The sequence below is a fragment of the Paenibacillus lupini genome (assembly GCF_011761355.1).
Lineage (GTDB): Bacteria > Bacillota > Bacilli > Paenibacillales > Paenibacillaceae > Pristimantibacillus > Pristimantibacillus lupini.
In genome coordinates, this window is sequence record NZ_JAASRW010000001.1 from 1,094,922 (window position 1) to 1,179,866 (window position 84,945).

Annotated in this window: 80 protein-coding genes, 1 pseudogene and 2 riboswitches; of the genes and pseudogenes, 62 read left to right on the forward strand and 19 right to left on the reverse strand. The window is 46.5% G+C overall.

The genetic code is table 11. The features are described 5' to 3' along the window. Positions 1 to 390: 390 nt before the first annotated feature. The 14 genes from FHS17_RS05455 to FHS17_RS05520 all read left to right on the forward strand — a co-directional run bounded on the left by FHS17_RS05455 (position 391) and on the right by FHS17_RS05520 (position 13,991). Positions 391 to 1,374, forward strand: coding sequence for a phage baseplate protein (locus FHS17_RS05455; RefSeq protein WP_167275963.1), 984 nt, complete (start codon positions 391 to 393; stop codon positions 1,372 to 1,374). A gap of 231 nt (positions 1,375 to 1,605) precedes the next feature. Further along, a complete protein-coding gene (locus FHS17_RS05460; RefSeq protein WP_167275967.1) occupies positions 1,606 to 5,076 on the forward strand; it encodes a cadherin-like beta sandwich domain-containing protein in 3,471 nt (1,156 codons plus the stop codon). Between the two features lie 119 nt (positions 5,077 to 5,195). Beyond that, on the forward strand, positions 5,196 to 5,636 hold the full coding sequence (locus FHS17_RS05465) for a cell wall hydrolase (protein ID WP_167275971.1): 441 nt from the start codon (positions 5,196 to 5,198) through the stop codon (positions 5,634 to 5,636). A 196-nt stretch (positions 5,637 to 5,832) separates the two neighbouring features. Beyond that, complete coding sequence (locus FHS17_RS05470) at positions 5,833 to 6,138, forward strand: PadR family transcriptional regulator (RefSeq protein WP_167276488.1); 306 nt, start codon at positions 5,833 to 5,835, stop codon at positions 6,136 to 6,138. Further along, positions 6,138 to 6,485 carry a DUF1048 domain-containing protein gene (locus tag FHS17_RS05475; RefSeq protein ID WP_167275976.1) on the forward strand — a complete coding sequence of 116 codons (348 nt, stop codon included), beginning with the start codon at positions 6,138 to 6,140 and terminating at the stop codon, positions 6,483 to 6,485. Before FHS17_RS05470 ends, FHS17_RS05475 begins: the two co-directional genes overlap by 1 nt. Positions 6,486 to 6,544: 59 nt before the next feature. Next, a complete protein-coding gene (locus tag FHS17_RS05480; protein WP_167275980.1) occupies positions 6,545 to 6,895 on the forward strand; it encodes a DUF1048 domain-containing protein in 351 nt (116 codons plus the stop codon). 15 nt (positions 6,896 to 6,910) lie between these two features. Beyond that, positions 6,911 to 7,669, forward strand: coding sequence for an ABC transporter ATP-binding protein (locus FHS17_RS05485; protein WP_167275985.1), 759 nt, complete (start codon positions 6,911 to 6,913; stop codon positions 7,667 to 7,669). Then, positions 7,670 to 8,443: an ABC transporter permease gene (locus tag FHS17_RS05490; RefSeq protein ID WP_167275989.1), complete on the forward strand. Its 774-nt coding sequence runs from the start codon at positions 7,670 to 7,672 to the stop codon at positions 8,441 to 8,443. Between the two features lie 212 nt (positions 8,444 to 8,655). Then, positions 8,656 to 9,384: an amino acid ABC transporter ATP-binding protein gene (locus tag FHS17_RS05495; RefSeq protein ID WP_167275993.1), complete on the forward strand. Its 729-nt coding sequence runs from the start codon at positions 8,656 to 8,658 to the stop codon at positions 9,382 to 9,384. Positions 9,385 to 9,450: 66 nt separating this feature from the next. Further along, the gene (locus FHS17_RS05500; protein ID WP_167275997.1) at positions 9,451 to 10,311 is read left to right on the forward strand and encodes a transporter substrate-binding domain-containing protein; all 861 of its coding nucleotides are present in this window, start codon (positions 9,451 to 9,453) and stop codon (positions 10,309 to 10,311) included. Positions 10,312 to 10,386: 75 nt separating this feature from the next. Then, the gene (locus FHS17_RS05505; RefSeq protein WP_167276001.1) at positions 10,387 to 11,040 is read left to right on the forward strand and encodes an amino acid ABC transporter permease; all 654 of its coding nucleotides are present in this window, start codon (positions 10,387 to 10,389) and stop codon (positions 11,038 to 11,040) included. 61 nt (positions 11,041 to 11,101) lie between these two features. Next, positions 11,102 to 11,752 carry an amino acid ABC transporter permease gene (locus tag FHS17_RS05510; RefSeq protein WP_167276004.1) on the forward strand — a complete coding sequence of 217 codons (651 nt, stop codon included), beginning with the start codon at positions 11,102 to 11,104 and terminating at the stop codon, positions 11,750 to 11,752. Between the two features lie 80 nt (positions 11,753 to 11,832). Next, positions 11,833 to 13,086, forward strand: a complete 1,254-nt coding sequence (locus tag FHS17_RS05515; RefSeq protein ID WP_243865176.1) for an ATP-binding protein — start codon at positions 11,833 to 11,835, stop codon at positions 13,084 to 13,086. 5 nt (positions 13,087 to 13,091) lie between these two features. After that, complete coding sequence (locus FHS17_RS05520) at positions 13,092 to 13,991, forward strand: response regulator (protein WP_167276009.1); 900 nt, start codon at positions 13,092 to 13,094, stop codon at positions 13,989 to 13,991. Between the two features lie 74 nt (positions 13,992 to 14,065). On the opposite strand, the gene FHS17_RS05525 is transcribed toward FHS17_RS05520, so the two are convergent. The 3 genes from FHS17_RS05525 to FHS17_RS05535 are packed head-to-tail and all read right to left on the reverse strand — an operon-like array spanning position 14,066 to position 17,163. Next, positions 14,066 to 14,890, reverse strand: a complete 825-nt coding sequence (locus FHS17_RS05525) for a carbohydrate ABC transporter permease (RefSeq protein WP_167276014.1) — start codon at positions 14,888 to 14,890, stop codon at positions 14,066 to 14,068. Between the two features lie 14 nt (positions 14,891 to 14,904). Further along, positions 14,905 to 15,867, reverse strand: coding sequence for a carbohydrate ABC transporter permease (locus tag FHS17_RS05530; RefSeq protein ID WP_415639917.1), 963 nt, complete (start codon positions 15,865 to 15,867; stop codon positions 14,905 to 14,907). Between the two features lie 36 nt (positions 15,868 to 15,903). Next, a complete protein-coding gene (locus FHS17_RS05535) occupies positions 15,904 to 17,163 on the reverse strand; it encodes an ABC transporter substrate-binding protein (protein ID WP_167276017.1) in 1,260 nt (419 codons plus the stop codon). A 319-nt stretch (positions 17,164 to 17,482) separates the two neighbouring features. Beyond that, positions 17,483 to 17,587: riboswitch (purine riboswitch) on the forward strand. A gap of 122 nt (positions 17,588 to 17,709) precedes the next feature. On the opposite strand from FHS17_RS05535, the gene FHS17_RS05540 reads away from it, so the two are divergent. The 9 genes from FHS17_RS05540 to FHS17_RS05580 all read left to right on the forward strand — a co-directional run bounded on the left by FHS17_RS05540 (position 17,710) and on the right by FHS17_RS05580 (position 27,490). Beyond that, on the forward strand, positions 17,710 to 18,663 hold the full coding sequence (locus FHS17_RS05540; RefSeq protein WP_167276022.1) for an EamA family transporter: 954 nt from the start codon (positions 17,710 to 17,712) through the stop codon (positions 18,661 to 18,663). Between the two features lie 180 nt (positions 18,664 to 18,843). Beyond that, complete coding sequence (bioA, locus tag FHS17_RS05545) at positions 18,844 to 20,196, forward strand: adenosylmethionine--8-amino-7-oxononanoate transaminase (protein WP_167276025.1); 1,353 nt, start codon at positions 18,844 to 18,846, stop codon at positions 20,194 to 20,196. Further along, the gene (gene bioD / locus FHS17_RS05550) at positions 20,174 to 20,950 is read left to right on the forward strand and encodes a dethiobiotin synthase (RefSeq protein WP_243865177.1); all 777 of its coding nucleotides are present in this window, start codon (positions 20,174 to 20,176) and stop codon (positions 20,948 to 20,950) included. Before bioA ends, bioD begins: the two co-directional genes overlap by 23 nt. Before the next feature lie 5 nt (positions 20,951 to 20,955). Beyond that, positions 20,956 to 21,954: a biotin synthase BioB gene (gene bioB, locus FHS17_RS05555; protein ID WP_167276029.1), complete on the forward strand. Its 999-nt coding sequence runs from the start codon at positions 20,956 to 20,958 to the stop codon at positions 21,952 to 21,954. A 12-nt stretch (positions 21,955 to 21,966) separates the two neighbouring features. Beyond that, positions 21,967 to 23,139 carry an 8-amino-7-oxononanoate synthase gene (gene bioF / locus FHS17_RS05560; RefSeq protein WP_167276034.1) on the forward strand — a complete coding sequence of 391 codons (1,173 nt, stop codon included), beginning with the start codon at positions 21,967 to 21,969 and terminating at the stop codon, positions 23,137 to 23,139. Next, positions 23,139 to 23,870: an alpha/beta fold hydrolase gene (locus tag FHS17_RS05565; protein WP_167276037.1), complete on the forward strand. Its 732-nt coding sequence runs from the start codon at positions 23,139 to 23,141 to the stop codon at positions 23,868 to 23,870. The genes bioF and FHS17_RS05565 overlap by 1 nt, the downstream gene beginning before the upstream one ends. Further along, complete coding sequence (bioC, locus tag FHS17_RS05570; RefSeq protein WP_167276043.1) at positions 23,845 to 24,690, forward strand: malonyl-ACP O-methyltransferase BioC; 846 nt, start codon at positions 23,845 to 23,847, stop codon at positions 24,688 to 24,690. The genes FHS17_RS05565 and bioC overlap by 26 nt, the downstream gene beginning before the upstream one ends. Before the next feature lie 235 nt (positions 24,691 to 24,925). Further along, entirely contained in the window at positions 24,926 to 26,944 is a 2,019-nt protein-coding gene (locus FHS17_RS05575) for a hypothetical protein (protein WP_167272092.1), read from the forward strand. A gap of 198 nt (positions 26,945 to 27,142) precedes the next feature. Then, positions 27,143 to 27,490: a VOC family protein gene (locus FHS17_RS05580; RefSeq protein WP_167276046.1), complete on the forward strand. Its 348-nt coding sequence runs from the start codon at positions 27,143 to 27,145 to the stop codon at positions 27,488 to 27,490. 15 nt (positions 27,491 to 27,505) lie between these two features. Here FHS17_RS05580 and pdxR read toward each other — a convergent pair whose 3' ends face one another. Then, positions 27,506 to 28,912, reverse strand: coding sequence for a MocR-like pyridoxine biosynthesis transcription factor PdxR (pdxR, locus tag FHS17_RS05585; protein ID WP_167276051.1), 1,407 nt, complete (start codon positions 28,910 to 28,912; stop codon positions 27,506 to 27,508). Between the two features lie 465 nt (positions 28,913 to 29,377). On the opposite strand from pdxR, the gene FHS17_RS05590 reads away from it, so the two are divergent. The 4 genes from FHS17_RS05590 (at position 29,378) to FHS17_RS05605 (ending at position 33,706) form a co-directional block, all read left to right on the forward strand. After that, positions 29,378 to 30,232: an NAD-dependent epimerase/dehydratase family protein gene (locus FHS17_RS05590; RefSeq protein ID WP_167276056.1), complete on the forward strand. Its 855-nt coding sequence runs from the start codon at positions 29,378 to 29,380 to the stop codon at positions 30,230 to 30,232. A 151-nt stretch (positions 30,233 to 30,383) separates the two neighbouring features. After that, positions 30,384 to 32,318 (forward strand): PAS domain S-box protein, encoded by a 1,935-nt coding sequence (locus FHS17_RS05595; protein ID WP_167276061.1) that lies wholly within the window; start codon positions 30,384 to 30,386, stop codon positions 32,316 to 32,318. A 94-nt stretch (positions 32,319 to 32,412) separates the two neighbouring features. After that, complete coding sequence (locus FHS17_RS05600; protein WP_167276066.1) at positions 32,413 to 33,093, forward strand: protein kinase family protein; 681 nt, start codon at positions 32,413 to 32,415, stop codon at positions 33,091 to 33,093. 67 nt (positions 33,094 to 33,160) lie between these two features. Further along, entirely contained in the window at positions 33,161 to 33,706 is a 546-nt protein-coding gene (locus tag FHS17_RS05605) for an SMI1/KNR4 family protein (RefSeq protein ID WP_167276070.1), read from the forward strand. A gap of 73 nt (positions 33,707 to 33,779) precedes the next feature. Here FHS17_RS05605 and FHS17_RS05610 read toward each other — a convergent pair whose 3' ends face one another. Continuing rightward, entirely contained in the window at positions 33,780 to 33,947 is a 168-nt protein-coding gene (locus tag FHS17_RS05610; RefSeq protein ID WP_341805771.1) for a TetR/AcrR family transcriptional regulator, read from the reverse strand. A 112-nt stretch (positions 33,948 to 34,059) separates the two neighbouring features. On the opposite strand from FHS17_RS05610, the gene FHS17_RS05615 reads away from it, so the two are divergent. Beyond that, entirely contained in the window at positions 34,060 to 35,049 is a 990-nt protein-coding gene (locus tag FHS17_RS05615; protein ID WP_167276077.1) for an SDR family NAD(P)-dependent oxidoreductase, read from the forward strand. Between the two features lie 92 nt (positions 35,050 to 35,141). Here FHS17_RS05615 and FHS17_RS05620 read toward each other — a convergent pair whose 3' ends face one another. From FHS17_RS05620 to FHS17_RS05630, 3 genes are all read right to left on the reverse strand, one after another. Then, positions 35,142 to 35,828 carry an MBL fold metallo-hydrolase gene (locus tag FHS17_RS05620; RefSeq protein WP_167276081.1) on the reverse strand — a complete coding sequence of 229 codons (687 nt, stop codon included), beginning with the start codon at positions 35,826 to 35,828 and terminating at the stop codon, positions 35,142 to 35,144. 171 nt (positions 35,829 to 35,999) lie between these two features. Continuing rightward, positions 36,000 to 37,202 carry an MFS transporter gene (locus FHS17_RS05625; RefSeq protein ID WP_167276085.1) on the reverse strand — a complete coding sequence of 401 codons (1,203 nt, stop codon included), beginning with the start codon at positions 37,200 to 37,202 and terminating at the stop codon, positions 36,000 to 36,002. An 85-nt stretch (positions 37,203 to 37,287) separates the two neighbouring features. Continuing rightward, positions 37,288 to 37,569 (reverse strand): ArsR/SmtB family transcription factor, encoded by a 282-nt coding sequence (locus FHS17_RS05630; RefSeq protein ID WP_167276089.1) that lies wholly within the window; start codon positions 37,567 to 37,569, stop codon positions 37,288 to 37,290. A 298-nt stretch (positions 37,570 to 37,867) separates the two neighbouring features. Here FHS17_RS05630 and FHS17_RS05635 point away from each other — a divergent pair, with 298 nt between their 5' ends. The 12 genes from FHS17_RS05635 (at position 37,868) to FHS17_RS05690 (ending at position 51,061) form a co-directional block, all read left to right on the forward strand. Then, entirely contained in the window at positions 37,868 to 38,467 is a 600-nt protein-coding gene (locus FHS17_RS05635; protein ID WP_167276093.1) for a hypothetical protein, read from the forward strand. 64 nt (positions 38,468 to 38,531) lie between these two features. Next, positions 38,532 to 38,999, forward strand: coding sequence for a hypothetical protein (locus tag FHS17_RS05640; protein ID WP_167276098.1), 468 nt, complete (start codon positions 38,532 to 38,534; stop codon positions 38,997 to 38,999). Between the two features lie 155 nt (positions 39,000 to 39,154). Continuing rightward, a complete protein-coding gene (locus FHS17_RS05645; protein WP_167276102.1) occupies positions 39,155 to 40,885 on the forward strand; it encodes an SWIM zinc finger family protein in 1,731 nt (576 codons plus the stop codon). Next, positions 40,882 to 43,929: a DEAD/DEAH box helicase gene (locus FHS17_RS05650; protein ID WP_167276107.1), complete on the forward strand. Its 3,048-nt coding sequence runs from the start codon at positions 40,882 to 40,884 to the stop codon at positions 43,927 to 43,929. Before FHS17_RS05645 ends, FHS17_RS05650 begins: the two co-directional genes overlap by 4 nt. A gap of 532 nt (positions 43,930 to 44,461) precedes the next feature. Beyond that, positions 44,462 to 44,731 carry a GNAT family N-acetyltransferase gene (locus FHS17_RS31195; RefSeq protein ID WP_167276507.1) on the forward strand — a complete coding sequence of 90 codons (270 nt, stop codon included), beginning with the start codon at positions 44,462 to 44,464 and terminating at the stop codon, positions 44,729 to 44,731. A gap of 196 nt (positions 44,732 to 44,927) precedes the next feature. Beyond that, complete coding sequence (locus FHS17_RS05660) at positions 44,928 to 46,697, forward strand: ABC transporter ATP-binding protein (protein WP_167276112.1); 1,770 nt, start codon at positions 44,928 to 44,930, stop codon at positions 46,695 to 46,697. Between the two features lie 84 nt (positions 46,698 to 46,781). Next, positions 46,782 to 47,093: a metal-sensing transcriptional repressor gene (locus tag FHS17_RS05665; protein ID WP_167276130.1), complete on the forward strand. Its 312-nt coding sequence runs from the start codon at positions 46,782 to 46,784 to the stop codon at positions 47,091 to 47,093. Positions 47,094 to 47,318: 225 nt separating this feature from the next. Then, a complete protein-coding gene (locus FHS17_RS05670; RefSeq protein WP_167276135.1) occupies positions 47,319 to 47,852 on the forward strand; it encodes a hypothetical protein in 534 nt (177 codons plus the stop codon). Positions 47,853 to 48,009: 157 nt separating this feature from the next. Then, positions 48,010 to 48,345: a DUF1801 domain-containing protein gene (locus FHS17_RS05675; RefSeq protein ID WP_167276139.1), complete on the forward strand. Its 336-nt coding sequence runs from the start codon at positions 48,010 to 48,012 to the stop codon at positions 48,343 to 48,345. Between the two features lie 149 nt (positions 48,346 to 48,494). Next, positions 48,495 to 49,376, forward strand: a complete 882-nt coding sequence (locus FHS17_RS05680; RefSeq protein ID WP_167276142.1) for an aminoglycoside phosphotransferase family protein — start codon at positions 48,495 to 48,497, stop codon at positions 49,374 to 49,376. A 187-nt stretch (positions 49,377 to 49,563) separates the two neighbouring features. Continuing rightward, positions 49,564 to 50,430 (forward strand): aldo/keto reductase, encoded by an 867-nt coding sequence (locus tag FHS17_RS05685; protein ID WP_208420216.1) that lies wholly within the window; start codon positions 49,564 to 49,566, stop codon positions 50,428 to 50,430. A 100-nt stretch (positions 50,431 to 50,530) separates the two neighbouring features. Beyond that, on the forward strand, positions 50,531 to 51,061 hold the full coding sequence (locus FHS17_RS05690; RefSeq protein ID WP_167276146.1) for a P-loop nucleotide/nucleoside kinase family protein: 531 nt from the start codon (positions 50,531 to 50,533) through the stop codon (positions 51,059 to 51,061). A gap of 98 nt (positions 51,062 to 51,159) precedes the next feature. Here FHS17_RS05690 and FHS17_RS05695 read toward each other — a convergent pair whose 3' ends face one another. Further along, positions 51,160 to 51,717, reverse strand: a complete 558-nt coding sequence (locus FHS17_RS05695) for a TetR/AcrR family transcriptional regulator (RefSeq protein ID WP_167276149.1) — start codon at positions 51,715 to 51,717, stop codon at positions 51,160 to 51,162. Between the two features lie 241 nt (positions 51,718 to 51,958). Between FHS17_RS05695 and FHS17_RS05700 the strand changes: the two genes are divergently transcribed. From FHS17_RS05700 to FHS17_RS05720, 5 genes are all read left to right on the forward strand, one after another. Beyond that, positions 51,959 to 52,966, forward strand: a complete 1,008-nt coding sequence (locus tag FHS17_RS05700; RefSeq protein ID WP_167276151.1) for an oxidoreductase — start codon at positions 51,959 to 51,961, stop codon at positions 52,964 to 52,966. Between the two features lie 14 nt (positions 52,967 to 52,980). Next, entirely contained in the window at positions 52,981 to 53,445 is a 465-nt protein-coding gene (locus FHS17_RS05705; RefSeq protein ID WP_167276153.1) for a cupin domain-containing protein, read from the forward strand. Between the two features lie 109 nt (positions 53,446 to 53,554). Then, a complete protein-coding gene (locus tag FHS17_RS05710; RefSeq protein ID WP_167276155.1) occupies positions 53,555 to 53,980 on the forward strand; it encodes an ester cyclase in 426 nt (141 codons plus the stop codon). A gap of 821 nt (positions 53,981 to 54,801) precedes the next feature. Then, a complete protein-coding gene (locus FHS17_RS05715) occupies positions 54,802 to 55,803 on the forward strand; it encodes a Gfo/Idh/MocA family protein (RefSeq protein WP_167276157.1) in 1,002 nt (333 codons plus the stop codon). Next, a complete protein-coding gene (locus FHS17_RS05720) occupies positions 55,803 to 56,876 on the forward strand; it encodes a Gfo/Idh/MocA family protein (protein ID WP_167276159.1) in 1,074 nt (357 codons plus the stop codon). The genes FHS17_RS05715 and FHS17_RS05720 overlap by 1 nt, the downstream gene beginning before the upstream one ends. 107 nt (positions 56,877 to 56,983) lie before the next feature. Here the strand turns inward: FHS17_RS05720 and FHS17_RS05725 are convergent, their stop codons facing one another. The 3 genes from FHS17_RS05725 to FHS17_RS05735 are packed head-to-tail and all read right to left on the reverse strand — an operon-like array spanning position 56,984 to position 60,653. Further along, positions 56,984 to 58,093, reverse strand: coding sequence for a GerAB/ArcD/ProY family transporter (locus FHS17_RS05725; RefSeq protein ID WP_167276160.1), 1,110 nt, complete (start codon positions 58,091 to 58,093; stop codon positions 56,984 to 56,986). Continuing rightward, complete coding sequence (locus FHS17_RS05730) at positions 58,093 to 59,151, reverse strand: Ger(x)C family spore germination protein (RefSeq protein WP_167276161.1); 1,059 nt, start codon at positions 59,149 to 59,151, stop codon at positions 58,093 to 58,095. The genes FHS17_RS05725 and FHS17_RS05730 overlap by 1 nt, the downstream gene beginning before the upstream one ends. A gap of 23 nt (positions 59,152 to 59,174) precedes the next feature. Next, positions 59,175 to 60,653, reverse strand: coding sequence for a spore germination protein (locus tag FHS17_RS05735; RefSeq protein WP_167276162.1), 1,479 nt, complete (start codon positions 60,651 to 60,653; stop codon positions 59,175 to 59,177). Between the two features lie 213 nt (positions 60,654 to 60,866). On the opposite strand from FHS17_RS05735, the gene FHS17_RS05740 reads away from it, so the two are divergent. Both FHS17_RS05740 and FHS17_RS05745 read left to right on the forward strand, forming a co-directional pair. After that, positions 60,867 to 61,628: an SDR family oxidoreductase gene (locus FHS17_RS05740; RefSeq protein ID WP_167276163.1), complete on the forward strand. Its 762-nt coding sequence runs from the start codon at positions 60,867 to 60,869 to the stop codon at positions 61,626 to 61,628. Positions 61,629 to 62,162: 534 nt separating this feature from the next. Continuing rightward, positions 62,163 to 62,819 (forward strand): DNA alkylation repair protein, encoded by a 657-nt coding sequence (locus FHS17_RS05745; RefSeq protein WP_167276164.1) that lies wholly within the window; start codon positions 62,163 to 62,165, stop codon positions 62,817 to 62,819. A 269-nt stretch (positions 62,820 to 63,088) separates the two neighbouring features. Here FHS17_RS05745 and FHS17_RS05750 read toward each other — a convergent pair whose 3' ends face one another. Both FHS17_RS05750 and FHS17_RS05755 read right to left on the reverse strand, forming a co-directional pair. After that, on the reverse strand, positions 63,089 to 63,301 hold the full coding sequence (locus FHS17_RS05750) for a TetR/AcrR family transcriptional regulator (protein ID WP_279590324.1): 213 nt from the start codon (positions 63,299 to 63,301) through the stop codon (positions 63,089 to 63,091). Between the two features lie 214 nt (positions 63,302 to 63,515). After that, on the reverse strand, positions 63,516 to 65,183 hold the full coding sequence (locus tag FHS17_RS05755) for an S-layer homology domain-containing protein (protein WP_167276168.1): 1,668 nt from the start codon (positions 65,181 to 65,183) through the stop codon (positions 63,516 to 63,518). A 674-nt stretch (positions 65,184 to 65,857) separates the two neighbouring features. Here FHS17_RS05755 and FHS17_RS05760 point away from each other — a divergent pair. Further along, positions 65,858 to 66,367: pseudogene (locus FHS17_RS05760) on the forward strand (amidohydrolase family protein); the annotation flags it as partial. Between the two features lie 147 nt (positions 66,368 to 66,514). Here FHS17_RS05760 and FHS17_RS05765 read toward each other — a convergent pair. Continuing rightward, on the reverse strand, positions 66,515 to 67,372 hold the full coding sequence (locus FHS17_RS05765; protein WP_167276170.1) for an SDR family NAD(P)-dependent oxidoreductase: 858 nt from the start codon (positions 67,370 to 67,372) through the stop codon (positions 66,515 to 66,517). A 174-nt stretch (positions 67,373 to 67,546) separates the two neighbouring features. On the opposite strand from FHS17_RS05765, the gene FHS17_RS05770 reads away from it, so the two are divergent. The 7 genes from FHS17_RS05770 (at position 67,547) to FHS17_RS05800 (ending at position 73,855) form a co-directional block, all read left to right on the forward strand. Next, a complete protein-coding gene (locus tag FHS17_RS05770; protein ID WP_167276173.1) occupies positions 67,547 to 68,032 on the forward strand; it encodes a MerR family transcriptional regulator in 486 nt (161 codons plus the stop codon). A gap of 114 nt (positions 68,033 to 68,146) precedes the next feature. After that, positions 68,147 to 68,929, forward strand: a complete 783-nt coding sequence (locus tag FHS17_RS05775) for a helix-turn-helix domain-containing protein (protein ID WP_167276175.1) — start codon at positions 68,147 to 68,149, stop codon at positions 68,927 to 68,929. A gap of 86 nt (positions 68,930 to 69,015) precedes the next feature. After that, complete coding sequence (locus FHS17_RS05780) at positions 69,016 to 69,393, forward strand: VOC family protein (protein ID WP_167276178.1); 378 nt, start codon at positions 69,016 to 69,018, stop codon at positions 69,391 to 69,393. A 247-nt stretch (positions 69,394 to 69,640) separates the two neighbouring features. After that, the gene (locus FHS17_RS05785; protein ID WP_167276181.1) at positions 69,641 to 71,545 is read left to right on the forward strand and encodes an Ig-like domain-containing protein; all 1,905 of its coding nucleotides are present in this window, start codon (positions 69,641 to 69,643) and stop codon (positions 71,543 to 71,545) included. Between the two features lie 230 nt (positions 71,546 to 71,775). Further along, positions 71,776 to 71,852: riboswitch (ZMP/ZTP riboswitch) on the forward strand. A 51-nt stretch (positions 71,853 to 71,903) separates the two neighbouring features. Further along, entirely contained in the window at positions 71,904 to 73,070 is a 1,167-nt protein-coding gene (locus FHS17_RS05790; RefSeq protein ID WP_167276184.1) for a phosphoribosylaminoimidazolecarboxamide formyltransferase, read from the forward strand. Positions 73,071 to 73,131: 61 nt separating this feature from the next. After that, positions 73,132 to 73,584, forward strand: coding sequence for a hypothetical protein (locus FHS17_RS05795; protein ID WP_167276186.1), 453 nt, complete (start codon positions 73,132 to 73,134; stop codon positions 73,582 to 73,584). 70 nt (positions 73,585 to 73,654) lie between these two features. Continuing rightward, complete coding sequence (locus FHS17_RS05800) at positions 73,655 to 73,855, forward strand: hypothetical protein (RefSeq protein WP_167276189.1); 201 nt, start codon at positions 73,655 to 73,657, stop codon at positions 73,853 to 73,855. A 209-nt stretch (positions 73,856 to 74,064) separates the two neighbouring features. Here FHS17_RS05800 and FHS17_RS05805 read toward each other — a convergent pair whose 3' ends face one another. From FHS17_RS05805 to FHS17_RS05815, 3 genes are all read right to left on the reverse strand, one after another. Continuing rightward, positions 74,065 to 74,529, reverse strand: a complete 465-nt coding sequence (locus FHS17_RS05805) for a glycosyltransferase (protein WP_167276192.1) — start codon at positions 74,527 to 74,529, stop codon at positions 74,065 to 74,067. Continuing rightward, the gene (locus tag FHS17_RS05810; protein ID WP_167276195.1) at positions 74,445 to 75,584 is read right to left on the reverse strand and encodes a glycosyltransferase; all 1,140 of its coding nucleotides are present in this window, start codon (positions 75,582 to 75,584) and stop codon (positions 74,445 to 74,447) included. The genes FHS17_RS05805 and FHS17_RS05810 overlap by 85 nt, the downstream gene beginning before the upstream one ends. A 559-nt stretch (positions 75,585 to 76,143) precedes the next feature. Continuing rightward, positions 76,144 to 76,965, reverse strand: a complete 822-nt coding sequence (locus tag FHS17_RS05815) for a DUF2935 domain-containing protein (protein ID WP_167276198.1) — start codon at positions 76,963 to 76,965, stop codon at positions 76,144 to 76,146. A gap of 276 nt (positions 76,966 to 77,241) precedes the next feature. Here FHS17_RS05815 and FHS17_RS05820 point away from each other — a divergent pair, with 276 nt between their 5' ends. The 7 genes from FHS17_RS05820 to FHS17_RS05850 all read left to right on the forward strand — a co-directional run bounded on the left by FHS17_RS05820 (position 77,242) and on the right by FHS17_RS05850 (position 83,492). Then, the gene (locus FHS17_RS05820) at positions 77,242 to 77,586 is read left to right on the forward strand and encodes a hypothetical protein (protein WP_167272097.1); all 345 of its coding nucleotides are present in this window, start codon (positions 77,242 to 77,244) and stop codon (positions 77,584 to 77,586) included. Positions 77,587 to 78,255: 669 nt separating this feature from the next. Further along, positions 78,256 to 79,035, forward strand: coding sequence for a class I SAM-dependent methyltransferase (locus tag FHS17_RS05825; protein ID WP_243865179.1), 780 nt, complete (start codon positions 78,256 to 78,258; stop codon positions 79,033 to 79,035). 400 nt (positions 79,036 to 79,435) lie between these two features. Next, positions 79,436 to 80,077 carry a TetR family transcriptional regulator gene (locus tag FHS17_RS05830; protein WP_167276202.1) on the forward strand — a complete coding sequence of 214 codons (642 nt, stop codon included), beginning with the start codon at positions 79,436 to 79,438 and terminating at the stop codon, positions 80,075 to 80,077. 173 nt (positions 80,078 to 80,250) lie between these two features. Beyond that, positions 80,251 to 81,870, forward strand: a complete 1,620-nt coding sequence (locus tag FHS17_RS05835) for an FAD-dependent monooxygenase (RefSeq protein ID WP_167276207.1) — start codon at positions 80,251 to 80,253, stop codon at positions 81,868 to 81,870. A 190-nt stretch (positions 81,871 to 82,060) separates the two neighbouring features. Continuing rightward, positions 82,061 to 82,234 carry a GNAT family N-acetyltransferase gene (locus FHS17_RS05840; RefSeq protein ID WP_341805779.1) on the forward strand — a complete coding sequence of 58 codons (174 nt, stop codon included), beginning with the start codon at positions 82,061 to 82,063 and terminating at the stop codon, positions 82,232 to 82,234. Positions 82,235 to 82,812: 578 nt separating this feature from the next. Further along, positions 82,813 to 83,181, forward strand: a complete 369-nt coding sequence (locus FHS17_RS05845) for a DUF6864 domain-containing function (RefSeq protein ID WP_167276211.1) — start codon at positions 82,813 to 82,815, stop codon at positions 83,179 to 83,181. Next, entirely contained in the window at positions 83,178 to 83,492 is a 315-nt protein-coding gene (locus tag FHS17_RS05850) for a hypothetical protein (RefSeq protein WP_167276215.1), read from the forward strand. Before FHS17_RS05845 ends, FHS17_RS05850 begins: the two co-directional genes overlap by 4 nt. A gap of 709 nt (positions 83,493 to 84,201) precedes the next feature. Here FHS17_RS05850 and FHS17_RS05855 read toward each other — a convergent pair. Next, positions 84,202 to 84,945 (reverse strand): transposase (locus FHS17_RS05855; RefSeq protein ID WP_167276219.1); only part of this gene is annotated, 744 nt, incomplete at its 5' end.

Sequence of the window (84,945 nt, forward strand, 5' to 3'; positions counted from 1 at the left end):
ATTTAGTTAGGCTATATAGATTCCTGCCTGATGATAGCTGTGTGAGAAGAACTAACTTCACAACAATCCATGAGCACACAAGAGCAGTCACAAGCCCTCCGGCGTACCAGATATGAAGCAGAAGGGAGTTGCCTGATTGCAGTGGGTAAAACCTTAAATAAAACTTAAACATTTTTCAAATAGAAAAATGGAGCAGTGTGCCAGTGGTGCATACCGCACCATTTTAATAGTTGCTAAGCTTTGTGTGTCTAACATGTTTTATCGTGAGCGCAAACGTTTAAATAACATTAACATTTTATGATTCTTGCAGACTATTCAAATCGATAACCGATTATTTGATAATCAGGTAGTGCTCAAATACTTGTAAAATATAGCAATGGAGGTATTCGAATGCTTAGTGTTACGAGACTTATGAAAAGGAAATTGAAACTAATCACTTCCGTCAGTCTTGCAGTTCTTATTTTCGGCATGAACGTCTTGCCCGTTTTCGCGGCAACTCCGGGTAAAACAGTAAACGCATCGGCAACGCTCGCCTACAATCTCAAGGGACTCAATCACAATCTGGCCGTTCAGAAAGCCTATATCGCATCCACGTATCTTTACGTCACTCAGCGGTCAGGAGGAACGGTCTATCTGTCCAGATTGCTCATGAACGGAACAAACGCTACATACGTTGACGAAATGACCATTACCAATGCAGGTCATGGACAAACACTGGATATGTACACGTATAATGGCATCAATTACTTTTATTTCAGTTCGAAAGCAGATCCTTCTACAACAAATAACTGGTCGTTACAGGTAGCGAGACTTCAATACTCGGCTGGCGCGACTTATGATTATACGGATCTTCATCGGTTCACCTATATGAACTACGCGGATGAGACCGGTACGAGTCTTGGCGAAACCTACCGCGTCGATGGCGGGGGCAACAGCGATTACACGATTTTCCGGGTACAAACCGTTGAAGGAAGCGTAACCTGGTCCATCTATGACACGGTTGCCTTAAACAAACTTCTCGACGCCAACGAACAGGTGAGAATGGACAGCGCAGCAGCGGTAAACGCAAACGTTACAAGCATTACTCAGTCGGGCAGCGCTATCGTCAGACCAAACGGTTCTTTCCAGGGCTTCGATATGCTAGGCAGTTCGGAAATCTACACCTCTGGCGGCGCGGAAGGCGAAACACCGCAGATTGCGTTGATGTCGAACACAGGCGCATACAAAACCCTCGTGAAAATAACGAATGTAGGCACCCATGAAATCGAAGGAGTCCAAACGAAGGACGGTAACGTGTATTTTAATATCGTTACAGATACAGTAAATAAGAAAGACTCGCAGAAGATTTATTATGTTGCGGACAGCGTATTTTAAATAAGCGCTAAATCGGCCGAACAAAGAATATAAGCCATTTCCCCATCATCTTTATTGGGGGGATGGCTATTTGCATTTTGTCGAAAAAGCGCTAACAATATTTTCTATATATTCAAGAAGGAGGTGCAACTTGTGAGGATGCTGATTCGTCTAGAGTGAACACTTCAAGTGTTTAGTTAGTACCTGACCTTTCTATGATTTGTCTTCACAAATTTCAGGAGGTGGTATTGTTTGGCAACGAGTACCAAACGATGGGTGGCTACATTTTTGGCTGTTTTACTGGCAATCGGTTTGATTCCACTGTATGGATCGGATGCTGCTTATGCGGCTGCGCATCCAAGGGAAATCTCAACGATTGCCGGCACTGGGAAATCCGGTTTCTCTGGTGATGGAGGAGCTGCAACGGCGGCAAGTTTTTACAATCCTAATGGAATAGCAGCAGATGATCATGGCAATGTATACATCGCAGATACTTATAATTATAGGGTACGGAAGATTGATTCCAGTGGAAAAATCACGACTTTCGCAGGCAGTGGAGAGAGAGGAAGAGTAAATACGACTTATACAGGGCCTGCGACATCAGCGGCATTAGCACGCCCAAGCGGGCTGGCAGTTGACAAGAACGGGAATCTGTATATCGCAGATGCGTATACGTCAACCATACGCAAGGTAAATACGGACGGCCAGATCAGTACAGTAGTAAAAGATTTGATTCGTCCGGTCGATGTTGCGGTGGATGACGCGGGCAATTTATTCATTGCCGATTCCGCAGCTAACAAGGTGTATAAGGTTGATAAGTCAGAAACGAAGACGGTCATAGCAGGGAAAGGGAACAGGGGATATTCTGGAGATGGTGGTCCGGCCACTGCGGCACAATTAAGAGGTCCAACCGGAGTCGCCGTAGATAGCAACGGTAACGTATTTATCGCAGATACAGGTAATTCTAGAATCCGCAAAGTTGACAGCTCTGGAACGATCCATACAGTGGCTGGTACCGGAAAGTCGGGATACTCCGGTGATGGAGGATCAGCGACATCAGCAAATGTATCACATCCTAAGAACATCTCGGTAGGAAGTGACGGCAATCTGTATATCGCCGATACAGAGAGCCATGCCATACGCAAAGTAGATGCTTCCGGAACAATCAGTACAGTGGCCGGCACTGGAACGCCTGGTTTCTCAGGTGATGGAGGACCTGCTGGTTCTGCCCGATTAAGTAATCCGCTTGATGTCATTAGGGATCATTCGGGTAATCTCTATATCCTTGATGGAAGTTTGAGAGTCAGACGGGTACAAGGTGTTCAAGCGGAGTTGAACGGATTAAGTCTGTCAGCGGGTACGCTTAGTCCAGTCTTTACTGCTGGAACTACAACCTATACGGCTCATGTCGCGTATAGTGTGAACAGCATAACCGTAAAACCAACACTGGCAGACAGCACATCTGTCGTGAAAGTAAATGATACAGCGGTTGCGAATGGAACGGATTCAGCGCCAATAAATTTGAAGCCGGGCAGCAATCCGATCACCATTGTTGTCACTGCCAAAGACAGCTCTACCCAAACGTATACGGTAACGGTAACTCGTGATGATGGTTTTAATACCGATCTGAGTCACCTTAGCCTGTCGAGCGGTACGCTTAGTCCGGTTTTTGCAGGGGGAACTACGCGCTATACCGCAATTGTGGGTAATAGTGTCAACAGCATAACGGTTACGCCTACTGTTGTGGATGCAGCTGCAAAGGTAACGGTGGATGGAAAATCCGTAGCAAGTGGTTCTGCATCCGGCGCTATCAATTTGGAGATAGGAAATAACACTATTCCTGTTGTTGTGATCGCGGAGAGCGGCAGCACCAAATCGTACACGATCATCGTTACACGAGCGGCACCACTATCCAGTAATGCTAATTTGAGCGCTCTGCGTCTATCGAACGGCTCACTTAGTCCAGCATTTGCAGCTGGGACAACAAGCTACACAGCGAGTGTAGATAAATACGTCGACAGGATAACGGTTACTCCTACAGTTGCAGATGGAGCGGCAAAGGTGACGGTGAATGGAAAATCAGCAGTAAGCGGAACGGCATCCGGCGCTATCAATCTGAAAGTTGGAAGCAACGAGATTCCGATCGTTGTTATTGCGGAGAATGGCAGTACCAAGTCCTATACGATTACAGTTACTCGGTCAACTCAGTCGAGCAACGCCGACCTTAGCGGCCTACGCTTATCAATAGGGAGTCTGAGTCCGTCCTTTGCATCCGGCACCGTAAAATACAGCTCTAGTGTTTCTTACAGCTACAGCAATATAAAAGTAACACCAGTCGTTGCAGATTCCAAAGCAACCGTGAAGGTGAACGGCACTGCGGTGACAAGTGGTAAAGAATCAGGCAGCTTGCAACTCAATGTAGGCAGTAATACAATATCTATCGTTGTAACTGCCGAGAATGGAACTGCAAAAACGTATACCGTTACGGTAAGTAGAGCATCAGCTCCAAATCCACCAGTTGTTAAGCCTGTCATTAACAACAACGGTACGACACTTGATCCATCCGTTATTAATACCGGCAATAAGTTTTATACTATTGAGACCAATTCAAGGGACGGCAAAGCTTACGTCATTATCCCGGCAAGCATCCTGTCCGAGATCGCCAGCAGGAATAGCGCCTTTTATTTCGAGATTAAGGCACCTTATGGCACCTATAATATACCTGTAAAGCTAGCCTCGCTTATTCCGGATCTAAACAGTATGCTTAACCGTAATAATGTTAATAGCAGTGAAATCAGCTTTAGGATTATGCTGTCTGACAAGTCGGCAGACCGAAGCATTAAACAGGCTTTCGCCAGCAACTTGCCGGAAGGCTGGGTATTAGGTTCAATTGTTGACTTTAACGTTGAGGTTGTGGAGACGAAGACAGGGAAAACGATAGGAACAGCTGATGAATTCAGTCAATCGTTGACACGAATTATTCCAATGCCAGCAAGCATGAAGAGTATGCCGGAGTATTGGGGGGCATTCCGTTATAACGGATCCGAGAACAATTTCGAGTTCGTCGCTGCGACCAAGATGCAGATTAACGGCATTTGGTATGTGACGATCCGCTCCAATACGAACGGTGTCTATGTCGTGGCACAGAATGATGTCGTATTCTCCGATGTCTACCGACATTGGGGGCGGCCGTATATCGAGCTTGCAGCTGCGAAGGGACTTGTCGAAGGGGTTGGCGGATACAGATACGCTCCTGAACAATCTGTCACAAGAGCGGAATTTACTGCCATGCTCGTACGGGCACTTGGAAGAGGAACAACAACAAGTGGTACGAAGCCATACAATGATGTGAACACCAGCTCCTGGTATTTCGATGTTATTGCAAAAGCTAAAGTGCTTGGATTGCTTGATTTTGTGAGCAGCAGCAGCTTCAGGCCGAATCAACCGATTACCCGTGAGGAAATGGCAAGCATGCTGGCTGCTGTTATTGCCCTGGAAAAACCGGAGTGGATAATACAGAGAGCCATAAGTCTGGATAACTTCAAGGATATTGACAGAATAAATATTAAATATCTTTCGGACATCAATCTCGTCGTCAGATTGGGTCTGATGAATGGCACAAGTAACACCGTCTTTAGCCCTCAAGGAATTACGACACGTGCGCAAGCGGCAACCGTACTCGTTAGAACGCTGCAGGTGCTTGACATGATTGATTCGTATTAAGGTGAAGCCGAGTCTTTCCAATAGACTCGGCTTCCTCTTTTGGAGATGTACACACCGTTAAGTAACACATCCGCTTCGCCTACAATATGATGAGTCTAGAAATCTAAAGAGGTGAGCCAATGGCAGTCGTAAAATCCAGGAGTAGGGATATTGATATGTTGGCAAGGTTGCTCAGAGCTGAAGCTGAGACCGAAGGTGAAATGGGCATGCTCCTTGTTGGAAATGTAGGCATTAACCGAATAAGAGGGAATTGCTCCGATTTTAAAAATATCCGGACCATTCCTCAAATGGTCGAACAACCGCATGCGTTCGAAGCGTTGCAGCATAGTATGTACTATCAAAGCGCAAGAGATAGGGAACGCCGTCTTGCGCAACGGGCTGTGAATGGCGAGCGGAATTGGCCAGGCGAGTACTCGTTATGGTATTTCCGTCCAGGTTCGTTTGATAATCCCGGACCATGTCCGCCAACTTGGTATAATCAACCGTTCGTAGGACGCTGGAAGAAGCACTGTTTTTATCAACCGACCGTTAAAGAATGTGAAAATATTTATAATACGTAAACGAACATTAGGATCTCTAAACTAGACAAGAACATAGTAAATGCCGCGATTTTAGCGGCATTTTTTATTTATGATGCAAGAGCAATTACTCTTGACAATGCATCTACTACGTGTTACTTTATAGCAGTAGTAAGTAATACTGCATACCAGTCGTACAGAATAGCAAGGAGTGATTGCTCTGGAAAACCTAACGGAAATGCTCAAAGGCGTGCTTGAGGGCTGTGTCCTTGAAATTATAAGCCGCAAAGAAACCTACGGCTATGAAATCACGCGGCAGCTGAACGCCCTCGGCTTCACAGATGTGGTGGAGGGAACGGTGTACACGATACTGATCCGGCTAGAAAAAAACAAGTTGGTGGAGATCACGAAGAAGCCCTCCGACATCGGACCACCACGAAAGTTTTTCGCGATCAACAACGCTGGGCGCGAGGAGCTGCAAAGGTTCTGGGAAAAATTCGAGTTCGTATCATCAAAAATTAACGAGTTAAAGGAGAGAAAATAATGAACTTTTGGGAGAAAATCACCGGCAGCGACATGACTAAAGAATTTAAAAGCTTTGAATCACGAGTCAAAAAGCTACCTGCTGATTATCAGGCGGCATGGGGGAAAATTAATGCTAATCTTTGGCATCACTCGGATTTCACCGGTCGTAACCTCATGCCAATTCTTGACGGTGTGCTAGGCCTGCTCGAAGAAACGGCAGCAGACGGTCAGAGTGTCCAGGAGGTTTTGGGTGACGATATCAAAGGCTTCTGTTCAGCGCTGGCCGGCGAAGAAGGGGCAAAGTCTTATCGCGACAAGTGGCGTGAGCAACTAAACAATAATATCGCTAAAAAATTAGGTAAATAGTTTTTGCTTACGGTGTCCGGCTTATTAAGTAAATAAATTCTTTTTAGGAGGATGTAACGATGAGTATACAAGACATGATCAAAGGCAAAAAAGAGTGGCGAGCACATGTGGCGCGTGTCAAAGCGCTGCCGCAGGATTATCAGTTTGTTTATAAAGAGATTCAAAAATATTTCTTTAAGGTTGGCCCTGTAGAGCTAACCGAAGGGATGGGTTTACTCTCAGGGATTGTCGATCTTTTTGAAGAAGGTGCGGCCTTGGGGAAAGGCGTGCTCGAAGTGACAGGCAGTGACGTAGCTGCTTTCTGCGATGATCTCATTAAAGATTCAAAAACTTATGCTGACATATATCAGGAATCTATTGACGATGCAGTTAACAAGTCCATTAAAAAGGTTACGGATAAAAAAAAGTAAAAGGGGGAGATCGGGTTGAAAAATACGATTGAAGTGAGAGGTCTGCGAAAGTCTTTTAAGGACACAGAAGTCTTAAAAGGTGTCGATTTTGAAGTGAAGCGAGGTGAGATCTTCGCCCTGCTTGGCTCCAACGGCGCAGGCAAGACAACGGTTGTCAGAATCCTCACTACGCTGCTCCAGTCGGATGGTGGAACCGCCGCCGTCAACGGATTTGATGTCGCATCCAAACCTGATCAAGTGAGGCAGACGATTAGTCTGACTGGGCAATTTGCCGCCGTGGATGAAATTTTGACTGGACGCGAAAATCTGATCATGATTGCCAAGCTGAGATACCTCAAGAACTCACGTCAGGTTGCAGACGATATGTTACAACGCTTCGGCCTGACTGAAGCTGCAGACCGTAGAGTGTCTACTTACTCCGGTGGGATGCGCCGCAGACTCGACATTGCTTTAAGCCTTGTTGGAAAACCACAGATTATTTTTCTAGATGAGCCAACCACCGGGCTTGATCCCGAGGCTCGGATCGAGGTATGGAAGATCGTCAAGGAACTTGCCGATGGCGGCACGACAGTACTTCTTACTACACAGTATTTGGAGGAAGCTGAGCAGCTTGCTGACCGGATTGCCATTTTGCACGAAGGCAGAATTATCGCAAGCGGCACACTTCAGGAGCTTAAGAAGATGTTCCCGACCACAAAGGTAGAATATGTCGAGAAACAACTTTCGTTAGAAGAGATCTTCCTTGCAATCGTCGGTAAAAAGGAGGCCATATAAATGGAAACAGAAATAGTAAAAAAGCATTTCTTCATCGATATTAGCGTTATGCTAGGACGTTCCATGCGTCACATTATGCGGAGTATGGACACCATCATCACGGTAACCATCACGCCAATTGCAATGATGCTGCTGTTTGTCTATGTATTAGGTGGTGCCATTGAAACCGGAACAGATAGCTATGTGAATTACCTGCTGCCAGGCATACTCCTCATGGCTATTGCCAGTGGAATATCCTACACGGCTTTTCGATTGTTTACCGATGTACAAAAGGGCATCTTCGAACGTTTTCAAACGATGCCGATTTCACGTTCCGCTTTGCTTTGGGGGCATGTATTGACTTCGCTAGTATCTAACGCCATATCGGTTCTCGTCATCATCCTTGTAGCGCTCCTCATGGGTTTCCGTTCATCCGCAGGAATTCTGCCTTGGCTTGCTGTAGCAGGTATACTCGCTCTATTTACACTTTCCTTAACATGGGTCGCAGCTATAGCTGGACTTACCGCAAAAACAGTCGATGGCGCGAGCGCCTTTTCCTACCCTCTAATCTTCCTGCCATTTATCAGCTCCGCATTTGTGCCAACCGATTCAATGCCTACCGCCGTTCGCGTCTTTGCTGAAAACCAGCCAGTAACCTCTATTGTAGAAACCATCCGCGCATTGCTGTCGGGTCAACCGGTGGGCAATGACATCTGGATCGCGCTTGCTTGGTGTGTTGGCATTATGCTTGTGGCTTATGTGTTTGCTATGAGAGCGTATAAAAAAAGAGTATAGTATCAACTCGTATAAGAAGCCCTCAGCAATGGGGGCTTTTTTGACGTTTTTATTAAGAAAAAATCGCACTCGTTTATAAAAAAATCCTATGTTTGATGTCGGATTCGTTAGGATTGCGTAGGTTTCCGTTATAGTTGTCTACACAGTATGTGATTTAACATAACATAACCTGTCCGACAAACAAGAGTACAAAAAGGGAAAGGGGGATTGCGATGATTGAATTTCAGCAAGTGGAGAAGCATTATGGCGATTTTCATGTACTTAAAGGCATCGATCTTCAAATCGCGCAAGGTGAAGTCGTCGTTGTGGTCGGGCCTTCCGGCTCGGGGAAGAGCACTCTCCTCCGCTGCATCAACCGGCTGGAGGCGATTACGAGCGGCAGTCTGATTGTTAATGAAGTCGACGTCACCGATAAGAAAGCCGACATCAACAAGCTGCGGCGGGAAATCGGCATGGTATTCCAGCACTTCAATCTCTATCCCCATATGAAAGTGATCGACAATATTACACTCGCTCCAATGAAGGCGCTTGGCGTCCCAAAGCCGCAAGCGGCGGATACAGCCAGGATGTATTTGGACAAAGTTGGCATCGATGACAAGGCTGGTGCATTTCCTTCGCAGCTGTCCGGTGGACAACAACAGCGCGTGGCAATCGCCAGGGCACTGGCCATGAAGCCGAAGATCATGCTCTTTGACGAGCCAACCTCCGCGCTCGATCCGGAAATGGTTGGCGAAGTGCTGGACGTCATGAAGGCCTTGGTGCACGAAGGGATGACGATGGTCGTCGTTACGCACGAGATGGGTTTCGCGCGGGAAGTGGCGGACCGCGTCGTCTTTATGGACAAAGGGCAAATCGTCGAAATCTCTCCACCGGAGGAATTTTTCGAGCAGCCTCGCGAAGATAGGGCACGTCTGTTTCTTAATCGCGTGCTGCGCCATTAACGACTTGCGCTCGACCGAACCATCTTACCAAACATGTAATCCTATAACGGAGAGGGGTTTTAAACGATGAAGAAAAGAAGTTGGATGACGCTTGGTATCATACTTACGTTTCTTGCAACGGTCTTGTTGACCGGATGCGGCAACAAAGAAGAAGGATCGAACAACGGAGCAACCGGCGGTGCAAACGGGGATACGCCATCTGAAGCGGCGTCGGCGCTTGGCGAGATTAAGAGTCGAGGAAAGCTTGTTGTCGGCGTCAAATACGACACAAAGCTGTTCGGCTTGAAGGATCCGGCGAGTGGCAACGTTGAAGGCTTCGACGTCGACATCGCCAAGGCGCTCGCCAAGGAAATTCTCGGCGACGAGACCAAGGTCGAGCTTAAGGAAGTGACTTCCAAAACTCGAATTCCGATGTTGAATAACAACGATATCGATATGATTGTCGCGACGATGACAATTACGGAAGAGCGCAAGAACGAAGTCGATTTCTCCGACGTGTACTTTAAAGCTGGTCAGTCTCTTCTGGTAAAGAAGGGAAGTCCGATTAAGAGCATCGACGATATCAAGAAAGGCACGAAAGTATTGGCTGTGAAAGGCTCAACCTCGGTCGACAACATTAAAGCAAAGGTGCCAGACGTAAACGTCCTGGAGTTCGACAACTATCAGGATGCGTTTAGCGCACTCAAAGCCGGTCAGGGTGACACACTGACGACCGACAACGCGATTTTGTACGGTATGGCCGTTCAGGATCCGAACTACGAGGTTGTCGGGGAGCCGTTCACCGACGAGCCGTACGGTATCGCGATCAAGAAGGGTGCAACCGATCTATTGAACAGTGTCAACGAAGCATTGAAGAAGCTGCATGACAACGGCGAATACGACAAGATTTACGAGAAATGGATTGGAAAAGCCCCGTCCGGGGAATAGAGGTCAACAAGTAACAGGATGGGTGGCCAAGCGCCACCCATCTTCTGCATATCGGGAATAACAGGAGGGGATAGCATGCTGGACATATCGATTTTTACGGATCATTTCGGAATCTATATGAAAGGGTTTGGCAACACGATCTGGGCGAGCGTTATTGCTTTACTCGGCAGCTTCGCTCTTGGGACGATCATCGCTGTATTCCGTATTTCGTCCGTCAAGCCGCTCCGGTGGGTCGGGACGGCTTACGTCGAGTTCATTCGGAATATACCGCTGCTGCTAGTCGTTTTTGTGTTTTATCTCGGCTTGCCTTCGCTTGGCGTGACGTTAAGCGGATTCGTCTGCGGCACGGTCGGGCTAATGGTATATACAGCCTCCTTCGTTGCAGAAGCAATTCGGGCGGGTATCATGAGTGTACCGTCAGGACAGACAGAGGCGGCCAGAGCATCGGGATTGACGTACATGCAGACGATGCGCCATGTCGTACTTCCGCAGGCGATTAAAATCGTCATTCCGCCACTCAGCAACCAATTCATCAACCTTGTGAAAAATTCGTCCATTCTCGGCGTCTTCGCCGGATTCGACCTAATGTATTATGGCGATCAGGTTGCTAGCAAGACGTACGCAACTTTCGACACATATATCTTCGTCGCGGCGTTGTATCTCGTTCTGACACTTCCTTTAAGCTTCGCGGCACTACAGCTCGAACGAAGGTTAGCCAAGAATGGATAGTTAGTCAACAGAAATGCCGCGAAGCGCAAACTTCGCAAATAACTTTTAGGAGGATCGGCGGATGGACATTGCTGGCGCTTTCTCTTACCATAATCTCATCTTCATCATGAAAGGCTTTGGCATTACGCTCTGGATTGCTTTTGTAGCGATCGTGTTAAGCTTCGTGCTGGGCAGCGTCACCGGAACACTGCGTTATATGAGAATTCCTGTCGTATCCCAGATTCTCGGCGTGCTCGTCGAGTTTATCCGCAATTTGCCGCTGCTGCTGATCTTGTTTTTCACCTACTTCGCTATGCCGGACGTCGGACTCAAGCTGGGGGTTATGAGCTCTGCCATCGTTGGTCTGGCGGTATTCGAAGCCGCTATGATCTCGGAAATCGTACGCAGCGGACTAAGTTCCATCCCAAAAGGTCAGGTCGAAGCAGCCCGTTCGTCGGGTCTCACTTATATGCAGACGGTATGGCATATCGTGCTCCCGCAGGGACTAAGGCGCATGGTGCCGCCGATTGTAAGCCAGTTCATTTCCCTGCTCAAGGACACGTCACTCGCTATAGTCATCTCGCTCCCTGAGCTGATGCACAATTCAAAGATCGTCATCGCGCAAGATTTCAACTATACTCTTCCAATTCTTGCACTAGTGGCTATCTTGTATTTCGTGGTCAATTACGCGTTGTCGCTTGCGGCAAGGCGCCTGGAAAATAAATGGGGATAAGTATCTTCTGATGACTTAGAATCCCGATAGGAGTCATTCCTATAGCCATACAAAATTGGTCCAAATCCGAAAGCATGCAAATGACCATCGTCGCAATTGTCGTAGCCGTTGCTGGGGAATTCAAGATCAACCCGTTTATCGGTGAGGTTTTTCGTATAGGTCTTGGCAGCAGCGCTTTTCTGTTCCTGCTTCTGTTGATGAGCCATCTGCCTTATTGGCGGACGGGGATTGCCGTAGGCGTAACGGTGCTGCTGTTTCGGGTATCGCTCGACGGAGCCGCCGAGGCAGGCACGTTCTATCTTATTGACAGTGTGAAGACGCACTTCTCCGCCATGCTTTATTACCTCATCTTTGGGGCTGGAATGGCCCTTATTCAACGCAGATTACATCAATTAAATCCACTTATTCTTGGCGCATGTGTGTCGCTGATCGACGTTGTCTCCAATGAAGTGGAGCTTCTGATGCGCAGCGCCACTTTCGGACTTCCGTATTTTCAACCCAATCAATGGTTCCTGATTTCGGTTATCGCCGTGGTGCGCAGTTATTTTACGACTGGAATCTACAGCAGCATCGCCGTGAACCAAATGCGTAGCGTTCATGCCGAACAGCAGAAACGGATCGAACAAATGATCAACGTAGGCAGTGGGCTCTATGGCGAGGTCTTCTATTTGCGCAAATCGATGGATGTAATCGAACAGATTACCGCGAAGAGCCACGATCTGTACGGTCAATTGAACAAGGATGGACTTCATGACTATGGCAGGTCCGTTCTAGGGATTACTCAGCAGATACACGAGGTGAAGAAGGATTCGCAGCGCATCCTGGCGGGACTGATGAAGCTTGTCGATTTGGAGAGCGCCCCAGAAATGACCTTGTCGGAGATCGTCGAGCTTGTGGGGAAATCGAATGGCGAATATAGTCAAATGCTCAAAAAAGAGGTGCGAATCGAGAAAGACGTCGATATCGATTACTCGACCGCACACTACATACCGCTTATCACCGTACTTAATAATCTGGCAGCCAACTCAGTTGAAGCGATCGAGCGGCACGGAGTGATACACATCCATGTACGAGAACGCGAAGGTGAAACCTTTTTTATTGTCAGTGATACGGGGACGGGGATCGCCGAACAGGATCTAGATATGGTGTTCGAGCCCGGGTTTACGACCAAATTCAATCAGGAAGGTGTCGCGGCAACCGGCATTGGCCTTTCGCATGTTCGCGATATCGTCGGCTCGTTCACGGGCAGACTCCTCCTGACGGAACCGGGGCGGGACGCTGAAACCACGTTCGCCGCGGCTTTTCCGACTGTTAAGTTGAAGAAGGGAGTGTAGGCGTAATGCTATCGTTCTGTATTGTGGATGACGATGTGGTAAGCAGGCGGATGCTGCAGACGATTATCGAGAAAGGCGGCGTAGGCGAGGTTATCGGAATGGCGGCGGGCGGCATTGAAGGGAAGCGGCTTGTACTGGACGAGAATCCCGATGTCGTGCTCATCGATCTATTGATGCCGGATCAAGACGGAATCGAAACGATCACCCGGCTGAAACAGGAAGGGTACGAGGGCAAGTATGTCATGATCTCCCAGATCGAGAACAAAGCAATGATCAGCAAAGCGTATCAAGCAGGCATTGAATTTTATATCCAGAAGCCGATTAACCGGGTAGAAGTCAAAGCCGTGCTTGGCAAAGTAAGCGAGCAATGGCGAATGGCCCGCTATCTGAAGGAAATCAAACAATCGATCGCGAAGCTGGATGACCTGAGTTCGGAGCCAACAAGCGCAAGGAAGAAGCACGATGCCAAAGAAATCATACGGATGATCTTAATGGACATGGGCATTATCGGGGAGAGTGGAAGCCATGACATCATCGAGATGATCGATCAGCTGATTGGGCGGCATCAGGGCGGAGGCTTCCCACCACTTAAAGTACTGTATGATATCGGAGCACGGGCGAGCAAGCCAAAAAACGGCGATATGGAGAAGGAAGGGAAGGCGGTTGAGCAGCGTGTTCGCCGGACCGTCATCACGGCTTTATCCAACTTGGCGAGCATTGGGCTTACGGACTACAGCCACCCGAAGTTCGAGCATTACGCGCCGCTTTATTTCGACTTCGAGGACGTGCGACTCAAAATGCGTGAAATCGACGAGAAATGTCCGCAGGAGAAGCGAAAAGTCAATATTAAGAAGTTTCTTCAAGTGCTGTACCTGGAGACACTTGATAAAATGAAAAATCAATAAACAAAAAAGAAATCCAGGCCTCTTGTTAGGAGACCTGGATTTCTTAAGCATTAGAATTGGTTTTACGCCCATATTTAGCTTTTGATTGCGCCGGCCGCAATATCAGAAATAAACTGCTTGCTCACGAACAAGAAGAGTATGATGAGCGGAATAACCGCTAGCATTGTGCCCGCTACAACCATTGCATAATCGGTCACATAAATACCGTTCAGGGACGAGAGCGCCACCTGCAGCGTAAATTTGCTTTCATCGTTCAGGATAATCAATGGCCAGAGATAATCGTTCCAAGAACCGATGAAAGTAAATGCTCCTAGGAAAGACAACGCTGGACGAAGGATAGGGATGGCGACATTCCAGTAGAGCCGGAAGAAGCTGCAGCCATCAATACGTCCTGCATCCAGCAGCTCGGATGGAACGGATTCCTGCGCGTATTGGCGAATCCAGAAAATGCCGAATGCATTGGCCATACCGGGAATGATCAGCGCCTTGAAGGAGCCTACCCATCCGAACTTCGCCATGATGACGAAGGAAGGAACGAGCGAAAGCTGAGACGGCGCCATCATTGTGGCGAGCAGCAGGACAAACAGCCACTTTTTGCCCGGGAAATTGAATTTAGCGAACGTAAAGCCAGCCAGTGAATCGAAGAACAGGACCAGCAAGGTGCTGCAGGATGCCACAAACAACGAGTTGAGAAACGCGCCGAAGAAATCGACGTTATCGAACACTCGCGTCACATTGCTAATAAGATGCGTACCGAACCAAAACTTTGGCGGGAAGCTGTAAATTTCCGCCGTCGTACGCGTGGCCATGACGGCAAGCCAGTAAAAAGGAAAGATTGAAATGACAAGTCCGATAATCAGTCCGATATAGAGCAGGATGGCAGACTTCCTCTTAACCATGCGTATCACCCCGTTTATTCATCTTTGGCACCGCCGCCCTGAACCACCAGCCAGTTAAAGAGCGAGAAAAGAGCAATCAATATGAACATGCCCCAGCCGACAGCGGAACCGTAGCCGAAGTAATTGTTCACAAATGCCTCTCGGTACAGGTAGAGAACGATGGTCAGACCACCACCGCTAACGCCGCCGTCGTTGCCGACGAGCACCTGCGATTCAGTGAAGATCTGCATGCCTCCGATGGTAGAAGTAATGACGGTAAAAAGAATGATCGGCCTTAAATTCGGGATTGTAATGCGGAAGAAGGACTGAATGCCGGTGGCTCCGTCAATTTTGGCGGCCTCATACAGGACTGTAGGAATACTCTGGAGTCCCGCCAAATAAATGATGGCATTGTATCCGACCCAGCGCCAGATGACCATAATGGACACCGCCAGCTGGATGCCCCAGGTCTTGTTCAACCATTCCACGGGGGAAACTCCGAAGACGGACAAGAAATAGTTCAGCAGCCCATAATTGTTGGAGAATACAGTGCTGAACACAATAGCAACCGCAACGAGTGAAGTGACGTTCGGCACGAAGAAACCGATTCGGAAGAAAGTGCGGAACTTAATGAACGATGCATTCAGTAAAAACGCGATGATTAGCGCGAAGAACAGCATCGGTATGGTCGAATAAATCCAAATCAGAAGCGTATTTCTTACCGCTTTCCAAAATTCGGGATCGGTGACCATGAATTGATAATTGTTAATGCCGTTAAAGGTCATCACGCCAATGCCGTCCCATCTCTGGAAAGAAAGATACATAGAGAACAAAATGGGGAATAAGCCGAAGACGGCAAACAAGATATAAAATGGAGAAATGGCCAGGTATTCTCTTCGGTGCTTCCATATTTCAGATGCTAATCCTCGCTTCCGCTCCGAGACTTGCATGGAGCTTCCGGGATCGAATTGGGTTCTGTTCTGTAATGGTTGTCCCATAAGTCTCTACCTCCATTGCCGGAATAGTGTGACTATTTAACGCAGCAGCTCCTTTTTCACTCTGGATAACGCATCTTTCCAAGCTTTATCCGAGTTTTTCCCTTCAAGAGCAACCGATGACAGCTCACGGTTAACGATTCCATTTAGGTTGGAATATTTGGTCCCGAAGTAGGAAGGCTTCACGTTGCGCGCTGACTCCGTAAAAATCTCACCAGTAGCTTGGCCGCCGAAAAACTCCTCTTTCATCTTCATGAGATCCGAATCGAGCGCCTTGGAGGCGGAAGGGAACAGATTGAGATCCTTAAAGCTGGTCACCTGGTTCTCGGAATTCAGGAGCCATTTCATCACCTCGAAGGATTCCTTCGGGTATTTGCTTGTTTTCATAATGGCTAGGAAAGAGCCTCCGTTATTGCCGTCTCCGCCTGGAGCTCTCGCGACGCGCCACTTGCCCGACGTATCCGGAGCCGCATCCATCAGGATTTGTTTACTCCAAACGGCGCCTACGTAGGATGCGATCTTGCCGTTATTCATTGCCGCGTTCCACTCGGTGGAGAACGTTCCTGCATTAGCAAGAAGGTCCATTTGCGAAGCTTTTACAGCCAAGTCCCACGCCTTCTTCATGGAAGAGGAGGGATCCTCACCAATGAAATTTTCGTTTTTATCAAAATAAACTTTATCCGACTGCGAATTGACCTGGTTATACACCTGTCCAATATTATCAAGCAGCTTCACCTTGCCGCCTAACGCCTTCTGAAGCTTCTCGCCTGCGGCGAAGTAATCTTCCCAAGTGTCCATCATAAGGTGAACCTCTTCGGGGTCCGTCGGAAGTCCTGCTTGTTTGAACAAGTCCTCGCGGTAAAATAGGGCGGTCGGGCCAGTATCGATTGGCATAGCGATCATTTCATCTTTCGGCGTCACCCCAAGCTGCCATTTCCAATCGAGGTAGTCTCCCTCGATATCCTTTGCGCCTAAGTCGTATAAATTGTAGAAGCGGTCGGCGCTTGGGAACAGTTCAGTGACCCAGTCGTTAAAAGCCACGATATCCGGTCCGCCACTGCCGGCTGCGAGAGTCGTTTTCAGCTTAGATTTGAAGTCGCCCCCGATTTTTTGGGCGTTGATGCGAATGCCCGGAAACTGCTTCTGGACCTCGTTGATTAAGTTATCGTCCAGACTCCGGTTCCAATACCAAAGGGTAAGCGTTTTCACCTCACTCTTAGATGAAGAACCGCTTGAACATCCGCTAACCATGAAAGCTAGAAGCAATAGACACATTAATAATGCTCGGTATTTTGCCATCGTTATCGGCCTCCCATTGCGGCATTTTGGCACTGCAGCAGCATCACCACCTCCTAATTTCTTGAAGTTGTGTTCGACCTTGAACAACATTATAGACGCAACCCGATCATATTGAAACTCGGCATTCGTGAAATGAGGCGATGGTAGGACGTGGACCAGGATCCATTATATTACCTATGGGTTTATGGTCTTAAGGGGAGATGGAGGGTTGAGATCTGGCCCGGGTATGAAGATATGGAATTCGAATATGCCGGTCTAAAAGTTGACAGGATCTTACCTGGCATGTAATATATGTAGCGTTGTCACATGAACATCTGTTGCGGAAATTCTATATTCTTATCGTATAACCTCGCAGGCCATACACAGGGCGAGGGTTTCTACAGGGAGCCTTTACTTCCTAACTACGACGCCATGAATGAGCTTAATGCTCGTTTAAGGCGACGGAGTTAGGATTTTTTGCGTCCGCAGGCTGTCATGAGACCTAGAACGTGGACGACATGCTAAACAAGTCGACGTATTTCTTGCAAGCAGGGGGTTATTAAAGGAATGAAATATTATATTGCCGTGCTCATGGGAGCTATGAGCTATGGTGTATTATCTACAATTGTGGTATTGGCTTATGGAGAGGGCTATCAACTTGGAGAGGTTGTCGGAAGTCAACTTATGACGGGATTTATTCTATCTTGGTTGCTTGCATTATTCACCAAATTCAAACAAAAGCGCAAGGCACTCAAAACAGACAATAGTCAAGGTTCAACTGCTTCTGCTCAGGTATTTCAAAAGCTTACGTGGAAGCAATGTCTGCTGCTTATGGCTGCGGGCACACCAACGGTCATCACAGGACTCGTATATTATCAATCGCTGCGTTATATTCCCGCATCACTCGCAATTATTCTGTTATTCCAATTTACTTGGATTAGTGTACTGATTCCGGCGGTAATGAAACGCCAGCGGCCCAATAAATTAATGCTGCTTACGTTGCTGATCCTGTTCGGCGGTACACTAATTGCAGCAGGTTTCCTGGAGCAAGGGCATGGCGAGATCAATGTACGTGGTATCGCATTAGGTCTGATGTCCGCAGTTAGTTACTCATTGTTCGTCCTGTTTAATGGCAAGGCCGTACCAACAGCGCATCCTGCATACCGGAGCGCCTGGATGGTAACTGGCGGCTTAATTCTGCTATGCATTTTGTTCCCGCCAACGTTCCTTTTTAATGGGTTGATCTGGAGCCAACTGCTTGTGTTCGGCCTACTCCTAGGCGTCTTTGGAGCATTCATTCCATCCGTACTATTCGCAGCTGGCGTACCTCATATCGGCGGGGATATGGCAGGCATCATCGGGGCGGCGGAACTACCGGTAGCGGTACTTATGTCCTCCATTGTACTCCACGAACATGTAAGTGGAATGCAGTGGATTGGTGTGATTATCGTGCTTATCGGCGTGGCGCTGCCCGAACTATACAAATACCAAATATCGCGGTCAAAATCGATTTATTCTTAATCATGCATAGAAGTCAAAAGAGGTAATGAATGGGCTAGCCTGCCTATTCATTATCTTTTTTTATGTTCAAAAATGTCCCTAGTACTATCTTTACATCGAAGTATCGATCTGCTAGTATAGCTAATTGTTAACCAAGAAACATAAAACTAGGTTAACAATTAAAAGTGGATGGTGAACATTATGCAAACAGATTACGAACGGCTTGCTAACCTGAATAAGGATTATCTATGGAATCCGTTTACTCAAATGAAAGATTACATAACTTCTGATCCACTTATCATTGAACGTGGTGAGGGAATTAAACTCTATGACATGCAGGGACGGGCTTATTATGACGGCTTCTCATCGGTGTGGCTTAATGTACATGGCCATAATGTACCTGAGTTAAATCAGGCAATTACGGATCAGTTAAGCCAAGTTGCTCATTCAACCTTACTCGGAATGGCCAATAGACCAGCGATTGAACTAGCAGAAAAGTTGGCAAAGATTACACCGCGAGGATTAAATAAAGTATTTTACTCTGATTCAGGAGCAACCGGCGTAGAGATCGCGATCAAAATGGCGTTTCAATACTGGCAAAATAAAGGCGTTAAAAGTAAAACAACTTTTATCACAATGAATCAAGCGTATCACGGGGATACAATCGGGGCTGTGAGCGTTGGTGCGATTCCACTCTATCACGACATTTTCCGTCCGATGTTATTCCCTTCGCACGTCATACCCTATCCTTACGCTTATCGTCATGAAGGTGGCGAGAAGTCGGCATTGGATGCAACATTAACCGCTCTTCGTGATCTTCTTGAGACACGCGCCGAGGAGATTGCAGCACTTATCGTCGAGCCAATTGTCCAAGGTGCCAGTGGCATCGTTACGATGCCGCTAAACTGTTTGCGCGAGATGGCGGCCATCTGTCGAAAGTATGATGTTCTCTTGATAGCCGACGAGGTAGCAACCGGTTTTGGCCGGACAGGCGCTATGTTTGCCTGTGAACTCGAAGATGTAAGTCCGGACTTGATGGTAATTGGAAAAGGACTTACTGGAGGTTATTTGCCTGTAGCAGCGACGCTTGCAACGGACGAAATATATCATGCATTTTACGCCGATTACGAAGAACAAAAGACCTTTTTCCATGGACATTCTTTTACGGGTAACCCGCTTGGTTGCGCGGTTGCTTTAGCTAGCTTAAAGCTCATGGAAGAGCGCAACATGATAGAAGGGGTAGAGGCAAAAGCAGCATTTGTCGAGCAAAAACTCTCAAACCTAAAGGACCGGCCACATGTTGGCGATATCCGGCAAAAGGGACTAATGGTCGGAATTGAACTTGTCCGAAATAAGGATTCACGTGAGCCCTACGAGTGGATAGAACGGGTAGGCGTTCGTGCAACACAAAGAGCCAGAGAACTCGGGATGTTAACAAGGCCGCTTGGTAATGTGATGGTCTTCATTCCTCCGCTTGCTAGTACAGAAACGGAGCTAGATGCTATGACGGATATTTTGGCAAAATCCATTATTGACGTCACCGAAGGCGGTTAAGGGAATGAACAAAGCGATTACTAAAGCAACTATACCTGGTTTATTTGTAACGGGTACGGATACGGGGATCGGAAAAACAATTGTGGCTGCCGCTATTGCCGCAATACTTCGTGCCGAAGGGATGGACGTTGGTGTCTGGAAGCCCGTACAATCAGGCGAAAAGATCGGTAACGGAATGACCGATGCCGAAAGACTTTTGCATCTTTCGGGGATCCATGACCGACCCGAAGTCGTTGCACCTTTTACATTCGAAGCCCCGTTAACTCCGATGCTCGCTGCCAAACAGTCTGGGGTAGCGTTAACGCTAAAAGAGCTTATCGCTGCAGGAGCACCGCTCGTTGATCGTTACCAAGCGCTGATTGTCGAAGGTGCAGGTGGCGTCGCTGTGCCGCTGACCGAAGACGCCTTCGTGGCAGATTTCATTGCGGAACTCCGGATGCCTGCGGTGATTGTAGCTCGATCTGGACTAGGTACGATTAATCACACGCTTTTAACCGTTTCCTATCTTAAGAAACTTGGAGTACATATTATTGGCATCATTATGAACGACATCGAACATATAGAGACGATTGACGATCCGAGTATGGCTCATAACGCAGAACTGATTGAACGATACAGCGGACTTAAAGTCCTGGGTAGAATACCCCGTTTGGATAACGCAGGTTATTCGGTAACGTTGATTCCTATTTTTCGAGAAAAAATAGAGCTCGCACCTATTAGAGATGCAATAGCAGCTCAAATCATGGGAGGATGATGGAGATGGAAAGCACGATGACAAATACGAAGTGGCAATTTCTTGCCGAGAAAGCACTGAGTGGCGAACGCCTAACTTTAGAGGAGGGTCTCTCGGTGCTAGAAGCCGACAATGATGAAGTGCTTCTAATCATGAATGCTGCATTTACGGTGAGAAAACATTTTTACGGTAAAAAAGTGAAGCTGAACATGATCATTAACGCTAAGAGCGGCCTTTGCCCTGAGGACTGTGGCTATTGTTCGCAATCGATCGTTTCAACAGCGCCGGTCAGCAAATACACTATGCTCGATAAAGAAACGCTGCTCGCTGGTGCTCGAGAAGCGATGGCTCGCAAGGCAGGTACTTATTGCATCGTAGCAGCCGGGAAAGGACCTACGGATAAAGAGCTTAATCAAGTAGTTAACGCCGTTAAAGAAATTCGGGAGACAATGCCGCTGAAGATTTGTGCATGCCTGGGTATTCTCAAGGAAGATCAAGCTAAGCGACTTGCCGAGGCAGGCGTTCATCGTTATAACCACAACTTGAATACTAGCAAAGCAAACTATCCTTCCATCACAACGACCCACACCTATGATCAACGCATTGAAACCGTAGAGAAGGTAAAGGCACACGGCATGTCTCCTTGTTCCGGCGTTATTATCGGCATGGGCGAGACCCATCGAGAAATCGTGGAAATGGCCTTTGCACTTCACAATCTTAATGCGGATTCAATCCCAATCAATTTCCTGAACGCGATACCGGGAACACCTTTAGAGCATGCAGGCCGAACTCCATCGTTGAAGGCATTAAAGGTACTAGCCTTATTCCGATTTGTTTGTCCATCTAAAGAAATTCGTGTGGCCGGCGGTCGCGAAGTTAACCTCAGTACGCTGCAGCCCTTGTCCTTATACGCCGCAAACTCATTATTCGTCGGAGATTATTTAACGACTGCTGGCCAAGATGTATCGGCCGATCATCAAATTATCGAAGATTTAGGATTCGAAATCGAGTTGAACGCACTGTAAGGCGGTGACAACATGGAATGGATGGAAAAAGAACTCGAATTATTATCAGGAGCCTCATTGGAACGCTCTTTGCGTGAAAGTGGAGTCGCCCAAGAAACTCCCGGTTACGTCTTACGCAACGAACGAGCGATGCTCAACCTTTCTTCCAATAACTATCTCGGACTCGCCGACCATCCTGCCACCATCGAAGCGATGAGAGGCGCCCTCTTATCTGAAGGAGTTGGAGCTGGCGCTTCCCGTCTAGTGACAGGCAATCGATTCCCTTACGGTCAGTTAGAGCAGGCACTGGCCGAATGGCAAAGATGTGAAGCTGCACTCGTAATCGCAAACGGTTATATGGCGAACTCAGGTGTTATTGGTGCGCTTGTTGGGAGAGGAGATGTTGTTTTCAGTGATCGTTTGAACCATGCAAGTATTGTGGACGGAGTCGTTCTCAGTCGTGCGGAGCATGCCAGGTACCGTCATAACGACATGGAGCATTTGCGGACATTGTTGAAGAAGTACCGTAATCATCGGCGAAAATTGATTGTAACGGATGCCATCTTTTCCATGGATGGCGATCAAGCTCACTTACGCGAACTTGTTTCTCTCAAACAAGAGTACGGAGCGATGCTTATGGTGGATGAGGCGCACAGCGGGGGGATTTATGGGAGGCACGGCGAGGGATTATGTCATGAACTCGGACTGCATGATCAAGTCGATATTCATATGGGGACGTTTAGTAAAGCATTCGGCGTTTATGGAGCGTATATTTGCGGCAGCCGTACATTGATTCGGTGGCTAGTTAATGAAGTAAGACCGCTCATTTATTCGACGGCTTTGCCGCCATCACTCGTTGTGGGTATTTCAAAGGCATTAGAGCTCGTCATTTCGGATCATTGGCGCCGGGTGAAATTGTTTGCAGTAAGCCAATTATTTCGTTCTTCGCTTAAACATTCTGGTTTCATAGTCGGTGACGGTGGCTCTCCAATTGTACCGTTAATCGTAGGTAATAATGAAGCAGCTTTGCGTTTTAGCCATGCCCTTGAAGAAAAAGGGATTGCAGCGGTTGCGATTCGTCCGCCAACAGTCCCAGATGGTACAGCTCGCATTCGATTTTCGTTATCAGCCGTACATTCGGAAACAGAACTGCTGGATGCAGCCAATTGCATCCGTTCCATCGGACATCAAATGGGGGTGCTGTGATGACTGTATCTGAAAAGAACGGCACTATCTTATGGTTGACCGGTTGGGGTATATCGGATTCCGTATTTAACAGGTTACGCGAATCGTTGCCAGACTATCATCATGTAGCCGTTGATTATAGTGAAGTTGATACGCATGAGAAAATGATACATCTTACGGAGATGGCAGCAAAAAACATACAACATCCATTGATAATCGGAGGTTGGTCCCTCGGTGGTTTGTTAGCACTAAAACTCGCCGTCTTAGCTGACGGCCTTCTGTTATTTGCAGCGTCTGCACGATTTACTCGTCCCAAAGAGGAGTCCGCCCGTGGTTGGGCGGATGCGTATGTGAGACTGATGATTGCTGGTCTTTCGAAAGATCGAGAAGCGGTAGAAACAAAATTTCGACGAATGATGTTTACAGAAGCGGAACGCGAGGAGGGAATAGAACAGAGAATTCCTTCTCGCCATGATTGGACAACCCCTGCATTAATAGCAGGACTACAGATTTTACGTGAAGAGGAAGTCTTGACTCAATTGCAACATATCCGTTGTCCGGTTTTTCTAGTGCATGGTACCAAAGATACAATTTGTCCATTTGGCGCTGCATTGGAGCTTGTTTCATTAGTACCTCAAGCCAATTTACATACAATCCCTTTAGGTGGTCATGCGCCGTTTCTGGGAAGGGAAGAGGAGATTGCAAAACGATTCAGGAGTTGGTGGCATGAACAATCGAACAACAGCAATTAGGCGACAATTTAATCGTAGTGCTGAGGGCTTGTATGACATTCACGCTGATGTACAGCGTACGATGGCAGCGCAACTTGCAAAGTCACTCATGGGGTGGTTTAGCGCAAGAGATGCGGACCCGCTAATGATGTTGGAAATCGGCTGTGGAACGGGGACTTTGACCGAACTTTTGATAAAACAATGGCCTCAGGCTTCGATTACGGCGCTAGATATTGCACCCACTATGATCAAAGTTGCCGAACAACGCTTTCAATCAAATCAAGCAGCAGATTTACGTTTTATCCAATCCGACGTGGAAATATGGGCTGCCGAAGCCCCATCTGATTCCTTCGACCTCATTGTTTCCAGTGCCTGTTTTCAATGGTTAAGTCATCCGAGGCAAACGATAAGTCATCTTAGGAGAATCCTTCGACCGGGAGGTTTGCTGCTGTTCACGACCTTCGGTCCAGAAACGTTTCGCGAGCTCCATCAATCTTTTGATGCAGTATATTATGCAAACAAGATGGAGCCGCAGCGGCACGGATTATCGGTTCTATCACCAGAGCATTGGAAAGATGTTCTTATAGAAGCTGGATTTTCAGTTATTCATAGCAAACAGGAAATTTATAAGGAAACGTATGCTTCCCCAAGAGATTTCCTTCAATCCGTAAAAGCGATAGGCGCAAGTACTTCTGAAGCTACTAAAATAGAGGGACTAAGCTCTCGGCGCCTGTTCACCGAAATGTATAAGGTATACGAGGAGAAGTACAGTATTCAGGGAGGCGTCATTGCCACATACGAGTTACTTTTAATTGAAGCAGGAGGGAGCGAGTCATCATAATGTCGAATTTTGTCACTCGCTTGTGCATCCGAAAAGTCCCGTTGCCGTGACGATCTATGCCCTGTAAAATGGTTCCTCCATATAGGGGCATCTCCCTATATACGCTCCGTGTTCGGACAGGCATAATAGTCTTGCGTGGCCAACAGGAAAAGTTTACCTGTTTTTTTCAGGACTTTGTTTGTGGCGCTTTTCATGCAAGACAATATTCCGAACGACATGGAGGAGAAGTAAAAGAATGGAGAATTCGAACACTAGAATCAATCATAGAAGACAGCTCGCTAATGCGGTGTTGGCCGTCATGCTGCTTCTCGGCCTCTTCAGTATTCAAGTCCAGCCGGCACACGCCGCTTCGGTACCGCGACTGGTAGTAGCAACTCCGACGGCAAATTCCTTCGTGCCTGATCGCATCTTTGTCCGAGTTACAGTCAATTCCCAGGTGCCCATCGCTGAAACAAAGGCCACGGCTGGCAGCATGCCCGCGGTCAGCTTAACGAAACAGTCCGCCATATGCGTAACGTCCTGTGATTACACTGGTTGGGTCGATGTCTCCTCGCTCCCTTGGGGGGATTTCACCTTGACGCTTGACGCGGTTGACGTCGATGGCATCTCTAGCGCTCCTTTCGCCATAGCGCTCAAGCACAACAAGGCTCCGGTGATTCATCCTGATACACCGCTTCCATTCGAAGTCGCTGACCCGAACCTGGCGGTCAACGTTTCTTGCGCTGATGATAATCCCGGTACGGATTGCAGCAGTCTGAAGCTTAGCATTAACGGAAAGCTGTTGGCCTCCGGTACGAACGCTATCATGGAGACGCTTTCCGCGGAACAGTGGCTTGGCCAGGCGGCTACTGTTCAGCTTAGCGCCTCCGACGCAAGTGGGTTGACCAGCACGCAGTCATATCCGATCTATGTCGAGAATGTCTCAAACCTGACAACCATTTCGAAGGAAGCAGGCCTTGTGCTTGACACAGACGATTCTCGCACGCTGCTATGGAATGCCTATGATCATCGACTGCGCATTCACCACCGGAATACGAACGAAGTAGAGATGTTGCCGCTGCTCGTACCGGAACAGACACAGCTTAACGTCCGGCTCATTCCCGGCGGCGCAATGGGCAGCGCGTTCGATGCAACCGGATTCGACTTACCCGACGGCTTCTATCGGAAAGGTCTCGACCCGCTGGGGAAATATTCAACTTTCGTATGGCGGAACAGTCAGTTACAATCCCTTGCCGCGGACGATATTCGTGTGAAAGGAGATTGGGCAGCCTACCATGCGCCGGGAGGAGGACTTCGTGAGCTGACGCTGGAGAACACCGCGTCCGGGGAAGTGGTCTCCGTCGGCTTCACCGACCGGTTTGATTATGCGCTGGACGATCACGGCACGCTCGTGTTCGGACGAGCTGGCAAGCTGTTTCGATTCACGGACGGAGCCGCTGCCCAAATTACGCCTAATGACGGGTTCATCTACCGCACACCGGTTATGGACGGCAGCGTACTGCTCTACGCACGGGATGACACTTCGACGAACAGCTCCACTCTCGTCATCGAGCGGGATGGTGCTGCAGCCGATCTTGCCGGAGCATCTGCCGTGCAGGGGGATTATCTAACGGCAGGCGGGTGGATTGCCTATACGGTGTATACGGAGGCCGGGCAAAAGCAGCTGTGGCTGCGTTCGCCTTCCGGAGAGGATGAGCGGTTGACGCCGACCAGCACCGCCGACAGCCATTTTGTTGCACTTTCGGATGCAGGCGAAGCCGCTTACACCTATGACGCCGGTATCTGGTTGAGCCGTCTTCAAGAGGATGGCAGGCTGCCATCCGAGCGGATCGTTACGGATAAAGCGAAGATGTATTGGAAAGATCGGTGGCAAGTTTACCTTGGCACCACATGGTACGAGGTGCCGGGGACGGACCCTGGCACGGATCCAGGTACAGATCCAGGAACGGATCCAGGAACGGATCCAGGTACAGATCCTGGCACCGATCCTGCACCAACGGCTGACCTCGACGGCAATGGCCAGGTCAATCGACAGGATGCTATTGAATTCCTGCGCACATTCGGGACGAAACGAGGGCAGTTCCATTATGATCCCAAAGCCGATTTCGATGCGGACGGCGTTATATGGAAGCCGGATCTGATCGCATTTGTGAAAGCAGGACATTTTGGACCGGGATTAAAAATAGCCTTAAAAAAAGGCGCCGCCGACATCGCGAGCGCAATCGACTTGACGTCGATTTTTCCCCGCAAGTAGTCCGTTCACCGGGAGCAACGAAGAGCTATCCTCGAAGCGTCTGCTTCTAGGATAGCTCTTTGTTTTCTTCAAGCGTTATTCTCACGGACAGTCTTTCATTGAATACAACCTTACATTTTGTTACAATTCATCAGGATATATTTAGGAGGGGAATGTATTCCTTCTATCAACTACTAGAAGGATAATGGGAGGTTTGAAATGAAGGTCAAACGAATCGTCGCAAATATAAATACGAAGGATATCATGGCAGCTAAATCCTTCTACCAGGATGTACTCGGCCTTGATTTAATGATGGATCATGGTTGGATTAGAACATATGGTTTAAACGAGGAAATGAGCATTCAAATTAGTTTCGCATCACAGGGTGGCTCAGATACGCCTACACCTGATCTATCAATTGAAGTCGATGATGTCGATGCTATATTAGAAGGCATGAAGAGAGCTGGATTTCCGATAGAATATGGGCCTGTTGATGAGCCTTGGGGTGTTCGACGATTCTATGTCCGCGATCCATTTGGTAAGCTTATCAACATTCTTGCTCATTAATATGGCCAATCACTATTAACTCCTCAAAATCTCGGCAATAGTTTTGATTCCCTGATCGATCTGAGGCTCCGTTACATTCCCAAACCCCATAATTAATCGATCTTCAAACTTTCCTTTAACAATAGAGTACTTTTCAGCAGGATATATCTTAATATTCCGCTCCTCAAGCTGCGATGTCAGAAGAGAGTCAAACCGATGTCCGCATAATTCGGCGATCAAGTGTAACCCTGCAGCATCACCTGATATTTTGACTTGGTTGCCGAACGTTTCGGATAAGCTGGCTATGAGACGATTTCTTCTTTTGCCGTAAATACGCTTCATGTGGGAGATGTGGCGTTCCAAGTGATGACTGGCAATAAATCTAGCAAGGATGACTTGGGACAATGTTGGGCAATGCATGTCTGTTACCCGCTTTAACTGAAGAAGAGGAGAGACTAATTCGTGTGGTACCACCATATAGCCCAGTCTTAGCGCGGGGAACATATTTTTACTGAAAGTCCCTACATAAATGACTCTCTCCGAGTCCAGCTCCCTTAGAGCATGAAGCGGCATTCCGGCGTAGCGGAATTCACTGTCGTAATCGTCCTCGATTATGTAACAGCCGGTTTGGCGGGCATAATCTAAAAGTTGCAAACGGCGTCCAATGGACAAAATACTGCCGAAGGGAAATTGATGGGATGGAGTAACAAAGATGCACTTCGGATGCAAATGAGTTGGCAGATTATCAACATTCAGGCCATGATCATCTACGGTAACTGGGATTATGTTAGCGCCAGTTGATGCGAAAATATAGTGGATGAAGGTAGCGGTCGGATCTTCTGTCACTATGGCATCATTAGGTTTTAATAAAAGCTTGCACAATAAAGCAATAGCTTGAGTAGCGCCGGCCGTCACGATTACCTGCGAAGGGGCACATTGAATCCCTTTGGTATGTAGTAAAAGCTGACATATGCTTGTGCGAAGTTCGATATTGCCTGCGGGATCATCATATCCAAAATCCCATGAATGAGCACTTTCATATACGCCAAGGGCGGTTTCCTTCCACTTTTTACGCGGAATGTGCTCCAGAGCAGGGAAGCTCGGACGGAAGTCAATGCCATCGAAGCGATTTGGATATTCCGCAGACTTGGATGATTCGAAAGCTTCGCTTACGTGGGACTGAGTCGAAAACGAATTGCGTCTCCCCAAATCTACCACATAAGTACCTGAGCCTTGACGGCCTTCTAAGTAACCTTCGGCTATTAGCTGCTCATAGACTTCTACAATCAGTGCGCGAGACACTCCGAACTCACTTGCAAGATCTCGGGTGGAAGGGAGCCTGCTGCCCGATGTATATAAGCCCTGAAACAACCGATCACGCAGCAAAGTATAAATATGTTTGGTTTTAGTAGCAGAAATATTTGGTTTAGGGTGGAGCGGCATTGATAGTGCCCCCTTATAATAATTGGTATGTTAAGTTTGAAGCCAAAGTGGTACTTATTGATACCAATCTAACATGATAACATGGGAGTTACAAATTTAAGGATTTAGTAGCAGAGAGGTGAAGCGATGAATCAAGAGATCACCCCAAGGAGAAAAACCAAACATAAGGCGGCTGGCCGCCTTATGGTCACAGCCCTTTTCTTGGCCTCTCTGAATTTGCGCCCGGCGATAAGCTCTATTTCTCCCGTTATCGGGAGGATACATTATTGGCGCGCTTGGCCCAATTCTCAATGGTTGGATCAATGATTTGACCCATCAATTCAGATTGGCCATATTGGGATTGATCATCATTACACTAATGTTAATGACGGTTCAAGTGCTCATAATCCCGCGCAAAGTGAAAAAGTCAATCGAAACTACCATGTGAAATTGACACAAGATGAGAACAGTATTGGAGGTCGTTATATGAAAATATTCGTTGCTGGATCTACCGGTGTAATTGGCCGTTTGCTACTTCCTAAATTGGTGCGGGCTGGCCATGAAGTCTTTGGAATGACCCATTGCGTGGAACGCAAGGCATCTATTCAAGCTTTAGGGGCAAAGCCTATCGTCGTTGATGCTTTTGAACGGGACGATATCCTAGGAGTAATCGGGGAATTACGACCTGATGTAATCATTCATCAGCTTACTTCTCTGAGCAATTGGAATCTCGAGGACAATGCCAGGATCAGAATAGAAGGGACTCGGAATCTTGTAGATGCCGCCAAGGCTGCAGGTGTTAAGCGATTCATCGCACAAAGTATTTCTTGGGCTTATGAACCAGGTGATCATCCTGCTACGGAAGAGGTTCCCTTGGACTTACAGGCACCCTTGCCGCGGAAATCGACTATAAATGGTATTATTGCGCTGGAAAGGGCTGTAGCGGAGGTACCGAATCACGTTATTTTGCGGTATGGGATGCTCTACGGACCTGAAACCTGGTACGATAAAAGAGGGGTCATGGCGGAAAAAGTGTTGCAAAGGCAGCTGCATGCAAACGACGGAATCACTTCCTTCCTTCATGTGGAGGATGCTGCAAATGCAGCTATGCTGGCATTGGATTGGCCTACGGGCTGGGTAAATATAGTAGATAACGAGCCTGCTGCTGGAACACAGTGGCTGCCTGTTTATGCTGATGCGCTGCAAGCCCCTGAGCCGGAATATCAACCTGGCAGAAATAGGGGGGAGCGCGGTGCATCGAATACCAAAGCGCAAAACGAATACGGATGGGTTCCGTTGTACCCGACATGGAGATCAGGATTCGGGCAAAGCTTAAGATGAGGTTTACCTCTTAATTGATCCGAAGTATCCCGTTAAATAACAAAAAGAAAGGAGCCGCTTATTGACGGCTCCTTTCTTGATTTTTATACAGGAATAAGTATTTATAGTATAATTACGGATACATCTGAATTCGCAATGAGGGGGCAAGGAAGTGGAAGAGCTAACGTTCAATCAACAGAATCTATTTGCACATGTATTCAATTATTCTCCTGTCGGGATTGTGCTGATCTCGTTAGATGGACAATGGATCGACGTGAATCCAGCCGCTTGCCAGCTGCTCGGATACGAGAGAAACGAATTAATGAAATGTGATCCTGAAAAATTGATTTTCTCATCTGTAGAAAGTAATCATGAAATCTACTTTAAACAATTATTGCAGGGCGATATATCGACATTCAGCTTTGAAAAAAGACATGTTCATCAAAACGAAACTGTCGTATGGACATCCGTACATGTCTCGTTTGTCAGAGAAGGGGCGGAAGGCGAGCCTTGGTATTTTATCGCCCAAATCGTCGATATCACTTCTAATAAAATGATCGAGCAAAAGCTGCAAGAAACGGTGGAGAGATACACTTCACTTAAGAAATATAATCATGACACCATTATTTCCTTTGACCTGCAGGGCAAGATTATGAACGGAAATGTAATGGCAGAGCATCTTATCGGACAAAAGATATCGGACCTGATTGGCACTAGTATCGCTTCCATTATCGGAGAGGATACGCTTGTGCGCATATTAGCCGACAACGAGCCTTACACCGATATTGAAGGATCTATCAATCATGTTCCCAATGTCAATGGATATCTTGTAGAAGTTCTGGTCACAATCGCGCCGATTATTGTTAACAATCGCAGTATCGGATTTTATCTGCTGATCAAGGACATTACCGAGCAAAAGAAGCTGTTGATTGAAAAAGAGGCTGCAGAACGGACAAATGAAGTCAAAAGCGAGTTTATGGCGATCATGAGCCATGAAATTCGCACTCCGATGAACGGTGTAATCGGCATGACCGATTTGCTGCTGGATACGCCTCTAGATGAGGAGCAGCAGGAATATGTCTCCATCATCCGGAAGAGTGGGGATACTTTACTGGCCATTATTAACGATATTCTGGACTTTTCTAAGGTGGAGTCAGGTAATACCGAACTGTCGGAGGAGCCATTCAAGCTCAGCGAAGCGATTGCGGAGACGTTCGACACGCTAATGCCTAAAGCGCTGGAGAAAAAGCTGACGCTTAACGTATCCATTCACCCGGACATTCCGCATAAAGTAATCGGCGACCCGCTCAAAATCCGTCAAATCCTAATGAACCTGATCGGCAACGCCATTAAATTTACTCCAGAAGGCTCCATAACTGTCAGTATCGATAAAGCCGAAATCGCAGGAGATAAGATCCAGTTCTACTTCTCAGTGGAGGATACGGGAATAGGAGTGCCGGCGGATAAAAGAGCTTTTCTTTTTGAGCCATTTTATCAAGCCGATCATTTCATGGTGCGACAGGCAGGAGGTACCGGACTTGGACTTGCTATTACGCGAAAGCTGATTGAGCTGATGGATGGTGAGATCTATTGCGAGCCAAATCCAGGAGGAGGCACAATCTTTAAATTCAACATTGCTTTGAAAGTCGAATCTCTCCCGGATGTAATGCATCTGGAAGCGGATCACGGGCAGCTGCCCGATCCTAATGATAAGTTGAACATATTAATCGCTGAAGACAATCATATTAATCAGCTTGTCTTAATTCGAATGGTGGAAAAGCTTGGTTTTCGTCCGGATGCCGTATCCAACGGATCTGAAGTCCTGGAAGCCATTCAGAAGAAGAAATACGATATCCTATTTATGGATATTCAAATGCCTGTGATGAATGGTTTGGAAGCAACTAAACATCTGCGGCAAATGCTGCGTTCGGACGAGTTGCCACATATTGTTGCTGTTACGGCAAACGCGCTGGTCGGCGACCGGGAGCGATTCATAAGCGCGGGCATGCACGAATATATCAGCAAGCCGTTGCATAACGCAGCAGTATCATCGGTCATACAACGATTTATAGACAGTAAAGCATTTCAGACAAAGACTCTAAAATAGGTAATAGAATAAAATTAGAAACCTCGTAAATGTGGTTTCAACAGGATAGCAATTATGAAACCAGCTTCTATTAAACAAGAAGGAGACGTTGTTTATGATTGCAGACTGGAAACAAGTAGATGAAGCATTAAAAAATATTGAGGTCATTGGACATGAAAACAATAAGCCTGTTTCCATCATCGGTTTTGCAGAAGATTTGCGTTGTATCGGTATCGGAACGGATGCCGCGGTTTTTTATTACCCTGACACCCCTAATTACGCATATAAAGTGTATTCCGCACAGTCATTAGAGAAGAAGGACGTGGAAGCGGATATATACAAACGTTTAGAAGGATCATCGTATTTTGCCCAATGTTACGGAGCCGGATCCAACTATTTAGTATTAAGCTTCGAACAAGGGATTACCTTATATGATTGTCTTCTACAGGGTGTCCGTGTTCCAGAGCAAGTGATGCAAGATGTCGAAAATGCCCGGGAATTTGTCCGTAGTCAGGGGCTGAACCCAAGGGATATTCATCTAAAAAATGTTCTCTTGCATGAAGGAAGAGGAAAGGTTCTTGATGTATCGGAATATATCAAGGAAGGAAACGATAACCGATGGGAACATTTGGTATGGACATACAAACATTTCTATCCTCTGATAAACGAGGTCCAGGTACCTTTATGGATCTTGGAGACGATAACGAACTGGTATAACCGGATTGATACGGCCAGTTTTGGAATAGAAGACTTCTCTAAACGAGTGAGTCAGCTTTTCTTAGGGAAACGCAAATAAAATAAGATAGGAAGATCATCTCTGACCGATTGCCGACTACGGCATAACGGTAATGGAGGAGGATACATTGAATAATATTCTGTTGTTAACTCTAACCAGCTTAAAAGAACGTTTAATAAAAACACCAATCATAAAAGTCCAAAGAGAACTAGGATATACGTTTGAATGTTCTTTTGTCTTCTATCATGCATGCACAGAAGAAAGAATCAATGAATTTACAGAAGAAACTGCATTCAAAATCCCACCAGATTATCGTGAATTTTTACTTATTCATGATGGTGCTATTCTTTTTCAAGATGAATCTGGTCGATCTAATCCCTCTTGGAAAATATTTGGTATTGATGATATAATTGACTATATGAATATACATCATACACCTGAGCACCTATATCCAATAGCTACATATGGTCAAACCGTTATTTTCGTTAATGGAGATCGTGTAAACGAGGGTAGGGAAGACTATTTATTTGACCGTTCAATTTATGATTCAATTGATAGTGAAGGTGAAGATATTAAATTAAATTTCGAACTGTTCTTTGAGCGCCTTATTGTTTCACAAGGATCCCATTTTTGGTTTTGGAATGAAATTAACGCTACAAACTATTCAAGATAAGTAGGAATGGCAGTTTCTATAAAAAGTAAGCCCACCAAAAAAAGGTGGGCTTTTTTCTTGGGGTCTATTGTCCTTACATCAGATGAATCTCCTCGATAAGCGTATCACCGTGGTGTACGATCGCAGCGTTGAATATTTCCTCCTTATTTTTGAAATACAAATAAAGTCCCGCGCGCGAGATTCCCGCTGCCTCCGCAATTTCATTCATTGGTACTCGTTTGTAACCGTATTTAAAAAACACTTCTAACTTAGTTCCATTCTATACACTTTACAAACTTTGTCCACTCGTCTATTATAGACACATAGACATTTTATGTTTTATGTCTAAAATCACTTCGAAGGAGCAAACAACAATGAAAACCGAACAAAAACCGTTACTGTCTGGATACGGATCTGAAACAACCGCAAAAGAAATCATAGCGGGTCAAGAACTCCGTGGTAAGACGGCCATCGTGACAGGCGGGCACGGGGGCATCGGTCTCGAAACGACCCGTGCACTTGTCGAAGCCGGCGCAACTGTTATTGTCGGCGCCCGCAATGTTGAGCATGCGCGCGAAATTCTCGCTCCTCTGCCTAATGTCGAGGTGATTCGGCTAGATCTTATGGATCCGAATTCGGTTGATGAGTTCGCAACCGAATTTTTGAAATCTGATCGAGCGCTCGACCTGCTCATACTAAACGCAGGCGTGAGTTTTCCGCCTGAAATAAAAGATGCACGGGGATATGATACCCATTTCGCGACGAATTATCTGGGACACTTTCAATTGACGAATCGCTTATGGGAGACATTGAAGCGCTCAGGTAACGCTCAGGTCATCTCACTTTCATCGATTGGCCATATGACTGGGCCGATTGACTTTGAAGACCTGCATTTCACCAAAAGACCCTATGACAAAAATATCTCTTATGGTGAATCCAAGACCGCGTGCTCATTATTTGCCATAGAGCTTGACCAACGAGGACAAGCATTTGGCATTCGCGCCTTTGCCGTTCATCCCGGCGCGATCCTTTCGGGCTTGGTGCGACATTTGAGCAACGAGGATTTGGCTGCTTGGGGTGTAACTCGCAAGGAAGATGGCACTTATTCGTCATCCGGCGGTTTCAAAACCGTCGAGCAAGGAGCAGCCACATCGGTATGGTGCGCGGTAAGTCCGATGCTAAATGGCAAAGGAGGCGTTTACTGCGAAGACTGCGATATCGCAGAAGCTGTTTCGGCAGACAGCCAGCTCCAGCGCGGCGTTCGTCCGTGGGCCATTGATCCGGCGTCAGCCAAAAAGCTTTGGGCAATTAGTGAAGAGCTCCTGAATATTCCACATGACATGATACCCAACAACCGGAAATAACCGACACGATAAAAACTTCCCGCAGTCCGAATAAGGACTGCGGGAAGTTTTTATTTGCTTATGGTTTACGTCGGCATAGAGCAGGAGAGCGGTTACTTGTTCTCGACCGGACCCGCGTCCAAAATATCCTGCAGGTGATCCTGCAAGTTATCCGTGCATTCGCCGCCATGGTAAGCGATTACCTTAGAGATATCCATCGTTTGAAATTTAGCGATAGATTGCAGCGCCGTGACTTGATCCGGCGTATAGATCGGGCTGTACGATTGCAGGATGCCATCTTGTGCCCTTAAGACATCGCCGGCAATTAACGTCTTGCTCGGAATATGGTAGAAGGACGTGTGATCCGGCGTATGGCCGGGTGTAAACACTGCGCGGATTCCGCCGGCGAAAGGCAGGATATCGCCGTCTTGCAAGGTGACGTCGACTTTGATAGGCGTCCTGACTAATTTCTTGCTCTTGTCGAGAGGGATTATACCGGCTAAGTAAGGAACAGCGATTTCATGTGCAAACACTTGAACCTGGTCTCCGAAGGCTTCTACCAACTCAGGCAAGCTGCCGATATGATCCGAATCTTGATGGGAAATGAGAATTTTTGTCAGCTTTTCGAAAGGAATCCCCGCATCTAGGAACGCGGTGCGAATCAGCTCCATTTGACCAGGAAGCCCGGTATCGATGAGAATGACGTCTTGAGCATCCCATAGGACGGTCAGAAAGAAAGGATTGTTACGATTTTCCATGGTAAGTTTAATGGTCTTGATGCCTGCTTCCGATTGAACCAAGTCGAACACCGCCTAATTAAATAATGTAAGATAAGAAATACTAATCTACAATTAAGCCACGAAGAGTGAAGCATATTTGCGAAAAGAAGCCAGCAGCCTGCTTGTTGGAGGCGCGGGCTTCTTTCTCGCGATGCCTGGGTCAGGAGCATTCGACTCTGCCCAGATAATTACTTAGTTTCCGATCTTACCTGCGCGAGCCTCCTTATGCGCTGCCCGGGAAGCAGTTCCGACGCGGAAGTAACCGAAGGCCGCGGCCGACATGAGTGCTGCGATGGCAACGCCGGCGGCACCAATCCAGGTGATTGCTGTCAACGAAGCTCCTTCCACGACGACCCCGCCGATCCCCGCGCCGGCAGCCATGGCCAGTTGTATGACGGAGCTGTTAAGGCTAAGCATGATGCTGGTTGCTTCAGGCGCGAGCGAGATCAGATGGTACTGCTGCGTCGGACCGGACGACCAGGCGGAGAAGGACCAAAGCATGAGCAGCGGGAACATCAGCCCCGGCGAATGGGCAGCGAACGAAATTACAATCAACCATGCCGCGTGGAACAGCATACCAGTTACTAGCGTACGCTTGAATCCCCAACGGTCGGTGCCGAATCCGCCTAGCTTGGAGCCGATCAGACTGGCGATACCAAACGCGAGCAGCGCGATGCTGACGAATTTCTCACTCATGCCTGTAATATCGAGCAGAAAGGGAGAAATATACGTATAAGTGATGGAATAGCCGCCAAGCCAGAAGAACGTAATGCCAAGCGCAACGACGATTTTCGGATTCTTGAGCAGCTTCAGCTGGTCCCTCAGCGGTACCGGCTGTTCGCCATCCGTCTTCGGAATCGCGAAAGCGATGAGCAGCAGAGCAAGCAGTCCAAGTATTCCGATGCCACCGAATACCACATTCCAATCATAGGCGGAAGCGACTAGCCGTCCCAGAGGTACGCCAACGATTAGGGCTGTACTGAAGCCCATGACTAGCGTGGCGATGGCACTGCCTTGCTTCTCAGCCGGTGCGAGCTTCGCGGCGACCGTGAGCGCCGTGACGACAAACACACCGCTGCTAAGCGCTACGATAACACGGGAAACGATGAGGGCGCCAAAGCCAGAGAAGAAATAGGCCGCGACGTTGCCAACGATGAATATTGATAGCGCGTATAGCATCAGCTTTTTGCGGTCGACTTTGGCAGCGGCCGCCATCAGGAAAGGTGTCCCAAATCCGTAAGCAAGGGAGAACACGGTGATCAGCTGGCCTGCGGCTGCGACTGAGACGCCGATATCGTCGGATACTTTATCCAGAATGCCGGCAATAATGAATTCGGATGTGCCGACGAGAAAGCTGACTAAAGCCAGCATATATATTTTTACATTGTATGACAAACGTTCCAGCTCCTTATCCGTATCTCTCTTTATAATAATTTTATATTTCTAAATTTATCGAAATATAGGGCAAAAAAAAACGGGGCTACCCCAGTAAATAAGGGGCATACTTTCGCGCGACTTCTTTATTGACGCTGTAATAAATGTACGTGCCGTCTTTGCGTAGCGTGAGCAGGCCGCATTCTGTAAGCTGCTTCAAGTGATGCGACAGCGTGGAACCGGCAACGGACTCGAGCTTGCTGCCGATGTCGGAGCAGCAGAGATTCATCTCTTCCGTAAGAAGCATCGCTATTTTGATCCGGGTCGGCTCCCCGAGTGCTTTGTAGACTTTCACTGCTTGTTTGACTTCCTCGTTGTCCTCGACCATGGATTCTCACCGCCTTTGCTTTTATATTTCGAAATCTATGGAAACAAGAATAACACAACCGGCTGCCGGTGTAAATGGGCGATTCGAGTCAACATTCGAACGGATAGCAATCGATCCGTCGTTAGTAGCAACTTACATCCATCTCCTTTCGTTCGTTATATATGGATACCAGATCGCGAATGTCTTGATTTTTTATAACTATGAAGGTTCGATTATCCCTAAGGATCAACGAGTTGAAATGGTTGCAAAGGACTTGAAGACTCTTGTCAAATGATGTGCTTATACTAGGGGGGAAACGATGAAGAAATATAAGCTTCAACTATCCATACTTGGTGTCATTATTTTAGTGTTTATATCTATAATGACTTATATTTGGATAAAAAACACTCGTTCAATCTATACTCAAATAGATTCATCTATGAGAGCGATTGACGTTAACTATAGCGAGATATTAGATGTTCATTTCGATAATAAACACAACCTAGTATTTTATTTAACAAATAACGAACGGATAGGTATAGTGAGCTTACGCAAAACTCTAACGGGATTCAAATTAAAAAGTCACATCAATAATTCCGAATTTATTGCTGATAAGGACATAAGCTGGCATGGTACAGAAAAAACCAATGTTGATATACATTTACTTTATGGCAAAGTTCAGAACTCAGAAACTACTCAAATTATTATTGTCAGTGAAGGAAATCAATCAGCAAATATAATCAAGAATGGGTCTCATACTTTTTGGTATTTCTTATCCGATGATGAACTTCATTTACCAATTACTATTCAAACTTTCGATAAAGATGGTAAAAAGCTATATGAAACTGGAGATATTAACTACTGGAATGAAATTAACCAAAAACTGAGGATAAGTAATGAAAATGATTCTCTTGGGTGAAGGAAATGGCTAAAAAAGGTTGGATTGTCACTGTTAGCTTGCTGCCGTTCTAATAATCGTATTCTTGGCACAAAACAAAAAAATCGAAACCCTACGATTACAATTAGATGAAACGAACCAGGAATTAAAAGAGAAAAAAGATGAAATCAACACAACCAAGAGCGAAATAAATGCTCAGAAGAAAGAACTTCTTAAGGTAACATACAATTTAGAATTGGAAAGAAAGGCATATGAAGAAAAAAACAAGGTGTTAAACGAAAAATTAAAATATACAGATTCAATGGTATTTACTAATGAATCGCGGTTGTTCGGGGAAAGAGCACCTGTGGTTGACAGTTCCATCCCATCAGATCTCTCTTCAACAATTACTGAGTTGTTTGCGGCAATGCAGAACAACGATGCGGCAAAATTCGCTGTTCTGGATAAAAAGGGAGTTCTAACATCTTTTTACAAGAAGCGAGATATGGTTGAAAAAATATTGTGGATACAAAACGACCCTAATCATAGAGCCGTGGCCGTAAAAGAGTGGTAAGCCGCAAAAACTGCGGCTTTTTTTTGTTTTTTGTATAGAAGTACGTTAGGCCGAATTATAAGAGGCGTTCAGGTCCCGCTGGCAGAAGAGATGATGGTATAATAGAGAGCGAAGTTTTAAGAATACATAACGATGTAAACGGGAGTCAAAAGATAATGGATATGGACTACATACTGGATGACGTAGCGTGGCGGGGGCTGCTGGAAGGCGTCGCCGAGTGCTTCGACGAACTGACGATCATACGGGGGTTTCAATATTTTAAACAGGGACGGGTCGAGGAGCTGGTGCTCCGCGACGACGGCGTGCACGTGGACGCGCGCGTCAAGGATAACCGGATGTACGATGTCGCCGTCGATCTGGACGATCTCACGGCGAGTGAATGTGCCTGCTCAAAAAGCTCCTGCACGCACATGGCCGCTACCTTGATGCGTTACGCGGAGCTGTGTGGCCGGCCGATCCAGGCACTCGCCAACGCGCGCAGCGCCTTGAAAAGCGCGGCCGTCAGCGCCAAGCCTGGCGCGGCGCCGGACGGCAGACGCTTCGGTGCCCGCGCGGACGTTGAAGGAGGAGCAGCCGCAGGATCGACGTCCTGGGCTGGCAACGAAAGCGAAGGCGCAAACCGCGGTGCCGTGCCGGAGGCCTCTCGGCCCGTCCGGCCGACCTTGACGGAGGCGGAGCTGACCGAGCTCCCCGTGGCTAAGTGGCACGATCGGTTCCAGGCACGCTGCGGACCGATGCACCTGCATTTCCGCACGGCACAGGAGGCCAGCGAGCTGCTCTCCGACCTGCAGGCGATGCGGCCCGTGCTGCCTTGGGCGCTGGAGCAATTATTCACCCTTCATACTCTGCTTTTCGTGCTGGAGCGGATGATCAAGCCAGCCCAGGCGGACACGCGCCAATCGGGCTTATTCATGGGCTACCATACAAAGCTCGCGATGGAGGGGTTGCGCGGCCATGCGCGAAGCCTGCTCGAAGACAAGCTGGCGCTGGCGGACGATAGCTCGGCGTATTGGGACCGGTTGATGGAGACGGCAGATTTCCTCCGGGAGAGCATGCTGACCGAGGATAAAACCCTCGGCTGCTTCGCTGAGCTCTATGCTTCGCTGTGGCTGCGCTGGCTAGGTCCCGGATCGGCCGGAACTGCACCTTTGTACGAGAAGGAGCTGCGCAAGCTGCAGGTGGCGGAAGCGGAGCTCGGCCCGGCCCTGTCGCGATTGCCGTGGACGCTCGCGCAGTGCCTGCTCCTGCTCTACCTCGCGCGCGACGCGGAAGCGCTGACTTTAATCGCTCGGGACGGAAGCAAGCTGATGCTGAAGCCGGAGCATCTCAACCCGCAGCTCGGTTTCCTCGAGCACGCGGAGCAATGGGTGCGGCTGCGCGACTGGCTCGCGGTGACCGGTCCGCTGCTCGTCGGCGTTCGTAGCGAGGATCTCACGCTCTACGGCGACTATTGGGCGTCGGTCGTGGCGCAGCTGCCGGAGGCGGAATCGGAGATGTGGCGCACGCTCCAGGCGATGCTGCCGTTCTCGCGCACCGTCTACGAGGATGCGTTGGCGGCTCACGGCAGGTGGGACCGCTGGATCGACCTGCAAATGTGCATGGGCCAGGATCCGCTGTCGTTCCGAGTGACCGTGCTGAAGCCGGTCGAGAAGGACGCGCCGGAGCTGCTGCTGCCCTTCTACCATCAGGCGGTGGAACGGTACGTGCTGCAGAAAAACCGCGACGGCTACAAAGCAGCAGCGAAGCTGCTGAAGCGGCTCGCCAAGCTGTACGCGCGCCTGAAGAAAGGCGAGCGATGGGAGCAGTTCATCATTGCGTTCGCGAGTCGGAACAGCCGGTTGCGGGCGTTGCAGGAAGAACTGCGTAAAGGAGGACTGTTGTCATGAACACATACGCTGATACACTTACGATTCAAGCGAGCTTGACCGAACAAGGCGACGCGCTAATCTTTGGCGCGGATGCGTCCGGCTACGCGCCGGGGCTGCTCGTCAAGCAGCGGCTGTTCGCGCGGCACGAGCCGTCTTTCTATGGCACGGAGCTCGAAATCGAGAAGCTGCATGACGAGCTGGAGCTCGTCGTGCTGCCGGCGGAGATGGTCTTGCCGTTCTTCGCCAATCCCGAATTGCTGCCGATGCACATGACCTGGCAGCTCGAAGGCGACGCCGCGCGGATCGCCGCGCTCGCACCGGCTCTGGAGCGCGGTGTCGAGGAGCGGAAATTCATCCCGAGCTTCGAGGCTTACAAGGCTGGCAAGCTGCGGTGGACATGGGACGCGGTGGCGCTCGATGCGATGACGCGCCGGTTGCTTCGCGCACTCGAGCACAGCGGACCAGACGAGGACGGCGATTGGGACGAAGAAGCCCAGGGCACGGAAGAGGCAGATGCCGCCTTGCTGGCCGGCCTCGGCGCCGCCTTCTCCGCGGCAGTGTTTCAGCGCCATTACGGCACGGAGGAAGCCGCAGGCGACCTACGCCGCGACTTCCCTCTACTATTCGACCGCGCCGGGGCGGCAACAGGCCTCGACGAGCGCGGCTGGCTCGTTGCCGCCGGCTGGAAGGCAGACACGCTGCCGTTCCGGCCGCTCCTGCAGCTGCTAGAGCCGGAGCCGGAGGATATCGAAGCCGGCTGGCGCCTCGCTCTCCTGCTGCAAGATAAGCTCGATCAAGCGAAGCTCGTGCCGGTTCGGCTGGCCGCGGACGGCGAAGCCTCCGGGACGTGGCCCACAGGATGGACGCCGCACGTGCGCGAGCGATCCGCTGCCTGGCTCGCGCATCTTCGCGCGAGCCTGCCGGCGGACCGGCTGGACGGCAGCCCCGTAGACGTGTTGAATGCCCCACTGACGGATGAGAACGCATGGCAGTTCCTGACCGTGGACAGCCAGCGCCTCCTGGCCGCAGGCTGGCAGGTGCTGCTGCCCGCCTGGTGGGAGGAGGCGAGCCGCAAGAAGCCGCGACTGCGCGCGAAGGTGCGCCCAGGCGAAGGCGAAGGGGAGAGCGCGGGCGGCAGCCGGTCCTTCTTCGGTCTCAATGCGCTGATTGAATTCGATTGGCATGTCTCTATCGGTAACGCCGACCTCAGCGAGGCGGAGTTCAGGGAGCTGGTTGCCCGCGGCGAGCGGCTCGTTCAGTTTCGTGGACAATGGGTGCCTCTCGATCCCGGCCTGCTCGCGCAGATCCGCAAAGCGATGGCGGGAGCCGATCCGCAGCGAGGCTTGTCCTTCCAGTACGTCCTGCAGATGCATCTGCGCCGCAACCGCGACTTCTTTATACCGGCGGCCTCGAGCAAGGACAGCGAAAATGGCGGCGAGGAGGACGGCATGAACGAAGGTGAACTAGAGATGGACGTCGAGTTGAACGCCCACTTGACGACCGTCATGGCGCAGCTGACGCAGCAGACGGACTGGCCGTCTGTCCCCGTGCCGCCGACACTGCATGCGGAGCTGCGCAGCTACCAGCAGGGCGGCTTCTCCTGGCTCGCGTTTCTGCGAAGGTTCGGGCTCGGCGCTGTCCTAGCAGACGATATGGGCCTTGGAAAGACGATTCAATTCATCACGTACCTGCTGCACGTCGCCGAGGAAGCGTCCGCAAACGGAGGACGCTGTCCCGCCTTGCTGATCTGCCCGACCTCGGTGCTAGGCAACTGGCAGAAGGAGGTGCGCCGCTTCGCGCCATCGCTGCGCATCCTGCTCCATTACGGCAGCAAGCGGTTGGGAGGCGACGCGTTCTACGCGGAAGCGTCGGAGGTCGACCTCGTGCTGACCTCGTACGCGACGGCGACGCTGGACCAGGAGCTGCTCGGCGGCTATACGTGGTCGGCGATCTGCCTCGACGAGGCGCAGAACATCAAGAACGCCGGCACGAAGCAGGCTATAGCGGTCAAGAGCTTCCCCGCGCGGCACCGAATCGCGCTGACGGGCACACCGATCGAGAACAAGCTCGCGGAGCTGTGGTCGATCTACGATTTTACCAATCCAGGCTATCTCGGTACCGCCCGCGCCTTTGCCGAGCGGTTCGGCCAGGCAATCGAGCGCGAACGCGACGAGACGCGGACGCAAGAGCTGCAGCGACTAGTGAAGCCGTTCATGCTCCGGCGTAAGAAGAAGGATCCGAACATTATGCTGGACCTGCCGGAGAAGAACGAAATGAAGACGTACATCCATCTCACCGGTGAACAGAGTGCACTCTACGAGCAGACCGTGAAGGAATTGATGGACGAGGTCAAAAAGCTGGAGGGCATCCAGCGAAAAGGCGCGATCCTCTCCGCGCTGACACGACTGAAGCAGCTGTGCGACCATCCTGTGCTGCTGACGAAGGAGGCAGTGCCGGTGCCGGAGGACGAGCGCGAGGAAGCCGCCGAATCGGCGATGCTCATCAGCCGTTCCGCCAAGCTCGAACGGCTGCTTGATCTCGTAAAGGAGCTTCGTGAGGAGGGCGAGCGCTGCCTCATCTTCACGCAGTACATCGGGATGGGCGAAATGCTTCAGCGAGTGCTAGGCCGGGAGCTTGGCGAGCCCGTCCTATACCTCCACGGCGGCTCGTCTAAGATGGCGCGTGATCGGATGATCGAGCAGTTCCAGTCCCAGGAGCTGCCGGACTCAGAACAACCGAACGTGTTCATTCTATCGATCAAAGCCGGCGGCGTCGGGCTCAACCTGACCGCGGCTAACCACGTGTTTCATTTCGATCGCTGGTGGAACCCCGCCGTGGAGAACCAAGCGACGGACCGCGCCTACCGGATGGGCCAGACGCGTGACGTGCAGGTGCACAAGTTCATCTCACTCGGCACGCTGGAGGAGCGGATCGACGAGATGCTCGAGAGCAAGCAGCAGCTGAGCGACGACGTCATCACGAGCTCGGAAGGCTGGATCACGGAGCTGTCGACGGACGCGCTGCGTGACCTGTTCACGTTACGGCGCGACTGGTCGGAATAGGGGTTGACGCGGGTATGCGAGATCTGTACGAACCGACTGTTATTAGTTGAAAACATTTTGGAGCAGTTTGCCACCGGCAACTGCTCCTTTTTATTACACTAAAGGACAGAGAAGTCCCAGTATGTGGTAATATAAAGGCAGTTCAATATACAACATGATGGCAGTGAAACCCTAGTATTTGGCTACACTGATATCATTAGCTAACTGGCAAAGCAAATATTTTCACGAATATATTAAGCATACTAATTCGAAAGGTCTGAAAGAAATGAATAATGAGGAATTATATTTAGAAATAAAAGAAGCAAAAGAGTCCCAATTGGATTTCTTTGTGACACAGTTCTCACCTGATAATCCAATCTATCAGTACAATAGTTTTGCTTTATAAAAGAGGGGTGAGGGACTATATTTGATTGCTTGGCATAATAACTCCCCTATCGGACATTTCTTACTACGATGGAGTGGTCTTAATAATGATTCAGTAACAAAATTACTGGACATTACACATAGCGCTTTCTTATAAGCAGGGCTAACGATAGATGAATATCGTAGAAAAGGTGTTGCAACCGCAATTATTCAAGAAGCTGAGCGATTAGCAAAAGAAAAAAAATGTACTCGTATAGGATTAGAGGTAGGTGTTAGTAATACAGCAGCCAGAAGATTTTATGAGAAATTGGGTTACGTAGATTGGGGACAAGGTGAATTCTTAACTAGCTGGGAAAATAAAGATGAGAACGGAAATACAGTGATTGAAACGGAAGTTGTAATTTATATGCAGAGAAAACTGGATTCCACAGCCGGTTAATACATAATATCTTTTTAAAGCGTCCATTTGATGGGCGCTTTTATATTTTTCTTCAGGAAGAGGAAATCTAAAAAGTCCCTAACTTAATTTCTTAAATTTAGTGAAAATATCTTGATTATCCCCTGAGGGGGGATATAATGTTTACTGTCAGTGAGAAAGAACTTGTCACCTTGAACAGTAAGAAAGGAGAGACATCATGTCAAATTTCAAGGCTTACTTTACATTCGTCAAACCCTATTGGCATCTTGTCTTGATCACTGTTGGAATAGGTATCATTAAGTTCTCTATACCGTTAACCTTGCCATTGCTTATGAAATATGTGGTGGACGATATCTTGTTAAGTGATCAGGTAAATCATGAAAAGATGACTATGCTGCTGACGGTCATCTCTGGTGCATCTCTATTATTTGTGGTTATTCGTTATCCGATTGAGTATTACCGGCAGTACTTTGCTCAACTTATTACTTCAAGAATCTTGTTCGATATCCGCAACCGCTTATATCAACATGCTCAACGGTTGTCACTGCGTTATTACCAGAACCACAAATCTGGTGAGATCATTTCTCGAATGATGAATGACGTGGAGCAGACGAAAAGTATAGTGGAAACAGGGATGATGAACATCTGGTTAGATCTGGTCACTTTGGCCATTGCATTAGGCATAATGAGTTATATGGACTCCTCATTAACTCTGGTCTCCATCGCCATTCTTCCTTTGTATGCACTTGCTGTTAAATTGCTTTATAAACGACTCCGGATACTTACGAAATCCAGATCACAATCATTAGCAGAGATGCAAGGGTATTTACATGAACGAATAAATGGTATACCCGTGATCAAAAGCTTCACGTTAGAACAATTTGAGCAGCAGCAATTCGGGACGAAGAACAAGCAGTTTCTTGAACGTGCTGTTGCACATACCCGGTGGAATGCTCTTACCAACGGAATTATTAATACACTGACAGATATTGCACCTCTGCTGGTCATCACCTATGGCGGATATCAGGTGATCGAGGGACATCTATCCATTGGTGCATTCGTTGCTTTCTTTGGTTATTTGGAACGACTGTATAATCCGCTTCGCCGGATTGTGAATGCATCTACGGAACTAACACAGGCAAGTGCATCGTTGGAACGTGTCCTGGAATTTATGCACGAACCATATGATGTTGCTGATTCTCTGAAATCCAAACCGATGAATGAGATGAAAGGTCACGTTCAATTCGATAAGGTTTGGTTTAAGTATTCTGATGACCAGGATTGGGTGTTAAAAGGAATTGAGCTCGATATTAAGCCAGGTGAAACTGTAGCCTTGGTGGGGATGAGCGGTGGGGGAAAATCATCTATTGTCAGTTTAATCCCGCGGCTGTATGACATACAGAAGGGTTATCTGCGTATGGATAATGAAGAGATTAAGGACATTACTCTTCACAGTCTTCGAAGTCAGATTGGTATTGTTCTTCAGGATAACATCTTATTTAGCGGTACTATTAAAGAAAATATATTGCTCGGCAGACCCGAGGCTTCGGATGAGGATGTTCGTCAAGCAGCATTGGCGGCTAATGCTCATGATTTTATTGAAGGACTTACCCAAGGATATCAGACACAGATCGGAGAAAGAGGAGTTAAGCTGTCCGGAGGGCAAAAGCAACGTATCGCTATTGCACGTGTGTTTCTGAAAAATCCGAAACTAATTATTTTAGATGAAGCCACTTCAGCACTTGATCTGGAATCCGAGCATCTGGTCCAGGAATCATTAGAACGTCTGGCCAGAGATCGCACGACAATCATTATTGCTCACCGTTTGTCTACCATTACGCATGCTGATCGGATTGTACTTATCGAACAAGGTGAAATCAAAGAAGAGGGCAGCCATACACAATTAATGCATCAGGATGGAGCATATGCAAAACTGTATAACATTCAAAACGTTGAGACACAGGAAGCACATTTCAATACTTTATAGCTCTGTGTTTTTGTATTCAGATAGACACTTTAAATTAACCCCGCCAGGGGGATATAATTAGTGTAGAAGAATGGAGGGCATGCAATGAGTGAAGGGGAAGACGATCAACTTGTACATCATGACCATGATCACGTTCATAAATACAGAAAGCAAATCGTTAACCGCTTAGCTCGTGTAGAAGGTCACATTCGGGCCGTCAAACAAATGACAGAAAGCGGTCGAGACTGCTCAGATGTTCTACTGCAAATTGCTGCGGTTCAGAAAGCGCTGGATAAAGCGGCAAAGCTTCTACTGAAAGATCATTTAGAAAGCTGTGTGGTACATGCTGTGCATCATGGAAACGAAGAGCAGGTTCTTGCTGATCTGAATAAAGCCTTGGAAAATTATATTCGTTAAATACGAGATACCCCTTAATTGAAATTAGAGAGGGGTATCTTTTTTGTTGAAAACGAAAAAACGGTGATGAGTTGAGATTAAGAGGTTGGAGGGAAGCAGCCGATCGCTATGACCGGATGCTTTTTCTAGACTAATGGTCAAGATAGCGTAATAAAATATAGTTGAATCAACAGCCGGCAACATCGGCAATGGGCAGGTTAGTTAAAGGAGAGGGTGATCATTCACATGGATAAAATATTAGAAGCGCTTCTCGGAGGATTTAAAAAGCAATATTCGAAATCAAAAGCAATTATTCCGCCAAAAGTATATGATGTATCCCCTCAAAGTATAAATGAAATATTCGACATGAGGTTCCCTGGCTTTTATATTTTTTATGGCCAAACGAGTTATTGCTCCAAAAATAAGATACTTTATATAGGAATATCAGGAGCAAATGGTGGCGTAGGGAAAAGAGTTCAAAATCAAATCAACAAACGTAAATCGGATTCTGATCTTCAAAAAAACATGAAGGAGTTGGGGTATGATGGAGTTATTCACTTTGACACAGCTAGTTTTCTAGACAGTGCGAAAGCGACAGTCCTATTAGAAGAGATACATATCGTCGAGTTTGAGGGGGTAGAAAACCTGAGGCTTGTTGAGAAGTTCCTTTGTATCGAAGAAGAACCTCTTTTTTGTAAAGAGTACATTACAGAACCGATGAAAGATCGACATAAACGATATATAGAAGAGTGTGAAGACGAGGTGCTCCAAGCCGATTAGACTGAACATGAAAAATGTCCTGACGGAATGGACTAAGTGAAGTTCAGGTTGAATCGATATAAATTAGGAAAAATTTATATTACTTTACAGTCATATTCCAGAAGTAGTATATTTTCTTCATAACCAATGGACCATCCAAATAGGAGGGAATAACAAATTGAATCAGGAAGTTACGACCTACATTGAAAATCTGTCTAAATGGCAAGGTGAGATTAGTTCGACCCTACGGGATATGATTCATAAGACGATCCCCGAAGCTGAAGAACGAATTCAGTACAAGAAACCGCATTTTCTGAAAAATGGACATTATGCAGCGGTTATTTCGCCTTCAAAGGACGCCATTGCGTTCATGATCATGAATGCAAACGGTATCGACTTTCCGAAGGGATTCGAAGGGCCGAGCGAGCGGAAATGGATCAAATTGCGTGAAGGGGACACACCGGATCTAGTCCTGCTGTCTGGTCTTCTAAAGCAAGCCTCCAGCACACTGTAACAGAAATCAACGGGATATTAGGCGGCTATTTTAAATGAGATATGTACAAAGGAAGTCGCATAAACTGCGGCTTTTTTTATTTTATGTATATTAGGCTTTCGGAGAAACGAATCGAACTATCACTTGCTATCTAAAACTGGAGGTACCATATGAGTTCTATTCTTAACGTTATAGAAAAGCTAAAGTTGAGCGTCTCGAATATAGATGATGTTCCAGAGTCATTTAGTTCTGATGTATACAAACTTACTCTTACCAATGGAGAAAACGTCTTTATAAAAATCCCATTTAACAAGGATAAACTAATACGTGAATTTCAGATGCTTGAAACATTAAAGGATATTATACCTGTTCCTAAGGTATTTGACATTTGGTACGGGGATGAAAGTACTAATGGAGCATTGCTTCTTTCGGCAATTCAAGGTACGCCTTGTACAGGAGACATTGATGAGAAACTTTCTTTTCAAATTGGCGTGTATCACGCTATGCTCCATGAGGTTAAAACTCCCGGTTATGGTTGCCATGTAACTGATGGCTATAAATTACTTGACCAAAATAATTGGAGATTACATATCAAAAGTAATTTTGAAAAGTGGAAAGAGCCATGCAAAGAGATTCTCGACTCAAAATTGTATGATAGATGTATTCTTCACTTTGATGAAGTTTTGTCTACTTTACCGGATCCTGACGGTCCATGTATTGTTCACATGGATTTTAGACCAGGTAATATAATGGTGGATGGTAACGAGGTTACTGGCATTATTGATTTCGAGAGTGCCCGTGGTGGATCATCGGAAATAGATTTTACAAAAGTCAATCGATATATTTGGGACGTCAATCCGAGAACAAAGATACCGTACATTAAAGGTTATCAATCGATTCGACCTATGATGGCTCTGGAAAGAGTTCTGCCATTTTATAATATTTACGATGCTTTCAGCGCAGTTGTTTGGTGTAAAAACAGAGGAATTGAGAAAAACCAAGCGTTCCTTGAGGAAAATATACTTACTTTAAGGAAATCGGTGGGTTATTGAGTCAAAGGATGGCCTAAATGTACGGTCATCGGTAATTTCACACGAAAACCGAGCTTTACTAACATCAAAGTAACTAGATGTACTTTTTTTCAGTACTATTGGTGAAAAAGCTGAACTGGTATACTAAAACAGAATATTTCGTCACTACTCTTGGAAGCTTCATAACTATCTCTAAGGAGGTTGTACTATGACAATGCAACAACGTAGGCTAGGTTCGACGGGAATAATCGTGGGGGAAATCGGAATGGGTGGAATGCCGTTGTCCGTTAATGGACGCCCTACAGAGGAAGACGGCATCAGAACGGTGCATGCCGCATTGGAGCAAGGGATTACCCTGTTCGATACGGCCGATTCGTACTGCTTGAATTCGACCGAATCCGGTCATAACGAACGTCTGCTGGCCAAAGCTTTACATAATCGTCCCGAAGCAGTCATCGCGACAAAAGGCGGCCACGTTCGTCCGGATGGACGTTGGGAAACTGATGGCCGTCCTGAACACTTGCGTCAAGCGTGCGAGGACAGCTTGCGTGCGCTCGGCGTGGAAGCCATCACGCTCTATCAATTCCATCGTCCGGATCCTAAGGTTCCGTTTGCGGAATCCGTGGGAACAGTCGCGGAATTACAGCGGGAAGGGAAGATCGTTCACGTGGGGCTGTCGAACGTTTCAGTTGCACAACTGGAAGAAGCCCGCGAAATTGTAACTGTCGCGTCTGTTCAAAACCGTATGAATTTGTTTGACCATTCGTCCATTCCAGTGCTGAAACGCTGCGAAGAGCTCGGTATTGCCTTCCTACCGTACAGCCCTCTAAACGGCATGGGTAACGCGCAAGGCATCGGCAGCAACGAGATGCTTTCACGGATCGCCAAGAGTTATGATGCGTCGCCGCAACAGATCGCGATTGCATGGCTGCTTCAATTGTCGCCAATTATTCTGCCGATTCCCGGCGCCAGCAAAGCAGTTAACATCGTTAACTGCGCCGGTGCATCCAACTTGAAGCTATCTGACGAAGACGTAGCCGAATTGAACGGCATCGCTGCTCAAATAACGGCATAGTGCTAATAAAAAAACCATCACCAAGCCTGGTGATGGTTTTTTTCTCTGGTAAGAACAAATTCATGCACGATTTTGATGCTTTAGTTATGGGGGATTGAGATTGAACAAACATAATAAAAATATAGTCTACCTGATATCGGGTCCTCTTGGGGTTGGCAAATCAACGACTACGAAAGAACTTGCACGAAATGTTGGGCAATGCGTTTTAATTGAGGGAGATGTTCTCCTTGATATGTTAAATAACGAATTATCACTTTCGTGGGAAGAGCGTTTACGACTCACGTGGGAAAATATACTGGCTTTGACGAGGAATTCCTTGCAGCATGACTTAAATGTCGTTATTGACTTTGTAGTAGAGGAAGAACTTGATTGGTTTTGCAAACATTTATCTGATTTAAAAAATGTGAGTTTGAAGTATGTTGTACTAAAAGCTGCTAAAGAAAAAATAATCGAAAGATTAATAACTCGAGGGGATATAGATTCCTTAGAACGTTCTTTGTTTTTATTAAACAAAATGGAGAGCTCACCTTCAACTAACAAATTTAGTTATGACACTACACTTAAACAACTCTCAGAAACGGTAGAAGAAGTCATCAAAAACGCTCGTTTTTATGTGGCTATTGACCAGTGAAAACAATCAATTTAAATATAAAACAAAAATCAGCGTTGCCGGATTATTCCGGTTACGCTGATTTTATTTCGGCCTCCGGTTATTTATAGAAGTTCTTATCATTTGCTTAAAAGCATTCGAAGCAAGTCTTCAATCATTTCGCGTAGTTCCGAAGAATTTCTGGCGACAATTTTAAACCCGCGAGATGCACTTGTTAAAAGATGTGCCAATCTCTCTGGAGATAGGCTATTTAGGCTGCTGGCTGATGTCGACTTGGATTCCAAGATAGAGATTAAAACGACCTCAAGCTTATTGTAGCTCGCATGGAGTGCCTCTTGAGCGAATGTATATGAGCTGTCAGTCATTTCTTTCACTTCCGGTGAGTTCAACGATTGATCGAAATTGTTTATAGACCATACCTCGAACACATATAAAATTTTGTCTTCAGGCGTTTTCTTGAAAGAGAGACCTTCCTTTATTTCTTCAATAAGAAGGTCGCCATAGTGAAGAATCGTCGCGTTAAAAACTTCCTCCTTGTTTTTAAAATACAAATATAGACCCGCTCGAGATATGCCGGCGGCTTCTGCTATTTCATTCATTGACACACGCTTATAGCCATACTTGAAAAACACGTCCAAAGCTACGGTTAGTATATGAAGCCTCTTTTTATCGTCCATGATGTTATTATTATACACTTTACAAACTTTGTCTAGTTGTATAGTATAGGCGCATAGACATTAAACGTTTTTTGTCTAAGTAACTAGTGGGGGAGGTTGTAATGATGATCAACGTATAAATCAAAAAAGTTACGATAGGATTGCCAATTATATTAGCTGAACTTTGCGGCTATCGCTTCGATACAGATAGCAAGGCATGATAAGTCATTTATTATACTAACCTTTAAAGGAGAACTTTATTATGACAACTAAGCAAACACCAATCGGCTCTAGATTTGGAGCTTCTGTCACAGCCGAGGAAGTTATTAAAGGTATTGACCTTTCCGATAAAACGGCCATCGTCACTGGAGGCTATTCCGGACTTGGTCTTGAGACCGTGCGGGTACTGCGTTCTGCAGGCGCCAAGGTTATTGTTCCAACGAGAGACTACAATAGAGCAGTGAACGCCCTTGCAAACATCGACGGCGTTGATATTGAAGTGATGGACCTGATGGACCCTGCTTCGATTAATGCCTTTGCAGACAAGTTTCTTGCCACCGGGCAAGCACTGCATATCTTGGTAAACAGCGCTGGCATTATGGCGTCTCCGCTGTCCCGCGATTCGAGGGGATATGAATCGCAATTCGCGACGAACCATCTAGGCCATTTCCACCTTGTATCACGGCTATGGCCAGCGCTGCGCAAGGCGAACGGTGCGCGGGTGGTGTCAGTATCGTCTTGGGGGCATCACTTTTCGCCTGTCGTGTTTGATGATCCTAACTTCGATCGACGTGACTATGATCGCTGGGCAGCCTATGGCCAGTCCAAGACAGCCAATATTCTCTTCGCGGTCGAGCTGGATAAACGCGGACAGGCTGACGGTGTACGGGCTTTTTCCCTTCATCCAGGCAGCATCGTCGGTACCGGTCTGGAAAAACATCTTTCGGAAGAGGAACTTCGAGCGGCCGGAGTCATTGACGAGCATGGACAGCCTGTTCTCGACCCAGCGAAAAATCTCAAGACGATAGCACAAGGGGCTGCTACCAGTGTATGGTGCGCGACGAGCCCAGAGCTTAACAATATGGGCGGTGTCTATTGTGAGAACTGTGATATCGCTCCTCTGGGGCATGACGCTGAGTCAGACTTTGATTTAGACAATGAATCGACTTTAACGGATTCAGGCGTGATGCCGTATGCGGTTGATACGGAAGCAGCCGATCGGCTCTGGAGCCTTAGTGAACAACTGATAGGTCAAAAATTTGCAATATAAAGGAGAAATCAAAAATGGAACAGACAAATAAGGCCGTAACCAAAGCAGCTGTTACATTCGCAAAGGATCTCGAATGGTTCGACACAATGCCAGGCGAACAAATGGCTATTCGTATTCATAGCAATCAAGTTGGCGGAGCGATTACCGTCATTGAAGCGCGTGTCCCAAGTTTGATTGGTCCACCGAAGCATATTCATAAAGAAAGGGAAGAGGTATTCGAGATTCTAGAAGGCACTTTCCTTTTCCAAGTGGGAGAAGAGGAATTTGAAGCTACTCCGGGAACGAGTGTTGTGGTTCCCCGTGGCGTACCACATGCATGGGCAAATATCGGGCTAGATAGTGGACGTATTCTTTTCACCTTTGCGCCAGGCGGAATTGATGATTTCTTCCCTGAAATTGGCCGACATTCAATCGAGGAAATTGGGCGACTGGCCGAGCAAAATGATACCCTGATTATAGGGCCTCCATTGCTCCCGTAATCCCTTAAATCACTTAGAATTTGACAAAATGGACTTCATAAAATAATCAAAGCGGGACAGTCTAGGGTCTAATTTTGGCTGTCCCGTTTAATCGGCATGAGGTGATCAGATGAATTTATCCAGCAACATCGGTGAAGAGCTTCTCAGGGAGCTATGGGCTAAAGTTTATAACCTTCCACAGAATCTCGATGTCATCGACCGTCTCTGTACGGATGACTTTGTTCTCTCGAACTCGGATGGCGACGTTGTGGGTCGCGCTGCCTTTAAGGAGTGGGCACGGACATTCACTTCGAAGATCCGCGACATCAAGTTAAAGAGCCTCGATATGTTCAGCGGCGCCGACGGCAAGCGCGTTGTTTCGCGATGGATAGTCACGGGATATAATCAAGGTGTACTTGGTTCTCAGCCCGACGATCGCCCAATTCAGCTTACAGGCATCGCGGTATGGGAGGTTCGTGATGGTAAACTCGCCCACAACTGGGTGGAACGAAGCGCATATGAGCTCTCGCAGCAACTTTTGAAGCCTATAAAGTAACAAGGCTGCAGTATCTATCAAATTATGAAAAACCAGCGAAAGTCTGCATACGCGGTTTTCGTATTAATAGGTTAACCAAATATATTGGTTAGCCTATTTTTTATAGGCATTTTATGATGGCGGCAACCATGAATATTAAAAACACAGTTGTCGCAGGATCCTCTTCTTCGTCGTGATCTCATGGTTTTTCTGTCCTAATGTAATATTGTTTCATATTTAATATATATGATATATTCTAGTTGAACGTGACGCGTTGGAGGTGATCCTGCTTCACATAGAGAGATGCTGCATTTCAAGTCCGCGCTGACTCAGACTCTTTTGTTTCCTAGACTCGAACAATCCGGTCGGCGTTGATGCCTATTTTCCATCATCCGTTTCATGAAGTCGGAAGGTTGTCGCATGACTACTGAACAGTACCAAGGACTTTGTACCATTTCCGAGGCCGTTGCATTCACCGAGCTTGATCGTTTATGTTTGAAGGCACTGCACCTAACCGCATGATGGCGATTACGACCGTTATAACATGCATTACATATACAGTCCGCCTCGGGTACACTTCTCCGACCTCGGACGGCCGTCCGCCAATTCAATGCCGAAGATTCGGCCTATGTCTTAGAAGACGATTAACTGCCCCTGCCGCTGATTGACAGCTCACTGTCTGATTACCCTCACTGACCTGACTGACCTGACTGCTCCCATTAATTGACCACTTCCACCATGACTGCTCGCATGATTAACCTAACCTTTGCAAGACGCATACACCTAAAGTCGAATAAGCAGCGAGCCGCCTTTTTATAATATGGACTTGGAGGGATTCTCGAATGCTAAATGTTGCCATGCTCAGCAAGTGGCATGTTCATGCCGATGGGTACGCCAAACACCTGCAATCTCTTGAGAACGCTAACATTACGGCCGTATGGGATGAAAACAAGGAAAGGGGTAGCGCCTGGGCGAAAGAGCTCGGAGCCGGGTTCGAATCCGACCTTGATGCGCTGCTCCGCAGGGAAGACGTGGACGCCGTAGTCGTCGACGCTCCGACGAGCATGCACGCCGATGTGATGATTGCCGCAGCGAACGCGGGCAAGCACATTTTCACCGAGAAAGTGATGGCGCTTACCGTCGCGGAATGCGACCTTATCTCGGCTGCCGTCCGGCAGGCTGGCGTCAAGTTCTGCATTTCGTTCCCCGCCCGGACCAGACCGCATCATCTGTTCGCCAAGCAGCTGCTGGACGAAGGCCAACTCGGTGAAATCACACTATTGCGCATTCGAAACGGCCATGACGGCGCGCTCCGCAATTGGCTACCCGACTATTGGTACGACGAAAAACTAGCGGGCGGTGGCGCCATGATGGATCTCGGCTGCCACCCGATGTACCTGGCCAGTTGGCTGCTCGGCCAGCCGAAACGCATCACGTCGATGTTCAGCCATTTCACAGGCCGAGCAGTCGAAGACAACGCGCAATGCTCGATCGAGTTCGCAAACAATGCGATCGCGCTGCTGGAGACCAGTCTGGTCACTTACCGGACGCCGCCGGCGTTCGAGCTGTACGGAACGGAAGGAACGCTCATCATCTCCGGAGACAGCGTGCAAGTCGCATCCAAAAATGCCGATTCTCCTCTGCAGGGTTGGATTTCTCCTTACCGGCTGCCCGAAGCACAGCCGCTGCCGTTGACTCAATGGGTGAATGGCGTCCTGAACGACGGGCCGATGCCCTTCGGGTTGGAGGATGGCACGAAGCTTACGGAGCTGCTGGAAACGGCCTATATTGCGCATCGCGAGCGAAGAACGGTCGAATTCAAGCAGCCGGGAGGATGTAAGTAATGCGTACAGTCAAGATAGGAATTATCGGATGCGGCATGATCGCCAACGGCAAGCATTTGCCGAGCCTGGCCAAAGTAGAACAGGCAGAGATAGTTGCATTCTGCGATCTAATCGAGGAACGCGCGCGCGAAGCCGCTGAGAAGTACGGCGCGCCAGGCGCCCGGGTATTCACGGATTACAACCAGCTGCTCGCCATGGAAGAAATCGAAGTCATTCATGTTCTGACGCCGAATATCTCCCATGCTGAGATTTCGATCGCGGCATTGGAGGCCGGGAAGCATGTCATGTGTGAGAAGCCGATGGCAAAGACCGGAGCCGAAGCGAAAGCCATGTATGACGCTCATGTCCGGACCGGGAAGAAGCTGACGGTCGGTTACCAAAACCGGAGCAAGGCGCAGTCCCAACTGCTGAAGAAAATGATCGAGAACGACGAGCTTGGCGATATCTATTATGCCAAAGCGATCGCGACCAGACGGAGAGGCGTCCCCACATGGGGCGTGTTTCTAGATAAGGAGAAGCAGGGCGGAGGTCCAATGATCGATATCGGCACCCACTCTCTGGATCTCATCCTCTGGCTGATGAACAATTACGAGCCGGAAAGCGTCGTGGGCAGCGTTTTCCATAAATTAAAGCATACGGAGAATGCGGCGAACGAGTGGGGCTCCTGGAATCCAAAGGAATTCGAAGTGGAGGATTCGGCCTTCGGCTATGTGAAATTCAAAAACGGCGCCGTCGTTTCGATCGAAACCAGCTGGGCACTCAATGTCGCCAAGACGGAAGGATCGTATTTGTGCGGCACGAAAGGTGGAGCGGACTTCAACGGCGGCCTGCGAATCAATGGCGAGCGGGACGGCAGCCTATTCCTGAATGTCATCGACGTGGATCCGAAGACAAGGGAACGCTTCAGAGGCGAGAATCTAACGGATTTCGAGTACGAAGCCAAGCAGTGGATCGACTGTATCGTGAACGATACGGAGCCGCTCGTGAAGCCTGAAGAGGCGATGATTGTTTCGGCGATTCTGGAGGCGGTCTATATCTCCGCCGAAACCGGGAAACCGGTCTACTTCGACTGACCGAAAGGATTGGGAAGGGGAGGACGGGAGACCGCCTCCCTTAAGTTTACTACACGTGCGACATGGGTTTGCTAGGTTGGGCACTTATTTGAACCGTATGCTAAAATTTAAGTTTCATCGATTTTGGTTATTTTTCTCTTCCCCTTTAAACGAGCTACAATCCACGTGATAATAAACAGCAACGGAATATAAGCAAAATGGAAGTAGATCGCGCAGTCATTAATGAAAGTACCAAAAGCGTCAATTTGCGCTCGTTCTTTTAAGGTTAGCGCAGCAATTAGAAGTGCCGCCAACACAAAAGGTAACGATAGACCGGGCTTTATTGAACATACTCTTTTCATAATTCTTGTGCAGCACCAAATGGGAATGCAAACCGTCGGGATAATGGTTAACTGCCACATAAATATAAAGACGTATTCGAACCTCGCAATAAAAGAGAATTCAATGTTTTGCGTCATGGCCATCGTTGGCCAAAAGGTATGTTTTAACAGTCCTTGACTGAAATACATCAGGGTTACGATCATAATCGCAGTATATTTGAAAGTGGAAAACATTAGAGCGAAATGAGCCCATTTTTCATGCTTTTGGCCAGCTTTTAAGAAAGGCAAATAGATTAATAAAGGTTCAATCCCGAAGAAAATGATGCAAGATGACTTTGAGCTTTTTATTACATCTATTAAAGAATGATTGAAAATAGGCAGCAATAATCCGAGATCTCCTTGTCGAGTTGGGAAATAGAACCAGAAAAACATTGGGATCAGCGTTAAATAAAAAAAGCTGAACCCGGCAACAACCCTAAACCCGCCAGAAACGACATAGTAGATTATACAAATAAATAACCCTGCAATAACCCATGTGCGAAGGGAAGGAAATACCCACACTTGTATGACTTCCATATAAGAACGGAGAAAGAATAGAGCCATTAAGAAATAGTAACCGACCACGATTAAAGAAAGAACATTCCCAATGATTGTTCCAAAAACCGTTTGATGGACGTCAATAACATCTTTGGCTGGATTGCCGAGCATTTTGTAAATCATCCAGATGATGAGATGAAGACTCACGCCTATCAGAATAATCGATATCCAAGCATCTTGGCCGGCATGAAGCGCAAGGCTCTGGAAATTAAATAAAGTCGCGGCCGCCTGGGTAACAGCAATCAAGAAAAATACAAAGTATCCCGAAATCGCGTAATTTTCCTTTATCCGTTGTTGCATTATTGCCCAACCCCTGCATGTGATATAATAACGTTCGTTTTGACCTCAAAAAGTAGATGAGGGTAGATTTTTTCGTAATACGCTTCTTCTTTGAATGTTTGATGCTGTCTCCTATATTTCTCTCCAAAGCCGATTGGATCGACCCTGTTTTGCTGTAGACGAATCAGCATCGTCGTAATCTCCGAGGATAACCTCTCTTCAATTTGCTTCCTGATTTTTTGTAAATCTTTTGGGTTCCGTACGTTCATTTGTTCCGGGATTTCTCTAAGCTGGATGTCTAGCTTAAGGGATATCATTGTTTTGCCATCTTCTTTAACGTCAATCTTAGATTTGCCGTGTAAAATAATAAGAGAGTACATGGAATTTGTGCTGGCAATGAAATCGTATTCGCCTGTCTTTTTTTTATCTTTGAGCAATTTCAGATACAAACCCTCATTGGCATTTAACCTAAGTTTTAAATCGTCTCCTTTAAAGACGGCTACACCATCCATTTGAAACACGCCTTTATAAAGGTTGATAACCGGCAAGTACATGTCTTGCCCCTCTCCATAAAATTGATTAACGAAAGAATGATAATTCGTATTTGGCGTATTTCCGTGATCCATGTTTTGTTCGATCAGCTCGGACAAAAAGAAAGGAGGTTTTCGGGAAGCCTCGGCAATAATCGCGCTTGTGCTTTGGTCCGTTAACACAATAGAAGCTTTGGTGCTTTTCGTGAATTGTCGATTGATAATATCGGCAAGTTCAGCTATGTATTTTTTTGCGAAATTTTTGTTCAGGACTAAAGTTCGCATTTGACCCATTTCAACGGGTTGAGAGGATTTTCCAGTCAGAGCCGTGAAAACCCCATAGACCACATTAGACTCCGTGGTTACAATGGATTGTCCTCCCGAAGCTTTGATATACTCCGGATACGAAACGCTTAGTTTAATCTTATCTTCTTCTAGGTCTGCGCCCATGTACTGGAGAATATTGATTTTGTCGACGACCCGTTCTTGAGCGCAGCCGGATAACAAAATGCAACAGCAAATTAGTACCCCCGCGTGCCTTCTCATCATTTCAATTCTCCCATCTTATCAAATCATTCGTTATTGTAGTCGTCGCCTATGTCCTTATTTTTTTTCACGTTAAATCTTTTCGTTGAAAGAGGACGAGTCGTGAAAAACCGATTATTCAATTGGGTAAAAGAAGAACGGATAAAGCTATCGCTGAAGCTATTGTTCCGGAAAGGGAAAATAGGCACAATATACGGTGCGCCAAGTGATTTCAAGCGCAATAAATGGCCTAAAATAAACATCAACCCGATCATGATGCCAAATCCGCCCCAAAATGAGGCTAAAACAATTAGTGGAAAGCGTAAAAATCGAATGGTGTTCGAGATTTTGAAGATTGGCGTGGTAAAAGAAGCCAATGCCGAAAGCGAAACGATAATGAGCAAAATATTACTGGTTAAGCCAGCCGCCACCGCAGCCTGCCCAAGTATAATACCTCCTACTATACCCAAGGTTTGGCTGACCTTTGATGGAAGTCTAGACCCGGCTTCGCGAAGCAACTCGATCGTCATTTCTAGAAATAGCACCTCCAACACAGGCGGGAAAGGTACGTTTGATCTTGATTCGATAATCGGTCCTAAAAGCTCCCGGGGAATGACGATATAGTGAAAGGTGAGAATAGCTACGTAAAAGGAAGAAGCGAGAATCGAAAAGGCAACTCCGAAATAACGAATAAGACGAAAACACGATCCCAGAATCCAAGGCAAATAGTAGTCTTCCGGAGAAACGAAAAAGCTAAACAGGCTCGTGGGTCTTGTGAGTACAAATGGGGAGCCGTCGCACAAAATAGCCACTTCCCCGTTCAACACGGAGTACATGATTCTATCCAGACGCTCACTGGACAAGAATAACGGAAACGGAGAATTCGAGTTGTCCGTGATGAGTTGTTCCAATAGAGAACTTTCGAATACGATGTCGAAATCCAGATCCGAGAGCCTTTGTCTGGCTGTGTTGATGTACTCGGGATTCGTAATGCCATCCAAATAAGCAATGACGATCCTCGTCTTTGACATCTTGCCGATTGATAGCTCTTCAAAGGTGAGTTTCTCGGTACCGAACCCTCTGCGAAGTAAGGATAAGTTGATATCCAAGCTCTCGACAAAACCAACCTTTGGACCAATGACGCTAAACTCGTTTTCCGTATCATTGTGATCACGAAGCCCCGATTTTTGATCTGAAAGATCAATAATTAAACCTTCGTGCAAGTGGGGATCCAATTGAAGGAAGATTGAACCACGTACCAAACTTTTTATTACCTCGTCCAATTCTTCCGAAATCTTCATTCCCTCAAGAGGAATCATGGCTTGAAGATCTTGCAAATGCAAATGATTCCAATCGCCTTTGGATAATTGAATAAACGAAAGGACATCATGGTGAAATTTTTCTTGATTGATAAGCGTACTGAAATAAGTAAAATAGATGCGATTATTGTTAATGGTTATACATGATTGCAGTAAATCAGCAGATTTCGTGCTTTCTTTCAAATCGTGAAGCAAATTGGGAAGCATAAATGTCACCGCCTGTCTGAATCAAGCAATATGCTCCTAGTATGATTGATGTCGGCTTTGTTTATACCCTTCATTTCCCATGCATAACAACGGATAATCGTAGGGAATATTCGATGCATGAAGAAATAGGATGTCACAGATTGCAACCGCTAATTGTCTTAATTATTGTATGGTCATTATAGACACAAACAGGAAAACCACAGGAGGATTAACATGAAAATTGTAGTGATTGGCGGAAGTGGCTTGATTGGGAAAAAACTTGTGAATAACCTTCGTCATCGTGGTCATGAGGTTGTTGCGGCATCACCTTCCTTAGGTGTCAATACAATCACGGGTGAGGGCCTCGCGGAAGCGCTTAGCGGCGTGCAAGTTGTGGTTGATGTATCCAATGCGCCGTTATGGGAAGATCAGGCGGTCATGGAGTTTTTTGAGAAGTCTACTCGGAATTTACTCGCTGCTGAAGCATATGCTGGCGTCAGCCATCATGTTGCGTTATCGGTCGTTGGAACTGAACGCCTTCTCCAGAGTGGATATTTCCGTGCTAAAAAGGCTCAAGAAGAGCTTATCGAGAGTTCCAAGATTCCTTATACCATAGTCCGCGCAACGCAGTTCTTCGAATTTGTCGGCGGCATTGCCGATGTAGCTACTAAAGGGGAGACCGTTCGTTTGCCTTCCGCCCTTATGCAGCCTATTTTCTCTGATGATGTTGCAAATGCGGTAGCTGATTTTACGCTTGAAGAACCAGTCGGCGGCATTGTTGATGTTGCTGGCCCGGATCAGATTCCAATGGACGAATTCGTTCGAAAATACTTTAGCGTAACTCAAGACAAACGTCAGGTGATCACGGACGCTAATGCGCCTTACTACGGTTCCGTTGATGTGAATGATCAATCCCTCATTCCAAATGGCGATAGACCCGTGACCATTACAAAAACGCATTTCCAAGATTGGCTTAATAGCTCACAAAATGAATAGCACAATTGGAGAATTTTTTACTCGCTTAGCGATATCAATATATTCATGAAGTGTGATTGGGCTGTTAAAAAAAGCTAACGGAAGATTAACAGATTGTGCTGGTTCAAGGCTGGACAATCTTAGACAAGGCTGCCTTCTTGCAGAAAGCGTATCAAGATGCAGATCAAGCTGAAACAGAGCTGGCAGGCAAATAATATACCAAAAAAGCCGCGATATCGCGGCTTTTTATTATGCGGACAAAACGAAAACGAACATTATCGCAATAGTGAAATTCTCCATTCTCTCCGGTTGCGGGAGGGACGACAAGAACATCTTTACAATCGAAGTCGCATATACTGCGGCTTTTTTATTTTATGAATAGAAATTATTGTCGTTTGCTTAAGACAAGAACTTAGCTTTAATAAAGTTATAATATTAAGAAGGTAAACTTTGGAGGCACACCACTGCAATAAGACTTATAACGAAATTAAGTGCTTGATATATCCCATTAAGGACAAATTATGAAACAGTGTTTTAATAAAGGAGTTGTATAAAATGAATGAAAATAAAGGTACAGAAACTTCAAACGCAGAAAACATTCTATCTCAGATCAATAGTAAAACTAAACTAGGCGACTTACGAAAAATCGCAAAGGCCATTATAAAAGATCACGAACTAGCTATGGAACTTTGGTCAACCGATAAGTTTTTGCCTAGACTATTAGCAATCTTAATTATAGATAAAAAACTTCTTTCACAAGAAGTTCTAAATAAGCTTGATAAGGATATGCAGACTCACACTTTTGATGAGCGAAATAACTTAATGGATTGGTTAATGGCCAATCAGCTCACCAAAGACAAGAAGACAATTACAATGATGGAGTCATGGGAAAATAGCCCTTCTTCTCTTCAAAGGCGGGCTTTCTGGTATTATCAAGCGCGATTGAGATGGACTGGACAAACACCGCCTGATAACACTGCAGATTTACTATCTATATTAGAAGCTAAAATTACGCAGGAAGAACCTGAAGTTAAATGGGCTATGAATTTCACCGCAGGCTGGATAGGCGTTTATGATGAAAAGAATCGTGCACGTTGTATTAAATTTGGTGAAAAAACGGGTCTTTACAAAGATGAAATAGTAGCAAAAGGATGTACTCCCAGCTATTTACCGGAGTTTATTACGATTGAAGTTAACAAAAGACAACTATAGCTTCACAATACGAGAGCAGCCGGCGTATTACGTTCGGCTTCTTTTTATTGAAGGGCAAATACAAAACAAATGTTATCTTTAATCGTATGTTTTGTAGAAGGATTAAATTGAAATTCGGTAAAAGGGAGTGATAGAGTGAAACGAATAATTGGCATTATCTTTTTATTTATTATTTTACTTAGCGGTTATACAGTAAAAAACAATTATTATTCTGGAATTGAGAGGAATGATATTTCCGATCTAAATGATACCAAAAATATAGAGTTTGTTTATGAGTATAAAGGACATTTGAGTAAATGCTCGGGATTCCAACCTGCATCCGATGGAAGTTCAAGATCTATTATATGACGAAATTTATCACGGATGGACTGCTCCAGCAGCGCGAATTTGTCCGGAAAATGAGCGTAGAACGGCCCCCGGTGTACATCTGCGCGATCGGTAATATCCTGGATTGTCATCGCGGTAAATCCCTTTTCCCGCATCAGTTTCGCGAACGACTGCTTCAGCAGTTACTGCGACCGCCTCCGTCGGGCTTTGAGATATCCGGACTAACCTGCCCAAAACATTATTCGTATCCCCAGGTTTTATTTTCTTGTAAAACACGGAAGGGATCAGTTATTGTCAAAACCAAATGACAAGAACTGATCCCTTACCGAAAATGACAAAACTTGATGAGCTATCCTATGCTTTTAGGTTCTAATACTTATTCACGACTTCGATAGCGCGGCTGACCATGGCTTGCGCATCTTCAAGAGGAAGTGCTCCATTAGGATTAAACATACCTTGCTCGTCCAATTGCACAATGTTCAAGGCCAGTGCAGTTTGGATCGCTCCTTCGTTCAAGATATCGATCTTGCTGCCGTCTTTGATCTCCACCGGAATCAGATTGAAATTCGGCAACTGACCGCTCGATTGGAGCGTGTGAACCAGGAGGTACGTGAACGACTGACGGTTCACGACAGCATCCGGGTTAATTTTGATTTGCAGACTCGAACCTGCGACTTGCTTAATCAATTGAACGGCTTGCTCCGCAGTAATCGACGTATTATCAACGGTCGGCACCGGGTGATTCTTTAGGTAGGCTGCCGCTTTGTCTGCGATCTCTTTGGCTTCGGCAGCAGTCAGCTGAGCGTTCGGATTAAAGTTACTGGCTTGGTCCAAGCTGAGGAAGCCAAGAGCCAGCGCCATTTGAATCGCACCTGATTTCGAAACATCCATTGCAGATGCATCTTTCACGTCGACTGGTATGACATTAATCATCGGCAGTTGGCCACTCGTTTGGAGAGTGTGCACCAAGAGGTAGGTGAACGACTCGCGAGTTATGATAGAGTTTGGATCTATTTTGATTTGCAGAGACGAAGAACCAACAACTTGCTTAATCCACTGAACAGCTTGCTCCGGTTTAATCGCCGTTTGATCGCTAGGCGTTAAACCATGACTGTTCAAGTAGGCTTTCGCTCTGGCTGTAATATTGCTGGCGTCGGCTAAGGAAAGCGAAGCTTTTGGATTAAATTTACCCGCCTTATCCAAGCTGAGGAAGCCAAGAGCCAGCGCCGTTTGAATGGCACCTGATTTCGAAGCATCCATTGCAGATGCATCTTTCACGTTGACTGGAACGACTTTAATCATTGGCAATTGACCACTCGACTGAAGTGTGTGCACTAGCAAATAAGTGAACGATTCACGAGTGACGGCTGCATTTGGATCGATCTTGATTTGAAGCGATGCTTGCGGACCAACAAGCTCTTTAATTAATTGAACGGTCTGCTCCGCCGTGATCTTTATAACCTGGTCAACCGGAGAAGTGTGGGCCTTCAAATAATTCTGAGCATTGTGGATTGCTGACTCTGCATCGGCTTTCGAAATAGCGGATTTCGGATTGAATTTTCCGTTAGCATCCAATTTTGCGATTTTATAGGACAAAGCACGTTGGATCGCAGCAGCGTATTGAGGCGAGACTTTATCCTGATCTTTAAACTTGATAACAACCGGTTTGATCATAGGCAGCTTGCCTTGTGCCTCCATCTCAGTAACAAGCCGGTAGGTGAATTGTTCGCGGGTCATTTGGTGATGCGGGTTATTGAACCCGGAGAGTAAATTGGTGTACCATGCGAGATTGTGAGAATACTGGGAATTGAACAACGAGTTCAGGTCCAAGCCAAATGAATGGAGTAATTGATCTAGCTGCGCAGAATTGGTTCCTGCGATCAGGTTATTCTGAAGCATTGAAGCTGCATGAGTTTCACTTTGCTCATTAACCGATCCCTTCAAGGATGCAGCGGATGTAATTTGTTGCCCGGCAAATCCGAACAACAGAGCAGCGGCAGTGGTGGACAGGGCAATCATCTTTAAAGGTTTCTTCATTTTTTTCACCTCTTGGAGTATTTTCTTGCAGTTACATTCCCATAGACGTGATATTTACTACAAAGGTTTCAGAAAATACAAATTCCTTTAAATGGAATTTTAATTCGTTACTATCTTTACATTATCTTTACATTGTGAATAAATAAATAGCTCTTATAGCTATGATGAAGGGGAACATGTTTATCCAAAATATAATGAGCTTTTGTTACGGGAAGGAAGTTATGAAGTCACTTCAAAGGCAAAATTCAGAATTAAAAAAGATGGGAAAGATATCCAAGTGCCGTTGCCTGGAATAATATCCTGTATGGAATTTCGATTGAGGAGGTTTCCATTGAAGAAATCGGTAAGGAGATGGGAAAGATTAAAAGACAAGCACCCCCTATGCCGAAAAAAAATGGAAACTCGAATGACCTACGCATACAGACTGGAAGCACTTTGTTTGAAATAAAAGGAAGAGACCCCAACGAAGTAATTGCAGTAAAAGTAAATGATAAATATTCTAAAGCTTCAAAACTGGGACCTCTTAATTGAACTAAACGAGGAATAATAGTAAAAGCAGACCAAGACTGCAGTTTGGTCTGCTTTTTTGTTATTGCCACAACAAAAATAGGAAGTACATTTCTATGAAGATTTCGTTTGATTGATAGCAGCCTCGATATAAGTTTTCAAAGTTTACGGAGCAGGCGGGTTGGCAAGGCAAGGTAACCGTAAGCCACGCGTTCGGCTTTGCTGGCGCGAGCGAAGCCGCAGCTGAATTAGCGAACCGGTTTGCGGGATTAGGCATTTCCGTCACCTCGACGGTACCGTTCGGCAACTTGGTTATGCCGATTCCAATGCTGAAAGCTAAGGGAGTTAAAGTAGAATTAGGTAATGACAGCATCACCGATCATTGGTCGCCGTTCGGCATCGGGGATTGTCTGGAGAAGGCAGGCCTGCTCGCCGAGTTGTACCGGTTTGTCGACGAACGTTCGCTCGCGGAATCACTCGGCTTCATCACCGGGGGCACGATTCCCCTTGACGCCAATGGCAAGCGAGTGTGGCCTGCGGTTGGCGATAAGGCCGACGCCGTATTCGTTCAGGCTAGCTGCTCCTCGGAAGCGGTAGCGCGGCGAGCAAAGCGCAAGGCGGTATTATTCGGAGGAGCCGTCGTTTCCGGCTCGTTGATGAGTCTGCTTGAACAATAAACTCCAGTATTCATTGGGGATACTGGCCGTGCATTCTGCCTTCATTTATAGCGGGAACATCAGTAAAAATCCATAAAATGGCAGCTGATCCGAATGATCAGTTGCCATTTTTGTTGAAGTAATGGACAGCTTAATACAGCCGTAAGTTTAGAAATTACGTTGCAAAAATTCGTGTTCATAAATCGCTTGAATTCTTTCCAAAACATTCCGCGCCTGGTCTTTAAATTTTAAATCCGCAACCTGACCTTTCAGCAAAAACACGCCAGTTTTATTCCGGTGTTCCCCGAGAGCTCCTTCATACAGCTTGTTGGCGCCGTTAGTAGGCGGTGAGAAAAATAGCTTCATTAATACTCCAACCAAAAGGGGCAGTCCGGATTGTTTTCCTTTTCTTAGCGTATTGTTGCCGCCTGGGTCAACGCTGCGGATCTTGATGTCGTCCTTGGCAATCTGCGTCGCGATGGCCTGAGTCCACAGCGAAAGAGCTAGCTTTGAGGTAGCGTAAGGACCAAGCAGCTTGCGGAAGGTTTTGGGACGTTCCAGGATATCGATAGTAAACTCTTTCGTGAATTTTAGCGCGGAAGAGGAGGTGTTGATTACCGTTTTTAAGTGACCAATTTTTAGAAGTTCCTTCAATTCCATCAGAATAATATATGGAACGACCGTCAACAGCTCATAATGACTCTCGCGCCCTTGTTTCGAATAGCTCAGCTTGGGAAAGGACCCTCCGGCGTTATTGAACAAAACATCGATCCGCTGCTCCTTGCTTTTGATCTCTTCCAAAGTACGCCTCAAGCTGGCATAATCGGCAAGATCATCTGTTTTGTAAATTCGAAGCGATCCACTCTTGACTGCATAGTGGATGCTCATATCATCTGCGGGAAAGTCGGAACGGTTCAAAGCAACCACCTGCCAGTCCTCCGACAGCAATTTCCGGGTTAATTCCAACCCGATCCCGGCGCTTGCGCCTGTAATCAATGCGATATGTTCACTTGGGTTCTTGTTCATTATGCATCTCCTCCTGATATCGGATGTTTACCCTGATAGCGCACATTCTATAACTTGATGTCGACTCCAAGTCAAGGCGCAAAAACAAAGTTTTTTCCTTAGGATAAGAGACTTGACTTGAAGCCAGCTCCAAGATGTATAATGCACAATAAACAATATCCGGGAGGGAACTGGATGAAGGAAGAGCAATCCTATACGATAAAACAATCCGCCGAGCAAACCGGAATTACTGAGGATACAATCCGTTATTACGAAAGGATCGCTCTGCTGCCTCGTGCAGAGCGGAAGGAAAACGGGCACCGCATCTACCGACAGGAGGACATCAATACGATCCGGCTGATAGCATGCCTAAAAAAAACGGGGATGCCGCTAGAGGAAATGCGGCCTTTTTTGGCAGTCTCCGCTGATACTGATCCCGCGGAATATCCCGAACTGGTGGAACTTTTAACGAGCCACCGGAAAAATGTTGTTAGCCAAATCGCCTCGTTGCAGCAGGTCGTCGATTTTATCGACATGAAGTTGGAGGAGGGGAGATACCGACGGGACTGCTCGGATGTAGAACTAGACGGCTTACAGAGAAGGATGGGAGAACCGAAACCAAAGTCCGTCTCACCCGTTGAGATGAGTTATTTTTCCGTGTCGGCCAAAGCGGGCAGATAAAACTGGCAATAAGCGGCGTTATCCTTGATAGCCGCCAAGGTGTCAAGATTTTTCACGTAATAGGAGGAAGAAGCGCAGATGAGCCATCCTTACCGACCCTTGCATGCTCCCCAATTGCAGCCGCAGTTGCATATCCACTCGCACAATTTCCGGGAGTTTGCGCCGAGCCGTCGCCTGGCGTCGCATGTAGCTGCCTATTGGACGGTGGATTTCCTGCCGGTACCGGGAAATCCTGGGCATCGAGTCATCCCCGATGGCTGTGTCGATATTATAGTGGACCTGTTCGCTTCATCAAGCAGGCAGGCCGCTTATGTCGTAGGGTTAACGACACAAGTCGAAGTTTTGCATTTTGCAAAAGCACGCTCGGTATGGGGCATCCGGCTGTATTCGGAGTCTGCCCGAACGATCTTGAAGTCTCCAATATCGACATTACCGGCAAATCGTGTGTTTTTGGAGGATCTCTGGGGACAAGAGGCTCTCGATTGGGTCGAAAAGCTGCTGACTGCTCAATCGTTACCAGACAGGATCGAGGTCGCCGAGCAGCAATTGAGCCAAATACTGGCTGCGACCGAGGCGCCTGCTCCCACTTTGGTTTACCAGAGCATGCAGTATATATACGAGGTCAAAGGTAATCTTTCCGTAACGGATTTGGCGGATAAAGTGAACTTCAGCGAGAGGCATCTGCGAAGGGCCTTTGAACTGGAGCTTGGCCTCAGCCCGAAGGAGATGCTAGACATTGTCCGCTTTCAAAGCGTGCTTGAGGAATTGTACAGCGGAGACTATTTCAACTTGACGGATTTGGCGCTTCAACACGGGTACTACGATCAGTCGCACTTCGCTGGCGTTTTTAAGCGATATTACGGACTTCCACTCAAACGGCTGACCAAGCAGGAGTGAGGAAGTCCGTTTTTTACTATTTTCCAATGAGGGACAATTACTATAATGGGAGTGAAAATTAAACAAGGCGAGGGGAGCTGCAAAGTATGACAGTAAAGTTGAAAAGAGTCGCGATTTACGTAGAAGAGATGAAGAGGGCGTTGGATTTTTATCGCGTGCTGGGGCTGGCTATTCCGGACGGCGCCGACGAAGCGCATCACGTAGACGTGGAGCAAGAAGGAATTGTGTTTGCATTCGATATGGTGGAATCGGTAAAGAGTGTTTTTGAAGGCTGGGAAGATCCTGTCGGCTACCGGACCGAGCTCGCCTTTCAGTTCTCCAGCAACGAAGCGCTGGACGACGTGTACCGTCAGTTGACGACGCTTGGGTATGACGGCTTCCTCGAGCCACGAGATACACCGTGGGGAGAGCGATATGCGATCATAAAGGACCCCGATAACAATTTAATCAGCCTCGTCGCGTAGCGAAGAGGTAAGCGAAGAGGTAAGCGAGTATCATCCCGATGCACCAAAGGAATATATGAAAGTGAGCTGCTCACTCCGTTCGATTTTGGTTAATTGGAACCAGAATGAAATGTAGACTGAAAAAAAGTGCATCGTATTCTCCACTTAATCAGGCGAATATACTCATAGCTCTTTTTAAACCTCCTGTGATACATTATGGGCGTCATTTATCGTTGCGGCCATCTGTCGCACAGGAGGGGGAATTTTTATGAAATTATGGCGAAGCAAGGCGTGGCTTTCCCTATGTCTCACGGCAAGTTTAATGCTTCCAGCGATGACTTACGCGGATGCAGGTGCTCCTCCTGCCAACCTGATTGAGGTCTATCAGACCGACGGGCAACTGCTCGATTTCAACGCGGAGAAGGCACTGGTCTACAAGGAGCAAAGTCAGAAGGTGCTGATTGAACAATTGGATGGGAGCGCATCATTAGAGATTGCAACAGGTATTACAACGAAGCCGGATAAGGCAGCGCTTACGGAGGAGGGGGCTATTTTTCACCTGCCGGGGGTGAATGGGGAATCGAAGGAATATCGAAACGGTACGCTTCAGAGCCTACAAGCTTATTATTGGACGGTCAACGGTCCTTATGTAGCCTATTATGACAGCTCTGGAACAGACGGTTCTCTTGATGAGCCAGGGACGAACGGACTGCGCTTACGCCACGGCAATACGGTGGAGACGATTGTTAACCCGATTAATCATTATTATCCGCTTGGTGAGGCAGAGATTCTGGATGATGGTACTGTTCTATATTCCTATGTGGAGCAATTGTTCAGTTACAAGGATGGTATAAGCACAGCCTTGACGGAAGCACCGGAATATCCAAGCGAGATGGAGATAGATAACAATAACATAGAGGCGGAAGGCCATTCAATTCTCTATCTTAACTACAATCCTGAGCCTGTCATTTCTCTAATAACCGATACGGAATCCATTCCGTTATCCGGCCCTTATTTAGATATCGTAAGTTCCTATGCGAATGTTCTTCACCAGCAGAATCTTGCTACCGAAGGGGGATGGGCCGCATTTCCGCGATTAGATGAAGAACAGCAAGTAACGCTGTGGCTGCGCTCGCCAGCAGGGGAAGAGGAGAAGATTGGTTCTGGCAGAGCTGGGTATAAACTTCTAGCGCTGTCCCCTACAGGAGATGTGGTCTATAGTCTAACGGAGGCAGGTTCGACCCATTACTACCTTAACCGCGCTGACGCGGCGGGAGGAACTCGGGCCGAAGTGGAAGTTCCATCAGGCGGGGCGAAATGGCTGAATAACAGCTGGTGGTTCTGGTCGGATACTAGCGTGTCCAAGCTGTCCGAGGGAGAACCTTCGTTAGTATCACTGACAGCTGCACCTGCAGAGCTGAACCTTCTAGTTGGCGAGGAGCAGCAGCTTGAGATAACTGCTGAAAATGCCGGTGGTCAGACGAAGGCGGTAACGGAAGACAGCGAGTATGTATCATCAGACCCTGCGGTTGCAACGGTAATTCCGGGCGGACTCGTGAAGGGCATTGCAGCAGGGAGCGCCCAGATTACCGCGTCCTTTGGAGGGAAGCAAGTGACGGTAGCTGTAATGGTAGCGAATGCTGCTCCTACAGTGGAGCTGTTGTACTTCACCCCTAGTGAGCTTCATACCGAGATCGGCGTGAAGAAGACTTTCCAGCTGTATGCGGTATACAGTGACGGAACGGAGAAGAATGTCACTGGCGAAGCTATTTTAACCTCTTCCAACTCTTCTGTTGCAGCCCTGACTTCGGCATCTAATGGGGTTATAGGAATTTCAATGGGCTCGGCGGTTATCAACGCTTCCTTCGAGGGAGCAGCAACTGCGCTGGCGGTGAACGTAGCGGTTCCCGGCGGTTACGTGAAGAAGCTATACACCCTCGGCAATAAGTGGAAGCTGTCGGTAGGGGATTCGCGAGACATGCTGGTATATGCAGAATACAGCGACGGAGACTGGGAAGATGTCTCAAATTGTGCTGCCTATAGCTCCTCTAACCCTGCCGTTGCAAGCGTAGATACTGATGGGGAAGTACGGGCGTTGTCCCCAGGCGTTGCCTACGTAACAATTACGTTCAATGGTGTTCAGAAACTCGTTAAGATTAAAGTGTTGGTCTAGATCGATTAAGAAGACGATTATTGTAAAAAGTATTACTCAAATAAACCATCATTCTTATTCGAATGATGGTTTATTTGCTGAGGGAAACTGTAACAAAACAACAACGACGAAGATGTCGGACGACAACAACTAGTTATTAAGCGAACGAGCAGTATAGCAGAATGGCTACCATTCAAATTTAGCAATACCTTGTAAATAATCAATCTATTGTGTAAAATTTTCTTAAGAATTAATCTGTGTGTTACTGGCGAACATGGTAAACCATGAGGGAGCACACAGAATACAGCCGTACGCCTGGGCAAAGTATTTGGACTTAAGTCTGAATACTTTTTTTATTTTCTGAGAGGAGTCTTTTTGAATGGAAGATGTTAATCTGCGGTACGGAATGAATCCACATCAAAAACAGGCAAAGATATATTCCGGAGAAAAACTGCCCATAAAGATTTTAAATGGCGAGGCAAGTTACATTAACTTTTTAGATGCATTAAATGCTTTCCAACTTGTTCGAGAATTAAAACAGAGTATCGGTCAACCAGCAGCAGCTTCCTTTAAGCATGTAAGTCCTGCTGGTGCAGCTGTCTATTCCCCGTTGTGTGAATCGCTTGTCAAATCTTATTTTGTTGAAGGCTTAGAGCTGTCTCCATTGGCTGCCGCATACGCAAGAGCCAGAGGGGCGGATAGGATGTCTTCGTTTGGTGACTGCGCTGCTTTTAGTGACAAAGTTGATGTAACTGTAGCAAAATCACTTAAAAAAGAGGTCTCCGATATCATTGTTGCACCAGGATATGACGAGGATGCTCTGATACTTTTAAAAAAGAAAAAGAACGGAAATTATCTCATCTTAGAGATCGATCCTAACTATGTACCAAATCCAATCGAACAAAGATCAGTGTATGGTATCACAATGGAACAAGAACGAAATGATGCAGAGATTTCGGAAGAGATCTTTAATAACATTGTATCCAAACAACGAAAAATTCCCGATAACTCAAAAAGGGATCTTCTCGTTGCTATGATCACCCTCAAATACACGCAATCCAACTCCGTTTGTTTTGCACTTAACGGCCAAACGATTGGAATTGGTGCCGGGCAGCAATCACGGATTCATTGTACACGACTTGCAGCTGAAAAAGCTGATAATTGGTGGTTAAGACAACATCCAATTGCACAGCAAATGGTTTTCCGTGCCGGAATATCCCGTACTGAAGTAAACAATGCGATTGACGGATGGACGAATGAGGATTTTACACTTGCTGAAGAAAAGCAGTGGAGACAATATTTTAATGTGATACCTGAACGACTTACGAAAACTGAGAAACAACATTGGCTATCAGGCTTGAATGAAGTTTCTTATGCTTCCGATGCTTTTCTGCCTTTCCGAGATAATATTGACCGGGCTGCTCAAAGTGGTGTCAGGTACTTGGTTCAAAGCGGAAGTTCGTTGCGTGATGACCAAGTTATAGAGGCAGCAAACGAATATGGAATTGTGATGGCCTATACGGGTGTCCGTTTGTTTCATCATTAAATATTTTAAGCATTATTGAGCTAACTGGGAACAAATTTTTAACAAATAGGAGGTATAATTAATGAAGCATATTAAACTCCTTTTAGTCTTTGTTAGTGTAATAATAGGTATTTTCTCATTTACAGGAGGAGCAACAGCTACTAGCTACCCAAGTGCTATTGCTTGGAATAATTTCGTATACGGACTCTCCACAGAGGAAATTGACATTAAAGACATTGGCAATCAGATTGGAAGGATTGAGCGTTTAAGGACACCTATGCCAAAGAAGAACGGAGAATCAAATGACAAGCCCGTCGGAAGCCTGTTGTTTGAAATTAATGGGGTAGATACTCTCGATGTAATCGCAGTTAAAGTAGATGATAAATATTATAAGGCATCGCCAAATGGACCACTTCCTATTACAACCAAAGATACCATTGCAGCAAGGAAGGTTATAATACTGATAGTTAGCAGTTTCGGTGTGTTTCTTACATTGATTATCATATGGAGAAGAAAAAGAAGACGTATTGGTTAGTTCATTCAGCTAACTGGTAACTATAGTTCAATCAACAAAGCTGCAGCAGATCGTGACGCGAGAAAAACGCTTGAGAGAGAGAAATTGGTCTGATGAGATGATTCAGGATTATAAAAATTTCGCAATAGAATTACTAGAGATTTCTCATTCTGCATTTGACCCACCTATGCCAACTGTTGTTTCTACTGATAACAATGTTGAAGAAGTAGCAGGCCAAATTAAAGCTTGGATTCTTCAGTACACTAACGATGAAGCATACACAACGTCCTAAGCTAAACATTCCTGTAGGTTTTCATTATAACTACAATGCTAAAAACGTAGAAAAAGAATTGAAAAAAATTAATTGAAGTTCATATGCATTATGAGCCTGCCGGAGTCAGGTAATTTGATGAATGGTTCCAGTTATCCTCCAGTTCTACGTCCTCTAAGAAAAGGCTGCCGACAAATCCGGCAGCCTCTCAGCATATCGTATTTCCCCACTTACCGTGCATGCTGATAATAAACCGACTCGTACGCGGCCAACTCGTCATCCGCCGAAGGCAAAGGCATTTCTCGGATATTGCTCTTCAGTGTATTGATCAATTCCGGCTTACGAAGCAACATGCGAAAACGCTCCGCCAAATGACGGGCATCGCCCACGCGGAAGGTATAACCGTTGAGTCCATCGACGATTTTTTCGGACATTCCGCCTACGTTAGAGGCAATTACAGGCAAATGGGATGCCAACGCTTCATAAAGGGCGAGTGGATAATTCTCGAACCAGATGGAAGGGACAACGGAGATATCAGCCTCTTGGTAAATGAGCGGGAGATCTGCCTCAGCGTACGTGCCGCGAAATGAAATGCGTCGGTCTCCGGACGCTATCCGCTGTAGCACTTCCGCGTATTCCGGCTTACCGGAACCATAGAGATGCAGCCTGAGTCGGCGGGAAGGTACCAAAGCCATCGCTTGAAGTAGGATATGAACGCCTTTATGCCATTCAGCGATCCACCGTAGACCAACGTCAGTGTGTCGCCGGACCGATATATTTTAGCGTTCGGGACGAGTGTTTCCCTCCGCATCCCGTGAGGGAGAACTTCGATCCGAAGTGAAGGCAGCACTTTCTGCGTGTAGGAAGCCAAAAAGGCGGACGGAGAAAAAATGCGCTGCGCGCCTTGAAGCAGGGGGGCGAGCGTGAGGAGGCGTTCGCTTGCGTACGGAAGCTGGCAATGGGCCATACAGGCCAGCCCGCCTTCCGGCCCGGCACAGAGCTGTTTATCGACCCGAACCAAAGTCGTTCGTGGGCATACGGACCAATAATCCGTTAACGTCATGACATAGGGTATTCCCATCCTAAGGGCGGCCTGGACAAACTCGACACCGCGCATGGTATGTGCGACGTGAATCAAATTCGGCTGTTCCTGGGTCAAGACGGCTTCCGCCCACATCGATAGTCGGGGTTCTTCGACAAGCGATGCCGATTGAGCCGGATCCGGTGCTTGGTTCCGGTAGGCGAGTACCGGTACACCATCATAGACGTATTCTATGCTCGCAATTTCGTTCGTGATAATGGCCTCCTCTGGAAGCTGACCGCAGTAAGTGACTACTTTTACGCGATGGCCGCGTTGCTGCATACTTCTAGCCATATTTAGAACGAATTTTTCGGTTCCGGTGTAGGACTCCGGGTAAAAGCTATGGACGATATAAAGGATGGACAGCCCTTCACCCAACTGCTGACGATCATTGGGGGGCTGAGCTTCGAAGGGTTGTGCTTCGAGCAGCTGTAGAGCGGGTACATGAAGAGCTGCAGACGGCGATATAAAGGACTTCTGTCTTCGGCGTGCCGTCTGTTTTCCTCCGGAGCGATGCCTTAAACGCGACGTTTTCTTCGCGGTTCGGAATCTGCGTTTCGGATATTCCGGTCGGACGGCGCTTCGCCGGGCTTTCTTTGCCGCTTTAGTGGTAGACGAAGGTCGGCTCCGTTTAACGGTGGCCGAACGGATTTTCCGTTTTCTCTTCACAGCACACCTCCGTTAGAAGCTATACTTCTGCAAGCAGCTCGGTTATCATATGTGCGGTTGCCAGATTAGTCCAGGGCGATGTAGCAATTTTTCTGTCACCGAACTTGCGGAAGAAACGAGAACAGAGTTTGTTTTCGCTGCTGGATGATTCGAAAAGGAGGAGGACGTTTCAAGTAGATTGACAGTAGGCGAAGATGAACGAAACCGCTTATGAAGTTATTTGAGAGCTTCAAGCCGGGTTAATCTCGTATTGTTATCGAATGTTGGGTTCCATTAAAGTTGGAGGATTTGTGAGGTGGGGTTGCACAATTGGAATCCGACGTAGAGGTCTCGCTGCCCTCAAATTTTTTTAACGGTAGGACGGCGGGTAAGGACATTGTATAACAGAGGTTGCAATAAACTGCTGCTTTTTTTATTTGTATGTCTAGGCTTATATAGCTGAACAAATAGCCTCTGGACATTTGAGCCTAGCGGCTATTTGTTCAGCTAAAGCAAAACTAAAGCATAATGTACTTACATTTCGGGTAAGAGCTATTTACTTGCTTTTTGGTTTTTTTATTCAATGCAACGAATTGTAATCAAAATCTAAAGGCCTATTTCCTTTCAAATGATTTTCGAACATATCGATGATTTCTAAGAATCGCTCTGCTTCTCTATAAACATGATCAGCAAGCAAAGGGTGAATGATACTCTTAATGCGACAAGCCTCTATAAGATCCCGTGCAGTCTTTTTGAAATCACGAAGACTGACTACAGAAATACGATTTTGATCTAAAAATTGACTCAATAGGGGTTTAGTTTGAGACTGTGGCCTCATTGAACTCAAATCTTGAGCTTGCCAAAGCAGAGTATCAAAATCATTGCTAAATTCTCGTGCTTGCTCGACTAATTTCCGTTCGGAAGGGTCAAGTAAATGCCCTATGAATTTGGCATGGTCAGCCATGATTTTCAAGAAGAATACATTCTCATCGATAATAGCATCATGAAGTGGCTCCAATTGTCCATTATTTAGTTCAGCGAGGCGATTTCTAAAATAATTAGCCTCTCTACTAGTGTGGTCTACTAAAAGAGGGAAGTTATTTCCTCCCGGAAGTTTACAGTGTATTATTAACCCAAGTACCTTCCGTTTAAAAGCCCATATATGAACAGCTGCATTATATACTTCTACATTGAATTCCCTGATTTTTTGGAGATCTGTGTTAGCATTATATTGATGAGATTTCGCTTCAATCTGTTCAAATATGGAATAATACCCGTTAGCTTCTTGAATCAGCTGGGTGTCATCACAACGAAACCCAAGTTTCAGGAAAAGCGAATGCTCTTTCATAATCCTGGACCAGAATCGAACTTCATCTAATGAACGCGTTACAAATTCATTCAATTGTAGTCACCCTCCCATATTTTCTCCGCCTTATGAGATTTATGTCAGGTCAGCATTGTCCAATGACATAAGATTTCCATTCGAAAAGCCACAGGTGTACTTTCCTCAGCTGATATTCATGTTGCCTAAATGCAATAAATATTGCTAAAGTAAAAAGAGTTTGTCCGGGATTACAATGCTCACCTATCGAAAAAACGTTTCTCTAGACCCACATGAACTTCGGCTGATACTATTGAAAAAGTTACAGATCAGCTGAAGGGAGTTTCATGAAAATCTATGGAGCAACAACAACGTTATGACAATTTAAAAATGGGTGAACGTGGAGCTATTGTTTCTATTGTTGCCTATATTTGTTTATCAGTACGTTGGTTGGACATTCGGTTTTCCGAATATCATTCTGTATTCAAAGACTGGACTTGTAAACGATCATTGGCAACTCTCAAAACCATTCCATGCACACAGGATCTCGAGAACTATAGAGTACCGGATGTCATTGACGCCTGGAGAGTGCATATGCAGCGAGCTGGGGGCTTAACAGGGCTTGAGAAGGCTGCACAACTTATCGCACAAGCGAAATGTAGTGTCGGAGAACAAGCAGCGAAGAAGCAAAAGCAGATTTAAGACGGCTCATCGAAGAATTTGAGCGTGTAACTACGATGTTTGAACAGATTGAAAGGGACATCGAAGTACTGCTTTCAGAGATTCCTATGGCGGAAAAAACAGCAATCCATATTTAAGCTCATAGGAAAGCTGGCAAGAATTCTAGTCGGTATTGTTCAACGGGGAGAAAAGTTCACACCAGAGAAAACCGTCTTGACCTGGTCAGAAGTAGCTTAAATTAAGAAGTAATCACTTATATTATTGACTCATTCGCGGGATTTCACAAAGAAAGCACGGAGGACCGAATTCGTCTCCCTTAAGGGCTATGGCTATCGGTCTCCACACCTTGGACAGGTATACGAAGGAATGTAAGGGCATTGACCCATTGAGTTGTGGGAGGGTGAACCTCCAAGGATTGTGTGGGGTATGCGTGCAGTAGAGACAGTCTGGGGAATATTTTCTGGACATGATCCAAGGTGACGAAATCCTGCGAATGAGTGAGTATATGTGAGATAAACCATTAAAAACGAGGGACGGAGAACATTAGCTCAACAAATACACTACGGCAGCTCACACATGATGAGCTGCCGTTTTCTCAACAAAGGGCAGGATAGTGGAATAAAAAGGGGGAAATGTTTAGAGGCTATCGAATTAATCAATCAAGAGTAAAACGAATAGTAGGAGGCGATTATGTTGAATGAGTCTGTTTTAGATTTTTATGATGGCCTAGCTGAAGATTACCATCTTATTTTCGCTGATTGGCATAATGCTGCTTCTTGGCAAGGTGAGGTTTTAAGCAAATTCATTCATTCAAAATACCCGAGTCTTAGTAAAGAGGGGGCCACGCTTTTAGACTGTTCCTGTGGTATTGGTACACAAGCAATAGGGTTGGCTAATCACGGATTTAAAGTAACGGGTACTGATTTAAGTCCAGTATCAATAGAAAGAGCAACAAAAGAGGCAGAGTCTCTAGGAGTTGAAATCAACTTTGGGGTAGCTGATTTCCGTTCATTAGAAAGAGATGTTTCCGGAGTTTATGATGTTGTTCTTTCCGCTGATAATGCAGTCCCACACCTTTTGACAGATGAAGATTTATGCCTGGCTGTAAGCAACATGTATTCAAAAATCAGAAATGATGGCATGCTTCTCATAACAATAAGGGATTATAATGAGTTGATAAAAGACAAACCTAGAGCTACAGAGCCGCGTATTTTCGAAAAGGGCAATCGAATTGTATTTCAGGTTTGGGATTGGGCAGATGACGCGAAAACTTATCAGATAAATCATTTTTTATTACAAGAAATTAATGGACAATGGATAACAAAGCATAACAAATCGAGATATAGAGTTTTATTAAGAGAGGAATTTACCCATATGTTGAGTGCGGCTGGGTTCTCAGATATCGAATGGTCTATGCCCTCAGAAACAGGTTATTACCAGCCTGTTGTAACTGCTCGAAAAAAAGTGTAGTTTGAGCTAACTGGGAACGTTAATTCAAAACCCATTCAGGAGCAGTTCGCCACCACGGCAGCCTGCTCTTTTTGTCATTAAGCTGTTGGGCAGGATATTTCCAATATCTGTATAATTAAGTATTGAGGTAGCTGTTACTCCTAAGAGGAGGTTTTTGAAATGACGGAAAGAAACGGATGGGACGGGACCGAAGAATCAAGAAGGATAATTGAGACTTTGTTGGATTGGCTGCCATCTCGGACGATTGCCGTCTCGGATAGCTCCCTCGAAATGATTCAGTCTCCTCACTCAGACTCATAAATTCGCAGAATTTCACGCCTGTGGTTAGTATGAAGAAGGGACTATAAATTCACTTGACATGGAAAAATTTATAATTTATGATTAGCTCAACGAACGTTTAGTGAAAGAAAGAAGGGGGATTGTTGTCATCACTGGTAGAAAGACGAACCGCGATCTCTTGGCGGAAGAGAGGAGACAGCAGATCCTCGATATCGCTAGGCGGCTTTTCGCGGAGAAGGGGTTTCATGCGACTTCCATGCGAGAATTGAATAAAGAGATTGGCATGGCCGAGGCGCTGACGTATCATTATTTTCCTGGCGGCAAGCAGGAAATTTTACAGGCTGTATTGCAAAATGCACAAGAAAAGCGGATGGCCAACATTCTTACGTCGTTTGCAAGTACATTTCGTAATGATGTGCCACTGCGGGAAGTGTTGCTGAATGCGATTCACGGCTTCAACGAGCGGTTTATGAACGACAAGGAATACTTTCAGATTTTGATCCGTGAACGTAACATGATGGAGAACGAGCAATTGGAATGGTTAAATCGTATGGCTGAACAGCCCTCAGATGCATTAATCAGTTTTTTGAAGAGGCGTGCGGAACTTGGCGAGATCCGTCAGATGGATTTTGAAATGGCGTCGTCTCAGCTAATCTCTCATGCGGCGATCGGTGCCTTCCAATATATTTTATTTGGCAAAGAACGAAATTCTGCACAGCTGGAGCGAATGGTCGACTTCTATGTCAAGATGTGGTCCGTATAGGGCCCGTTCTTTTTTGTTCATTTAACTCAACGAACGTTCAGTTAGTTAAATTTCTAATAGACACTTTTCCTGCGATCGTCATTATGTCAAGGGTTTGCGTTAATGTAAAATTCTCACCCAGTAAAGCCTGAATATATTCAGTTCATATACCAATAACATTGGAGGAAAACACTATGAAAAAACAAAAATATCCTGTATTGATCGTTGGCGGAGGATTGGTCGGTTTATCAACAGCCTTGTTTTTAAGTCATCACAACATTGCTTATTGCGTGATTGAGCGGCATCATGGAACATCTATTCATCCCAAAGCACGTGGGATCAATACACGGTCGATGGAGTTGTTTCGCCCTTTTCAGATCGAAGAGCAGATTCGTACAGCAGGTGCAGCCTTAAGCAAAGGTGGCGGTGGACTGCTCGAAGCAAATACATTACTTGAAGCAGATTTCTCAACCATGAAAGACTTGATTCAACAGCTTGTCGCTGTAAATGAACAACTTAGCCCGACGCGTGGTAGTTTTACGACCCAAGATTTAATGGAACCAATCTTATTGCAGGCGATTCAAGAACGTCAAGCGGATGTCCAATTTAATAGGGAATTGGTTTCATTTACTCAGGATGAACAAGGGGTTACAGCAGTCATCCAGAATCGTGTAACAGGCATTCGCGAAACGATCCACGCGCAATATTTGATCGCAGCCGATGGTGCCAATAGTCGGATTCGCCAAGTATTAGGGATCCAAATGAACGGACGCGGAACGCTTAGCTATAATATGAACTTGTATTTTCGGGCTAATTTGAAACCATATGTCGAGGGTCGCGAGTTTAGCATTTGTAATATTAATCATCCAGAGGCGACAGGGACGTTGGTATCGATAAATAATGACAATCTTTGGACCTTCCATGTGACTTTCGATCCGACCAAGGGAGAAAGCTTGAGTGATTTCCCTAATAAACGCTGTATTCAGTTGATCCGTAAGGCAGTGGGTAATCCTGAGCTCGATGTGGAGATGATCAGTGTCCTTCCTTGGGAAGCTGCGGTAAAGGTGGCAGATCAGTTTCAAGTCGGTCGTACCTTTTTAGTCGGGGATGCGGCGCATCTCATGCCACCTACTGGAGGATTTGGCGGAAACTCAGGGATTGCAGATGGACATAATTTAGCTTGGAAATTAGCTGCTGTTCTAAAAGGCATGGCCGCGCCTGAGCTCTTAAGCACGTATGAGATCGAACGAAAAGCAGTTTCTCACTTTACCACCGAACAAGCTGGTCTGATCGCGAATACAGGACAGCTTAATATGGTTAGTAAAAAAGAGAGCAAAGCTCCCGTTACTAATAATAATCATGTCATTATGCGGTACCAATATCGTTCATCAGCAGTTATCGCCGAGCACTTTGATTCAGAGAGCAGCTTATCACCTTATGTCGAACAGCTTGATGGAAAACCTGGTACACGTGCTCCCCATCTCTGGTTAGAACGAAATGGACACCCCATTTCCACCATTGATATTTTCAACAAAAACTTTGTCCTTTTAGCTGATGAATACAGCACATGGATCCATACAGCACAATATGTGGCTGCTGATTTTAACAACCTAACAATCGATATATTCACCATTGGTCCGACAGGAAGCTTACAAGATCCTGAAAACCGGTGGCACAAAATCTATCGGATCCCAGCAGGTGGAGCCGTACTCATCCGCCCAGACGGTTTTGTCGCTTGGCGCTCTGGGCAGGTAGAAAATTCAATTGAGACATTGTCATCCGTGATGAAACAACTGTTATCTTTAGAAAAATAATAATTAGATTTGAGTGGTCAGGGGTAGTTTATTGCAACGGCAGGCGTGTTGCGGAGGCCCTGGGGGATAACACGGATATGTTCATGATTGTTGTGAACGAAGGAACGGTAGGGAAAATTAGAGTGAGCCGGGAAGAGGGCAAGCGTGGATTTATGGATTTGCCATTCTGCCAGAATACCAAGGCAAAGGAATAGGCAGAAAAGTGTTGCGCCGAGTCATTAATGAGCAAAGCTCGGCCGGATACTCTTTACACTTAGATGTCGAAACGAAAAACGATCATGCTCTAGGGTTATATGAATCAGTTGGATTCAAAGCAGTACATGCACAAGATTACTATACGTATCAACCAAGTTTCTCAAATTGAATGTTCGATTGCGTAAACGAGAACGATAGTTAAGAGCGATCCAGGAGCAGTTTGCCGCCGCGGCAGCAACTGTGGGAGGACAAGAACATAGAAACATTAGAATCCGCGTATTCCGCGGTTTTTTTATTTTATGGATACAACTTTGTGTCCTTTCTAAAAGACAAGAAGTTGTATAGCTTTCCTATAAAGGACACAAAGAAGATAACCTCTCCACAGTTGTTCAACGATACAAATTAATGGTCTATTTATTATTATACATTATATCTTTATGTCCCAAAATTCGACTTTCAGTACATGTTTATATAGAAGTAAATAATGTTACAAAATTCACTCAAAAACTTTTGGCTGCCTAAGTAGAAACAATTGGCAGATCTGAACGAGCTTTTTGAGCATACGGAGCGCGCTGTAGTAGAGTCTTAATGTCCTTCGTCTCAAATAGCTTGATTCAATAAATTATTAGGAAAACATTCAAGACAATATTCCTGCCGCGGCCATCGATCAATAGACATGAACTCGAGCACCTGCTCGTACACTGTAATAATGAGCTTGTTCGATGACAGCTTGCCGTGGAGGTGTAAATGATGAAAATTAAGTCCGGCGGATTCGAAGCAGTGTATCACGGCCGCGTACTGGCCTATGGGATGAATCCGATCGAAATTGTATTGTCGGAAGAGAGCGATCCGCTGACATTCGTGTTTTGTATTGAACACGAATCGGAACGAGACGACTTCATGACGGATATTCGGCTGGTCCGTTACAACGAAGTCCGCATCGCCTGCGTTAATTTTCCGCGAGGCAAGCCGATCGGTAATCAAGATATGATTCAGCTCGGCGTGTTGAACAACCGCAAACTATCGTTGCGTTATGAAGTGACTATTAATTACGATGCGACGTCTTGGGCGTTGGCCTTTACTTTCTTTGCAGGAGAGGGGGTCGTGCCGGTATGAACAAGATCGAAATTCAGGACCCGAAGGTAGCCAGTAAGATCATCGCCGCGAACGCGGAGAACGACAAGCGCAAAGCAGAGCTCGGCTTTCTTGGCAAATTCTTTGGTTCAGGCGAGAACGTGCGCTTGTATATCGTCGGTACGATCACGCTCGGGGTGCTTCTCATCGCGCTGGTCTATACACTGATCCCCGACCAATATCGTTCTCCCGACTTCGGTTTAAAGGAAATGTGGACGCTCGTGGTACTTCCTGTTGAATCGACAATAATCGGTTACTTGATAGGATCGAGGTCGAAAGAAAACGGAGGCTAGTCATGCATATTTGCGAGGGGCTCTTAGTGATTAAGCTGTTCAAGGCTATTTACAATATTGTAATCGTACTTTTATAGATATTACGGAATCTGTTAATTGTGTGATACTATTTGCAGGGAGATTTATAAACCCTGCCTTTTTGTGTTGATATTCATCAGATAATGTTGTCGAACGACAAGAACATATATACAACGAAAGTTGCATAATCTGTGGCTTTTTATTTTATGTATAGAAGTTCTTGTCGTGAGCTCAAGATAAGAACTTCTATACCAAGCCGTATTAGAACAAGAACTTCTATACCAAGCCGGTTGCCCAAAATGTACAACTAGTTATTAAGCTCCCTCGAAATGATTCAATTTCCTCACTCAGACTCATGAATTCGCAGGATTTCATCCTATAGTTAAATTGAAGAAAAGGATGAGGGAAGAGCCGGTGGCTAGAAGATTGGCGAATGGGCATGAGGAAATAAGGGTACATTGAAATTACCCATATTGTTCCATTATGTGCACGTCTCCACTTCGCCTTAGCGATTATCGCTCCCATGTCTCAACGGGTCATAGCCCTTTCATTCCTTCGTCACATCTTAACTAAGGGGTGGAGGTCGGTCTTTCTAACGGAACGGGTCATAGCCCTTTTGCGTAACGCATCCCGATACTCCGTGCTTCTTGTTATCCTGCGAATGCTTGAGTCGGTGAGGTAGAATCAACTTTTATGCTGCCTGTGGGAAAACTCTGGTTGAATCATAGGCTTCGTTGCTTTTCGCAAGACCGACAAGCATACGCGCCACTTTACCACATAATTTCATGATAGATTTCATTTTCTTAAGTTTCTTTTTCTTTACGTTGTAATGATGTAAAGCTTGAACCTCTGGATTCGTCATTACCATACACATCGTCATAAGATAGAGGAAATGCCTTAGTCGAGGGCGACCGCGTTTGCTTAAGACCATCTTTCCTTTCCATTTCCCTGAGCTTGCTTCGGCTATATTTAATCCAGCATGTCGCAACAGGGCATTTCCGTGCGCATAACCGCTGAGATCACCGGCTTCACCGAGAATACCAGCAAGACTTGTTACACTGACACCTTGTATTTCAAGCAGTTTTTGTGCATATGGAATACGCTTGAGAATGAGCTGGAGTTCATCCTTAATCTTTTCAAGCTGGCGCTGCGCCAGGTCGTATTCTTCGAGCAAGTGCTGAAGATGAAGCTTGTAAGCATGGAGTGCCTGAGTAGTGCCGACGCTGCATTTAGCGAGTGCAATGAGCAGATCCGCTCGTTTAATCCCAGCATGACGCTTCATAAATTGCTTCCACCCGGAAATGACTTGCTCCCTCGTTAACCGACGGGCTTCACTCGGCAAGGGAAAGAGTCTGAGCGTTGCAATTGCACTGGCGCAGGTAAGGATTTTAAAAACTTGACGAAGTTCGGGAAAGACAATGTCTACCCAACGATG

Bases quoted from the DNA above. Each gene is read 5' to 3' on its own strand.
- FHS17_RS05500 (WP_167275997.1), top strand. From the start codon at position 9,451: ATGAAGAAAAGAAGTTGGATGACGCTTGGTATCATACTTACGTTTCTT.
- FHS17_RS05665 (WP_167276130.1), top strand. From the start codon at position 46,782: ATGAGTGAAGGGGAAGACGATCAACTTGTACATCATGACCATGATCAC.
- FHS17_RS05465 (WP_167275971.1), top strand. From the start codon at position 5,196: ATGGCAGTCGTAAAATCCAGGAGTAGGGATATTGATATGTTGGCAAGG.
- FHS17_RS05565 (WP_167276037.1), top strand. From the start codon at position 23,139: ATGACTGTATCTGAAAAGAACGGCACTATCTTATGGTTGACCGGTTGG.
- FHS17_RS05510 (WP_167276004.1), top strand. From the start codon at position 11,102: ATGGACATTGCTGGCGCTTTCTCTTACCATAATCTCATCTTCATCATG.
- FHS17_RS05735 (WP_167276162.1), bottom strand. From the start codon at position 60,653: ATGCTTCCCAATTTGCTTCACGATTTGAAAGAAAGCACGAAATCTGCT.
- pdxR (WP_167276051.1), bottom strand. From the start codon at position 28,912: ATGCCGCTCCACCCTAAACCAAATATTTCTGCTACTAAAACCAAACAT.
- FHS17_RS05495 (WP_167275993.1), top strand. From the start codon at position 8,656: ATGATTGAATTTCAGCAAGTGGAGAAGCATTATGGCGATTTTCATGTA.
- FHS17_RS05820 (WP_167272097.1), top strand. From the start codon at position 77,242: ATGGAGCAACAACAACGTTATGACAATTTAAAAATGGGTGAACGTGGA.
- FHS17_RS05755 (WP_167276168.1), bottom strand. From the start codon at position 65,183: ATGAAGAAACCTTTAAAGATGATTGCCCTGTCCACCACTGCCGCTGCT.
- FHS17_RS05470 (WP_167276488.1), top strand. From the start codon at position 5,833: ATGCTCAAAGGCGTGCTTGAGGGCTGTGTCCTTGAAATTATAAGCCGC.
- FHS17_RS05575 (WP_167272092.1), top strand. From the start codon at position 24,926: ATGGAGAATTCGAACACTAGAATCAATCATAGAAGACAGCTCGCTAAT.
- FHS17_RS05805 (WP_167276192.1), bottom strand. From the start codon at position 74,529: ATGGCTTTGGTACCTTCCCGCCGACTCAGGCTGCATCTCTATGGTTCC.
- FHS17_RS05635 (WP_167276093.1), top strand. From the start codon at position 37,868: ATGAAGAAATATAAGCTTCAACTATCCATACTTGGTGTCATTATTTTA.
- FHS17_RS05580 (WP_167276046.1), top strand. From the start codon at position 27,143: ATGAAGGTCAAACGAATCGTCGCAAATATAAATACGAAGGATATCATG.
- FHS17_RS05475 (WP_167275976.1), top strand. From the start codon at position 6,138: ATGAACTTTTGGGAGAAAATCACCGGCAGCGACATGACTAAAGAATTT.
- FHS17_RS05715 (WP_167276157.1), top strand. From the start codon at position 54,802: ATGCTAAATGTTGCCATGCTCAGCAAGTGGCATGTTCATGCCGATGGG.
- FHS17_RS05520 (WP_167276009.1), top strand. From the start codon at position 13,092: ATGCTATCGTTCTGTATTGTGGATGACGATGTGGTAAGCAGGCGGATG.
- FHS17_RS05835 (WP_167276207.1), top strand. From the start codon at position 80,251: ATGAAAAAACAAAAATATCCTGTATTGATCGTTGGCGGAGGATTGGTC.
- FHS17_RS05660 (WP_167276112.1), top strand. From the start codon at position 44,928: ATGTCAAATTTCAAGGCTTACTTTACATTCGTCAAACCCTATTGGCAT.
- FHS17_RS05670 (WP_167276135.1), top strand. From the start codon at position 47,319: ATGGATAAAATATTAGAAGCGCTTCTCGGAGGATTTAAAAAGCAATAT.
- FHS17_RS05515 (WP_243865176.1), top strand. From the start codon at position 11,833: ATGACCATCGTCGCAATTGTCGTAGCCGTTGCTGGGGAATTCAAGATC.
- FHS17_RS05455 (WP_167275963.1), top strand. From the start codon at position 391: ATGCTTAGTGTTACGAGACTTATGAAAAGGAAATTGAAACTAATCACT.
- FHS17_RS05645 (WP_167276102.1), top strand. From the start codon at position 39,155: ATGGATATGGACTACATACTGGATGACGTAGCGTGGCGGGGGCTGCTG.
- FHS17_RS05630 (WP_167276089.1), bottom strand. From the start codon at position 37,569: ATGGTCGAGGACAACGAGGAAGTCAAACAAGCAGTGAAAGTCTACAAA.
- FHS17_RS05780 (WP_167276178.1), top strand. From the start codon at position 69,016: ATGACAGTAAAGTTGAAAAGAGTCGCGATTTACGTAGAAGAGATGAAG.
- FHS17_RS05795 (WP_167276186.1), top strand. From the start codon at position 73,132: ATGAAGCATATTAAACTCCTTTTAGTCTTTGTTAGTGTAATAATAGGT.
- FHS17_RS05850 (WP_167276215.1), top strand. From the start codon at position 83,178: ATGAACAAGATCGAAATTCAGGACCCGAAGGTAGCCAGTAAGATCATC.
- FHS17_RS05845 (WP_167276211.1), top strand. From the start codon at position 82,813: ATGATGAAAATTAAGTCCGGCGGATTCGAAGCAGTGTATCACGGCCGC.
- FHS17_RS05525 (WP_167276014.1), bottom strand. From the start codon at position 14,890: ATGGTTAAGAGGAAGTCTGCCATCCTGCTCTATATCGGACTGATTATC.
- FHS17_RS05740 (WP_167276163.1), top strand. From the start codon at position 60,867: ATGAAAATTGTAGTGATTGGCGGAAGTGGCTTGATTGGGAAAAAACTT.
- FHS17_RS05535 (WP_167276017.1), bottom strand. From the start codon at position 17,163: ATGGCAAAATACCGAGCATTATTAATGTGTCTATTGCTTCTAGCTTTC.
- FHS17_RS05750 (WP_279590324.1), bottom strand. From the start codon at position 63,301: ATGCGGGAAAAGGGATTTACCGCGATGACAATCCAGGATATTACCGAT.
- bioC (WP_167276043.1), top strand. From the start codon at position 23,845: ATGAACAATCGAACAACAGCAATTAGGCGACAATTTAATCGTAGTGCT.
- bioB (WP_167276029.1), top strand. From the start codon at position 20,956: ATGGAAAGCACGATGACAAATACGAAGTGGCAATTTCTTGCCGAGAAA.
- FHS17_RS05705 (WP_167276153.1), top strand. From the start codon at position 52,981: ATGGAACAGACAAATAAGGCCGTAACCAAAGCAGCTGTTACATTCGCA.
- FHS17_RS05710 (WP_167276155.1), top strand. From the start codon at position 53,555: ATGAATTTATCCAGCAACATCGGTGAAGAGCTTCTCAGGGAGCTATGG.
- FHS17_RS05480 (WP_167275980.1), top strand. From the start codon at position 6,545: ATGAGTATACAAGACATGATCAAAGGCAAAAAAGAGTGGCGAGCACAT.
- FHS17_RS05530 (WP_415639917.1), bottom strand. From the start codon at position 15,867: ATGGGACAACCATTACAGAACAGAACCCAATTCGATCCCGGAAGCTCC.
- bioA (WP_167276025.1), top strand. From the start codon at position 18,844: ATGCAAACAGATTACGAACGGCTTGCTAACCTGAATAAGGATTATCTA.
- FHS17_RS05725 (WP_167276160.1), bottom strand. From the start codon at position 58,093: ATGCAACAACGGATAAAGGAAAATTACGCGATTTCGGGATACTTTGTA.
- FHS17_RS05720 (WP_167276159.1), top strand. From the start codon at position 55,803: ATGCGTACAGTCAAGATAGGAATTATCGGATGCGGCATGATCGCCAAC.
- FHS17_RS05615 (WP_167276077.1), top strand. From the start codon at position 34,060: ATGAAAACCGAACAAAAACCGTTACTGTCTGGATACGGATCTGAAACA.
- FHS17_RS05825 (WP_243865179.1), top strand. From the start codon at position 78,256: ATGTTGAATGAGTCTGTTTTAGATTTTTATGATGGCCTAGCTGAAGAT.
- FHS17_RS05790 (WP_167276184.1), top strand. From the start codon at position 71,904: ATGGAAGATGTTAATCTGCGGTACGGAATGAATCCACATCAAAAACAG.
- FHS17_RS05680 (WP_167276142.1), top strand. From the start codon at position 48,495: ATGAGTTCTATTCTTAACGTTATAGAAAAGCTAAAGTTGAGCGTCTCG.
- FHS17_RS05700 (WP_167276151.1), top strand. From the start codon at position 51,959: ATGACAACTAAGCAAACACCAATCGGCTCTAGATTTGGAGCTTCTGTC.
- FHS17_RS05745 (WP_167276164.1), top strand. From the start codon at position 62,163: ATGAATGAAAATAAAGGTACAGAAACTTCAAACGCAGAAAACATTCTA.
- FHS17_RS05685 (WP_208420216.1), top strand. From the start codon at position 49,564: ATGACAATGCAACAACGTAGGCTAGGTTCGACGGGAATAATCGTGGGG.
- bioF (WP_167276034.1), top strand. From the start codon at position 21,967: ATGGAATGGATGGAAAAAGAACTCGAATTATTATCAGGAGCCTCATTG.
- FHS17_RS05765 (WP_167276170.1), bottom strand. From the start codon at position 67,372: ATGAACAAGAACCCAAGTGAACATATCGCATTGATTACAGGCGCAAGC.
- FHS17_RS05590 (WP_167276056.1), top strand. From the start codon at position 29,378: ATGAAAATATTCGTTGCTGGATCTACCGGTGTAATTGGCCGTTTGCTA.
- FHS17_RS05695 (WP_167276149.1), bottom strand. From the start codon at position 51,717: ATGGACGATAAAAAGAGGCTTCATATACTAACCGTAGCTTTGGACGTG.
- FHS17_RS05770 (WP_167276173.1), top strand. From the start codon at position 67,547: ATGAAGGAAGAGCAATCCTATACGATAAAACAATCCGCCGAGCAAACC.
- FHS17_RS05490 (WP_167275989.1), top strand. From the start codon at position 7,670: ATGGAAACAGAAATAGTAAAAAAGCATTTCTTCATCGATATTAGCGTT.
- FHS17_RS05730 (WP_167276161.1), bottom strand. From the start codon at position 59,151: ATGATGAGAAGGCACGCGGGGGTACTAATTTGCTGTTGCATTTTGTTA.
- FHS17_RS05600 (WP_167276066.1), top strand. From the start codon at position 32,413: ATGATTGCAGACTGGAAACAAGTAGATGAAGCATTAAAAAATATTGAG.
- FHS17_RS05505 (WP_167276001.1), top strand. From the start codon at position 10,387: ATGCTGGACATATCGATTTTTACGGATCATTTCGGAATCTATATGAAA.
- FHS17_RS05785 (WP_167276181.1), top strand. From the start codon at position 69,641: ATGAAATTATGGCGAAGCAAGGCGTGGCTTTCCCTATGTCTCACGGCA.
- FHS17_RS05540 (WP_167276022.1), top strand. From the start codon at position 17,710: ATGAAATATTATATTGCCGTGCTCATGGGAGCTATGAGCTATGGTGTA.
- FHS17_RS05650 (WP_167276107.1), top strand. From the start codon at position 40,882: ATGAACACATACGCTGATACACTTACGATTCAAGCGAGCTTGACCGAA.